General features: G+C 29.9%; 88 protein-coding genes, 1 tRNA gene, 1 rRNA gene, 2 pseudogenes, 1 CRISPR repeat array, 1 riboswitch and 1 other annotated feature. Of the genes and pseudogenes, 59 read left to right on the forward strand and 33 right to left on the reverse strand.

The window, feature by feature from the left end:
* The 3 genes from rrf to BD821_RS13430 form a co-directional block, all read left to right on the forward strand.
* Positions 1-93, forward strand: a 5S ribosomal RNA gene (gene rrf / locus BD821_RS07945); the annotation flags it as partial.
* Between the two features lie 8 nt (positions 94-101).
* Positions 102-177, forward strand: a tRNA-Lys gene (locus BD821_RS07950).
* Between the two features lie 285 nt (positions 178-462).
* Entirely contained in the window at positions 463-609 is a 147-nt protein-coding gene (locus BD821_RS13430; protein WP_157469611.1) for a hypothetical protein, read from the forward strand.
* 85 nt (positions 610-694) lie between these two features.
* On the opposite strand, the gene BD821_RS07955 is transcribed toward BD821_RS13430, so the two are convergent.
* On the reverse strand, positions 695-1,174 hold the full coding sequence (locus BD821_RS07955; protein WP_104410020.1) for a PTS sugar transporter subunit IIA: 480 nt from the start codon (positions 1,172-1,174) through the stop codon (positions 695-697).
* Positions 1,175-1,647: 473 nt separating this feature from the next.
* On the opposite strand from BD821_RS07955, the gene ebgA reads away from it, so the two are divergent.
* From ebgA to BD821_RS07970, 3 genes are all read left to right on the forward strand, one after another.
* Positions 1,648-4,740, forward strand: coding sequence for a beta-galactosidase subunit alpha (gene ebgA / locus BD821_RS07960; RefSeq protein ID WP_104410021.1), 3,093 nt, complete (start codon positions 1,648-1,650; stop codon positions 4,738-4,740).
* Positions 4,741-5,178: 438 nt separating this feature from the next.
* On the forward strand, positions 5,179-6,048 hold the full coding sequence (locus tag BD821_RS07965) for a DMT family transporter (protein ID WP_104410022.1): 870 nt from the start codon (positions 5,179-5,181) through the stop codon (positions 6,046-6,048).
* A complete protein-coding gene (locus tag BD821_RS07970; protein ID WP_104410023.1) occupies positions 6,048-6,680 on the forward strand; it encodes a DUF975 family protein in 633 nt (210 codons plus the stop codon). The genes BD821_RS07965 and BD821_RS07970 overlap by 1 nt, the downstream gene beginning before the upstream one ends.
* An 82-nt stretch (positions 6,681-6,762) precedes the next feature.
* Here the strand turns inward: BD821_RS07970 and BD821_RS07975 are convergent, their stop codons facing one another.
* From BD821_RS07975 to BD821_RS07990, 4 genes are all read right to left on the reverse strand, one after another.
* The gene (locus tag BD821_RS07975; RefSeq protein ID WP_104410024.1) at positions 6,763-7,428 is read right to left on the reverse strand and encodes a Crp/Fnr family transcriptional regulator; all 666 of its coding nucleotides are present in this window, start codon (positions 7,426-7,428) and stop codon (positions 6,763-6,765) included.
* Positions 7,429-7,581: 153 nt separating this feature from the next.
* Positions 7,582-8,223, reverse strand: a complete 642-nt coding sequence (gene pcp / locus BD821_RS07980) for a pyroglutamyl-peptidase I (RefSeq protein WP_104410025.1) — start codon at positions 8,221-8,223, stop codon at positions 7,582-7,584.
* A gap of 34 nt (positions 8,224-8,257) precedes the next feature.
* Complete coding sequence (locus BD821_RS07985) at positions 8,258-9,187, reverse strand: DUF979 domain-containing protein (RefSeq protein WP_029451914.1); 930 nt, start codon at positions 9,185-9,187, stop codon at positions 8,258-8,260.
* Between the two features lie 13 nt (positions 9,188-9,200).
* Positions 9,201-9,869, reverse strand: a complete 669-nt coding sequence (locus BD821_RS07990) for a DUF969 domain-containing protein (protein ID WP_029451915.1) — start codon at positions 9,867-9,869, stop codon at positions 9,201-9,203.
* Positions 9,870-10,224: 355 nt separating this feature from the next.
* Between BD821_RS07990 and BD821_RS07995 the strand changes: the two genes are divergently transcribed.
* From BD821_RS07995 to BD821_RS08005, 3 genes are read left to right on the forward strand one after another with little or no spacing between them, the layout of a single operon-like run.
* Positions 10,225-11,265 (forward strand): M42 family metallopeptidase, encoded by a 1,041-nt coding sequence (locus tag BD821_RS07995; RefSeq protein WP_029451916.1) that lies wholly within the window; start codon positions 10,225-10,227, stop codon positions 11,263-11,265.
* Positions 11,256-12,257, forward strand: coding sequence for a M42 family metallopeptidase (locus tag BD821_RS08000; RefSeq protein ID WP_029451917.1), 1,002 nt, complete (start codon positions 11,256-11,258; stop codon positions 12,255-12,257). The genes BD821_RS07995 and BD821_RS08000 overlap by 10 nt, the downstream gene beginning before the upstream one ends.
* A 23-nt stretch (positions 12,258-12,280) precedes the next feature.
* Positions 12,281-13,279, forward strand: coding sequence for a M42 family metallopeptidase (locus BD821_RS08005; RefSeq protein WP_104410026.1), 999 nt, complete (start codon positions 12,281-12,283; stop codon positions 13,277-13,279).
* Positions 13,280-13,422: 143 nt separating this feature from the next.
* Here the strand turns inward: BD821_RS08005 and BD821_RS08010 are convergent, their stop codons facing one another.
* Positions 13,423-13,995, reverse strand: a complete 573-nt coding sequence (locus BD821_RS08010; protein WP_104410027.1) for a cob(I)yrinic acid a,c-diamide adenosyltransferase — start codon at positions 13,993-13,995, stop codon at positions 13,423-13,425.
* A gap of 311 nt (positions 13,996-14,306) precedes the next feature.
* Here BD821_RS08010 and BD821_RS08015 point away from each other — a divergent pair, with 311 nt between their 5' ends.
* The 5 genes from BD821_RS08015 to BD821_RS08035 all read left to right on the forward strand — a co-directional run bounded on the left by BD821_RS08015 (position 14,307) and on the right by BD821_RS08035 (position 18,852).
* Positions 14,307-14,651 carry an EamA family transporter gene (locus BD821_RS08015; RefSeq protein WP_029451920.1) on the forward strand — a complete coding sequence of 115 codons (345 nt, stop codon included), beginning with the start codon at positions 14,307-14,309 and terminating at the stop codon, positions 14,649-14,651.
* Positions 14,652-14,771: 120 nt separating this feature from the next.
* Positions 14,772-16,055: an ArnT family glycosyltransferase gene (locus BD821_RS08020; protein ID WP_226104698.1), complete on the forward strand. Its 1,284-nt coding sequence runs from the start codon at positions 14,772-14,774 to the stop codon at positions 16,053-16,055.
* A gap of 498 nt (positions 16,056-16,553) precedes the next feature.
* Entirely contained in the window at positions 16,554-17,348 is a 795-nt protein-coding gene (locus BD821_RS08025; RefSeq protein ID WP_104410085.1) for a thymidylate synthase, read from the forward strand.
* Entirely contained in the window at positions 17,349-17,837 is a 489-nt protein-coding gene (locus BD821_RS08030) for a dihydrofolate reductase (protein ID WP_029451923.1), read from the forward strand.
* A 196-nt stretch (positions 17,838-18,033) separates the two neighbouring features.
* Positions 18,034-18,852, forward strand: coding sequence for a hypothetical protein (locus BD821_RS08035; RefSeq protein WP_104410029.1), 819 nt, complete (start codon positions 18,034-18,036; stop codon positions 18,850-18,852).
* Between the two features lie 279 nt (positions 18,853-19,131).
* Here the strand turns inward: BD821_RS08035 and BD821_RS08040 are convergent, their stop codons facing one another.
* Complete coding sequence (locus tag BD821_RS08040; protein WP_146076376.1) at positions 19,132-20,124, reverse strand: TRM11 family methyltransferase; 993 nt, start codon at positions 20,122-20,124, stop codon at positions 19,132-19,134.
* A gap of 287 nt (positions 20,125-20,411) precedes the next feature.
* Here BD821_RS08040 and BD821_RS08045 point away from each other — a divergent pair, with 287 nt between their 5' ends.
* From BD821_RS08045 to thiT, 4 genes are all read left to right on the forward strand, one after another.
* Positions 20,412-21,104 (forward strand): sugar phosphate nucleotidyltransferase, encoded by a 693-nt coding sequence (locus BD821_RS08045; protein WP_104410030.1) that lies wholly within the window; start codon positions 20,412-20,414, stop codon positions 21,102-21,104.
* Positions 21,105-21,125: 21 nt separating this feature from the next.
* Positions 21,126-21,545, forward strand: a complete 420-nt coding sequence (locus BD821_RS08050) for a DUF3785 family protein (RefSeq protein ID WP_104410031.1) — start codon at positions 21,126-21,128, stop codon at positions 21,543-21,545.
* A gap of 85 nt (positions 21,546-21,630) precedes the next feature.
* Entirely contained in the window at positions 21,631-21,789 is a 159-nt protein-coding gene (locus BD821_RS13435; RefSeq protein WP_169994065.1) for a hypothetical protein, read from the forward strand.
* Between the two features lie 684 nt (positions 21,790-22,473).
* A riboswitch (TPP riboswitch) is annotated at positions 22,474-22,574 on the forward strand.
* A gap of 58 nt (positions 22,575-22,632) precedes the next feature.
* Positions 22,633-23,286, forward strand: coding sequence for an energy-coupled thiamine transporter ThiT (gene thiT / locus BD821_RS08055; protein ID WP_104410032.1), 654 nt, complete (start codon positions 22,633-22,635; stop codon positions 23,284-23,286).
* Between the two features lie 134 nt (positions 23,287-23,420).
* Here thiT and dhaM read toward each other — a convergent pair whose 3' ends face one another.
* From dhaM to BD821_RS08090, 7 genes are all read right to left on the reverse strand, one after another.
* A complete protein-coding gene (gene dhaM / locus BD821_RS08060) occupies positions 23,421-23,810 on the reverse strand; it encodes a dihydroxyacetone kinase phosphoryl donor subunit DhaM (protein ID WP_104410033.1) in 390 nt (129 codons plus the stop codon).
* Positions 23,811-23,870: 60 nt separating this feature from the next.
* Positions 23,871-24,509 (reverse strand): dihydroxyacetone kinase subunit DhaL, encoded by a 639-nt coding sequence (gene dhaL / locus BD821_RS08065; protein ID WP_104410034.1) that lies wholly within the window; start codon positions 24,507-24,509, stop codon positions 23,871-23,873.
* Between the two features lie 130 nt (positions 24,510-24,639).
* Positions 24,640-25,638, reverse strand: coding sequence for a dihydroxyacetone kinase subunit DhaK (gene dhaK / locus BD821_RS08070; RefSeq protein WP_104410035.1), 999 nt, complete (start codon positions 25,636-25,638; stop codon positions 24,640-24,642).
* Positions 25,639-25,863: 225 nt separating this feature from the next.
* Entirely contained in the window at positions 25,864-26,094 is a 231-nt protein-coding gene (locus BD821_RS08075; protein WP_029451938.1) for a helix-turn-helix transcriptional regulator, read from the reverse strand.
* A 191-nt stretch (positions 26,095-26,285) separates the two neighbouring features.
* A complete protein-coding gene (locus tag BD821_RS08080; protein WP_104410036.1) occupies positions 26,286-27,125 on the reverse strand; it encodes an ABC transporter permease in 840 nt (279 codons plus the stop codon).
* A gap of 1 nt (position 27,126) precedes the next feature.
* Positions 27,127-28,077, reverse strand: a complete 951-nt coding sequence (locus BD821_RS08085) for an ABC transporter permease (RefSeq protein ID WP_104410037.1) — start codon at positions 28,075-28,077, stop codon at positions 27,127-27,129.
* A 137-nt stretch (positions 28,078-28,214) separates the two neighbouring features.
* Positions 28,215-29,792, reverse strand: a complete 1,578-nt coding sequence (locus BD821_RS08090) for an ABC transporter substrate-binding protein (protein WP_104410038.1) — start codon at positions 29,790-29,792, stop codon at positions 28,215-28,217.
* A gap of 251 nt (positions 29,793-30,043) precedes the next feature.
* Between BD821_RS08090 and BD821_RS08095 the strand changes: the two genes are divergently transcribed.
* The 3 genes from BD821_RS08095 (at position 30,044) to BD821_RS08105 (ending at position 32,782) form a co-directional block, all read left to right on the forward strand.
* A complete protein-coding gene (locus BD821_RS08095) occupies positions 30,044-30,271 on the forward strand; it encodes a DUF1659 domain-containing protein (RefSeq protein ID WP_104410039.1) in 228 nt (75 codons plus the stop codon).
* 127 nt (positions 30,272-30,398) lie between these two features.
* Entirely contained in the window at positions 30,399-30,623 is a 225-nt protein-coding gene (locus BD821_RS08100) for a DUF2922 domain-containing protein (protein WP_104410040.1), read from the forward strand.
* Positions 30,624-30,739: 116 nt separating this feature from the next.
* Positions 30,740-32,782, forward strand: coding sequence for a GTP-binding protein (locus BD821_RS08105; protein ID WP_104410087.1), 2,043 nt, complete (start codon positions 30,740-30,742; stop codon positions 32,780-32,782).
* A 211-nt stretch (positions 32,783-32,993) separates the two neighbouring features.
* Here BD821_RS08105 and BD821_RS08110 read toward each other — a convergent pair whose 3' ends face one another.
* The 10 genes from BD821_RS08110 to BD821_RS08155 all read right to left on the reverse strand — a co-directional run bounded on the left by BD821_RS08110 (position 32,994) and on the right by BD821_RS08155 (position 57,949).
* The gene (locus BD821_RS08110) at positions 32,994-33,224 is read right to left on the reverse strand and encodes a hypothetical protein (RefSeq protein ID WP_104410041.1); all 231 of its coding nucleotides are present in this window, start codon (positions 33,222-33,224) and stop codon (positions 32,994-32,996) included.
* 252 nt (positions 33,225-33,476) lie between these two features.
* A CRISPR array of direct repeats spans positions 33,477-47,491; the repeat unit is 30 nt; unit sequence ATTTAAATACATCCCATGTTAAGGTTCAAT.
* 298 nt (positions 47,492-47,789) lie between these two features.
* Positions 47,790-48,086, reverse strand: coding sequence for a CRISPR-associated endonuclease Cas2 (gene cas2, locus BD821_RS08115; RefSeq protein WP_104410042.1), 297 nt, complete (start codon positions 48,084-48,086; stop codon positions 47,790-47,792).
* Positions 48,087-48,094: 8 nt separating this feature from the next.
* On the reverse strand, positions 48,095-49,093 hold the full coding sequence (gene cas1b, locus BD821_RS08120; protein ID WP_104410043.1) for a type I-B CRISPR-associated endonuclease Cas1b: 999 nt from the start codon (positions 49,091-49,093) through the stop codon (positions 48,095-48,097).
* A gap of 55 nt (positions 49,094-49,148) precedes the next feature.
* Positions 49,149-49,643: a CRISPR-associated protein Cas4 gene (locus BD821_RS08125; protein ID WP_104410088.1), complete on the reverse strand. Its 495-nt coding sequence runs from the start codon at positions 49,641-49,643 to the stop codon at positions 49,149-49,151.
* A gap of 31 nt (positions 49,644-49,674) precedes the next feature.
* Positions 49,675-52,236: a CRISPR-associated helicase/endonuclease Cas3 gene (locus BD821_RS08130; RefSeq protein WP_104410044.1), complete on the reverse strand. Its 2,562-nt coding sequence runs from the start codon at positions 52,234-52,236 to the stop codon at positions 49,675-49,677.
* 10 nt (positions 52,237-52,246) lie between these two features.
* Entirely contained in the window at positions 52,247-52,984 is a 738-nt protein-coding gene (cas5b, locus tag BD821_RS08135) for a type I-B CRISPR-associated protein Cas5b (RefSeq protein WP_104410045.1), read from the reverse strand.
* A gap of 4 nt (positions 52,985-52,988) precedes the next feature.
* On the reverse strand, positions 52,989-53,945 hold the full coding sequence (locus BD821_RS08140; RefSeq protein WP_104410046.1) for a type I CRISPR-associated protein Cas7: 957 nt from the start codon (positions 53,943-53,945) through the stop codon (positions 52,989-52,991).
* A gap of 1 nt (position 53,946) precedes the next feature.
* A complete protein-coding gene (locus BD821_RS08145) occupies positions 53,947-55,662 on the reverse strand; it encodes a CRISPR-associated protein Cse4 (protein WP_104410047.1) in 1,716 nt (571 codons plus the stop codon).
* 17 nt (positions 55,663-55,679) lie between these two features.
* On the reverse strand, positions 55,680-56,378 hold the full coding sequence (gene cas6, locus BD821_RS08150) for a CRISPR-associated endoribonuclease Cas6 (protein ID WP_207719956.1): 699 nt from the start codon (positions 56,376-56,378) through the stop codon (positions 55,680-55,682).
* 494 nt (positions 56,379-56,872) lie between these two features.
* Positions 56,873-57,949, reverse strand: coding sequence for an N-acetyltransferase DgcN family protein (locus BD821_RS08155; protein ID WP_104410048.1), 1,077 nt, complete (start codon positions 57,947-57,949; stop codon positions 56,873-56,875).
* A gap of 530 nt (positions 57,950-58,479) precedes the next feature.
* Here BD821_RS08155 and orr point away from each other — a divergent pair.
* Positions 58,480-59,550 carry an ornithine racemase Orr gene (gene orr, locus BD821_RS08160; RefSeq protein WP_104410049.1) on the forward strand — a complete coding sequence of 357 codons (1,071 nt, stop codon included), beginning with the start codon at positions 58,480-58,482 and terminating at the stop codon, positions 59,548-59,550.
* Positions 59,551-59,751: 201 nt separating this feature from the next.
* Entirely contained in the window at positions 59,752-59,985 is a 234-nt protein-coding gene (locus BD821_RS08165; RefSeq protein WP_029451952.1) for a hypothetical protein, read from the forward strand.
* Between the two features lie 176 nt (positions 59,986-60,161).
* Here BD821_RS08165 and BD821_RS08170 read toward each other — a convergent pair whose 3' ends face one another.
* Positions 60,162-62,627, reverse strand: coding sequence for an ABC transporter substrate-binding protein (locus tag BD821_RS08170; protein WP_104410050.1), 2,466 nt, complete (start codon positions 62,625-62,627; stop codon positions 60,162-60,164).
* A 259-nt stretch (positions 62,628-62,886) separates the two neighbouring features.
* Here BD821_RS08170 and BD821_RS08175 point away from each other — a divergent pair, with 259 nt between their 5' ends.
* Entirely contained in the window at positions 62,887-63,234 is a 348-nt protein-coding gene (locus BD821_RS08175) for a replication initiation protein (protein ID WP_104410051.1), read from the forward strand.
* 20 nt (positions 63,235-63,254) lie between these two features.
* Positions 63,255-63,815: a DNA-3-methyladenine glycosylase I gene (locus BD821_RS08180; RefSeq protein ID WP_104410052.1), complete on the forward strand. Its 561-nt coding sequence runs from the start codon at positions 63,255-63,257 to the stop codon at positions 63,813-63,815.
* A gap of 65 nt (positions 63,816-63,880) precedes the next feature.
* Here the strand turns inward: BD821_RS08180 and BD821_RS08185 are convergent, their stop codons facing one another.
* The gene (locus tag BD821_RS08185; protein WP_207655273.1) at positions 63,881-64,393 is read right to left on the reverse strand and encodes a folate family ECF transporter S component; all 513 of its coding nucleotides are present in this window, start codon (positions 64,391-64,393) and stop codon (positions 63,881-63,883) included.
* A gap of 707 nt (positions 64,394-65,100) precedes the next feature.
* On the opposite strand from BD821_RS08185, the gene BD821_RS08190 reads away from it, so the two are divergent.
* The 10 genes from BD821_RS08190 to BD821_RS08235 all read left to right on the forward strand — a co-directional run bounded on the left by BD821_RS08190 (position 65,101) and on the right by BD821_RS08235 (position 72,412).
* Positions 65,101-65,868 carry an acyl-CoA dehydratase activase gene (locus BD821_RS08190; RefSeq protein WP_104410053.1) on the forward strand — a complete coding sequence of 256 codons (768 nt, stop codon included), beginning with the start codon at positions 65,101-65,103 and terminating at the stop codon, positions 65,866-65,868.
* An 89-nt stretch (positions 65,869-65,957) separates the two neighbouring features.
* On the forward strand, positions 65,958-67,217 hold the full coding sequence (locus BD821_RS08195) for a double-cubane-cluster-containing anaerobic reductase (RefSeq protein ID WP_104410054.1): 1,260 nt from the start codon (positions 65,958-65,960) through the stop codon (positions 67,215-67,217).
* A gap of 14 nt (positions 67,218-67,231) precedes the next feature.
* Positions 67,232-67,492 carry a putative Se/S carrier protein gene (locus BD821_RS08200; protein ID WP_104410055.1) on the forward strand — a complete coding sequence of 87 codons (261 nt, stop codon included), beginning with the start codon at positions 67,232-67,234 and terminating at the stop codon, positions 67,490-67,492.
* A gap of 287 nt (positions 67,493-67,779) precedes the next feature.
* Positions 67,780-68,253 carry a hypothetical protein gene (locus BD821_RS08205; protein WP_104410056.1) on the forward strand — a complete coding sequence of 158 codons (474 nt, stop codon included), beginning with the start codon at positions 67,780-67,782 and terminating at the stop codon, positions 68,251-68,253.
* Between the two features lie 226 nt (positions 68,254-68,479).
* Positions 68,480-68,707, forward strand: a binding site (T-box leader).
* 317 nt (positions 68,708-69,024) lie between these two features.
* Complete coding sequence (gene aspS, locus BD821_RS08210) at positions 69,025-70,314, forward strand: aspartate--tRNA(Asn) ligase (protein ID WP_104410057.1); 1,290 nt, start codon at positions 69,025-69,027, stop codon at positions 70,312-70,314.
* A 125-nt stretch (positions 70,315-70,439) separates the two neighbouring features.
* Complete coding sequence (locus BD821_RS08215; protein WP_104410058.1) at positions 70,440-70,661, forward strand: helix-turn-helix transcriptional regulator; 222 nt, start codon at positions 70,440-70,442, stop codon at positions 70,659-70,661.
* The gene (locus BD821_RS08220; protein ID WP_104410059.1) at positions 70,642-71,079 is read left to right on the forward strand and encodes a hypothetical protein; all 438 of its coding nucleotides are present in this window, start codon (positions 70,642-70,644) and stop codon (positions 71,077-71,079) included. The genes BD821_RS08215 and BD821_RS08220 overlap by 20 nt, the downstream gene beginning before the upstream one ends.
* Positions 71,080-71,152: 73 nt before the next feature.
* On the forward strand, positions 71,153-71,518 hold the full coding sequence (locus tag BD821_RS08225; protein ID WP_104410060.1) for a hypothetical protein: 366 nt from the start codon (positions 71,153-71,155) through the stop codon (positions 71,516-71,518).
* A 182-nt stretch (positions 71,519-71,700) separates the two neighbouring features.
* Entirely contained in the window at positions 71,701-72,015 is a 315-nt protein-coding gene (locus BD821_RS08230) for a nucleotide pyrophosphohydrolase (protein ID WP_104410061.1), read from the forward strand.
* Positions 72,016-72,139: 124 nt separating this feature from the next.
* On the forward strand, positions 72,140-72,412 hold the full coding sequence (locus BD821_RS08235) for a hypothetical protein (RefSeq protein ID WP_104410062.1): 273 nt from the start codon (positions 72,140-72,142) through the stop codon (positions 72,410-72,412).
* A 114-nt stretch (positions 72,413-72,526) separates the two neighbouring features.
* Here the strand turns inward: BD821_RS08235 and BD821_RS08240 are convergent, their stop codons facing one another.
* Both BD821_RS08240 and BD821_RS08245 read right to left on the reverse strand, forming a co-directional pair.
* Positions 72,527-73,186 carry a FusB/FusC family EF-G-binding protein gene (locus BD821_RS08240; protein WP_104410063.1) on the reverse strand — a complete coding sequence of 220 codons (660 nt, stop codon included), beginning with the start codon at positions 73,184-73,186 and terminating at the stop codon, positions 72,527-72,529.
* 262 nt (positions 73,187-73,448) lie between these two features.
* Positions 73,449-73,754 carry a CD3324 family protein gene (locus BD821_RS08245; RefSeq protein WP_104410064.1) on the reverse strand — a complete coding sequence of 102 codons (306 nt, stop codon included), beginning with the start codon at positions 73,752-73,754 and terminating at the stop codon, positions 73,449-73,451.
* A 397-nt stretch (positions 73,755-74,151) separates the two neighbouring features.
* Between BD821_RS08245 and BD821_RS08250 the strand changes: the two genes are divergently transcribed.
* The 11 genes and pseudogenes from BD821_RS08250 to BD821_RS08300 all read left to right on the forward strand — a co-directional run bounded on the left by BD821_RS08250 (position 74,152) and on the right by BD821_RS08300 (position 87,095).
* Positions 74,152-75,069, forward strand: coding sequence for an ABC transporter ATP-binding protein (locus tag BD821_RS08250; RefSeq protein WP_104410065.1), 918 nt, complete (start codon positions 74,152-74,154; stop codon positions 75,067-75,069).
* 15 nt (positions 75,070-75,084) lie between these two features.
* A pseudogene (locus BD821_RS13810) lies at positions 75,085-75,878 on the forward strand (ABC transporter permease subunit).
* A gap of 180 nt (positions 75,879-76,058) precedes the next feature.
* Positions 76,059-77,087, forward strand: a complete 1,029-nt coding sequence (locus BD821_RS08260; protein WP_242971479.1) for an ABC transporter substrate-binding protein — start codon at positions 76,059-76,061, stop codon at positions 77,085-77,087.
* Positions 77,088-77,220: 133 nt separating this feature from the next.
* On the forward strand, positions 77,221-78,909 hold the full coding sequence (locus BD821_RS08265; RefSeq protein WP_242971480.1) for an ABC transporter permease: 1,689 nt from the start codon (positions 77,221-77,223) through the stop codon (positions 78,907-78,909).
* 16 nt (positions 78,910-78,925) lie between these two features.
* On the forward strand, positions 78,926-79,990 hold the full coding sequence (locus BD821_RS08270) for an ABC transporter ATP-binding protein (RefSeq protein WP_207720103.1): 1,065 nt from the start codon (positions 78,926-78,928) through the stop codon (positions 79,988-79,990).
* 15 nt (positions 79,991-80,005) lie between these two features.
* Entirely contained in the window at positions 80,006-80,722 is a 717-nt protein-coding gene (locus tag BD821_RS08275) for an MgtC/SapB family protein (RefSeq protein WP_104410066.1), read from the forward strand.
* A 285-nt stretch (positions 80,723-81,007) separates the two neighbouring features.
* Positions 81,008-82,771, forward strand: a complete 1,764-nt coding sequence (locus tag BD821_RS08280; protein ID WP_104410067.1) for a sensor histidine kinase — start codon at positions 81,008-81,010, stop codon at positions 82,769-82,771.
* Positions 82,764-84,317 (forward strand): response regulator, encoded by a 1,554-nt coding sequence (locus tag BD821_RS08285; RefSeq protein WP_104410068.1) that lies wholly within the window; start codon positions 82,764-82,766, stop codon positions 84,315-84,317. The genes BD821_RS08280 and BD821_RS08285 overlap by 8 nt, the downstream gene beginning before the upstream one ends.
* A 129-nt stretch (positions 84,318-84,446) precedes the next feature.
* On the forward strand, positions 84,447-85,184 hold the full coding sequence (gene truA, locus BD821_RS08290) for a tRNA pseudouridine(38-40) synthase TruA (RefSeq protein ID WP_172556225.1): 738 nt from the start codon (positions 84,447-84,449) through the stop codon (positions 85,182-85,184).
* Positions 85,185-85,359: 175 nt separating this feature from the next.
* Positions 85,360-86,424, forward strand: a complete 1,065-nt coding sequence (locus BD821_RS08295; protein WP_104410069.1) for an acyltransferase — start codon at positions 85,360-85,362, stop codon at positions 86,422-86,424.
* A gap of 215 nt (positions 86,425-86,639) precedes the next feature.
* Positions 86,640-87,095 (forward strand): hypothetical protein, encoded by a 456-nt coding sequence (locus tag BD821_RS08300; RefSeq protein WP_104410070.1) that lies wholly within the window; start codon positions 86,640-86,642, stop codon positions 87,093-87,095.
* A 244-nt stretch (positions 87,096-87,339) separates the two neighbouring features.
* Here the strand turns inward: BD821_RS08300 and BD821_RS08305 are convergent, their stop codons facing one another.
* The 5 genes from BD821_RS08305 to BD821_RS08325 all read right to left on the reverse strand — a co-directional run bounded on the left by BD821_RS08305 (position 87,340) and on the right by BD821_RS08325 (position 92,472).
* Positions 87,340-88,167, reverse strand: a complete 828-nt coding sequence (locus BD821_RS08305) for a CPBP family intramembrane glutamic endopeptidase (RefSeq protein ID WP_104410071.1) — start codon at positions 88,165-88,167, stop codon at positions 87,340-87,342.
* A gap of 213 nt (positions 88,168-88,380) precedes the next feature.
* Positions 88,381-89,574 carry a [FeFe] hydrogenase H-cluster maturation GTPase HydF gene (gene hydF, locus BD821_RS08310; RefSeq protein ID WP_104410072.1) on the reverse strand — a complete coding sequence of 398 codons (1,194 nt, stop codon included), beginning with the start codon at positions 89,572-89,574 and terminating at the stop codon, positions 88,381-88,383.
* A 12-nt stretch (positions 89,575-89,586) separates the two neighbouring features.
* A complete protein-coding gene (hydG, locus tag BD821_RS08315) occupies positions 89,587-90,966 on the reverse strand; it encodes a [FeFe] hydrogenase H-cluster radical SAM maturase HydG (RefSeq protein WP_104410073.1) in 1,380 nt (459 codons plus the stop codon).
* Positions 90,967-91,096: 130 nt separating this feature from the next.
* The gene (gene hydE, locus BD821_RS08320) at positions 91,097-92,218 is read right to left on the reverse strand and encodes a [FeFe] hydrogenase H-cluster radical SAM maturase HydE (RefSeq protein ID WP_104410074.1); all 1,122 of its coding nucleotides are present in this window, start codon (positions 92,216-92,218) and stop codon (positions 91,097-91,099) included.
* Positions 92,219-92,220: 2 nt separating this feature from the next.
* Positions 92,221-92,472 (reverse strand): TM1266 family iron-only hydrogenase system putative regulator, encoded by a 252-nt coding sequence (locus tag BD821_RS08325; RefSeq protein ID WP_029452001.1) that lies wholly within the window; start codon positions 92,470-92,472, stop codon positions 92,221-92,223.
* 626 nt (positions 92,473-93,098) lie between these two features.
* Here BD821_RS08325 and BD821_RS08330 point away from each other — a divergent pair.
* From BD821_RS08330 to BD821_RS08390, 13 genes and pseudogenes are all read left to right on the forward strand, one after another.
* Positions 93,099-93,911, forward strand: coding sequence for a TraB/GumN family protein (locus BD821_RS08330; protein ID WP_104410075.1), 813 nt, complete (start codon positions 93,099-93,101; stop codon positions 93,909-93,911).
* The gene (locus BD821_RS08335; RefSeq protein WP_104410076.1) at positions 93,908-95,443 is read left to right on the forward strand and encodes a S41 family peptidase; all 1,536 of its coding nucleotides are present in this window, start codon (positions 93,908-93,910) and stop codon (positions 95,441-95,443) included. The genes BD821_RS08330 and BD821_RS08335 overlap by 4 nt, the downstream gene beginning before the upstream one ends.
* Before the next feature lie 151 nt (positions 95,444-95,594).
* A complete protein-coding gene (locus BD821_RS08340; protein ID WP_207655274.1) occupies positions 95,595-96,293 on the forward strand; it encodes a response regulator transcription factor in 699 nt (232 codons plus the stop codon).
* Positions 96,294-96,466: 173 nt separating this feature from the next.
* Complete coding sequence (locus tag BD821_RS08345) at positions 96,467-97,219, forward strand: sensor histidine kinase (RefSeq protein WP_169994067.1); 753 nt, start codon at positions 96,467-96,469, stop codon at positions 97,217-97,219.
* A 132-nt stretch (positions 97,220-97,351) separates the two neighbouring features.
* The gene (locus BD821_RS08350; protein ID WP_104410078.1) at positions 97,352-98,272 is read left to right on the forward strand and encodes an ABC transporter ATP-binding protein; all 921 of its coding nucleotides are present in this window, start codon (positions 97,352-97,354) and stop codon (positions 98,270-98,272) included.
* Positions 98,265-99,008 carry an ABC transporter permease gene (locus tag BD821_RS08355; RefSeq protein ID WP_104410079.1) on the forward strand — a complete coding sequence of 248 codons (744 nt, stop codon included), beginning with the start codon at positions 98,265-98,267 and terminating at the stop codon, positions 99,006-99,008. The genes BD821_RS08350 and BD821_RS08355 overlap by 8 nt, the downstream gene beginning before the upstream one ends.
* Before the next feature lie 74 nt (positions 99,009-99,082).
* Entirely contained in the window at positions 99,083-99,373 is a 291-nt protein-coding gene (locus BD821_RS08360) for a DUF5050 domain-containing protein (protein ID WP_104410080.1), read from the forward strand.
* An 80-nt stretch (positions 99,374-99,453) separates the two neighbouring features.
* Complete coding sequence (locus BD821_RS08365; protein WP_104410081.1) at positions 99,454-100,443, forward strand: GNAT family N-acetyltransferase; 990 nt, start codon at positions 99,454-99,456, stop codon at positions 100,441-100,443.
* A gap of 24 nt (positions 100,444-100,467) precedes the next feature.
* Positions 100,468-100,620: pseudogene (locus tag BD821_RS08370) on the forward strand (transposase); the annotation flags it as partial.
* Positions 100,621-100,689: 69 nt separating this feature from the next.
* Positions 100,690-101,073 (forward strand): hypothetical protein, encoded by a 384-nt coding sequence (locus BD821_RS08375; protein WP_104410082.1) that lies wholly within the window; start codon positions 100,690-100,692, stop codon positions 101,071-101,073.
* A gap of 43 nt (positions 101,074-101,116) precedes the next feature.
* Positions 101,117-102,106, forward strand: coding sequence for an ABC transporter ATP-binding protein (locus BD821_RS08380; RefSeq protein ID WP_253197445.1), 990 nt, complete (start codon positions 101,117-101,119; stop codon positions 102,104-102,106).
* On the forward strand, positions 102,103-102,906 hold the full coding sequence (locus tag BD821_RS08385) for an ABC transporter permease (RefSeq protein ID WP_104410083.1): 804 nt from the start codon (positions 102,103-102,105) through the stop codon (positions 102,904-102,906). Before BD821_RS08380 ends, BD821_RS08385 begins: the two co-directional genes overlap by 4 nt.
* A gap of 4 nt (positions 102,907-102,910) precedes the next feature.
* Positions 102,911-103,693, forward strand: a complete 783-nt coding sequence (locus tag BD821_RS08390) for an ABC transporter permease (RefSeq protein WP_104410084.1) — start codon at positions 102,911-102,913, stop codon at positions 103,691-103,693.
* The last annotated feature ends 414 nt before the right edge of the window (positions 103,694-104,107 follow it).

The following is a 104,107-nucleotide window of genomic DNA, read 5'->3' on the forward strand; positions in this document are numbered from 1 at the left end:
ACACCCCTTCCCATTCCGAACAGGATGGTTAAGCACTAAAGCGCTGATGGTACTACAAGGGAGGCCTTGTGGGAGAGTAAGTCGTCGCCGGGTGAGAACAAGGTTTACTAGCTCAGTTGGTAGAGCACATGACTTTTAATCATGGTGTCCGGGGTTCGATTCCCCGGTAAGCCACCAAAAAACCACTCATTATGAGTGGTTTTTTATTTTGCTTCTGGTCTAATAGTTGAAAATAAAACTTTAAATGTAGAAGAACTAACATGATGATTTAAAGATCACCCTTAAAAAGATTCCTTAAGTGAATGTTTTTTATTATGTTCATCAATAGAAGGTATAGCATAAATTTTTAATAATTGTCTATACTAATAGTAAATAAATAACGTATAACAAGTAACAACATTCATAATACTTATATATAAATTGATGAATATAATAGTAAAAAACGAAAGGGGATTTCAAAACATGGAAATGAATAATCCTAATGAGGCTAGGAATAAAGCAAGAGAAATGCTTATAGCTGGAGAAGACTGGGATAAGGTAAGGGAAGTTACAAATCTTAGATTAAAAGATGTAAAAAGGATACAAAAGGATATAAGCGAGCATTTTTAAATAATACACAAAAGACACCTAGAAAATAGAGACCGCTGAAAAATAGAAATTTTTCAGTGGTTTCAAAAAAATCTAAGTGCCTTTTTTATTTTACTTTGTAATTTATAACCTTATCTTTTCCAGCTTCTACTAAACCTTGTTTTGTAACAGTCATTTCCTTTACGGAATCTGAATTTGTTATTAATAAAGGGGTAATAAGCGAGAATCCTTTATCCTCAATAAGCTTTCTGTTTATCTTAATTATTGGGGTTCCAGCCTTTACGTCAGTTCCTTCAGTAGCAAGTCTTTCAAATCCTTCCCCATTTAATTCAACGGTATCAATGCCTATATGAATTAATATCTCAGCACCATTTTTTAAGGTCATAGCAAAGGCATGATTAGTTTTAAATAGTACAGTTAAGTTTCCATCTGCTGGAGCAACAAAGGTATCTCCTGTTGAATTTATAGCAATACCATCACCAGCCATTTTTTCAGAAAATACTGCATCAGGTACTAGTGAAAGATCCATAATAGCTCCACTAACAGGAGCAAATAATTCATAATCTTTTTTAAAAAGTCCAAACATATAGTTCTTCTAGACTTAATAATAAGTCTAGAAAATTCACATCCTTTCAATATTATATAATAAAATGTTAAACCTTTAGATTTAGTATAATCAATTATATTTTAAATTTAAATATAATTTGGGTATTTACTATAATCTAGGTACTAATAAAAAAACCAGACACAAGTAATAAAACTTATGCCTGATTTAACAGTAACACGTTATATGATTTATTATAAATTTTATTAAGGAATTTGTCAACATACCCTAAGACAACATTCACTTAAGATATGATATTAAGTGAAATAATCATAAATAGATATACTTTACTAAAAACAGCAGTATAATAAGTAAAAAGCACCAAAGAAAACGTTGACATTTTATTAAGGTATATTTATCCTATAAGTAGTAATTCTTATGTTATAGTTTAAATGATGAAAGCACCACTTATATTAATAGGGGTTTTAAATATGATGTCTGTAAGGAGGAAGATTATGACTAGAATATATAAGGAGTGGGAAGATATAAGCCTACTTCATAAGAATAGAGTAGAAAGCAGGAGTGATGTTAAGAGATATTTAAATAAGGAGGATGCACTTACCTATGAAAATAAATTTTCATTAGGATTTAAAAGTTTAAATGGTAAGTGGGACTTTTTATTTATAAAGGCGCCAGAGCTTTCACCAAAGAACTTTTACACTAAAGAATTTAATTGCGAAAATTGGGATAGTATTGAAGTACCAGGAAACTGGCAAGTACAAGGGTACGGAAACATGCATTATACAGATCTTTATTATCCCTTCCCTATAAATCCTCCCTATGTTCCAACAGAAAATCCTACGGGAATTTATAAAAGAAAGTTTATAATAGATGAAAACTTTTTAGAAGGTAGAAGTATTTTAAGATTTAATGGAGTGGATAGTGCTTTTCACGTTTGGATTAATGGTTTAGAGGTTGGATACAGTAAGGGCAGTAGGATGTGTTCTGAATTTGATATATCAGATTATATAAGCCTTGGAGAAAATCATATAACTGTTAGAGTATATCAGTGGTCCGATGGCACATACCTTGAAGATCAGGATATGTGGTGGCTTAGTGGAATATTTAGAGATGTAGAAATTATAAAAGAGAATAAAATTTCTTTAAAGGACATATTCATTAAGACAGATCTTCATAGTAACTACGACCATGCACATTTAAACATAAAACTTTCATTAGAAAGTAAAACTTCTGAAGATCTTAAGGATATAAGCATTTTTTATGAGCTTTTAGATAGTGATTTAAATAATGTTATATCAGGTACCATGAAGGCAACTAATTTAAAAGATTGTAAAACACAGGACGTACTTATTAATGAAAAGGTTAAAGGTCCAAGGCTGTGGTCAGCAGAAGAGCCAAATCTTTATCATCTTATAGTTACAGTTTTAAAAAGAGAGAAGGTCTTAGAGGTAATACCTCAAAGGATAGGTTTTAGAAAGATTGAATTAAAGGGTGAAAACTTTTTAATAAATGGAAAAGCAGTTTTACTAAATGGAGTAAACAGGCATGACTATCATCCTATAATGGGCAGGACTGTTTCAAAAGAGGTAATGGAAGAAGATGTTATTTTGATGAAGATGCATAATATAAATGCAGTAAGAACCTCTCATTACCCTAATAATAGTTACTTTTATGACCTATGTGATATGTATGGATTATATGTAATAGATGAAGCGGACTTAGAGTGCCATGGATTTGAACTTACGGGTAATTATAAGTGGATAACGGATGAAAAAGGCTGGGAGAAATCTTATGTAGATAGAATAGAAAGATTAGTTAAAAGAGATAAAAACCATCCAAGTATAATAATGTGGTCTTTAGGTAATGAATCTTCCTTTGGAGTTAATTTTGAAAAGATGGAAGAGGCATGTAGAAATATAGATGATTCTAGATTGATTCATTATGAAGAAGACAGAGAAATGAAGATAACAGATGTCTATAGCACTATGTACACAAGACTTGAAAAGCTTATAGAAATAGGCGAGAATGAAGAAATCAAGAAGCCACATATACTTTGTGAATATGGTCATGCTATGGGAAATAGCCCTGGAGGACTTAAAGAGTATCAAGAAGTTTTTAGAAAGTATAATAAATTACAAGGTGGATTTATATGGGAATGGTATGACCATGGAATAAAAACTAAAAACAAAGAAGGGCAAGAGTTTTATGCTTATGGAGGAAATTTTGGAGAGTACCCACATAATGGCAACTTCTGTATAGATGGCCTCATATTCCCAGATAGGACTCCATCTCCCGCTCTAATGGAATATAAAAAGGTTATAGAACCTGTAATTTTTACGGAAGAGGATTTAAAGTTATTTAAGATAAAAGTAAAGAATTTATATGACTTTATAGACCTAAGTTTTGGATCATTACATTGGGCTATTAATTATGATGATAAAACCTTAGAATCGGGTGTACTATCTTTAGATAATATAGGAGCAGGAGAAGAAGGGATTATAACTATACCTTGTAATAGTATAAAAAATATTAAGTTTAATACAGAGTATTATTTAACATTAAGCTATAAATTAAATAAAGATATGCCTTGGGCAAAATGTGGACATGAAATAGCCTTTGAACAATTTTTATTACCTTTTAAGAAGGAAAGATTTATAGAGCCTAAAAAAGGGTTATTAAATATAAAAGAGGATGATACTAATGTTTATATAAATGGAGCTAACTTTAAAGTAGTATTTAGCAAGATTTTTGGAAGTATGGATAAGTTTATATATGAAGATAAAGAAGTAATTAAAAATGGACCAAAACTTAACTTTTGGAGGGCACCAATAGATAATGATATGTATGTACTAATGGACTGGAAGGAAAAATACTTTCTACATAAATTCCAGGAAATAACCGAAGAGTTTAACTTTGAAGATAAGGAAGGCTTTGTAATAATATATCATAAAACGCATATAGCTCCACCAAATCAAGGCTGGGCCATTAAAGCTAAATATATATATGAAATATATCCAGAGGGTGAAATAAAGATTACAGTACAAGGCAACATTACAGGTACAGATTATAATATGCCAGATATGATTCCTAAAATAGGACTTGAGCTAATATTAGATAAAGACTTTAATAAAGTTACTTGGTATGGAAGAGGCCCTTTTGAAAGTTATAGTGATAGCAAGCTTTCAAGCAAGATTTCTGTGTACAAAAGTAACGTGGAAGATATGCATACACCTTATATATTTCCACAAGAAAATGGCAATAGGACCGATGTGAAATGGGTATCTGTAACTAATTTAAGGGAAGAGGGCATACTAGCACTATCAGAAAAACCTATTAATTTTAGTATTCATGACTACACAAAAGAGGATTTAGAAAAGGCAGGTCATGAACATGAGCTTATTAGAAGAGATTTTGTGGTTCTTAATTTAGACTATAAGCAAAATGGATTAGGAAGTGCTAGCTGTGGCCAAGATCAATTGCCCTTATATAAGCTTAAATTAGAGCCCTTTGAATTTAATTTAACCTTAGCACCTTTTAAAAGGCAAGAAACAAATGAAATAGAGTTAAGTAAAAGAATAATAATATAGTGGTGATTAAGTTGAATATAGATATTGGTCAAATTCCATTAGTAGATTTGAATCTTATTTTGCAATTTCTTTTGATGAAACAGAGAAGGCAGTTTATATAAGAAATCTTCATCTAGGAGATGAATCACCTAGTAAATTACTTAAATTAGAACTAACAAGGGGTAGGAATCCTCTGAACTTTTATTTTGAGGCAGATGAAACGAAATTAATCATTTATAACACTGAAGATAAAGATAAATACATAGAAATATGTATACCAGAATATGATATAATTAGGATAAGGGCCAAAAGCTGTGGTATGAAACTTTATATGATTAAAAATAAGTATGATATGGAAGAGGACTTGTAGATCCTTCTTTTACATGGACATCTAGCGTATTTTTAATGATAGCAAGTGAGTATTTAAAAGATACTTAAAAAGTAGTAAAGGATGATTTAATGAAAAATAAGAAAGCAGACTTATCACTAGCACTAGTTGCAATAATATGGGGTACTGGCTTTGTAGCATCTAAAGTTGCCCTAGACGCAAATTTAGCACCTTTTCAAATAATGACTTATAGATTCTTTATATCAAGCGTTGCTATGGTAATCTTATTTTGGAAGGAATTTAAAAAGATTAAGCTGCCGGTTTTAAAATCTGGAAGCTTAATTGGATTTTTTCTCTTTATAGCTTTTGCATTTCAAACTATAGGGCTCCAATATACAACCCCTTCTAAAAATGCTTTTATTACAGCCACCAATGTAGTAATAGTTCCATTTTTATATTGGATAATAGCAAAAAAAAGTCCAGACAAATATTCCTTGTTTGGAGCTTTACTAACTGTAATTGGCATTAGTTTTTTAACTTTAGATGGAAGCTTTACTATTAATTTTGGTGACTTCTTAACTTTAATTTGTGCCTTTGGATTTGCAATGCACATTACAGCTATAAGTTATTATGCAGAAAAGTATAATCCAATACAATTAACAACAATACAAATGATAGTAGCATTTTTGTTCTCCTTAGTATCTCAGCTTATGACAAAAAATAGCACACCAATTACAAAGAATGGTGGACTTGCTATATTATATCTGGGAATTATAAGTACAACCATAGCTTTTTTAATTCAAAATATTGCTCAAAAGTATACCAGTGCTACTAAAACAGCTATTATATTATCAACAGAAGCTGTTTTTGGAACCTTAGCTTCTGTAATATTATTAGGAGAAAAGTTGAGTTTAAAAATGCTTATGGGCTGTGGTATAATATTCCTAGCGATAATAATTACTGAAACAAAACTGTCATTTTTAAAAAGGGGGATAAGTTAATGCCACAACAAGGTTATTACTACAAAGGAAATGGAGAAATAAAAGACAATGCTAAGTTCCAGCTACGAGGACGGTGGTTTAATGCTATATTAGGGTTTTTAATATATGGAGTTATAATAGGAGCTGTGTCTAGAGTTTGGGATGAAGGATGGATAATTTCATTATTAATACAAGGACCCATGCTTTTTGGACTTTCTAAGTTCTTTCTACAATTTAAAAGAACTAAAGAAAATGTACCATATGAAGTATTATTTAATGGATTTAGCAAATTTAAAGAGACATTCTTACTTGGAGTTATAATACAGGTAGCCGTAATTGTTGGGTTAGTTCTTTTAATTATACCTGGTATAATTATAGGGCTTATGTACTCACAGGCATTTCTAATTATGGTAGACAACCCAAATGTTAGTGCTATAGAAGCTTTATCTATGAGCAGAAGGTATATGAAAGGAAACCTAATGAGACTTTTATTTCTTCAGCTTAGTTTTGTAGGATGGTCTTTACTTTCTATATTAAGTGTTGGAATAGGTTTTATATGGCTTCAGCCTTACTATAAACTTTCAACTATAAACTTTTATGATGATTTAGTTAGAGTACAATTTAATAATGAATTTCAAGGTTACCAAGTTTAATTAATTTATATAATCAATCTAAATATAAGAGCTATATCAAAATGCTTTAAAAGGTCATTTTGATATAGCTCTTTTACTATTTTTAAATAAATGATTTTAGTTTATTAATATCATTTATTATTATTTGCCTTTTGTTTATAGATAGAACTCCATCTACTCTTAATGACTTTAATACTCTCGTTACAGTAACCCTAGAGCAGCCAATTAAGTGAGAGAGGTCTTCATGAGTCATTGGAGTAGTTATAATATACTTCTCATTTTTAATGTTTATATCTTGCAAGCTTAGCCTATAGAGGGTACTTGCTACCTTAGATTTAGAGGAATTAAATAATGTGTCAGACATTTGGAAAATCGATATCCTATATTTTCTTGTTATGCTGTGTATAAAGTAAGAGTACGCTAAAGGTTCATCATAAAGAAGCTTATTTACAATGTCCATAGGTAGTACTGAAATAGTGGTGCTTTCCATAGCAATAGCTGTAAGATTTAAATTTCCACCAGCAAAATAGTCTGTTTCTCCAAAGATTTCACCAGGTTTAAGAAAATAAAGTACCTTTTGACCTCCATTATCATTACAAAGGCAATGTTTTAACCTACCCTTAGTAACTATAGCTACAAAGTATTCCATATCTATGTTAATGATTTGGTTTTTATTATAGGTATAGAAATTGCCAAGTGGTGACACCACATCTAAAAAAAACCGCTGCATTTCATTTTGTTTCTTTTCATCAAACAATTCCTTGTACATATTTTTCTCCTTTTGTTAAGACTAGGTTACAATATTAATTACAAATTATATAAAAGTGAAGCCCACATTGCTTAAAGTTTTAAACAATGTGAGCTTCACTAATTATAACATAAAATATATTTTTATAAAATTGCTTGAGAATAATTTAATACATTAAGATATCTTTCCACCGATTTCTTTTATGTCGTCCTTATTTTCTATAATTGCTTTTAAAGCAAATTCTAGTCCTTTAGTTATATCTTCTAAAGCCATGGAAGGCATGTTTTTCTTTTCTAAAACCTGGGATGGAATAAAGGGAACGTGTATAAATCCACCCTTTACATTTTTATATTTTTTGTCTATAAGATATAATAAGCCGTACATTATGTGGTTACATACAAAGGTACCTGCGCTATAAGATACTGAAGATGGAATGTTGTTTTCCTTAATGTTTTTCACTATAGCTTTTACAGGTAAAGATGAAAAGTATGCAGTTTCTCCATCTTTGAATATAGGCTCATCTATAGGGTTATTACCCTCATTATCCTTTATTCTAGCATCATCTAAGTTTATAGCTACCTTTTCTGGAGTTATGTCAAATCTTCCGCCGGCTTGACCTACACATAAAACTACATCGGGGTTATGTGCTTCAATTGCCTTATCTAAGGTGTCTATAGACTTTTTAAATACAGTTGGAACTTCGACTTTAATTATTTCTACACCATCTATATTATCACTTATCTTTTTTACTGCCTCAAGAGCAGGATTTATACTTTCCCCACCAAATGGATCGAAGCCTGTTACTAAAATTTTCATTTAATATACCTCCTAAGTTAAGTCTTATTACATTTTAAAATGCCCAGTAATACATAAGTATAATATGAACTATAAGTAGAGCAAAAGCTACTGGTACTTGCGCTGTAATGACTTTGTTTTTATTTTTCATTTCTAAAAGTGCAGCGGGAACTACATTAAAGTTTGCTGCCATTGGAGTCATAAGGGTTCCACAAAAACCAGCTGTTAATGCAAGAGAAGCTGCTATTGCTGGATTAGCACCTTGGGCAAATACGAAGGGAACACCTATACCAGCAGTTATAACTGCAAAGGCTGCAAAGCCATTTCCCATTATCATAGTAAATAAAGCCATACCGATGCAATAGGCTATTACACCTGCTAATATATTGCCTTTTGGTATTATGGAAGATATACCACTAGATATAACCTCACCAACACCAGCAGCGGTAAATAGAGCACCAAGGGCTGCCAGCAATTGTGGAAGTATACTTGCAGGGCCAACTTGTTTAAGCATCCTATCACCATCTAAAGCAATGTTTTTTACTGGAGATTTTGTAATCCAAAGAGCAGCTATAAGACCTATTAAAGCTGATAAACCTATAGCAACTTGTCCGCCAAGCTTTGTCCACTGAGCTATAGCAAAAGCTGACACCGCTAATAATATGGAAGGTAAAAATATTTTACCACCAATCTTTTTAAATTGTTTTTCTCTAAATTCATCAGAAGGATTAGCTATAGATCCTACCTTTACCTGCTTTGTCACAGTTAAAGCTCCCATTACAAGAAGAAGTGACCCTACTAAAGCAGGTGGCATAACTTTACCAAATATAAATATTACAGCTAGGATACACCAAAATAAGGAGGTCCCAACTTTTGCCGTATGTGTGCTATCTTTTAGTGTATAAAAAGCTGCAAAAAGCATTATTATTCCAGATAGTACATAAAAGAATTCTAAAAGAAAACTTGAAATTTGTTTTATATCCATATTAACGTCCCCCTTATTTTGATTTATATTTTTTATTTAGCTTTTTGTCTGTTAATAAAAATTGAATAGATGCAAATATAAAGGCAATTATTGCAATAGGTATTGAGGCTTTAGCTACGTTTAATTGAGTTGCTTCATAGCCAAGTTCACCTAATGTACCCACAATAAGAAGTACACCACCGCTTGCAATAAATACATTTTGACCAAAGAAGTTACCATAGTTTTCAGAAGCAGCAGAAATTGCTTTAATGTTATCTTCATCTTCTTCATCTATTTCACCATATTTACTAATAGCAGCGCCTTGAGCCATTGGGTTTATAAGAGGTCTTATAAACTGGGGATGTCCACCAAGTCTTAAGGATAGTGCAGCTGCAATTTCTCTTATAAATAAGTACATAGATAATAATCTTCCAGTAGTAAGACCGCTAGCCTTTTTAATAAGATCTATAGCCTTTTCCTTAAGGCCATATCTCTCGCAGATTCCGATTACAGGAAGCGTAAGTACAAATAAGGTCATATATCTTGTGTCAACAAATGCCTTACCAAGGACATTTAGTATATTTATGAACCCCATCTTAGCCACAAGTCCAGTTGCAACACCTGATATTAATACAACTGCGATAGTATCAAGTTTTAGACTAAAACCAATAATAACAATTAAAATACCGATAAGTTTTAACATGTTTACCACCCTCTCCTTCAATAAATAGATAATTTGCAAAATTGGAGCTGCATTTAATTTATTATAGCTTAAATATATTTGAAATTCAGTAGCCTAGTATACAAAAATTAAGTTAAATTATATAAAGTTTAATAAATGATTATATGTATATGTAGCCTTGTATTCTTTTATTATAAAAGTTACCATTATAATAATAAATATTTATATATTCAATTCACTTATATGTTAAAATATAGTTGTGTTTAGATCTAGGGTAACTGCGTTAAATAGTAATAAAAAAGATATTTGAAAAGTTTTAAGATGCATCTAAGTGAACTTAAAGAACATTAAGTTAAATTATTAAAGGGGGATAAACATGGAGGAAAAAGAAGTTTTAAAAAGATTATGTGAAGCTCACGCGCCTAGTGGAAGAGAACACCTTTTACATCCCATTATAAAGGATATATTTGGTGAAGTTTCAGAAACTACTGTGGATAATATAAACAATATGTATATAAAAAAAGAAGGTAACAAAAAGGGCAAAATAATGGTTATGGCACATGCAGATGAGATATTTCTCATGGTAACCTCTATTGAGGAAAAAGGATTTTTGAAATTTAAGGCCTTTGGAATAGATGCTAAAACATTAGTATCTCAAGAATTAATTATTCACGGTGAAAAGAAGATAAAAGGAATAATAGGTATTAAACCACCACATCTTATGAATGATGAGGATAGAAAAAAGGCTGTAAAGGCAGAGGATTTATTAATAGATACAGGATATTCTAAAGAAGCTTTAGAGGCTATAGTAAAGGTTGGAGATTATGCTACCCTAGATAGAAAGTTTAGTGAACTTTTAAATAATAATGTTAGTTGCAAGGCCACAGATGATAGGGCAGGAGTTGCAGCATTATATTCTACAGCAAAAGAGCTTAAAGATATAAATCATGATATGGATGTTTACTTTGTATGTTCAGCTCAAGAGGAGGTTGGTCACAGAGGGTCTAAAGTTGCAAGCCATGAAATAAATCCAGATATAGGTATTGCAATAGATACTACCTTTGATAGCGGCAGGCTTGGGGATGAGGATCGGGATAATAAGTTAGGACTTGGACCTGTTATATGCATAGGCCCTAATATACATCCAAAGCTTAGGGAAAGATTTGTAGCAATAGCTAAGGAATACAATATACCGTACCAAGTAGAGGTGGAGCCAGGTAACACAGGAACAGATGCCTGGGATATACAAGTTGCAAAGACAGGAATACCAACATTGTTAATATCAATACCAATTAGATACATGCACACCTCAGTAGAAGTTATAAATATAGATGATATAAAAAACACCGGAAGAATAATTGCAAAATTTATTGAAAAATTAAAAGGTGAGGAATTGGAGGAATTATTATGCTTTTAGAAAGGCTTTGTAACGCTTCAGGACCATCTGGATTTGAAGGTGATGTAAGAAAGATAATAATAGAGGAAATAGAGAGCTATGTAACAGATATAAAAATAGATAAGATAGGTAATATAATAGCACATAAAAAAGGTAATGGTCCAAAGGTAATGATAGATGCACATATGGACGAGGTTGGTTTTATAGTAACGGGATTTAATGAAGATGGAACTTTAAGATTTAGCGCTTTAGGAGGTATAAATAACAAAATAATACCCTCTAAAGTTGTATATATAGGTAAGAAAAACATAACAGGGGTTATTGGAGTGAAACCAATCCATCTTCAGTCAGGAGAGGAAAGAAATAAAAATCTTTCTTATGGAGATTGTTGTATTGATATAGGAAGTAATTCAAAGGAAGAAAGCAAGGCTTTAATAGACCTTGGAGAATATATAGTGTTTTCAACAAAGTATGAAGAGTTTGGGGAAGGCCTTATAAAAGGCAAAGCATTTGATAATAGAATGGGATGTTATGTGCTTATAGAGGCTTTAAAGGAAAAATTTGATTGTGATTTATATGCAACATTTAACGTTATGGAGGAAATTGGAGAAAGAGGAGCTTTTGTAGCAGCATATGGGGTTAAGCCTGATATAGGGATAGTTCTAGAAGGTACTATTTGCGCTGATATGCCAAATGTACCAGCACATTTAAGTGCTACAGAAATAGGAAAAGGACCAGCTATATCTATAATGGATAGAACAAGTATTTTTAATGAAGATATGGCGGAAGATATAATTAACATTGCAAATAAAGAAAATATTATGTATCAAAGAAGAAGAGCTATAGCAGGTGGAAATGATGCAGCAGCAATTCATGGTACAGGTGGAGGAGCTAAAATATCTACAATTTCAGTACCATGTAGATATATACATTCTTCAGTTTCGGTAGCATCCTTAAAAGATGTAGAAAATACTAAAGCTTTACTAATAGCTTATTTGAAATCTCTTATTTAAATTATACAAGGGGGAATAATGAAATGGATATTTTACTAGATAAATTAATAAAGGCTTTTGGAGTAAGTGGACATGAAGATGAGGTAAAAAGAGTTATAGAAAAAGAAGTAGAGACTATGGGATTTAATATAAAAGAAGATAATATGGGAAATTTAATAGTTAAAATCGCAGAAGAAAGCTTAGAAAATAAGGAAAAGTTTATGTTATGTGCTCATATGGATACTATAGGCATAATAGCAAATTATATTGATGATAATGGATTTATAAGAGTAGGAGCTCTTGGAAACTTTGAGGCCTCTAATATGGTAAACAATTTCGTTACATTTGAAAATGGAACAATAGGAAGGATTTGTAGTGGTAAAAAGGGCAGTGATATGGAAGATTTATTTATTGACCTTGGAGTAAAGGGTAGAGAAGAAGCTTTAAACTTAGTAAAAGAAGGAAATGTAGCTAAATTTAACGGAGCTGTACTTGAAATAGGGGATAATATAGTAGCTCCTTATATGGACAATAGAGTTGGCGTATATATATTACTTAAGGTTTTAAAAGATATATGTGAAAAGTCTAAAGAAAATAAGGAATATATTAAAACTTTAGATAAAGAATATTACTTTGTATTTAGTACACAAAACAAATTAGGTGCAAGAGGGGCTAGGGCCGCAGCATATAATATTAATCCAGATGGTGCTATAGTTATTGATGTAGAGGGAGCCTTTGATTACCCAAATGGTAAGGGTAATATATCACTTGGAAAGGGTCCTATTATAAAAGTTATTGATAGAACATTAATAGTTCACCATGAAATTAAAGATATGCTTGAAAAAGCTGCCACAAAATCTGATATTAAAACTCAGTACTTAGTAGGTGAAGAGGGAACGGATGGAGGAACCATTCATAAAGAAGGAAGTGGAGTTAAAACAGGTGTGCTTTCAGTACCTTGCAGATATATTCATACTAATGAAGAGATGATAAATGTTAAAGATTTAAATAATAGTATTAAATTAGTTTCAGAGCTAATTTAGAAAGAGTCAAGTATAAAGTAAAATAAAAAAGGTGGCTTAAAGTAATAATCTTTAAGCCACCTTTATATCTAGTGCTTTAGTAGGTTAGGTAGATTGAATTTCCTTATAAAATACTACCTATTCTAATATAGCCCATATTTTAATTAGTCTAATTTCCATTCTTTCATTACAGTTTCCGGCTTATCTTGAAGAAAGTTTATATATCTTGAAAATGTAAAGAAAAAGTCTGAAAGTCTATTTATATATTGATAGCTATCAGGATACTCCGTTACATTTACTTCCTTTAGGTATCTTACAAAAAATCTTTCAGCTCTTCTTACTACAGCTCTTGTAACTTGAGCATAAGTACCTTCTTTAGTCCCACTATATAAAATAAATTTAGTTTGTGGAGGCATTTGATTTGTCATCCAATCAATTTCATTTTCTAAAAAAGTAGAATGAGTAGGAAGTAATTTATTTTTAGTAAAGTCCATAGATATTTCTACACCCATATTAAAAAGAGCATTTTCGATTTCTATTAAGTCATCTGTAAGTCTTTGCTTTTTAACACGTGAAACTTTATTGCAGTCGTATAATAGGCAATTTAAATAGCCTACATGTGCATTTAATTCATCTATATTTCCTTGAAGCTCTATAAATGTACTATCTTTAGCAACTCTTTGACCTAACAAGTTGCCTGTAGTACCCTTGTCACCAGTCTTAGTATATATACCCATAATGTTCACTCCTTGTTATATGTTTATTAATTTTTATTAATAAGTTTAAAAATATAGGGATTATAGTATACGAGGCTAATTGATAACCCTTATTAAGTACTATTATATCACATAATGGTATTATTAAACGAATTTTTTTAGTGAAGACTTATGATAATTTAAAGCTTAGTTTTTCCAAATTATGAGTATAATATGCATTAAAGGTTTATAAAATAGAAAAAATTAATATTATAACTTTTAAATAATAAAAGTTTGATATAATGGGTATTTAAAGAGTAAAAAAAATTTAAATATTAAGGAGAGACAAAAAGATGATATATGGTTTACTTATGGTAAATATAGTGCTTTTGGTATTAGGGCAAACTTTATGGAAGATAGGAATGAAAAGTGTAAGTATAGAACTTAGCTTAAGGGGAATATTTAAGGTTTTATTTCAACCTTATATATTTGCAGGACTTGTGGTATATGCAGTAGCTACATTTATATGGCTTTATATACTTTCTAAATCGGATTTATCCTTAGTTTATCCTCTTCAAAGTTTGTGTTACGTTTTGGCTGCGTTTATAGGAATAATAGTATTTAAAGAATATATTCCACCTACAAGATGGTTTGGAATAATGTTAATACTTTTAGGAGCATTTTTTGTAGCAAAATAGATAAGATTCTTGAGTTTAGGTGAAGGCTTAAATATATACCTTTTTAGATAAAGGCAAGTTTCATCATATTTTTATAATGATTTAATTGTTGATTTAAAGGAGGTAATAAGTTTGTTTAGTATGAAAGAAGAAGATAAAAACATAAAATACACCTTATATATATTAACAATATTGTTTTTTGTCTTTTGTGTAATAACTTCATTAAAATATGGAGATTATAATCTTTTAGGGAGTTATGAAAAGATGGATGATGATGATGTGAAATATATAAGAAGCGCGTGGAATATACTAGATACAGGTGTACTTTCTTACCACACGCCAGGTGTTAAAACAATATTTATAATGCCAGGCATTTCTTACACCCTAGCATTTTTTATGAAGATATTTGGAAAGTCAAATGGCGTTGTAGCTTTTAGAATATTTCAAGGGGTTTTTCAGACCTTATCTGTATTTATAGTATACTTTATAGGAAGAAAGCTATTTAATAGCAAGGTAGGTTTTTTAGCAGCCATAATGGATATGATTTATATACCTGAGATTTGGTCTACCAATATAGTTTTAACAGAAACATTATTCAAATTTTTTCTCGTGTTATTAGTATATATATCAATTTATGCTGTGGAAAAAAAGGAGTTTAAATATTACATATGGGGTGGAGTTGTATGGGGCATAGCTACCTTATATAGGCCAACTACTGCAGCTTTTCCAATGATTATACTTTTTATGTGGATAACTAAAAAATATAAGTTCACTGAGATGATTAAATTTGGGATTGTCACCACCTTAGTTTTTGCAGCTATAATGAGTCCTTGGTGGGTTAGAAATTATAAAAGTTTTGGGAAATTTGTCCCACTTACTATATCTGCAGGCAATCCTATGTCTCAAGGAGGCTATATACATTATAACGAAGATATAGACTATTACCCAGTTAAATATTCAGAGGATCCTATAGAACAAGATGCTTTTTATAAAGAAAATCATAAGTATAGAGTAGAAAACTTTATGATAAAAAGACCCTTTGCTTATGCTAAGTGGTACCTTGTAGAAAAAAGTGTATTGCTTTGGATAGCTCCTTTTTATTGGAAGGAGATTTGGGGAATAAAGATAGAATTTGTAGCGGTATATCATGTTTTATTATTGATACTTGGAATGGTTGGAATGATAAAATATCTAAGAAATATAAAAGGTCATAGAAATAGTAATAAATACTCCTATGATACTTATTCACTATCTATGTACAGACCTTCTTCTGAAATAAAATTTTTAAATGGGAAGATATTATCCTTTGTACTTTTATTTTTCTATATTACTCACTTACCTTATATAGCATTTTCAAGGTATGGGTACCCCAGCATGTTTGTATTTATGATTTATGCCTCTTATTTAATTGTAGGAGAAAAGTAATAGGTAAAGTAAGTAACATGAAATAAAGCTTCTAAGTTTTAACCTCAATTAATAAGTTAAAATTAGATTTATATGAGATTTACGAAATAATCCACTGTAATTAACACCTAATCAACAAGTTGTCCACAATATTTTGTGCATAACTCATGGTTTTTGTGGATAAGTTTATGGAGAATGCCCTTTTGTCATGTGGATGAAAAAAATGTCAGCTATAAAAAACGCATAAAATGCTAGGTTTTACTCTCTTTTTACACTATAAGCAATAGGTTATCCACAAACAACTAACAAAACATACATTTCTGTGGATAACCTATGTTAAGTAGTCCACATATTTTAATTAATGTGATATATTAATTAAAATATTTGAGGAATGAAGTCTTTTTATAATAAAACTTAGAACTTTATATATTTTTTATATTGAAAAGTCCAAAAAACTAATCCTTTATGCTAAAATTATATATATTATAAGCTATCAATTATAAGAAGGAGTTGGTCTTCATTAGTACTGCAGATAAGCAATATTTAACTTTAGTGAGAGATATATTAGATAACGGATATTATGAAACTGGAAACAGAACTGGGGTACCTACATATAAGTTACCTCATAAAATTATGCAGTTCAATCTTCAAAAGGAGTTCCCCATATTAACCACTAAGTTTGTAGCATTTAAAACCGCTGTAAAAGAACTTTTATGGATATATAAAGATCAATCTAATGAAGTAAAAAAGCTACATGAACAAAATGTGCATATATGGGATGAATGGGTAAAGGAAGATGGAACTATAGGAACATCTTATGGATGGATAGTTAAAGAGTACAATCAAATAGATAAACTAATTGAAGGTTTAAAAAGTGATCCTCAAGGAAGGCGTCACATATTAAGTCTTTGGCAAATTCCTTATTTAGATGGAGGATCCTTGTATCCTTGTGCCTTTATGACAATGTGGGATGTAACAGATGGTAGACTTAATTGTATGCTTGTACAAAGATCTTGTGATGTACCACTAGGATTGCCGTTTAATATGACTCAGTATGCAGTGCTTACCCATCTTATTGCTCAAATAACAGGATATAAGGTAGGCCTATTTACTCACGTTATAAACAATGCACATATCTATGAAAACCAAGTAGAGGGTGTAAAAATACAACTTTCAAGAGAAGATGATGCATATGATGCTCCAAAGCTTTGGATAAATCCAAAAATAAAGAGTTTTTACGATTTCACAATAGAGGACATAAAGCTTATAGATTATAAGTATCATCCATCTATAAAAATGGAGGTGTCAGTTTAAATGTTAACTGCCGTAGTAGCTGTAGCTAATAATAACGCAATAGGAAAAGACAACGACCTTTTAGTTAAGATTCCAAGAGATTTAAAAAGATTTAAAGATATAACAACAGGTCATACTATGATTTTAGGTAGAAAGAACTTTCAGTCGCTTCCAAGGGTTTTACCAAATAGACATCACATAGTACTTACTAGAGATAAAGATTTTAAAGTAGAAGATGATAGGGTTACAGTAATACACTCTACTGAGGATTTAAAGCCCTATATAGAATCCAAAGAAGAATACTTTGTGGTAGGGGGAGGACAGATATACAAATTACTTCTACCCTACACAGATAAGGTATATATAACAAAGGTCAACGCTGCTTTAGATGCAGATACATTCTTCCCAGACCTAAAAGAAGATGAGTGGGAAATAACCTACAAAGAAAAGGGAATAAGAGATGAACAAAATCCTTATGATTATGAATATATAGATTACAAAAGAATTTAACAAAAGAATTAACCAGTTAATGTAAGCACCCCAGAGGTGCTCCCAATTTGTGGGAGGACCTCTGGGGTGCTTACATTTTATGGGTTGAAATATAGATTTATTGTTACAATGAACTTATGTTATAATAAAGGTAAGTAAATTGGAAGTTGACGATAATGGATAAGTTCATGTCAATATATATAAAGGAGTGATTTATATGAAGAAACTTAAATTTTTAATTATACCACTGGTTATGTCATTGGTAGTTTTAGCAGGATGCGCGCCAAAGGGTGAGGAAAATGTTAAGACAGAAACAAATAAGACTGTGGAAGAAACTAAAAAGCCAGAAGAAGCTAAAAAGCCTGAAGAAGTCAAAAAGCCTGTAGAAGAAAAGGTAGATGCTGAAGTATTAAATAGATTCGACAAGTACTTTTATAAAGGTGAAGACGAACTAATTTATATAGGTATGGCTGAATATGGTTTTATGGCTAAATACGATAAGGAAGATGTAAAGGACGCTAAAGAAAAGGTTGTAGTTTATGAAGGCGCTATGAGAGATGGAATGGGAGAACCTGAGGGCAAGGGCCCAAGGGAATTCACAGTAAGCTACACTGTAGATAAAGATAAGATTGTAGAAAAAATAGACAATAGAGATTATGTGAAAAATAAAAAGACCATCTTAAATTCTATTATTGAAAATTTTGTTGTGGTTAAAGGCGAAGTGAAGGTAGGAAATAAGTGGGAACAAGGATTTAAGATTGAAGATAAGGAATATAAAGCTGTAACAGAAATAAAATCTTTAGATAAAAAAGGTGATAAAGATGAATTTGTTGTTGAAAGTACAGTAAAGGACATAAAAGGATATAAAGATAACACTTACGTAGAAAGAAGAACTTATAGAGAAGGTCTAGGACTTATAATGCTAGAGTATAGGCCTACAATGGTAAATGGTCAAGAACCTATGGATGATTTTATAGGGTATTCACTAAATTACCTTAAAGACAAAGATGGAAATGTTAATGTAATTGAAAGATAAGTAATTACAAAATGAATCTTAAATAAAAGAAAGACACTGGAGTATATACTTCAGTGTCTTTCGTCTATAGGGGGATATAAAGGGTAATGGTTTCATACACTAATACATTTATTACTGTTAAACATATTATATATCATTATTTCATAATAATCAATATTAATTAGAACAATATTATTTATTATTTATTAGAAGAATAGTAAGTGAACTACTCTCCACCTAAGAGGATGGGAGAATTCCGCACATGAATGTTAAAGTGATATTAATATAAGTTTCTAAAGTCTAGACACATATAGTTAAATATCTTTTAAATTGACCCTTAGAAATATCGCATTTTTCAATGATCTTAAAGCCTGAAGACAAAAGATGTTTGTCCATATCTTCAAAGGTTAATATAACTATCTTATCTGCAATTTTTCTACTGCCATTTATAATAGTTAGTTGATCTTCAAGGGTAGTTGGTGAAAATAATCCATAAGGAAGGTCTATAATGGCTACATCAAATTTATCTTTAATGGTAGTCATATTAGCATTAGTAATCACATCTTCATAATCAAAGTATTCAAGTATTTTTTTTGCCTTATAAGCAATGCTTGGATTTATCTCAAAGCCTTTTATATAAATATTTAAAGACAAAGCTTCAACAATGACTGTACCAATCCCACAGCAAGGATCCACAACCTTAGTTTTTAAATTATTCCCAACAGCTATATTCACAATAGCCCTAGAAACCCTTACATTTAAGGCATTAGAATAGGAATAAGGCTTTTTGTTATGAAGCTGCCAATTGTTATCATTAGGTTCATTTATACCAAAAATCCACCTAGCTCCTATTTTGCTTATACCTAGTAGAACATCGGGATTATTCATTTCAGCTTCACCAAGAATATTTAAGCCTACAAGGTTTTCTATTTTACGTTTTTCATGAAATCCAACCTGATTATCTTGACCTAGAATATACGAAACCTTAAAATTTTCATAATGTAATTTGTCAGACACCACTTGATTTATTATGGAATCCAAGCTATCACCAATAAAACTTACGAAGAGGCATTGTTTTATGAAGGGGCTTCTAGAAGGATTCACATAGTGATTAGAAAAAAAACACTTGTTTTTAAGAGACCTTTTGAAGAGGGACTTCATTTCTAGTTTGCATAAAGCTTCTTCATCCTTACTAAAATTAATTGTATAAAAATAAAGTTTTAATGGATCTTTATTATATAATTTTAAACCTTTAAATTTGGGAAAATACGTTTTATCTTTTATATTAGCCATATAGGACATTGTCATAAAGTTACACCTCATTTAAAATTTAAGAGAAAATAATTATAATTATTTTCAATACACATCAAAATATAATATTAATTAAAACTATAATATATCAAAAGCATATTAATTATAATTTTAAAATGTATAGTATAACTTTATTCCATGAAGGCTTTAAAGTCAATTAAGTACATTTTTAAAATTAGAATGATTAACCATCTATTTTATGATAGAATAAGGTTACTAATAAACAAATGATTTCTTTAAGAATCACTTGATATAAAGGAGATAAAATAATGAAAGCTATTATTTTAGCAGCAGGTATGGGAACTAGACTTAAGCCACTTACAGATAATATACCAAAATCCTTAGTTAAGGTCTGCGGGGAACCTATGGCAGAAAGACAAGTTAGGTTTCTTAAAGAAAAAGGAATTAACGATATAATTATAGTTGTAGGATATATGAAAGAAAAGTTTCAATACCTAGAAGAAAAGTATGGCGTAAAACTAATATATAATGATAAATATGATGTTTATAACAATGTTTACACTATGTATTTAGTAAGGGACTATATTAAAGATTGTTATATTACAGAGGCAGATGTATATATGGTAGAGAACTTCTTTGAGTGGGAAATAGAAACCTCCACTTATTTTATAGGAATGAAAGAGAATTTTGAAAAAGAGTGGATACCTAAATTTGATGATGAGGGTAATGTGAATGGAATTGAGGTAGGACCTGGATCAGGCTATATTATGTCAGGCATATCTTACTGGAGTGAAAGAGACGGAAAAATCATAAAAGATGAGCTCGAAACAGTTATTAAAGCCGGAAATTTTGATAATGTTTATTGGGATGATGTTATAGCAAAGATAATATCTAAGCTACAGGTAAAGGTACAAAAAACTAGTCTTCATTCCTGGTTTGAAATAGATAGCATAAAAGATCTTAATAAAGCCGAAACAATTATAAAAACCTTAAAAAAATAAAAGAAATATAGGAGGATTCAAATGAATAATTATACATTTAACTTTAATGGTAAGACCTACGAATTATCTCTTGATAAATTTGATTACCTATTAAATGACGAAGAAAATGAAGTTACAGGAATAGACATAGAAGATATTCTAACTCTTTTAAATGAGAGCCCAGAGGTGGACTTTGACCTAGAATATTATAGCGTTCCTTGCGAAATATGTTTAGCTGGAAAAGAAGAAAAGAAAAGGTACTTTAACTTTTTAGAATATCACTTTACTATATTCACAAAAGAAAATGAATATGTAATGAGCAATATATCTAAAGAATTTGAAGACACTTCCTTTACAGAACTTCAAGCTCTTGGAAAGATAGATAATAGCTTTATTGTAATAATAATGGTCTGTGAGAGCTGCGGAACTTATTCTATAGAAATTAATCAATGTGACATATAGGACATATATATTGTAGCTATAAAGCTAATTATAAACTATAATATAGAATGAAGTAAAAATCTTTAATTAAATCGGAGGACTATATATGTCAGAAAAAGATATTGAAATGATGAAAAAGCTTATTGAAGAAAAAAGATTAAAAGGCTTAAAAAAGGGTGTAACTCAAAGAGCTGAAAAGACCACAGGGGAATACAGAAAAGCAAATAGAAGCACAAAGAAAACAGGCGGTTTATTTGATAAATAAAAATTACCAGGGCACTTTATAAATAAAGATTGCCAGGATATTTCATAAATAATAGCAGGTAATTGTTAATTTTCCTAATTATCCATTAAGTATTAACATTATTAATGGATAATTAGTATTGACAATAGTATTTTAAAGTAGTATTATAAAAATATAAACATAAGAAATATTTCTTATTATATAGCAAGATCTTTAAACAACGAAAGTAGTACCCCCAAATTAGAAGTAATAATATTGAAAGCGTGGGGAGAGTACACAAGAGAGTTAAGACTAAACTACTAAACTAAAATTTTCAGTTAAAAGTTAATCTTTTATACGTAAAAATTAGAACGAGTTTTCTTAAAATTGGAGAGTTGCTGCCTTTAGCAGTAGATGAAGACCATTTTACCAATTATTTAAGAGATAGATGAGTATACATTTAGCTTACCCTAGCATATTTGTAAGTTATAATAGTTTTTAAACTAGGCTAACTTAGATACACCAAGGGAAATACAGTTTAAGGAGAGTACTATTGAAAGAAACATTTATTAGAAATAGAAGTTAGATTTTAATTCATTATGAATTATGATATCTAACTTCTATTTTTTTGTGGAAGAAATAATTAATTAAAGTGAGAATTATCCTAAACTTCAAATAAGCTATTGATATAAGTAAGATAAACATAGTATAATGAAATCAAAAGAATATATAGGCTAGGGGTGCTTTAAAGCTGAGATTGGAATTTTTTCCTGACCCTTGTACCTGAACTGGGTAATTCCAGCGTAGGAAAGCGGATAATGTTATTAAGACACTGTTTTTCTACAGTGTCTATTTTTTTTGAAAAATTTAAAGGGGGATTAATAAATGGATTGGTTTAATTTTAAATTCAAAGCTCCAAAGGCTGGAGAGTCTTTAAAGGAAGTCTTCTCAAATCCTATGATATACTTAACTTTACTAGTAGTTTTAGCAATAGCTATAGTCTTTGTATATATAAGTAAGGTAAAGCTTACCACAAGGACTATAATTCATGTAGGAATTGCCATAGCGCTTGCTATTGTACTTAAGATGTTTAGAATAATGCAAATGCCAATGGGAGGATCTGTAACCCTTGGAAGCATGATACCTATTATATTTATAGCCTATGTTTATGGACCTAGAGTAGGTTATCTTACAGGAATGTTATTTGGAGTTATGGATTTGCTTCTAGGTGCTTATGTAGTACATCCAATGCAACTTTTACTTGATTATGTACTAGCCTTTGGTGTATTAGGTGTAGCAGGATATTTTAAAAATAATATATCTATTGGAGCACTGGTTGCTATAGCATTAAGATTTTTATGCCACATTGCATCTGGTGTAATATTTTTCTCTTCCTATGCAGGAGAACAAAATGCTTTAGTTTATTCTATATTATACAATGGAACTTATTTATTACCAGAAGCTATAATAGCTATGATAATTTTAGCTGTTCTTCCAACTAAGAGACTAAGAACTGAAATCTCAAAGGGTGCTTATTAAAAAGGTTACAAGTCTGTGGACCTCTAACCTATAGATTCATGATATTATATTAGTCTTTTAGTATTACTATTATTATATAAAAGATATAAAAAAATAGCCCTCTATTGAATTCAATAGAGGGCTATTTTAAAAAATTATGATATTTTACCTAGAGATAAACCTTTTAATGCTTCTTTTATTTCAGATCTATTTTTATCCATGCTACTTTCTACTGCAGCTGTAATAGCTCCTTCAACTAGAGCAACATCTAGTATCTCTACATTAGCTTTCATAGTATCATCTAGCATTTCAATAGCCATTTCTGCATTCATAAATGCACTACCAAGGTCAAATAAAATTAAAACACCTTCATCAGAATATACTTCATTTATAGCATCTAAGATCTTATTTATATCTGATCCTATTCGGCCATCTTCAGTACCACCTGCAGCTGCTATTGGTACTTCCTTTGCCATTTCATGGGCTAACTTTTTAGTACCTTCTGCAATCTCATTACTGTGAGATATTATAACTAGTCCTACCAATCTTAGCACCTCCTTTGTAAATTACCTACTATCTAAAAGTTAATATATATTATATTAATTTTAACCTTTTGATTTAACAAAGTCATAGATTGTTTCAAATATAAGGGCACTAGATACAGCACCAGGATCTTTATGTCCAAGGCTTCTATCACCAAGGTAGCTTGCTCTTCCTTTTTTAGCTATGATATCCATTGTGTGATTGGCACCTTTATATGCAGCTTCTTTAACTTTAAATAAGGTATCTATTGCACTCTCATCATTATCTAAGGATTCTCTTAGTTGATTTAATGCAGGCTCAATAGCATCTACCATGGTCTTGTCATCTATTTCAGCCTTTCCTCTTAATTTTACACCATCTAAAGCAGCTTGAAGCATTTGTAAAAAGTCCTTAAGATCAACCTGGGATTTACCTTGAACATTCATCGAAGCCTTCATAAAAGCAGTTCCATACAAGGGGCCAGAAGCACCTCCAACACTTGACACTAAGGCAAGGCCGGACTTTTTAAGCATATCCCCTATATCATCTCCAGAATCATCTTTTATCTTAGCAACCATTGCTGTAAAGCCTTTGTGTAGATTTAATCCATGATCTCCATCTCCAATAGTAGCATCTAATTCTGTTAGATATTCTTTGTTTTTAGTCATAACTTCACTTAATTTAATTAATAATTCTTTAATTTCAACACCTTTTAAGCTCAAGGACTACACCTCTTTTCCATATAAATTATTAAAGTTTTTAACCTAATTGTGCAGAATTCTTCCATCCTCTTAGGTGGTGGTAGTTCACTAAACCTTATTTTGATTTAAGGCTTAAAGTAGTTTTAAGTAACTAAATAACTTTAAAAGCTGGAGTATCTGAAGGTGCATCTAAAAGTTCTTTTAATTCTTCGTCTAGCTTTAATAGTGTTATAGAAAAACCAGCCATTTCTAGAGAAGTCATATATTCACCAACAAAAGTTTTATGAATAACTATACCTTTTTCTTTTAATATTTCATTTACCTTTTTGTTTACTATATAGAGTTCCATATGAGGAGTTGCAGCAAGTCCGTTTATCATAACTGCTACCTCATCTTTAGAATTTAAGCTCATATCTTTTAATATTTTATCCATTAAATGTGTGGTTATTTCATCCGCAGTGCTTATCTTTTCTCTATGAGTACCTGGTTCACCGTGGATTCCCATACCAATTTCTACCTCATCTTCAGCTAATGTAAAGTTAGGCTTTCCAGCTGCTGGTACTATGCAAGAACTTAAGGACATACCCATACTTCTTACATTTTGCACTACCTTTTTAGCAGTCTTTTGAACTTCTTCTAAGGATGCACCAGTTTCAGCCTTAGATCCTGCTATTTTGTGAACAAATACTGTTCCGGCGATACCACGTCTTCCAGCAGTATAGGTACTATTTTCTACAGCTACATCATCATCTACAACAACTGTTTCAACTTTTATATCTTCCATATCTGCAAGTTCCTTTGCCATTTCAAAGTTCATAATATCTCCAGTGTAATTTTTAATTATAAGAAGGGTACCCTTACCACCATCAACAGCCTTTATAGCTTCAAATATCTGATCAGGTGTTGGAGATGTGAATACAGATCCAGCTACAGCAGCATTTAGCATGCCTTTTCCTACATATCCACCGTGTGCAGGTTCATGACCACTGCCACCGCCACTAACTAGGGCTACCTTTCCTTTTATAGGAGAATCATTTCTTATAAGTACATTTGCATTATCTAACTTCTTTAGGTATTCAGGGTGAGCTGCCACCATTCCTTGAAGCATATCATCTACAACTAAATTAGGATCATTTATTAATTTTTTCATTAAAAACTACCTCCTTATTGTTATTATGCCTAAAATGCTAAATAAGATAACTTTGAATATATAAACATTGTTATATACATGATATAACAAAAATCTTAACTTAAAAAGATTTTAATATGGATAACCTTAAAGTTAATTATTTGTTAATAATAAAGGGCTTAAGCGCCTTTTACTATATGTAAGATATACTTTTGAAATATGTAGTAAACAGTGGTAAATAAGAAATTAATCCTCGCTATTAAGATACCCTTCTAATTCAAAAATATCATCAATTTTCTCATTGAAATATTGTGCTATTTTAAAGGCTAATTTTAATGATGGATTAAAGGTTCCTCTTTCTATTTCTAAAATAGTTCCTCTAGAAACCCCTATACATGTAGCTAATTGCTCTTGTGTTATATTTTTTTCTGTCCTTAGTACTTTAATTTTGGTGTTAAATGTCTTAGATTTACTCAAAAAATAAAGCACCCCCTCACTAACTTATTCATATAATTATATCACTATATTTAAAATAAGGTATCTGAAAAATAACAATATCAAAGCAAAGTTCGTTTTTAAAGCTTTGTTTAAAGAATATATATGGAATAAAAAAGGCTTTTATCATTAATTAATGATAAAAGCCTAGGTAAATTATTATACTAAAATAACTATTTAGCCTTTGGTTCAAAGGTTAATCTTAAAGTATCACCTATTATATTAAAGCTTAATACTGTAAACAGTATTAAAAGACCAGGAAAGATTGCAAGTGCTGGTTGGTCTAGCATATAAGATTGAGCACTTTGAAGCATACTACCCCAAGAAGAATTAGGCTGCTGAACTCCAAGACCTAAAAAGCTTAGAGAAGATTCCATAAGTATAGAGTTTGCTATATTTATAGAAGAAGCAACTATTATACTTGGGAAAACATTTGGTATTATGTGCTTAAATATTATTCTAGATGGTTTTATACCTTGAGCCTTAGCATATAATACATACTCTCTTTCTTTTATAGATAAAGTTTCGCTTCGTATTATACGAGCTATTCCCATCCAACTAAATAGAGCTATAATAATTATTATGTTTTTAACACCAGGTTTAAAATATACATTTAGGGTAAGAATCAAAAAGAAACTTGGTATAGACATTAAAATATCTATAAGTCGCATTATAAGAGTATCTACAATGCCACCAGCATATCCGCTTATGGTTCCAACTATAGTTCCTATGGTGCTAGATATAATCATGGACAAAAATCCTACAAAAAGGGACAGTCTACCACCATATAAAGCTCTTGTAAAATAGTCTCTCCCCATATCATCTGTGCCAAAAAGATGCTGGAGGCTAGGACCTTGAAGTTTATTATTTACATCAATAGCGTTAGGATCATAGGGGGATAAAAATGCTAATATACAAATTATAAGAAGTACTATAAGTATACCTATGGCAGCTAAAGATAATTTGCTTTTTTTGAAATCCTTTTTTACCATTTGAAAAAAACTATCACCCATATTAATTCACCGCCTTTATTCTAGGATCTACTACCCCGTATAATATGTCGGCTATAAGGTTTCCCAAAATAAGCATTAAAGCTGATATCATGGTTATAGCCATTATTAGAGGATAGTCAAAGCTAAATATAGCATTTATCCCTAGTCTACCCATACCTGGCCAGCCGAAAATTGTTTCTGTAATAAAGGCACCTGCAATAAGGTTAGGTAAGGACATTCCTATAATAGTTATTATAGGTAAAAGAGTATTTTTTAAAATATGGGTACCAAAAACTTTTCTAGAGCTGACACCTTTTCCTATAGCAGTTCTTACATAGTCTTCTTTCATTTCAGTTATTGCCTTACTTCTTATATATCTTGTTATAACTGCAAAGTTTTGAAAGCTTAAAACTGTAGCTGGCATTATAGTATGTTTAATTACATCTAAAATAGAATTTATCCCTATGGTATGCATACCAACACTAGGTAGTAGCCTAAGCTTTTGTGAGAATATAACTATAAGTATCATGGCAAACCAAAAGGAAGGGATAGAAATACCTATGTAACTAATTATAGATATAATATTATCTATCCACTTATTTTTATTATAAGCAGCAATTAAACCAAAAATTATTCCAAAGATTATAGCTGTTATTAAAGAGGTACCCATAAGAAGTAAGGTTGCGGGTATCCTTTCTTTTATTTGATGAGATACAGGCCTATAGTTTATAAGAGAGTATCCAAAGTCACCTTTTAAAACATTTTTTAACCAGGCTACATATTGCATAGGAACAGGCTTATCAAGACCTAAATTTACCCTTACCCTCTCCACATCTTCTGCACTCATATTCGGGGTAACATAGGATCTAACAGGATCCCCTGGAGCCATTTTAATAAGAAGAAAGGATAATATGGATATAAATATTAACATTGGAATAGCTTGAAGTGTTCTTTTAAATATATAACGTGCCAATTTTTTCACCTCCGAGGTTTAAAGTTTAATATAAGATATCTCAAAAAGTAGACTAGAATATTAAGTTTTTTTAAGATACCTAAAGAAAATTAAAGGGAAGCCACTATGGTTTCCCTCTAATATATACACTAAATTAATTATTTTTCATAAAGTTTAGATAAGTCTCTAAACATAAATATTGGAGCTGGCTCAGCTTCTTCTACTCCACCAAATTTATTATCAATAGCTACTATGGATTTAGGGAATACAATTGGATATAAAGACATATCATCAGCAATGGTCTTTTGAATCTCTTTATAAATTTCACCTCTCTTAGTATCATCGGTTTCAACTGCACCTTTTTCCCATAGTATATCAAGATCTTTATTACTGTAATTCATAAAGTTATTAGGGTTTCCGGTTAGAAATAGGGGCTTATAGCCATCTGGGTCAACACCCATTACAAAACCATTGAATCCTAAATCAAAGTCCTTATTATTCTTAGCATCTACCAGCTTTTGTATAAAGGCATTTCTCTCCATACCCATAAGCTCTACATTTATTCCAACATCTTTAAGACGTTGTTGAACTATTAAAGATTGAGCTTCTTGTTCTTTACTTCCATTAGTATAAGCTAATTTTAAATCTAAGGAAGTGATTCCTGCCTTGCTTAAAAGCTCTTTAGATTTTTCTATGTTAAAATCATACTTTTCTATATTGTCATTATCATGATACAAGGTACCAGGGGTAAATACAGTATTAGCTTTGTCACCATATTCTGTAGAAGTATAGGCACCCTTTATCAATTCTTCTTTATTTAAGGCATAAGCAATAGCTTGTCTTACTTCTTTCATCTTTAAAGCATCGTTATTTTGATTTATAACCATGTTATTTAACATATTTTCACTAAAGGTTATTACATTAAGCTTGTCTTTGAACTTGTCTACATCTTTAGCGGATATGTATTTAGCAGATATTTCGCCTGTAGTTAAAGCTGAATTTGCAGCATTAGCATCAGGTATAATTCTATAAACTACAGTTTCAAGATGAGGCTTTCCTCTAAAATAATCTTCATTTCTAACTAAAGTTACACTTTCTCCTTTAGTAGATTCCTTATACTTATAAGGACCAGACCCTATAGGGTTATCATTTTTTGTGCTCTTAGCTATATTTTCTTCACCCTCGAATATGTGTTTAGGGATTGGTGTAAGTCTAGCTATAGAGGACTTAAAAGTTGCAGTGACTTCTGGTAGCTTAAACTCCACTGTGGTATCATCAATCTTTTTATACTCAATAGGTTTATCATTAACAACTAAATAATCTCTAAGTAAACTATTTTCATCTTTATCTAATATCTTATCTAGAGTAAATATCATATCATCTGAAGTTAAGGGCTTTCCATCATGCCACTTAAGATCTTTTTTAAGCTTTAATGTATATGTTAAAAAGTCACTTGAACTTTCAAAGCTTTCTGCAAGATAAAAGTCAGTTTTATCGCCATTCATTACAAATAAAGGAGAAAACAATGCATTGTTAATTGTCATAGTAACTCTGTCATTCCCATACAATGGGTTTAAGACATTTGGATCACCACCAGCTTGGAATATAATAGTTCCACCATCTTTTATGGTTTTATCCGCTGGAGTGTTTAAATCACCATCTTTTTTAGTACCACAAGCAGTAGCTAGAATCATTGAAGCTGCCATTATAACTGCAAGCATCTTTTTTGCTTTCATGAAAAAACCTCCTAATAAATAATTATAAGTTATTTAAAATTTATTTTGTATTTCCATAGAGATTATAACATCCTACATTCATAACACTCCAATAGATAATGTAAATCCTTCATAACCTATCTATTGGATAAGCAAATAGAGAGATAGAAGAGCTTTTAAAAACAAATATTAAAGTTTTTTAAATATATAGTAAAAATAAGGGTAACTTTTTATGTAACGGCATACTTAATGTATGAAAGGAGTTGATTAATATGGCAGTAACAAAAAACTTAGTTAAAGACGCTATAGTAATGAAGTATGGAACAGGGGTTATGGACGAGAAGGGTAAAGAGGTTATAAAGAGCTATAAACTATCTAGCATAAAAGACGGAGCTACAGAAGAGGAAATATTAGACCTATCAAGAGACTTTAATAAAGTTCTAAACAAACCTATAAGTGGTTTATTTAGAGAATACCAAGAAAATATCAAAGAATCTTAGTAAATAGTAACCTTGGTTTTAGATAGTAGCTTAAATATATCTAAAACTTAGAATTTCAATGTAGTGGAGCATGGCGGACAAGCAGTATAAAAGAAAAATTAAAAATCTTTAGAAAAGGGGTGTAAATATGGATAACAATAAAATAGTTACAATGACTTTTATAAATAAATCAGGAACTAAGGTAAATTTAAGAGTGGAATATGCAAAACAAGATTTATCTAAGGATGATATTGTAACATTAATGGATAGCATTATATCTAAGGGTGTAATAACATCTAAGGGTGGTCCATTAATGTTTAAAGACTCAGCTGAAGTTGTAGAAAAGGAATCTTCAAAGATAGAATTAAGATAAAGTTAAAAGGGAAAAAGGCTACCGAAATGGTAGCCTTTTTCTATTTTGTAAGATAGTCATTAAAGAACAAAGGCTGTATAATAAAGTTATAGTTAAAAGGTGAAAGGACAGTGTATATGGAAAGAGGTAGGGGTGTTAGTAATATAGGCATATTAGCTCATGTTGATGCAGGTAAAACTACTTTAACAGAGCATATTTTATACAAAAGTGGAGTTATAAGAAGTCTTGGAAGTGTTGATACAGGCACCGCTCATACGGATAGTTTAGAGGTAGAACAAGAAAGGGGTATTTCTGTTAAGTCTTCTGAAGCAAATCTTTTATGGAAGGGTAAAGAGATAAATATAATAGATACCCCAGGTCATGTGGACTTTTCAGGAGAAGTTGAGAGGACACTTAGTATATTAGATGCGGCAGTTATTGTTATTTCAGCAGTGGAAGGAGTTCAACCTCAGACAGAAGTTTATTTTAAGGCACTAAAGACCATTGGAATTCCTACTATAATATTTATAAATAAAATTGACAGGGTGGGAGCTAATATAAAAAGAGTTTTGGAAGACATAAGTAGTCTTTTGACGGACTCTTTTATATCAATAGAAGACATTAGTAAAGAAGGCACAGTAAGTCCAAAGGTACAACTATTATTTAAGGAAAATAATGTAGATAATGTAGATAGTAATGACAAAATTAATATAAATGATAATGCAGAAAACAATGTAAATACTAGTGAAAAAGGTAAATATGAAGATAAATTATTAGAAGCATTAGCTGACGCTGATGAATTATTATTAAACAAATACTTAGAAGGGGAAGATGTTAGCTTTGAACTTATAAAAGAAAGCCTTATTAATTTAACTAATAATTGTAGCATTTATCCTCTTTTATATGGATCTGCAATAAAAGATATGGGAGTTAGTGAACTTTTAGATTTCTTAGCTGAAATTATTCCTATTAAAAATGATTTTAGTGATGAAGAACTTTCTGCTATAGTATTTAAAATAAAAAGGCATAAGACTCTTGGAAAGCTCGCCTACATAAGATTATATAGTGGAGAAATAAAAAGTCGAGATTTAGTGTATAACCACACCAAGGCTATAGAAGAGAAGGTAACGCAAATCAAAAAACTTAAAGGTCAAAAGGAAATAGATTATGGATATGTTTCCTCGGGAGAAATAGCTTGCGTTTCTGGCTTATCAAAGGCTAGTATAGGAGATGTTTTAGGTGATCCTAAAAAGGTTCCTAAAGTTTTAAGTATAGCAAAACCTATTTTAACACTTCAAGCATTTCCAAAGAAAAAGGAAGATTATATAAGACTAGTTGAAGCCTTTAATGAACTTGAAGAAGAGGATCCACTTCTTAATGTACAGTGGCTAAAAGAAAAAAATGAGCTTCATATTCAAATAATGGGTATGATTCAATTAGAGATTTTAGAAAACATATTAAAAAACAGATTTGATATAGAAATCTCTTTTGGAAAGCCTTCTATAATATATAAAGAAACACCTCTAGGAAATTCTGTAGGATTTGAAGCTTATACAATGCCAAAACCTTGCTGGGCTGTAGTTAAGTTCTTTATAGAACCTTTAGAAAGGGGTTCAGGACTAGTTTATGAATCACAGGTTAGAACGGATGCTATAAAGCTTAGATATCAAAGAGAAATAGAGTACCAGTTGCCAATAGCTTTAAGTCAAGGCCTTTATGGCTGGGAGGTTACAGACCTTAAGGTAACATTACTTACAGGTGAGGATCATGTGATGCATAGTAATCCAGGTGATTTTATTATTGCCACCACCATAGGGATAATGAATGGATTAAAAAATATAGGAACTACTTTATTAGAACCCATAATTAAGTTTAGAATTTCTGTACCAGAAGACATTGGAGGAAAGGTTTTAGGAGACATTATAAATATGAGAGGAACCTTTGAAGCCCCAATGATATCTAATGGAAACTTTACTGTACAGGGAGAAATGCCAGCAGCAACTTCTTTAGATTACCCTATAAGGCTTGGAATAATATCTAGTGGCAAAGGTGTAATAAGCACTGAACTTTCAAGCTACAAGCCTGTACCACTAGAGCTTGGAGAAAAGAGAGAACGAATAGGGGTAGACCCCTTAGACCGATCTAAATTTATATTATATTCAAGAAACGCTATAAGATAATACCATATTAAATAAAAGAGAAACTGTAGTATATGTATATATGCTATAGTTTCTCTTTTATTAGTTACAAAGCAGATTGCACATCTAATTACAAAGCAAATATTTTATTTTGGTTACAAAGCAAATTTTACAACCTAATCACAAAGCAAATATTTTGTTGAAATTCATTTAAAGGCAAATAAAGGTACGTAAAGCTTATGTAAAGCTTAAATTAAATAGTCTTTGCAGAAGCTTTTATTAAATTAAGCTCCCCTTGGTTTTTAACAGCATCTAAGTACTCATTACCATCTTCAAGATTAAACTTATAAACTTCCAGCTGTGTAGCTTTATTTTCAGGTGACATAATTACATAGTCACTGCTATTAACCGAAAGATACTCTTTAACAATGTAATTTATAAGCTCCCCCCTTTCATTTTTAAAGGCATAGGACTTTTCTTTCATATAAGTAGACCTCCTATATTTAATTTAGTAGTTAAGTTAAGCTTTACGATTAATATTATGTGCAATAAGAGGAAAAATTATTACTAATAATTAATTAATTTATTAATTTCTTTTACACTGGGTAATAAGAGCGGATAAATTCAAGATAGGTTGTTGCGGCGGAAGGGGTTACCTATCAAGGGGAATCACTTTTAAGTGGACTTTAAAAGATTGAATAGAATAAACTGAAGGATTTGGGAGCCAAAGAAAACAATTTAAATACATCCCATGTTAAGGTTCAATTTAAGGAATCTCATGTGATGGACATTTACAAGTCAAATTTAAATACATCCCATGTTAAGGTTCAATAGAAACTAAAAGTTTTTTAAAAATAGATTATGATGGATTTAAATACATCCCATGTTAAGGTTCAATATAGTTCACCTCTAACTATTCATAAGTTCTACTCGCTATTTAAATACATCCCATGTTAAGGTTCAATGCTGGACTGAAGCATTATATTGAACTGCTCTGTGCTATTTAAATACATCCCATGTTAAGGTTCAATTTTGTTATCTTATTTTCTTTTAGTAGCTTTTTCTGATTTAAATACATCCCATGTTAAGGTTCAATAACAATGGTTCGGTTTCATGTTCGAGTTTTAGAATTATTTAAATACATCCCATGTTAAGGTTCAATCAGAAATCGAGCTTAAAACTTATGAGTATCCTTACAATTTAAATACATCCCATGTTAAGGTTCAATTGGGATAATTGTTGTACTGCAGGAGAAATAAATTGATTTAAATACATCCCATGTTAAGGTTCAATTAAAAGAATCACTTGTCATTGGACCACCATCTATTATTTAAATACATCCCATGTTAAGGTTCAATAAGAAGTGGACCATAGTGGCAATATTAATAATCCATAATTTAAATACATCCCATGTTAAGGTTCAATCTAAAATACCGCCAATGCCGATAGGTCTTGTTTGATTTAAATACATCCCATGTTAAGGTTCAATCTAATTCCCCAACTAAGATTGAACTGTGTGATGCATTTAAATACATCCCATGTTAAGGTTCAATCTAAATCTGCGCTTATATTACTCACCTCCTTATTTATTTAAATACATCCCATGTTAAGGTTCAATCTTCAAATAAATCTAAATTATGTTGACGTTCCTTTATTTAAATACATCCCATGTTAAGGTTCAATACTAATGAACTTGAAGAATTAATAAGCGAGGTGAAATATTTAAATACATCCCATGTTAAGGTTCAATTCAGATGTGAAATATGGATATATTGAATAAATGTTATTTAAATACATCCCATGTTAAGGTTCAATGGAAAATTAATTTCCATTACCCCATCCCTTTCTTATATTTAAATACATCCCATGTTAAGGTTCAATTTAGTATTATCCACTATTTTTCACCTCCTTGGTGATTTAAATACATCCCATGTTAAGGTTCAATAGGGTGCACGTACCTGGTATTAAGTGTAATGTACTTAATTTAAATACATCCCATGTTAAGGTTCAATAGGGTGCACGTACCTGGTATTAAGTGTAATGTACTTAATTTAAATACATCCCATGTTAAGGTTCAATAGGGTGCACGTACCTGGTATTAAGTGTAATGTACTTAATTTAAATACATCCCATGTTAAGGTTCAATAGGGTGCACGTACCTGGTATTAAGTGTAATGTACTTAATTTAAATACATCCCATGTTAAGGTTCAATTCTATATACTGACCCATCTTTCCTAACATAGAAAATTTAAATACATCCCATGTTAAGGTTCAATAGTGGTCAAGCTTCTCAAAGTCCTAATAACTTTGGATTTAAATACATCCCATGTTAAGGTTCAATGAACAGGCGATCATAGGCACTTTTATAGTAAACAAATTTAAATACATCCCATGTTAAGGTTCAATAACATTACAGAAGAAGACCTGTATACAGCCAGGGAATTTAAATACATCCCATGTTAAGGTTCAATTGTTACTATAAATCTTTTTACACTAGCTTCTAAAATATTTAAATACATCCCATGTTAAGGTTCAATGATGAAGAATTAAAAAACTGCTCCATAAATGCCACATTTAAATACATCCCATGTTAAGGTTCAATAGGTTTTACCATGGAGGAATGGAGAAGAAAACTACAATTTAAATACATCCCATGTTAAGGTTCAATTAAATATAAATTCAATGGATTGGATCATATCTTAATTTAAATACATCCCATGTTAAGGTTCAATCCTAAATCATGGGTGACTGATATGGGTTTAGATGCATTTAAATACATCCCATGTTAAGGTTCAATGAAAAGACTGATTACCTTAAGTGTAGAAAAGACAAATTTAAATACATCCCATGTTAAGGTTCAATGTTTAGACGTATTAATAATAGATCACCTTACCCTGAATTTAAATACATCCCATGTTAAGGTTCAATTTTGGGAATCCATGTTGTGATAGATTCAAGATGTGATTTAAATACATCCCATGTTAAGGTTCAATTTATTAGGTAAAGAATATAAGGATCTACTAGAAAATTTAAATACATCCCATGTTAAGGTTCAATGGATTATGAAATATGCAAACAATTAGGTATGGACGCATTTAAATACATCCCATGTTAAGGTTCAATTTTTGTGAAAATATACATGGAACTTGTGAGTTTGTATTTAAATACATCCCATGTTAAGGTTCAATTTATGAAAAAGTAAATTATACAGGTGTAAATTGATTATTTAAATACATCCCATGTTAAGGTTCAATTTACTAGGTGAAATGATTAAGAAAAGATACAGCTAATTTAAATACATCCCATGTTAAGGTTCAATCCTCTATATACTGACCCATCTTTCCTAACATAGAAAATTTAAATACATCCCATGTTAAGGTTCAATACTGATACACACGAGCCCACCACGATATTACTTGCATTTAAATACATCCCATGTTAAGGTTCAATTTATTAAAATCTTTGGTATCTTCCAAAGCTTTACTTATTTAAATACATCCCATGTTAAGGTTCAATTTAAGACTGCTGCTAAAATACTTGGTCATGATGTATTTAAATACATCCCATGTTAAGGTTCAATGCAGTATCCTTTGATATAGTACCTTCTGGTACTTGATTTAAATACATCCCATGTTAAGGTTCAATATTTGTTCGCTTGAGCAAGCAATTTAGGGTACTCTGATTTAAATACATCCCATGTTAAGGTTCAATATAGATTGGGAACCCGGATGATGATTTCGCCTTGTAATTTAAATACATCCCATGTTAAGGTTCAATTGCTGTTAAAAATGGGTTGTTAAAGGTTATTGGAAGATTTAAATACATCCCATGTTAAGGTTCAATCTTATAAATGTTCAGCCTTATCCGATGCACGCTAGATTTAAATACATCCCATGTTAAGGTTCAATAATCCAGAGTTTTAGCACATGTTAATAAATTAGGCTATTTAAATACATCCCATGTTAAGGTTCAATATATAAATGCAAATATAAAATAAATGGCACATGGACATTTAAATACATCCCATGTTAAGGTTCAATCATTTGTAACCATACTTTTGCTTAACATTGGAAAGATTTAAATACATCCCATGTTAAGGTTCAATGGTTTATATGTACAATAAAAGGATTGTACATATATGATTTAAATACATCCCATGTTAAGGTTCAATAACTAGGAGTGAGAATGCTGGCACCTAAAGTACTTAATTTAAATACATCCCATGTTAAGGTTCAATTCAGCTTTTTATTCGTAGGATTTATAAATGTCAGGATTTAAATACATCCCATGTTAAGGTTCAATTCCAGAGAAGTTTGGTAATAATAAGGTGGACAAGTTATTTAAATACATCCCATGTTAAGGTTCAATTGTTAGAATCATAAATAACCTCAACCAGCTTTATTATTTAAATACATCCCATGTTAAGGTTCAATTTTTAAAGACCTGTATGCTTTTATAATCTTCATACATTTAAATACATCCCATGTTAAGGTTCAATGCAGGAGGATTTTTTTCTTGTATAAGAACAGATGAATTTAAATACATCCCATGTTAAGGTTCAATGCTCACACCAATCATCTAACTTTGATTTTTGACAGAATTTAAATACATCCCATGTTAAGGTTCAATATATGCAGGTACTTTATAAACTTTAGTAAAAAACAAAATTTAAATACATCCCATGTTAAGGTTCAATTATAAATGGATAATAAACCTTATTATAAAATTAAATTTAAATACATCCCATGTTAAGGTTCAATTATCCAATTTGAACCCACAACAACTTATATGTCTACATTTAAATACATCCCATGTTAAGGTTCAATCTTCAATTTTAAAGACTAATAAAAATACAGTATAATTTAAATACATCCCATGTTAAGGTTCAATCTAGTTGAAAAATTAAGTCGGACCACAAGAACCCCATTTAAATACATCCCATGTTAAGGTTCAATTAAGTTGTAGCTGCATAGAAAAAGAATGGACAATAGAATTTAAATACATCCCATGTTAAGGTTCAATAAAATGCTACAGAAAAACTAAATAACATTTTGGAATTTAAATACATCCCATGTTAAGGTTCAATGTAAACCGAAAAAAGGCTATACAGTTGTATTTGGATTTAAATACATCCCATGTTAAGGTTCAATAAATAGCTTTGATTGAATCATTAAAACATCAATCCAATTTAAATACATCCCATGTTAAGGTTCAATTTAGCTCCAGTATCGCCTTTATCTCCCTTAAGCCCATTTAAATACATCCCATGTTAAGGTTCAATAAAGGATTAACCTTAAATGTAAGCATAAAAGATTCATTTAAATACATCCCATGTTAAGGTTCAATTTGGCACTGCAGCATCTGTAATGGCCATTAAGTTATTTAAATACATCCCATGTTAAGGTTCAATGCACCGTATAGGGCAAGTTAATAATGTCCATTACATATTTAAATACATCCCATGTTAAGGTTCAATTAGCATTGCTTCAATATTATTAGTCTCTAATTGAATTTAAATACATCCCATGTTAAGGTTCAATCCGTGATTATAGATCCGGAAGAACCTACGATAGAATTTAAATACATCCCATGTTAAGGTTCAATGTGATACCAAGGGTTACAAGGTGCATCGATTCTGTATTTAAATACATCCCATGTTAAGGTTCAATTATTTATTAAATAATACTTGACAAAGCTATATTAAATTTAAATACATCCCATGTTAAGGTTCAATAAGCTAATAAAGAATAAAGGTAGGTAGATTAATAAATTTAAATACATCCCATGTTAAGGTTCAATCTTATGCTAAAGCTGTGGTGGGTGCTATACTAGGAGAATTTAAATACATCCCATGTTAAGGTTCAATCAATTTTGGAGAAAATACTTGGGGCATTAGCTATAGATTTAAATACATCCCATGTTAAGGTTCAATTTTACTCTAGTTTTTATATTGTCATATAGATCAAATTTAAATACATCCCATGTTAAGGTTCAATCGAGTTATTAAGGCTTAAACAAATAATTGGAGTAGAATTTAAATACATCCCATGTTAAGGTTCAATTAAAATAAAAAAAGGTGGAATAGAAATGAATAAAAAATTTAAATACATCCCATGTTAAGGTTCAATTATATGTGAAGCCTAAAATACACCTATCACCAGGATCATTTAAATACATCCCATGTTAAGGTTCAATATATGTGAAGCCTAAAATACACCTATCACCAGGATCATTTAAATACATCCCATGTTAAGGTTCAATTTGTTTGGTTAAAACCCAAAATGAATTTCAAAGAAGATTTAAATACATCCCATGTTAAGGTTCAATTATGTGGTTGTTAAAATAGAACATTATAAAGAAGTATTTAAATACATCCCATGTTAAGGTTCAATATAAAGAAATTAGAAATAATGCCATTAGTGGAACATAATTTAAATACATCCCATGTTAAGGTTCAATCAAAACTTGGCATACCTAATTGAGATACTTTAGTTATTTAAATACATCCCATGTTAAGGTTCAATCTGCTAAAGGAAACAGTGGAGCACATAACAATTTCGCATTTAAATACATCCCATGTTAAGGTTCAATCACTGTCTAATGACTTAAGCATTTCCTTTGATTTAATTTAAATACATCCCATGTTAAGGTTCAATTTCCAACTGGCTCAATCACCATTTCAAAGCTTTGTATTTAAATACATCCCATGTTAAGGTTCAATTACAAAGCGTAGGGAAAAAATAGATTACATAGCGTAATTTAAATACATCCCATGTTAAGGTTCAATATATAAACAATGTATATTAATTAGTATCTAATAATATTTAAATACATCCCATGTTAAGGTTCAATATAAAGCTAATAAATTAATAAGGTGGTAGATTAATAAATTTAAATACATCCCATGTTAAGGTTCAATATAAATATAAGTGGGTAAAAATGGAAATGAAGTATATTTAAATACATCCCATGTTAAGGTTCAATGTGGTAGATTAAAATGAAAAGGAATAAATTGGTATTATTTAAATACATCCCATGTTAAGGTTCAATAAAAACTAGAAAGAGAAAAAGCAAAGATTAAAAGAAATTTAAATACATCCCATGTTAAGGTTCAATTATAGTAAACCTAGAGGTGATTACTACCCTACTTTATTTAAATACATCCCATGTTAAGGTTCAATCATTTGTATTAGAAAATTATATGTTTTCCCTGTAATTTAAATACATCCCATGTTAAGGTTCAATAATTAACGATACAAATGAAAGAGTTGATAATATAAAATTTAAATACATCCCATGTTAAGGTTCAATTAAAAGAAGAATTATTCCAAGCAGGACTTAAAAGAAATTTAAATACATCCCATGTTAAGGTTCAATAAGATGATTTAAATGATAATCAAAAATTCCAAATCAATTTAAATACATCCCATGTTAAGGTTCAATATATACTAAAAAAAGGAAAGAATACATAGCAGCATTATTTAAATACATCCCATGTTAAGGTTCAATTAATGGTATGTTGCCTTTTATATGTAGGCTTGATAAATTTAAATACATCCCATGTTAAGGTTCAATTTAAAATACGGCAATAAAGATGGATGGATACAATAATTTAAATACATCCCATGTTAAGGTTCAATTAGACAACGCTATAGGATTGTGTGAAAGCTGCCACAATTTAAATACATCCCATGTTAAGGTTCAATGGTTTACAGTATTGAATATGAACGAATTATCAACAAATTTAAATACATCCCATGTTAAGGTTCAATTGGAAGAAATAGCAAGAGGGGAAAAAGTAGAAATAAATTTAAATACATCCCATGTTAAGGTTCAATTATGTGTAATAGCATTAAGCCAATTAAGCAGAGCGTGATTTAAATACATCCCATGTTAAGGTTCAATAAGGTGAATCGGATAGTATTTCCCCACCTTCTTATTATTTAAATACATCCCATGTTAAGGTTCAATCATAAAGTTCTAAAATTCCATTGACTCCTTTTAATTCATTTAAATACATCCCATGTTAAGGTTCAATCTATGGAAGTGTTATATTTTCTATAGCAGTAGATAAATTTAAATACATCCCATGTTAAGGTTCAATAATAATATTGGGAGGTTGCTTTTTAACCCTCTTTATTTAAATACATCCCATGTTAAGGTTCAATCGGGAGGATTTTAGACAAGAGCGAAGAGCCTCGCACAATTTAAATACATCCCATGTTAAGGTTCAATGATAGAAAAGATAGGAGAATTTGCAAGAAATGCTAGATTTAAATACATCCCATGTTAAGGTTCAATCCAGTTGGTTAAATATGTACAGGAATGTTTTGAAAAATTTAAATACATCCCATGTTAAGGTTCAATTACTCCCTTTCCATAAGCATTCTTAATTCTTCAAATATTTAAATACATCCCATGTTAAGGTTCAATCTACTGACGCAAATCTTAGGTTTAAAGATTCTAAAGGATTTAAATACATCCCATGTTAAGGTTCAATTATTTTATATTTTTTATTTTAAATTTAAACTTTTTTATTTAAATACATCCCATGTTAAGGTTCAATTTTTTATTAGTTCTGATTGTTTTAATCCTTTACTATTTAAATACATCCCATGTTAAGGTTCAATCATAAAGGGAGTAACCAACAGGTGGATTAATTACAAGATTTAAATACATCCCATGTTAAGGTTCAATTAATAAAAACAAAGAACTAACCTATGGGATTAAGCCATTTAAATACATCCCATGTTAAGGTTCAATATTTATTAATGGGCGGATATACAGAGTAGAGATTAAACAATTTAAATACATCCCATGTTAAGGTTCAATTCTTTTAAAGTTTCAATTTCAACTGCATTTGCTTTTATTTAAATACATCCCATGTTAAGGTTCAATGATAAGGAAATTGATATTTCGTATGATCCTAGTATATTTAAATACATCCCATGTTAAGGTTCAATAAGATGATTTAAATGATAATCAAAAATTCCAAATCAATTTAAATACATCCCATGTTAAGGTTCAATATATACTAAAAAAAGGAAAGAATACATAGCAGCATTATTTAAATACATCCCATGTTAAGGTTCAATTAATGGTATGTTGCCTTTTATATGTAGGCTTGATAAATTTAAATACATCCCATGTTAAGGTTCAATTTAAAATACGGCAATAAAGATGGATGGATACAATAATTTAAATACATCCCATGTTAAGGTTCAATTAGACAACGCTATAGGATTGTGTGAAAGCTGCCACAATTTAAATACATCCCATGTTAAGGTTCAATGGTTTACAGTATTGAATATGAACGAATTATCAACAAATTTAAATACATCCCATGTTAAGGTTCAATTAAGAGTTGTAATATAGATGGTAAGTGTAATTAAATATTTAAATACATCCCATGTTAAGGTTCAATTTTTAGATAGGAGTAGGCAGTTAGAAATAGATAATAAATTTAAATACATCCCATGTTAAGGTTCAATCTTTCTTCAAAGGTTTTAGCTTGCTCGATACTTGATTTAAATACATCCCATGTTAAGGTTCAATTTTTATTTTTCCTCCAGTTCTTTTAAATACTTTTCTTATTTAAATACATCCCATGTTAAGGTTCAATGATGGCGCCACTTACAAGAGAAGGAACTAGAAACGTATTTAAATACATCCCATGTTAAGGTTCAATGTTAAAGAATACCATATTGATATATGCGCAAACAGATTTAAATACATCCCATGTTAAGGTTCAATGTATTCGCTCAAGCCTGTGTTTTGCCTTAAAACTTCATTTAAATACATCCCATGTTAAGGTTCAATAATGCTTATGGAAAGAGAGTATGTGGACTATAAAGAATTTAAATACATCCCATGTTAAGGTTCAATCACCGATCCTAAAACTACCATTATCTAAATTTATATATTTAAATACATCCCATGTTAAGGTTCAATATGAAGGCCAAAAGACAGGTATAAGTGTAGATACTTATTTAAATACATCCCATGTTAAGGTTCAATCTATATCCCATACATCAACTACATCTTCTCCATCAATTTAAATACATCCCATGTTAAGGTTCAATGTCCTATTATCTCTAGTGTCTTGCTTACCTCTTTATATTTAAATACATCCCATGTTAAGGTTCAATCCTTGTTTTAGGTCAAGGAAGTGCAACAGAGGTCATATTTAAATACATCCCATGTTAAGGTTCAATGTGTACTGCTTTGCAAGTTTCATATTGCACGCCAATTTAAATACATCCCATGTTAAGGTTCAATTCAAAATATGAATTTAATTACTTAGTGTTTCCAAAATTTAAATACATCCCATGTTAAGGTTCAATTTCTTAGCAAGTTTAGTTTCGCCCTTGTAATCAGTTATTTAAATACATCCCATGTTAAGGTTCAATCATTATCTTCATTATTTCTAGCACCAATAGGAACAGATTTAAATACATCCCATGTTAAGGTTCAATAAGTAGCAATTGGTACACAGTATACTATAAAGGCGGATTTAAATACATCCCATGTTAAGGTTCAATCTATAAAAGATTTAACTTTTATGCATCTTAGAGGCATTTAAATACATCCCATGTTAAGGTTCAATGTAAAAATCCAGTACAAGCATTAATAAGTGATGAATTTAAATACATCCCATGTTAAGGTTCAATAAATAAGGTTGCATATTTATACAGTAAAAATTTATAATTTAAATACATCCCATGTTAAGGTTCAATGGAGAGTTGAAAAATGATTAATTTAGATACTATGTAATTTAAATACATCCCATGTTAAGGTTCAATTGCTACAGGATTAAAGTTTACAATAGACAATGACGCATTTAAATACATCCCATGTTAAGGTTCAATTTTCATTTTCTTTTTCTAGTCAAAAAGCAAATGCCGTATTTAAATACATCCCATGTTAAGGTTCAATTAGTAATATTGGTATGCTATTCCAGGACGGAAGTATATTTAAATACATCCCATGTTAAGGTTCAATTAGTAATATTGGTATGCTATTCCAGGACGGAAGTATATTTAAATACATCCCATGTTAAGGTTCAATTAGTAATATTGGTATGCTATTCCAGGACGGAAGTATATTTAAATACATCCCATGTTAAGGTTCAATTAGTAATATTGGTATGCTATTCCAGGACGGAAGTATATTTAAATACATCCCATGTTAAGGTTCAATTATCTGCAATTGTATCTGTAGCTATAATGACTTATTTATTTAAATACATCCCATGTTAAGGTTCAATCGAAGAGGAGCTAGCAGATATAGTAATAAGGACTTGATTTAAATACATCCCATGTTAAGGTTCAATAGTAATATTGGTATGCTATTCCAGGACGGAAGCATATTTAAATACATCCCATGTTAAGGTTCAATAGTAATATTGGTATGCTATTCCAGGACGGAAGCATATTTAAATACATCCCATGTTAAGGTTCAATAGTAATATTGGTATGCTATTCCAGGACGGAAGCATATTTAAATACATCCCATGTTAAGGTTCAATAGTAATATTGGTATGCTATTCCAGGACGGAAGCATATTTAAATACATCCCATGTTAAGGTTCAATCAAAGGAATATCCCCGATTGGGTACTGTTGGTTTATTATTTAAATACATCCCATGTTAAGGTTCAATAGAGAGTATAGGCCTTGGCTTTAATAATGCAACGTAATTTAAATACATCCCATGTTAAGGTTCAATTTAGCAAGAGCATTAAAAGAAGTGGGTTTTGACATATTTAAATACATCCCATGTTAAGGTTCAATTTGAAGCTAACATATTACAAGAGGCTAAGCAAAGCAATTTAAATACATCCCATGTTAAGGTTCAATCTAGTGTCTTTCCTACCTCTTTATTAATGTGTAACTATTTAAATACATCCCATGTTAAGGTTCAATGATGTGGCACAAAGCTAATCCTTCTTTACATCAATTATTTAAATACATCCCATGTTAAGGTTCAATCACTTCTAGGGTTAAATTATTAAGGTTCTTCATTTCATTTAAATACATCCCATGTTAAGGTTCAATAATGGCACTGATAAAGAGGTGGGCACAGAAAAGTTAAATTTAAATACATCCCATGTTAAGGTTCAATGGATAATTTATCGGTTATAAATGGTACTATATTGCAATTTAAATACATCCCATGTTAAGGTTCAATACTGGCGAGGTAATAGTTAGTGGAAGAGAATTACAATTTAAATACATCCCATGTTAAGGTTCAATGGGAACTGCTACATCCTAGAAGGAGAAAAAGAAACATATTTAAATACATCCCATGTTAAGGTTCAATATTGAAGCTTTTAATAATTCAGATGAAAAGACTTAATTTAAATACATCCCATGTTAAGGTTCAATTTAAGGAGGTGCAATTAGGTCATGGAGATAAAGTAATTTAAATACATCCCATGTTAAGGTTCAATAAGAACCCCCGCACAACGATTACTACCACAAACGGATTTAAATACATCCCATGTTAAGGTTCAATAACCATAGTACCTATATCAGTTAAGTTTGTAAAGGCATTTAAATACATCCCATGTTAAGGTTCAATCAGTAACATAATGCCTATAAAGCCCATCATCGCTGGATTTAAATACATCCCATGTTAAGGTTCAATCCGCATTAAAAAAGGCAAAAATATATAGCGACACCAATTTAAATACATCCCATGTTAAGGTTCAATTTTAATAATATGTATTTTATAGATAAAGAGTTTTAATTTAAATACATCCCATGTTAAGGTTCAATAAAATAATTAAAAATTGGGGGGAGCTATATGGCTATATTTAAATACATCCCATGTTAAGGTTCAATAAAACTAGAATTCCAAACTAGATATAAAAATTTAGCATTTAAATACATCCCATGTTAAGGTTCAATAAGTAAGCACACAATACAGAGGCATATTGCAATCGTATTTAAATACATCCCATGTTAAGGTTCAATAACAGCCAAAAGGATATATACACATTTATAACAGAATTTAAATACATCCCATGTTAAGGTTCAATCTTGAACGAAAGTAGAGATAAAGCTGTAAAAATTGATTTAAATACATCCCATGTTAAGGTTCAATGATAATGCCACTCTAAATATTTATGATTTAGCAGCATTTAAATACATCCCATGTTAAGGTTCAATCCAATCATCGAACTGCTTTTGTAGTCCTTTAACCATTATTTAAATACATCCCATGTTAAGGTTCAATATTAAAGAAAAACAGAGTAAATGTGCCGACAGAATAATTTAAATACATCCCATGTTAAGGTTCAATGACAATGCTTACTTTAGATCTAGATTATGTTGTAGGATTTAAATACATCCCATGTTAAGGTTCAATATATAGCAAGGGAAGAAATACTCTTAGATAAATTTAATTTAAATACATCCCATGTTAAGGTTCAATCTATAAATGGATAATAAACCTTATTATAAAATTAAATTTAAATACATCCCATGTTAAGGTTCAATCTACTTCTTTAGGTACATCTAACACAACTTCATCAATTTAAATACATCCCATGTTAAGGTTCAATGAGGATAAGGACATAGATGAAACTTTAACAACTTCATTTAAATACATCCCATGTTAAGGTTCAATAAACAGCTATATTATGAAGGATTTGACCACTTACATATTTAAATACATCCCATGTTAAGGTTCAATCAAAATGTGGAGTTACATTATCCTTCTCTAATTTATTTAAATACATCCCATGTTAAGGTTCAATCTTTTTGCATTTTCATAAGCATTTTCCACCAACTCTTATTTAAATACATCCCATGTTAAGGTTCAATGGTGCATTGATTTCTACGATAAAATTAGTGGAAAGTTATTTAAATACATCCCATGTTAAGGTTCAATTGTGTTTAAAATTTGTTTCGTTCTCGCTATAGATATATTTAAATACATCCCATGTTAAGGTTCAATGGATGAACAGCAAGAAATATACTATTATGTAGCTGAATTTAAATACATCCCATGTTAAGGTTCAATAAGTGCTTTTAATGCTTTAGCATTTTTAGGTTTATAATTTAAATACATCCCATGTTAAGGTTCAATACCCCTGGATCTCTTCTACATCTTCTAATGCCTCCAATTTAAATACATCCCATGTTAAGGTTCAATCCTTCAATTTTGCTCTTATATAATCTACTATAGTAAATTTAAATACATCCCATGTTAAGGTTCAATATAGTGAAAAAATAAAGGAAGTGAAATTTAACACTAATTTAAATACATCCCATGTTAAGGTTCAATCACTTGTAGATGGCGGAGATATGCAAATGGAAAGAAATTTAAATACATCCCATGTTAAGGTTCAATCTTCTTTATTCTTATTTATATAAGGAATATATTGTTGATTTAAATACATCCCATGTTAAGGTTCAATCTAGTAACTCCTTAAACCCTGCATACTTAACTTCATTTAAATACATCCCATGTTAAGGTTCAATTCTATAGTTGGTATTGTTTCTTTAGATAATTGCTTGATTTAAATACATCCCATGTTAAGGTTCAATAACATTGGTGATTACATTATTAAAGGTGTTAATAGATTTAAATACATCCCATGTTAAGGTTCAATAGAGCGAGGATAGAGTGCATAGGATAGGTCAGACAAATTTAAATACATCCCATGTTAAGGTTCAATTTATATTAAGGAGTTGCCACCACAAATGCTTATAGGATTTAAATACATCCCATGTTAAGGTTCAATCACAGCATTTAAGCCATTTCTTATTTCTATTATATCACTAAATCGTTCCTATTAAAGGGTTCTGAAGAATTTATCCCAGGGAAAATATCTATTATCGATTTATTAAGTATATAAGCCCTGAAAGGTTGGATTCATTAGGGCTTATGGCTTTGGACGTATAAATTAGCTGGGATGATTATTTATATAAATAAGAAAGTTTTATATGATGATTTATGATGCTATGCTTAATGTACAAAAGAAGGTAATGGCTATGACAATAACTTGAAACTACAACATGATTATCATAATTTAAAGAATGTTAAATTATTAAGTCTTCACCAGTGGATTCACCATTGCCTAATGTCTCTTCTTCAAAGATGTTATCATTCATAAGCTTTATAATACATACAAAGTCTGTGGAAGGATCAATTATATTTTCAATTTCCTTTTTTAAAAGTATTAACTTAGAATTTGTTATTTCACCACGAAATACTGATTTTTGAAAGTGAGATAAATATTTTTTGCAGACTTTAAATACCTTATTAACTCTTTTTTCATTAACATCATAAAAAAGAAAAGCGTAATTAAAATTAATCTTTTGTTTTGATTTTGCCATATAATCAGTTACATTCCGTCCTTTAAACTATATGGTTTAAAAGGCTTTCCTTCCATTATAAATTTTATAAGCTTGTAGCCATCTAATTTAATTAAGGTATTTACACTAACTTTTCTTTTTAATTTTGGATGATCACTTACGGATTCTAATCTTTTTTCTAAAGCTGAAATAAATATCTTTTTACCTTCATCGTTAAGTAGACAATAGTTTAAATTTTTTTCAAAGTGCTTATTTATATTTATCTTTCTATTGTTGACTAATTCAAATATGGTTTTGAATGTGACTATTGGTTTAAATACCTCGCATAAGTCTAAACTTAAAGAGAATCTACCTTCACTAGGCTCATGTAAAAAGCTAATACTTTGGTTTAAGTGAGTATGATATATCGATGTAACAGTTTTTGAATAAAGGATACTATTACCAAAGGATATCATGGCATTTAACGGGTTATCAGGGGGCCTTTTAACTCGTTTATTAAATACAAAATCTTCCTTAAGTATGTATTGGAATGAAGAATAGAACTTTTGCCAAACCTCTCCTTCTACGCTTAAGATTTGTTTAATATCAGCAGCATTTTCTAAATTGTTTAATGAATTAACCTTTAAGTAATCCAGTATTTCTTTAATTTCTGTTTTCCCATGTTTATAATAATGCATCAATACTTCTATAATATTTTCTCTTATTCCATTTACAATAGCCTTAGCTATTAAAAGTCTATCATCAAGATAAGCCTGTGCCTGTTTCACAGTCAGTTTACCACTTATTAAATATTCTTTTGGATAAAATGTACCGCTGTATCCACCATAATAATTAAAAAAGTGAATTACTATATTATTTTTAGAAAGAAAATCTAAAAGCTTTGAATTTATGGATACTTCATTTAAACAATAAATTTCTCTAGTGTTTTCTACAGGGATATAGATATTCTTGTTGTTATTTCTAAAACATATGGAATTATCTTTTCGAGTCAATTCTCCAATCGAGGTTATATAACGAGTTTTACCCATTTTATATACTCCTTTTAATAATATTATTTAATAATTGTATAGTTACATACGTTAATTAAATATAACAATATTCATAATAGGCACATTTTTTACAACCTTTTTTCAAATCTGGACTTGGTGGAGTATCTAGATTTATTAAATCACAAATTTGATTTTCAATATTTGTAAGCTCTAGTTCTAATTTGTCATTAAGTTCGATTACAAATGTTTTTTTATCTTCCTTATTATTTTCAATAACTTGAAGCTTGCCCTTTTTTTCTATACCTTTATCTTTTAAGATTTTTAAATATAATATTATTTGCCATTTAGCTGCCTCGATGTCCGCATCGGATTTTTTTATTTCAACTAAATAATCATCTGTTATTTTGTCTATTTTTACATTTTCAATAGAAATTTCTGTGTTCTTGCTCTCATCCTTCTTTATTTCATGAATGGCTCTTCCAATATGAACATCTTCGCTGTTGTCTTCTAAGTTAAGTCTGTTTCCAAGGAGCCAACACTGCCTTTTGCAGTGAAAATAATAATTAATTAAGGTACCTGTAACTTTCATAAAAAACATCCCTTTATAATTTTTATTATTATCATATGAGTTCAAATTCTTCAGTTTTATTAAATTTAGATCTATCAAACTTATTATTGGTAAAATATTTATACCCATCATCTATATAAAAAATATCACCTATATTATCACTATAGGAGTCGTCGAATCTGTTGACTTTGTAGGTGAAATAATCTACATATTCTAGTATTTCAGATAGCTTAACTCTTTTTTCGGCATAATCCATTTCTGAATTCATTAATAGATTTTTATAGTCTCTCCAGACTTGATCACCTACCAATATACTACCATTATCAAGGTCTAAGGTTGTATTAAGAAATACTGTGTACTCCTTATATCTTTCTTCGATAAGTTCCATTCTTTTTTTGATTTTATCATAAATTAAAGGTGTTATAATTTTAGTCCTAAAATAAGTTATGTTAGAATCGTTTTCTCTTTTAGAGTTTTCTTCTATTCTATCTAAAACTTTAGAATAATAATCCTCAAAGTTTTTATCTACAAGAAAGTTTTTCACAACATCGTCTTCTAGGGTTAAATCTTTTTGCTTTCTAAAATCATTTTTATAAATTAGTGAGGCTTCATCTAAGTTGAAGAAATAAACCTTGCAGTCCTTTTTAATACAGGAACGATTTATGCGTCCTAAAAATTGCTCTTCAGCATCTAAAATGGATATATCTTTAAAGCCTATATCCATATCTATATCAACTCCAGCCTCAATAACTTGTGTTGCAACTAATATAAACTTCCCATTACTTTTGATTTTATTTATTATTTTCTTTCGTTCTGCCTTATTGTCATCTCCGGTTATTAACAAAACTTCACTATTTAATTTATCTTGGTTTTCAATTAAATTATTATAAAAGCCTAACGCAGATTTCTTTTTTATGAATTCTATTAAAATCTTATTTTTAGTATGAGATGTTTCAATAACCTTATCTAATAAAGATTCTAATAAGTTATTTCTTTTTATTAAAGAAAAATCTAAGGAAACTCTTTCTTTAAATAGAGCGTTGTTAAAGTATTTCTGCTTGTTTTTTATTAGATAAGTACATTCATTTCGTTCCCCTATAATACTTAAGTTAGGGAGGGTTGCAGACATTATTATTATCTTTATGTTTAAAAGCTTTGAATATTTTTCTAAAAAGATGATTATTTCTTTCCAAATGCTGTTTCTGTAGCTTTGAATTTCATCTAATATTACTACACTATTAGCCAAATAAATTAGAGGAAAACTTTCTTCTCGACTTTGACCAAAAAGAAAATTGAAAAAGTTAATATGACTTGTAAGCACTATAGGGTAATGTAAAAATTGCCTATTTAAAAGTGATTTTTTATAGTCAATATTGTGCTGTTCATTGGATATCTTATATTTCGTAGGGCCCTCTTCAATATGTTCTGAAATTATAGGGGTTACAGAGTTAATAACAGCGATGCTATTTTTTAATTTTGAATTATTTTGAAAGACTTTTTCTAAAGAATCCTTTGTTTGTTCTGCTAGAGTGTTAAAGGGGAAGATATAGAATAATTTGTTTAGTCTAGGATCCTTTTGCATAAGATTGAAGGCTAGATTAATAGAGGTATTTGTTTTACCGCTTCCTGTTGGGGCCTCTAGATAAAATATACTTTTATCTAGGTTATCTAATAGATTCTCCTCAGCCTCAATAAACATCTCTGATCTTAGTTTATTTATATCATTATCTTTAAATATCTTATTTCCGGAACCTGATAAAAACTTTTTATGACCTTGTATGTTTTTATAAATTGATCCATTTTTAAAGACATCATAGTATTCATTTATATCTTTTATTAAACCAAAGTCCTTAATTTCGCTATTATCCATGTAATGAGAAGTTGCATAAAAATCTGAAGATGTAAGGAGCGAAGAAAGTAATTTTGAATAGACATATATATCTACACATTGCCACGCTTTAGTCTCTTCAAGTTTATTTAGATTCACTCTTAAAGCCCTAAAGCATTTTTCAATAATTTTAGAACTTATATTTAAGTCAATATCATAATCTTTATATAAATATTTTTTTTCGCTAAACTTTAAATACTCATTTTTAAAAGCATCTTCAAATATAGTTAGATCCTTTAGTGAGCCATGGTGTTTTGATATTACATAACTATTTAAGATTAAAAATACTAGGAGAAGATTTAAGTCTTCTCCATTAAGTTTAAGATCTTTGAATAAGTTAAAATAATAATCAAAGTATATGCAAGAAGAAAGCATTGAATGGTTGGAGTCTTCTTGAGGCGTATTTTTATAAACATTGTTTTCCATTACTCTATTTTGAAAGTCTCCATTTATTTTACCTATATCATGCATATAAACAGCGTTACAAAACATATCCTTGAAAAGAACTTTTGAAACTTCAGTATTAGTAGAAAAAAAATTTATTTCAAAATTTTTAAATACATTATCAAGATTCTTATTTTTACATATAGTTAAAAAGTAGGTGTAGACTAAATCCATATGAGATTTTAAGGGCTCTTTATATTCTCTTCCAGTGTGAGCATATATATTTTTAAGATTAGATACGTGCTGCTCTAAAGGAAATAATGTTACATTTTCAAAATACATAATAAACCACCTAAAAGAAAAACAATACTTTTCCTTCCCTTTCATATAATTTATAATCTTTTATAAGGTTTACATTAAGATTTGTATGAATAAATTTTTCTGTTACATATTGGTTAGATACTTCTTCAAGACCTATAGGGAGTTGTTCTTCGTATTTATAAGTATCCTCAGTTGGCTCATCAAAAAGTAGCATTTCTTCAGGAAGGATATTAAAAAATGATTTAATAAATAAACTATCTATATTTTTAGGACTATTTATTTGATTTAAGTTTAAGATTTCTATATTTGTGATATCAGCATAATGGTCGTTTTTTCCTAGGTAAGGAATGTAAACAAATTTTTGATTTTTAAATCGGCTTTCTATTTCATTAGAAAATTTAGAGGATTCTAGTGAAATATATATATCCCATTTAGGATTTTCAAGCCACTGTTCCTTTACTATAAGATTCCCACCTTGTTCCTTCGATGCATATCCTACAGAGTTATTAAATATTTGGATCTTTTTAGGGATATATCCATTAATATTCTTAGGTACTATAGAAATCTTTAAATCTTTTAATTCCTCATAAAATTTAGGATATTTGCTTTTGTTTTGATTTATATAGCCATCTAATCCTAAAGTAGCCCCTAATATACCGAGCAAAGCTACCTTGTGAATATTTCCATAGGTGAAATAGTAGTAACTATTTACATCTGGTTTTTTAAAGAAAGCTGTTCTACCGCTCAAAGTAAACTTTAAGGCCTTCATTTAGTTAAACCTCTTTTCCTGTAAAAATATTATATACTTTTGATTTAGATATATTACCTTCTAATATTGTGGTGTAAGGATTGAAGTATATTTCTACATTTATAACATTTTCTATTATGTCGTTTATTAATGTGTCAAAATTTAGTCTGATTATATTTTTATCTTCTCTCTTTTCAAATTCGATGTATTGAGATAAGTCAGGAAGATATTGCTCCTCATTAACCTCTACGAATATAGCAAATTCATTTTCACAACCAATTTTCGAGTTGGAATTAAAGGCTGTAGCAGCAACAATAGAAGTACTTTTAAAGTTTTTATAGTCTTCTTCTGTATATCCTTCTGTAACACCCATTTCTATATAAGGTTTATATACCAATGGATTTATGGAAAATGGATAAAAATAATGAGCTTCATTGCTGACTATTTTTGTACCAAGTGTAGTTGCATTTGCTTCTTCTTTTTCTGTATTTGAATTACTTGCACTAGCTTTCTCTACTCTAAATGGTGATAAGATTTGCTGTTCTTCAGGAGTTGTATCCTCATATTTATTAAAGCCTTGGCCTATTTGAACGGCACCTATTATTCCTATATTATTTTTTTGTTCTGCAAAGGTAGCACCAAAGTTTTTAACATCCACAGCGCTAAAGAGGTTCTTATATATTTCTCTACTATCTTTTATTGTACTTAAATCTTCAATTTTGAATACTTCTTCGAATCTCTCCTTTAAGGATTTAGGTCTCACCTTTATTCCTTCTTTTTTATCTTCTTCAGCTTTTAGGGATTTTATATAAAGGACCTTTTCACCCTTTTCGTCCCACATCTTTTTCATTGGGAACTTAAAAGCTTTATCACTACCAAAGGTTTCACCGGAAGAAATTGTTTTTGGATATCCACTAAAATCTGCATTCCAATTTGCCATAATTGACTTTATTCCTAACACGCCATAGACTCTTTTATTCATATTAATTATCCTCCTTTTTTTCATATATTAAACTACTGTATAGATAACCTGCTATTAGTATATCTTCGTCTACTTTACCTTCAGGAGTGTATCCACATACCATTGAATAAAGGTTGTTAAACCTCTTACTTCTCTTTTCAATTGCATAGCTATATTTCTTAAACATCTTTCTCATTTCAAGCTTTAATTTCTCATCGCTTTTAGCATTTAACATAGGATTTATTAGTGAATGCATCTTTTTCCCAGATTTATTTAGAGATATAAAGTAACTTAATAACTGCCCATAGGCAAAAAAGTACTCCTCGTCATTATCTATATTAGTGGTTGTATCACTATTTATTTTCACTTTTAAGCTGCTTGATAGCTCAGCCAACTTATCTCCCATATTCTCTCCTCCTTCTAAATAATTTAATACTCCACATCTAAGGTTAAACTGTTCTTTTGATCTAATAAAACTTTCATTACATATTGAATTTTTAATTAAGGTCATAGATAGTTTAGCAAAAGAACCTTTTATAACATTGGAATTGCCTTTATAAAACCAATCAAAAAAACCAGTTCTATATTTTAATATTACTCTTCTAAGTTCGCTATTGTTGATTTTTAGGTCACTTGGTTCTGTAAAATAATTTGTAGATAAGAATTTATAGAATAAAACTTGATTAATAGCTTGTTCTAATTTAGTTAAGTTTTCTATGTTACCAGTAGGAAGCATAGCAGGAAACTTGCCATAATTTATAGGAATGACTTGTTTTATATTAAGGCCTTTTATGTTAAATTTCATGCCTGTGATAGTATCGAAGTCATGAATTTCGACTTCCTTGCCTTTTTTTATTTTTAGGAAGTAACCTGTGAAGTCTTTTCCTATATTTTCATTGTTAGGCTTTGCTTCGATACCGTTATCATAAGATAAATAAATGTTGTTTTTACCATCTGAAGCCATATTCATTAAAAAGTCAAAGAATTTTTTTTGAAGGATTACTTCATCTTCGTTAATAAAATAAGGGATAGGATTTTTTCGAGTTTTAAGTTCTAAAAACGGCTTTTTAGCATTTAAACCCATATTGTCATTAGGTAGACCGTAAGTTTTATTTAAGATCTCAACATTGTATTGAGTGTTGTTATATACGTTAGGGATTACGTATTTTTCACTTTCTTTTTCGTATTCACTTAAATCTTCTTCAAAAAATATTTTAAGATAATTCTTATCTTTCTTTATATCATTGTTATCCATTAAATCGAATATATTATCCTCAATCCAAAGTTTACATTGAGCTATACTATCCTTATTAGCTTTGCCAAATTTTAGTTCGGCTTTTTCATACATTCTTTTATTTTCTTTTTCTGTATACTTTATTAGAGGATTAAGAAGTATCCTATAATAATTATCTAATATTTCTTGTGTAAGCTTGGATCTATTTAAGTTTTCTTTTTTTATGAAAAAGCTTAGGTAGTTATTGCTGTGGATGACCTTTTTTTTATCTATTGACTTATTTATACTAATTAATTTAGATAAGTAATCTCTCTTAGCAAAATAATAATAAACGGTGTCTGTCTTATCTAATTTGGATTTATCCATTTCATAGATATGTTTAATTGTACCTGACTTATCAACAAGAATGTAAGTACCATTAGCCATGATGTAGCTATCAATAATGTAGCTCTCACCTTTGTCTTCATATTGTTTTTTGAAGATTTCAACACTATCTCTTAACAATTTATCACCTCCTTATATTAGAGCCATTTTGCATTGACATAGCCATATCCCCTAGGATTCATTTCAAGTAGACCTGATCCCATAGCAAAAAATGCAAGATCTTGAGCAGAAGAATTTTCACAAATTTCCATGGAAATCTTGTCGCCTAAGATGTGTATGTTTTTGTAGCTAGAACTTATAGGCTTTTTGTTTTGGAAGGCTATTAAGTTAAATAAATCAAAATCTTCATTTATAATTGTATTGTAATATGAATTATATTTTTTTATTAAATTGTCCTTTAATCTCTTTTCAAAGATAGATATATCAGTATTGTTTCTCCAGTAGCCTGTATCAAATTTAGCAATTACTGGGGTTATGCTATAAAGCTTATCAATATGTTTTCTTATAAGGACTTTTTTATGAGTGGTAAGAACTTTTATACTTTCAGTATACAAATTTGATAAAGTCTTTTCAAAGAACATAGCTAAATTTTCATCAACAGTTCTTATAATAAAGGTGTATATTTTACCCTCTTTATAAATCTTTGATGGTTCAATAGGCCAAAGTGAATTAAAGCTATAGTTTTTAAAGTCGTTTTTTTCATGGAATTTTGGATAATCTTCAGTTAGATAGAATCCTTTGTCTATTAATTTACTTATTTCTTGTAATGAATCTTGAATAGTTATATCCTTAAGCAAGTATACTTTGACCTCTATTTGGGAAACTTTAATATCCATAATTTCACCTCCTTAGTTCCTATATTTACAATATAAACCTAAATATTTAATTTGTCAATTACATAAAATAAAATATAACATTGATTATATTAATTTATATTAAAAATATAATCCAAGCTCCTAGTAAGTAAAAGCTTAGATTATGGGAAATATATTTCATATAAAATAAAGGGTTATGTAGTGCCTAGGTAATATTGATTACATAAAATGTTATGGTTAAACATGAAGACACAAAAAATAAAATAAAACATATTTAAATACATCATATATGTTATGGTTAAAATAATCCCTTTATAGAATATTGTTTATTATACTAAAAATCTTTATAAATATCAAACCGAACAACATAAAAAAACTACCTTATCTAAGAAAAGAGAAATAGTTTACTAAGTTTCTCCTTGTAAATAAGGTAGTTTGGTAAAGTTAAGGTCATGAATAGGTAAATGATTTTATATATATTAAGCTATTAATTTTTAGATATATAATATTTATTTTTATGAAGCGGTGTTTTTAGATAGGTCTGGAAATATTTTTAAGATTTCATCTGTAATCTTTTTGCTTCCATATTTAAGTACATCTGTTGTTGGAATATGGAATTTCTTTTCACAATCTTTTATGGCCTTATCTATCTCTAGCTTGGACATATTTTCGTGATTTATAGTAATCCCTATAACAGGTTTTTTAGCGATGTATTCTATAAGTTTGATTTCACTTTCTAAGGATGGAACCTTTAGTAGTGGGAAGTCTGCACGAATTTTTCTTTTTGGGGCATATTGAACTATGAAGGCATCTGGCATGGCTCCTTTTATAATTCCATAGCTAGATAAATAAGCTGGGTGACTTAGAGAGCTTTGTCCTTCTATTAATATAACGTCAGGATCCTCATTTTCAAAGGCAGCTACTACTGCTGATTCAATTTCTCCTGCTACGTATTGAGAGTTTATAACATCTATAGGTACGCCGTATTTAGCACCTTGCAGAACCCCTGTTTGGCCTGTTGCTACAAAAACTGCATTTATATTATTACTTTTTAACTCTTGTAAAACTTCCATACAAGTTGTTCTTTTACCTATGGCACAATCAAGACCAAAGATTGCTACTACAGGCACTTCAACAGTATCAATTTTGCCTGTGAATAATTTTAGCTCAGTTAGCGACTTAGGTTTTCTTATGTCATAAATTTCAACATTGTACTTTTTTGCATTTTCCGTTAGTTCGTTATTATCTTTTAGAAATACTGGAAGACCATTTACAATATCCATTCCATATTTCATAGCTTCTTTTGTGGCTTCTATAAGGTCTAGAGGTAAATATGCCTCAGTTAGTGCAAGTCCTATAATAAAACACTTAGGTTTAACATTTAAGGATTGTAGTGCTTCTTTAGTATTTTTAAATACAGGTATGTTATTTTTAGCACCATCTAAATGCTCTCCAGAATCCATGCCAGCTTTTGTGCTGTCTATAATTCCTAGTATTTCATATTTTTCTGAATATCGTACAAGACCATTTGCAATTTTACCATCTGATTCTCCAAAGAGACCTTCACAATAAACTAGTGAATTAATTCTCATAATATCTACTCCTTTTTGTATAAATTTAGTAAGATTAAAATGTATTTTTGTTTGTATTGTCAATATAAGTAATAAAAAGTGTATAAAAAAAACACTATAGACTGCATAAAACAATGTACCTAATACTGGCAAAGTAGTATAAGGATAATAGTTTACAGTTTATGGTGATTTAAACGCGTTAGGGATATAATCTTGTTGGGTGTATTATTGCCTTTAGATATATAAACATCTAAAAATAGTGAATATAAAATCCGATATTTTTTATTAAATGTATTTGATGTATATACATTATACCACACAAAACATGAAAAAGATAAAAAAAAAACAGAATTCACAAAAACTTCAAAATAAATATAAAATATTAACATTGTTCTATAAAAATATATAAATAAATTAAAAACACTATAAAACATTGTAAAATTATTATAATATAATATGAGCGAATATTGCAATATAATTTAAAATTAAGAATTTTGTGATATAATTAAGTTATTACCAAAGAATAATTATTATTTTAGGAGGTGTGGGTTTTGATTCAAGAGTACCCATGTATAGAAGTAAATTTAGATAAGATAGCACATAACACAAGAGAAATTATTAAGGTTTGTAAGAAAGAAGACATCGAGACTGTAATAGTTACAAAGGTATTTTGTGCTGAAAAGTCTATAGTAAAAACAATAATTGATGAAGGAATTAAAACCATAGGAGATTCTAGAATAAAAAACCTTATAAATGTTAAAGGGCTTAATTGCAAAAAAATGCTTTTAAGAATACCTATGATAAGTGAAGCTTTAAATGTGGTTAAATATTCTGATGTAAGTTTAAATTCAGAGTTAGAAGTTATGAAGTCATTATCAATAGCAGCCCAAAAGTTAGGAAAGACACATGAGGTAATACTCATGATTGACCTTGGAGATTTAAGAGAAGGAGTACTTCCAAAGGATGTTATATATACAACGGAAGAAATATTAAAACTTTCTAATATTAAATTTGCAGGTATAGGAACTAACCTTACTTGTTATGGGGGTATAATTCCAGACAAAAATAATTTAGGTAAACTTGTAGAAATAAAGGAACTTATAGAAGAACAGTTAAAAATAGAGGTACCTATTGTTTCAGGAGGAAATTCTAGTAGCTTATATATGGTGTTAAATGATTCTATACCTAAGGGGATAAATCAATTAAGAATAGGTGAAGCAGTGGTTTTAGGTACAGAAGCTGCATTTGAAAAGGATATAAAAAACTTTTATAATCATGCTTTTATATTAAAAGGTGAGATAATAGAATTAAAGAAAAAGACTTCTCTACCTAAAGGAAGGGTAGGGGTAGATGCCTTCGGAGATACGCCAAGCTTTGAAGATAAGGGAGTTATGACTAGAGCTATAATAGCTTTAGGAAAACAAGACATATGTCTAGAAGGATTATATGTAAGAGATGAAGATATTGATATTTTAGGTGCTAGTAGTGACCATTTATTATTAGATCTAACAAACTGCAAAAAAGATTATAAGGTAGGAGATATTGTAGAATTTAATATGGACTACCCCTGTTTATTAGCCACAATGACATCACCTTATGTAATGAAGTACTTTTTGAAATAACATGAAAATATTTAGCTTATAAAGGGCGAGAGGTGTAAAAGGAAGGGCGCAGATTCATATTATATGAGTCTGTGTTTTTTCTTGTATTTAGGAGAAATATAATTTAGTTTAGTTTATCTGTAAAAGTTGATATAATAGCATTAGAACTTATCTAAAAGAAACGAATCCTTTAAAGTTAAATGAAGAGGTGAATTATGAATTATGACTAATGATGAAATATATAAACGGCTAATGGTAATGGCTACTGTTAAGGCTGGAAAGAGTTTTATTAAAACTTGTGATATAAGTAAGGGCGAGCTAAGTAAGCTTTGCAAGAAACATGATATATTTATTGTAGACAAAGCTACTAAAGAGGATATGATTGACAGATTCGTAGCAGAAACATTAGGTGTTAAGCTTAGAAAAAAAGCAATAAATAAATATAATACTAAGTAGAAGCGAGTGAGCTACTCCGCGCCTAAGAGGATAGAAGAATTCCACAAAGGAATGTTAAAAGGCTTCTATAATATATGGATGAATAAAAATAATAAGCCATGATAAAATCTTAAACTTTATCAGGGCTTATTATTTTGTTTTTTTATGAAAAGTTTCATTAACTTAATAGATATTGATTATTCTATAATAATATCTTCAAACCTTACCATTCCTAGAGGGTTAAGTCTTGCACCTAATACACCAGGGTTAGTAGCTATGGCTATTTGTGGATGATATAAGAAAATCCATGGGCTGTCATTAATAATCTGATTTTGAATATCCTCGTATACCTTAGTTTTTTTAACTGGGTTTATTATTTCTTTAGCCTTTCCCATCATTTCTAACACATCTTTATTTTCATATCTTGTAAAGTTTGTATAATTACTTGGGTCGAAGTTAGGTAAAAGAAAGTTGTCAGGGTCCCCAGTGTCAGCTATCCACCTACTTATGAATATATCAGAGTTAGGTGTAGCTTCAAAATATTTATCATTTGGAACTGCTGTTACTATGCACTGAATTCCAACCTTTTTTAGGTCTTCAATGAGGTACGTAGCTATTTTATTAAAGACAGTATCACTACTACCTTCTCTTATAAGCAACTTAAGCTTTTTTGTGGAAGATAATCCTTTTTTAGATATTAAGCTTTTTACTATTTCAGGATTGTAATTAAAAGAGGGTAAATATTTATTGTCTATTATATTAGGAGGAATTGGGCCTTTTGATTCTGTAGCCATACCACCTAAAATCTCAGTTATAATTCTTTTTCTATCTATAGCATGATTTAGCGCTTTTCTGATTTCACTATCTTGCACAAGAGGAGAACTACTTTTTAAATTAAATCCAACATAATAAGTACCCATAACATCCTTCATTTTAATAGAAGATGATTCTGAGGCCTTTAAGCTCTCCATTGTTGTTTTACTGTCTACTGTAATAAAGTTGTAATCCTTATTTAGAAATTTCCGAGAGGCATTTAAAGGATTAAATTCGATGTTAATTTTATCTGAATATGGTGCACCACCAAAATAATCTTTAAAAGCTGTGAGAGTACAAGAATCATCTTTTATTTCATCTAAAATAAAGGGACCACAACCTACAACCTTGCCCTTTTCCATTTCTTCTTTTGCTATGATAGAACAACAGTATTGTCCGAGGTTTAATAAAAAGCCTGTGTAGGGAATTGAAAGCTTTAAAGATAGCCTATATTTATCTAGTATTTTTATTCCAGTGACCTCTTTAGCCCTTCCATTTAAATATTCCTTGGAGCCTTCTATACTTTCAAGAAACCAAGTATTTGGAGATTTTAATACTGGGCTTAAGATTCTTTCATAGGAGTATTTGACATCAGAGGAAGTAACTTCTCTACCATTATGAAATTTTGCTCCCTTTCTTAAATTAAAAACCCAAGTTAGATGATCTTCTTCCACATACCAACTTTTAGCAAGACCAGGAGAAATTTCACCTGAAGAGCCAAAGGTTAGTAGAGAAGCGTGAGCATTTACAATTACTTGTCCACTTTCTTGATCGATAGCAAGAGCTGGATCAAATCCAAGGGGAGCACCGTTAAGACAAGTCTTTAAGGTAGAAACTTCCTTAGCATTTGAAGCAACTTCTTGAAGTAACTTATCTGATATGTATTTTAAATCCTCTGAAACCTCTGATAAAATGGTAAGAGAGGTTTTAGTATATTGAGTATTTAAAGCAGCTGATTCTACAACAGATAGTAACTTTTCTGAAATATAGCTCATGTTTTCTGCAGAACTTATAACGTTTTCTAGGTTTTCAGTCTGACTTTCTAGAGCAAGATTTATTTCTCCTGTTACATCTGTGCTAGTTTGTACTGCTTTTATAATGTTTTGAAAAACTGTCATAGTATTGTTAGCTATTTCAGTACCCTCTTTTACCTTTAGGCTTGTTTTATCCATAGCCTCAATGGTATGGGCTATACTAGCATTTATTTCGTCTATAGTTTTTGAAATAAAACCAGCGGATTCAACGCTTCTTTCAGCAAGCTTTTTAACTTCTGTTGCAACTACAGTGAATCCTCTACCAGCTTCACCAGCTCTTGCAGCTTCAATAGACGCATTTAAAGAAAGTAAGTTTGTGTGATTAGCTATGTCTTTAATTACATCTAACATATCATTAATATGTGCAGACTTTGAATTAAGATCCATAACAACTGTTTTCGCATCTTCAACAGAAGATTCTATTTCATTCATAGCATTAATAGAATCACCTACGGCCTTACTCCCTTCCTTAGCTATGCCCATAGTTTGTTTTGCTATTTGCTTTGAATTATCTGTACTAGCTAAAACCTCCTCTGCTAAAGCAGAATAATTAGTGATTTCATTGACTAACTTATCAATAGAGCTCATTTGTACTTCTACATATTTATTAATATCTGTTGTAATTTCAATTAAGTTTTCTGTAGCAAAACCGGTTTCATCGATCTTGTTACTAAGTTTATTTACAATACATTTTTGATTGTGTTTTAAAATAGCAATTTTGTTTTGAGATGATATATTTTGGATTTTGTAATTTGGTTTAATATCCTCCACAGTAACGTCAGGAACCATGGTTTTTTTAGTTTTAAAATTAAACATTAAAAGCCTCCTAAATGTAAAATCATGATAATAATAAATATATATATATTATTAGTCAAACTAATGAAAACGTCAACAACGATATGATATTTATAGAAAAATAAACCATATGTATTTGTAATAACATGTATTAGAATTAAAAAATAAATTAAAATATGACCAGAGTAGGTTTAAAATCAATAAAAGATTTAATAGGGTTGCTTGTATTACATTATATGTAATACAATGTAGTAAATATAAATAAAGAGGAGGCTTTTAAGTGGAAGAAGATTTAAATAAACTAAAAGTTATAAAAAGAAGAAGGAAATCTATTGTAAGATCTATTGTAAAATCTGATATTCCAAATTTTAAGAGTATATATGCTAAAATACTTTATCTAGAACTAGAAAAAAGGAAGCCTTCTACGGACTTTGAAATTTCTTTAGAAGAACTTAAACATATATTGATGGTACCAAACCTTGCATATGTATATTCCCATTTAAGACTTAGGGTATTAGATAATATAATCAAGGAATTTAATGAAGTAAATTCACCTCTTCAGTTTAGCTATGAAATTATAAGGGAAAATGAAAAAGATATGGTTAAGTTTAAAATTAAATATATTTGATAAATAAAGGGGAGTTTAAAATGAATAGGTGTCCATGGTGTAAAGATAATGAGATTTATATTAAATATCACGATGAAGAGTGGGGTGTACCTGTACATGATGATATAAAACACTTTGAATTCTTAGTATTAGAATCGGCTCAGGCAGGTTTAAGCTGGATCACTGTGCTTAAAAAGAGAGAAGAATATAGGCGGGTTTATGATGATTTTGAACCTATAAAAGTATCACAATATGATGATAAAAAGGTAAATGAATTAGTTCAAAATCCAGGGATAATAAGAAATAAAAAGAAAATAGAAGCATCCATAAACAATGCTAATAAGTTTATAAATATACAAAAGGAGTTTGGAAGCTTTGATAATTATATATGGAGCTTTGTAGACGGAACACCCTTAATTAATAAGTGGGAAGATATATCTAAGGTTCCTGCTACATCAGAACTTTCTGATAGGATATGTAAGGACTTAAAATCTAGAGGATTTAAATTTTTAGGGTCAACGATAATCTATGCATATCTTCAGGCTATAGGAGTTATTAATGATCATATAATTAGTTGCTTTAGACATACGCGAATACTATAACAAAAACAAAGGAGCACCAAAAAATAATTGGTGCTCCTTTAAATATATTTTTATTAAAAGAGATACTATATCTCTTTTTCTATTTTTGTTCCTAAGTACTTCCATGTAAGAGATAAAGTTATAACCTCTATAGGAAGCATAATTAATGCTTTAAGTATTCTAGTTTGAGTTATTAATATAAATGCTTTATCAAATAATATAGCAAGCCAAAGGGTATTTAAGAATATATGCACAATTATGGTTATAAGCAAAGATGAAACTATAAATCTTGTTATAGTTTTAGGTTTTTTATAAAGAACTAACCCATAAATTAGTCCTACTATAAATGCGCTTAAAGTAAACCCTGGAAAGAAGGGTCCTTTAGGAACCAAGATTGCACCAATAAGATCCTCTATTCCTGCCATAACTCCCCCATATACGGGACCAAAGAGCATAGCACTTAAGGCTATGGGTAAAAACGCAAAACTTATCTTTATTGTAGGTAAAAGTTGTATAGATAAGAATCTAGATAGTATAAAGGTTATAGCTATAAATAATGCCATAGTAACAATTTTTTTTGATGTAGTCATTTTTGCCATTTTAATCACTGCTACTTAAAATATGGACAAATATATCCATATCAAGGTTTTTACTTTTAAGATTACATTTGCATCTTAAAAGTCATAAAATCCCGACTAGCCATCGGTACACATAACATTGGTTTTATTATTAAATTTTGTACCTTGTAGACTTAGTTAAATATATTTTGTCTAGTAGCGTACTCCTTTTTATTTATTTTAATTTAAGCTTTCATATTTCCTTGAAAGGCTTAGGTAAATAGGATCTATTACCTGGTTATATAACATTTTAAATAGGTTGTCTAAAAGAATATTATTTTATTACTAATATACAACTATTTAAATTAAATAGAAAGTAATATTTTATTGCTTCCTATACCATTATATCAAATACACCGATAATTTACAGAAAATTCGCAAATAAAACTTATAAAAATATTAAACTTTAAATGATAATTAGATAAATTTTTTCCCATTTAATTCAGAGTATTTTAAAGGTGTTTGTAAAATTCAGTGTATGGGCATTGGAAAGCTCAATGGAATTGAATTTAAATGAGGAGATTTATTCATGATTGTTGCAATGCTTTATTAATATTACCAATAGGATAAGCGTATAGTATAGCTTTTTTGAATTAGAAGAAAGAATCTATGTAAAGTATAATGAGGTTGTCTATGGAAATACATTTTTAAGGTTATATTAAAAAAATTACTAAAAAGGGAAGATGAGTATGTATTATATTGGTATAGATATAGGATCTACAGCTTCTAAGGTTGCTGTATTTTGTCATGAAGATTTAGTAGAAACCTTTATGATTCCAACGGGTTGGAGTAGCGTGAAAACTGCAGAGGAGATAAAAGATCATCTAGAAAGTAAGAACTATGTAGAAAATTCATATATTGTGGCTACAGGTTATGGTAGGGTTTCTGTGCCTTATGCAGACAAAACTGTAACAGAAATAACTTGTCATGGCAAGGGAGCAAACTACATTATTAATAAGGATTGTACTGTAATCGATATCGGTGGCCAAGATACTAAGATAATAACAATAAAAAATGGTAAGGTTACAAGCTTTACAATGAATGATAAGTGTGCTGCAGGTACAGGAAGATTTTTAGAGATGATGGCAAATACCTTAGGCCTTGATCTTATGGAAATGAGTAAACTTTCTAAAGATGGATCAGGAATAAGCATTAGTTCTATGTGCACTGTTTTTGCAGAATCTGAGGTTATAAGTCTTATAGGTAGTGGTGAAAAGAGAGAAAATATTGCCTTTGCCGTCATTGAATCTATTTCAGGAAAGGTAAACTCTTTATGCCAAAAGCATGGAAGGGATGAAAACTACTTTTTAAGTGGAGGGCTTTCAGAAAATACATACTTAATAGATAGTCTTGCAAAAAAGCTAGGGAAAAATGTAGAAACTAGTAAGCTAGGACGATATGCAGGAGCTATAGGTGCAGCTATTGTAGCAAAAGAAACAAGTGATAAGTTAAATTAGGATTAAATAACATTTACATATATATAATGAAGACTAATATTTAGCAAAGCTTAATATTTAATCAAACTTAATTTTAAGGAGGAGTAATAATGGCAGATTACAGAGAGATGTGGGGCAAGTTAGACATGGATTTAGAAAAGCATGATCAGCTTTGTGCAGCCTTACCTGAAATGTTTGGAAGTGTATATTTAACTCAAGAAAATAGACCTGAAGGTATGAACTATTTTAACTTTGTTTTTTCAGAGGTTCATGGACTTCGGATAAAAGAACTTGAAGATCATAAAAAACAAGGCGGAAAGGTGCTTGGAACTTTTTGCGTATTTGTACCAGATGAAGTTATATTAGCAGCTAATGCTATATCTGTAGGCCTTTGTGCTGGATCGCAATTTTGGGTTGAAGATGGTGAAAAACATTTACCAAGAAATCTTTGCCCTTTAATAAAGGCTTTTGTTGGTGCAAAGGTAAGTGGTACATGCCCTTACTTCCAATCTTGCGATATGGTAATTGGTGAAACTACTTGTGATGGTAAAAAGAAAGCTTGGGAAATATTAAGTGACTATGTGCCTGTTCATGTAATGGATCTTCCACAAATGAAGAGAAATAAGGACTATAGTATGTGGATGGAAGAGATAAAGTTGTTCATAGATGAGGTAGAAAAACTTACAGGGAATAAAGTTACAGTAGAAAGTTTAAAGGAAGGTATAGATGTCTGTAATAAGAAGAGAAGAGCTCTTAAAAGACTTTACGATTTAAGAAAGGTGACCCCTTCTCCAATAACTGGGCTTGATTCTCTTTTAATATCACAAATTGCATTCAATGATGATCCTAAAAGATTCACTGAAGAGTTAAATAAGCTATGTGATGAATTAGATGAAAGAGTAAAGCAAGGCAAACCTGAAGGAAAGAAAAGAATTATGATAACAGGTACACCTATGGCTATTCCTAACTGGAAGCTTCACAGCATAATAGAAAGCCTTCCAGCAGAGGTTGTAGTAGAGGAAACTTGTACAGGTACTAGATACTTTGAAAATGAAGTAAATCCAGAAGGAGAGACTATAGAAGAATTAATAACTAATCTAGCAGACAGATATTTAAATATAAACTGTGCTTGCTTTACACCAAATGAAGGAAGAATAGATGATATATTAAGATATGTTAAAGAATATAATATAGATGGAGTGGTTTATTCAAACCTTTCATTCTGCCACACTTATTCTGTAGAATATAATAGGGTAGAAAAGGCTTTAAAAGAAGCAGGAATTCCTATGATTAATATAGAAACAGACTACTCAACAGAAGACTCAGGTCAAATAAAAACAAGAGTGGAAGCCTTCATAGAAATGATTTAAGGTGATGAATTTTAATGAACAGTAATGGAAATATAAAAAATTATGTATTATTTCCTTCGCATAGTAGTGGACTTGCCCTAGAAACTATACTAAAAAAGCATAAAATAAAATATACCATAGTACCAACACCAAGAGAACTTTCAACTTGTTGTGGTATATCAATTGAATACAACAAAGAAGATGAGAAGGCCATAAAAGAACTAGTAGAAGAAAATAATATTAAGGTATTAGGCTTTCATAGCATAGAAAAAAAGTATAAGAACATTTATAGTTAAATTAAAAAAAAGTGCAAGCTTCGCAAGTAACATATTAAAAAAGTAGCTAGTAAAAATAATTATGTACTAGCTACTTTTTTGTGGGAAATTATAATAAATGTATTAGATGTCAACAATCTTTGTATGATCCTTCATTGTTAAGATAGAGGTAATAAATACGCTTATATTATATGTCAACATTGCTGATGTAAGAATGTTCTATAATTTTGACGAAGATGATGATTAATGGTATGATAACTGGTAGATTAAGTTAATACTATACTAAAAGAAATAAGAGGATAACGAAAATGAAAAGATTGAAAATTATTACCCTTTGCTTGGCTCTGCTCATAACCATATTTACAGGGTGTAGTTCCACCTCCACAAGCTCGGCCAACGGCGACAATACCCCGGCAACCTCAACTGAAAGTAAAACCACTGAAAAGCAAATACCTGACTTTACGGGTGAATGGAAACAAGAAAATAGCAAATCTGACGACTCTTATCAAGTTGCAACAATAAGTGGTGATACGATTGAAATTTACTGGGTAAGTGATAACGGCGACACAAAATCACTTTATTGGGCCGGCTCTTTTATCGCTCCGACAATTGCTGACGAACCTTATATATGGAATTCAGAAAATGACCATAGCAAAACTGATAGTGCTATGCTTGCCTCTACTGATGATACTAAGACTATGACATACCAGAACGGCGTATTAAGTTATAAGGCTTCCGCTATGGGTACAACTACAACGGTCAAGCTCGAAAAGCAAAAATAACCACAATATAATGTTGTGATTAATATTTTTTCTATAGTAAGGAATTTAGAGGTATTTTCTAAAATTTATCTTTTTTTGTTGATGGTAGAATAGAAGGGGTATGTACCATTTTTGAAAAAGATGGTTTTGGTTATGCTGAAACAATATTTGTTTTACCACAAAGGTGAGGGAAATGTTTATATTGACAATCAAAAAAATAAGATGTACCATATAGAAAATGAATATTCAGAACTCTTTGAAGGGAATAGTAAATATTATCTTAGTATCCAAAGCGAATAGAGGACGGTGGGAGCTCTACGAGAAAAGTAATATTGAAGTGACATCCTGGAGATACTTATTTGAAATATATAGTAGGATAAGTCGGATTCCACCGTTAAAGGGATTAAAGATGACTTAGTTGATTTTAACTTTGTCAAATTAGGATGGCACCGTGAATACAGCTTTCGCTCCTATTATGGAATGAAGGTTTTTTTTGTTTAACAATATTTGAAAAGTCGTTAATTATGCACGTTAAGGGCAGCTTTAATTCAGTTTGAGCTTAATGGTTTTAGGTGGATGGTGTTATTTAATATATTTGATAAATTTGAATTAATGAAATTAAACAAGGGTGGTACCGCGATTTTTTTGCCCCTTGAGCTTATTGCTCAGGGGGCTTTTAGTCGTTAATTGTAGCAAGCTAGGAGATGATTTAATTTAGCGGTTTTAAATTGTTTATTTAAAAAAGCTAGTATTTTTAGCAATATATTATTTTATTTTAGAGGAGGAAAAATTATGGAAAGAACTATGGTAAGTGAGTTAGAAAATCACATAAGTAAGAGAGTTGAAATAAAAGGTTGGGTATACCGCATAAGAAAGTTAAAATCTATTACATTTATTATTTTAAGGGATAGAACTGGATTTGTGCAATGTGTTGTGGAGAACAGTCATATGGATATTGGTGGAGTGAAATTAGAGTCAGTTGTATCAGTAATTGGGGAAGTTAAAGAAAGCAATAATACATTTAATCCTTTTGAAGTATTAATTGAAAAATTTCAAGTTATAAATAGCTCAATATCAGAGTTACCAATTGAAATAAATAAGAATGAATTGGACATAAATTTAGATACTATGTTAAATAACAGAGTATTAAGCTTAAGACATCCAAAAGTAAATGCAATATTTAAAATTCAAAATATTATAGTTCAAGCTTTTAGACAATTGTTAATTAATGAGGGATTTACTGAGGTATTTACCCCTAAAATCGTTGCAGAGGGAGCAGAAGGTGGAACTGATATGTTTGAAGTGAAATACTTTGAAAATAAAGCATACCTTGCTCAAAGTCCTCAATTTTATAAACAAATGATGGTGGGAGCTGGTTTTGAGAGGGTTTTTGAAGTAGCACATGTGTATAGGGCAGAGCAACACAATACCAATAGGCATTTAAACGAATATATAAGTATGGATTTTGAAATGGGATTTATAAAAGATGAAGAAGATATTATGGAAATGGAAGAAAGACTATTAAAATTCATCTTAAATAAACTAGAAGAGGAAGGTAAAATATATTTAGAGACATTAAATGTAGATATGCCAAAGATAGAAAACAAAATACCAAAAATTAAATTTAGTGAAGCTTTAGAAATATTAGAAAAGGAATATAATAAAACAGATTTAGATGGAGACTTAGACCCAGAAGGAGAAAAATTAATTTGCAGATATGCTAAGGAAAAGTTAGGCTGTGACTTTATATTCTTAACTCGCTATCCAAGAAGAAAAAGACCAATGTATACTATGCCTTATGGAGAAGAAGAAACAAGAAGTTTTGACTTATTATTTAGAGGAGTTGAAATTACTACTGGAGGACAAAGGATTCATGATTATAATATGTTAATAAAAAACATTGAATACAAAGGATTAACTCCAGAAAATTACGAGAATTACACCTCATTATTTAAATATGGAATGCCTGTTCATGGAGGTCTTGCTATAGGGCTAGAGAGGATAACCGCACAACTGTTAGGTCTACAAAATGTTAGAGAAGCATCTCTTATTCCAAGAGATAGAACAAGACTCGTGCCTTAGATTATGATTTATAAATAACCCAATAAACAAGAAACTTCAAAATGTATTGACAATGTTCTTATATAATGATAATATGAAGCAAGCTTCATGTGAAGCAAGCTTCATATTTATTTGGAGGTATAGGAGTGAAAAATAGAATAAAAGATTTACGAAATGCAGCAAATATGACACAACAGGAGCTTTCTGATTTAGTTTCAGTTTCATCAAGAACAATTATTTCACTTGAAAAAGGACAGTATAACCCCTCAATCATACTAGCATATAAGATAGCTTCCATTTTTAATACCACTATTGAAAATTTATATTGTTTAAAGGAGAATTTAGAAAATGAAGAAAAGAATATATAATAAAAAGAAATTTTGGAGTGGTATATTTTTTTTGTTATTAGTATCAATTAGCATTCCACATACAATTATGAAGTTTAATGATTTAAGTGCTTTAAGAATTATAAAGTCTATTATATTGGATTTTTTTTGCATCTTATTTGGAGTCACCGAAGTCTTGAGAAGTTTAAGTAGCAAATGTACGAAAGAAGATGAGCAAAATGATGATGAACGAGTAAATTTAGTTAATATGAAATCGAAAACCAGTGCATTTAATATTACACTGTTCATTTGTGCTACTGTTTCAATACTATCAATCATTGCATGGGGATTAACAAAAAATGAGGTGTATCTTGGTATTTTAAGTTGTTTTGGCATCATTATTACGATTATGTTTATTGCTGAAATGAGTAGTTATTTTTACCATGACAAACGGAATTAATCAATTACAAAAGAAGGTATTATGTGTTATTTGATGATAAAAATAATTTAATATATTTAGAAAGTGGTAAAAAATGAAAAAGATTAAATTAACAAATATCCTAGGAATCATAGGTGCCCTAATATGGGGTCTTACAATCTTTGCAAGAGACAGCAATCTTATCTCAAATGAAGCAATAAACTTTATCCTAGGAATAGCACCAAATATAGGAGCAACATGGAACTTTGCATTCATAGCAGAAAGTCTATATACATCATTTTATAAAAAGGAATATACTTTTAAGCATACAATCATAACTTTAGTAGGTATATGTGTACTAGCACTGGCATCTGAAATAATCCATATATTTTTAAATACTCCTTTTGATATATTTGATATAATAGCAACATTTATATCAGCAATCATATATGCCATACTAGTAAAAATCAAAAAGAGGTAGGGAATAATCCCTACCTCTTAACTTTAGGTTACTATTCAAATTTCAAGCTATATAAAACCAAATGAATTTAAGACATTAGAGATGAAATCTAAAATAAATCAACTAATTTATGGTACAATTATAGTAATAGATAAATAGAATTATCAAACTTAATATAGCAAAATAGTAAAGGAGCAAACAAAATGGAAGAGATAAAAAAGAGGGTAAGAAAATTTAGAGATGATAGAGACTGGTCACAATTCCATACCCCAGGAAACTTAGCCAAGGCAATAAGTATAGAAGCTGGTGAATTACTAGAGCACTTTCTTTGGAATAATAACTATGATAAAGAAGCCGTGGGGGAAGAACTAGCTGATGTTATGGTTTATTGCTTACATATGGCAGATTCCCTAGGGGTTAATATAGAAGATATAATAGAAAAAAAGATGGATAAGAATGAAAAGAAATATCCAGTAGAAAAAGCAAGGGGAACAAGCAAAAAGTACACTGAACTTTAAAAAGTAGGGTAGATAATATTAAGAATAATTTAACTTATAAAGAAATTGAAGAAGAATATGTATTGTCTGAGAAGTTAGTTCTTTTATAAATTTATATAATTATTATGTAAAGGATGGTGTGATTATGGATTACGGTATAATTTTACTTTCTGCTTTTATTGCTATATATTTTATAATTAAGTATAGCAAAGATAAAAAGGGTTTTAATCTAGCTATAGCTTTTATTTGCACTACAGGAATGTTTTACAGAAAAACTTTTGGTATATATAACAATGTAGGTAACTCAGCACAAACTATTATTAATATAATTTATAGGACCTTTGTCTTAACTTTATTGGCAGTTTATGTTATTAATGAAAAGAGTAAGAGGAAAAAGGCAAATAAATACCAGTTATAATATTCATAGATGTTAGGTCATAATAGTCATATAGCCATCAAACTAAGAAGTTTATATACAAACAGGACCATTTATTTGTATATAAACTTCTTGATGTATGATGTGATGTTAGATTTATTTGATATTATTAACATTCCTTAAAATTTCCTCAAGCTTTTCGATAGTTACAATTCGCTCATTACACTTCTCGCTATCTAAACATATATCAAAGCCTATTGATTTGTAGGCACCTTCCTTAGTATTATCTGTTTTACAAAGAGATGAAACAAAGGCTACTTCATTTTCCTTACCTATATGATTGCAAAGAGCACACATATGAGTGTTATTTGAACCATGATTTGTAATTGGACATTTCATACCTATAAGTTTACCATTCATATTGTAAGCTACAAATAATTTTCTAGTGGATTCATCAATCCAACCTAAATACACATTCTTTGAATCTTGTGCATTTGGGTTTGGCAATTTAAGTTTCTTTTCCTTTTTAAACAATTTATTAATTTGCATATCTGTAATGTAGGGCATTCCATATACATATTCATTTAACTCAGCTAAATACTTATCAATTTGTAAGGGTTCACTTATTTTACTAATATCAAGCATCTCTTTTTCTTCTTCAGATAAGTTTGTAAAAATGTGTAATATTTTCTCCTGTATATATGCTTTATTAGCTTCAATAATATTAGTATCTACACAGTATTTGAAAGCATTATTTAAGTCATATAAACGCTTTCTTATATAATTATACTCATGTTTTTTTATAAAAGCTTTCATAATATATAGCACCTCTTTTCTAACAAATATTATTTTATTATTCATGAAATTAAAGAAGATAGTCTCACAGGCTTATTTCAGTATTAGCAAAATAACGCAAAAGATGATTATTATTACTCCAACTGAAAGTAACAATAATCATCTAAATTTAAAATATATTATATATAAGAATCATTTTATATATGAATTTTAGTTTAAATTAGAAATAATAACTTTCACTGGATTTACACAATGAAAGTATAACATGGGTTTAAATAAATATTCAATCTAATAAATGATTCTGTAATGATTTTGAGCATAGACGTTTCTCTTGACTAATTATTTTTCTTATACTTTTTTCTGATAGGTAATATTCTTCAGTTAGTGCATTAATAGTAGTCCCATTAAGATATTTTTTATAAATTTCATTATTTCTCACCTTAAGTCTACTCTTTATACCACTCTTTTCTCCCCAAGCTTTATGATTTCCACTTTTTCTGGGGACATAAAGATATTCTCCGTCTAAATATTCTTGTATTATTTTAATAACTTCTTCTGGTAACACATCTTGTGCTTTTACATACCTCATTTTCTTACTCCTCACTTTTATTATAGTGTTAAAGCAAAGAATACTAAAAGGCTATGTGTTACAGAGCCTAAAACACGTAGGTATTTTAAGTTAACTTAACAGATTAGGCTCCAAACAAAGCATAGCTGACTTTGTTGTAGTCTTTGCAAGGAGCAATCTGATTTAGAGCTGAATGTATCAAATACCTTCATAAAAACACCTCCAATACGGTATGATAATTATATCATAATTAATATAAATTTGAATATATGATTGAAAATGATAATGTTTATTTTGGGTTTATATAGAAAGTTAATATCAAATTTACAAGAAATGGTAGATAGCACCTTAAACTATAAGTATCATATTGTAAACATTTACAGAATCAGATAAAATATAGTAAAAAGAGGTGAAAGAAATGAACACAATAAACATATCGAATCTTGGAAAATCTTATGATGGACAGACTAATGTATTGAATAATATAAGCCTTAGCATACCAAGGGGTGAAATATTTGGATTTCTTGGTCCTAATGGGTCAGGAAAAACTACTACTGTTAGAATTCTCAATGGAATTCTTTCAGCAACTTCAGGATATGCTGAAATCTTAGGAAAACCTGTGAAGGAAAATAATATTGAGCTTCATGGATTCTGTGGAGTTATGACCGAAAGTTCTTCCTGTTATGAAAATCTTACTGCTGAGCAAAATCTTATATTCTTTGGACGGATGCATGGTATGGAAGAAAAGATGCTAAAGGAACGAACAAATTTCATTTTAAAAAGACTGGAATTGTTTGATGTAAGAAATAAGAAAGTAAAAGCTTTCAGTACAGGAATGAGAAAGAGAATATCCCTTGCTATAGCTATTATTCACAATCCTCAAGTTTTATTTCTTGATGAACCTACTTCTGGTTTGGATCCAGAAAATGCACTTAATGTCTTAACACTAATAAAAGAACTTGCAGAAGAAAGCGAAGTTACAGTTTTTCTTTGTACCCATCAATTAAAATATGCTGAAGATATCTGTACATTGTATGGATTTATAAATAATGGCAATATTCTTGGTTTCGGTACCTTTGATGAACTTGCTTCAAAGAAAAATGCAAGTATTAAACTAAAAATTAGAGGAAAAAATATTTCTGAGAAGATTGGTCTTGTTCATGAGGATAATAATTTATATAGTAAGTCTATTTCAGGAGATAAAGAAGTAACCCCAATTGTTCAAAGTATACTGATAAACGGAGGGGAAATTTATGAGATTGTTCAACAAAAGTGGACGTTGGAACAACTATACTTTAAATATATCAAAGGCGCATTGGATGATGTAACACTATAGGAATGGAGGGCTAATATGAATAGAAGTGAAAAAGCATTAATCTATAAAGATTTAAATGAAATAACAAGCTCAAAGCAGATTATTTTGCCAATGACTATTGTACCGATTTTTCTAACTGTGATCATACCTTTAGGGGTACTGATTGGTGCTAACTATATTGGGCGTGATTCAAATATGATAAGACAGTTTGGACCTCTTCTAAAAAAACTGCCTTCTGAGTATATGGCATATAATCCTGCCCAATTATTAATAAAAATTGTTATAAACTATATGTTTCCACCATACTCCTTATAATTCCCATAATGTGTTCAGGAATTATTGGAGCCAGCAGTTTTGTAGGGGAGAAGGAACATAAAACAATGGAGACTTTGCTTTACACCCCAATATCCATGGAACAACTGCTAAAGGCAAAGATTTTAGGCGTCTTTATACCATCCTATATCATAACTCTATTTTCCTTTATAGCCTTTGGAATTATAGTAAATATAGGAGGCTTCATTCATTTTGGAGGATTTATTTTCCCAGATATAAAATGGCTCATTACCATACTTTGGATTTCACCTGCAATTAGTTTGTTATCCTTGATCTTTACTGTTATGGTATCAGCAAAGTCAAAAACCTTTCAAGAAGCCCAACAGGTTAGCGGTCTTCTTGTTGTTCCGGTAATTGTTGTATTGGTAGCTCAAATGACAGGTGTACTTATGCTGAGCAACCTTGTTATGTTTATAGCAGGTACTATTTTCTTCATACTTGATTATATATTGATAAAGAGGATTTCATCTAAATTTATTCCTGAGAAACTGATTTAAATAATCTTCATACCAATTAAGGCTTAAGTGAAAGTATATTTCATTACAGCCTTTTTATTTTTTGCTAAAATGTTAAATTTATTTACTACTATGTATGATATTTTGTTCATTATTTATTAATAAATATAAATGTAGTTATAATGAAAACATATACAAGTGAATAAAAGGGAGGAACATATTTTGAATAAAAAGAAACTTATAGCATTGACTTTAGGGGTTATAATGTCTGTTGGAATTTTTGCAGGTTGTGGAAAAAAAGAAGGGGACGTAAATAAGAAAGATCTTAAATTAACTATATATTCAGGACTTATGGAAGACCACATGATTAAAGCTGTGGCAGAGTTTGAAAAGGAAACTGGAGTAAAGACAGAGGCTGTTAGAATGAGCTCTGGAGAAATACTTGGAAGAATAAGAGCTGAAAAGGAAAATCCAAAGGCTTCTATATGGTTTGGAGGTCCTGCAGATGGATTTGTTCAAGCTGGTGAAGAAGGACTATTAGGGAAATATGTTTCACCTAATTCAAAGGACATGGAAGATAGGTATAAGGATAAAGATGGAGCTTGGACAGGCATATATGTAGGATACCTAGGATTTGTATCTAATCAAAAGTTATTAAAAGAAAAGGGAGCTGAGGTTCCAAAATCATGGGAAGACTTATTAAAGCCTGAATTTAAAGGCCAAGTTTCTATATCTAACCCAGGATCTTCAGGAACTGCTTATACAGCTTTAGCTACAGTTATCCAACTTATGGGAGAAGAAAAAGGTTTAGAATATATGAAGAAACTTAATGGACAAATAAAGTCCTACGAAAAATCAGGAACTGCACCTGCAAGAATGGCAGGACAAGGTGAAGTTATGGTAGGAGTAAGCTTTTTACATGATGGAATCAAATATAGAGAAGAAGGTATGAAGGACTTAGTTATGAGTGCACCAATAGAGGGAACAGGTTATGAAATAGGTGCAGTAGGAATGATAAATAATGCTCCTGATGAAGAGGCAGCTAAGATGTTTATTGACTGGTGTTTAACTAAAAATGCACAGGAACTTGGACAATCAGTTGGATCTTATCAATTCTTAACTAACCCAAATGCTGAGCCACCAAAGCAAGTAGAAGAATTAAAGGATACAAAGCTTATAGACTACGATCTTGAATGGGCAGGAAAAAATAGGAGCTCTGTAGTTGAAAAATGGAGCAAGGCTATTAAATAATTAGATAATAAATACTTTTAAGAGGAGGCCAGATATCTGGTCTCTGCTTTAAATTACAAGGTTGTTGTTTAAATAATTTACCTTTATGTATAATATTTTGCTCAATAAATTAAAATGAGGAGGAGCAATAGAAATGGCATTAAAAAAACATAGAAATTCCATAAGTAACAATATGAATGATATGAAAAAGATATGGAGAGACCCAACACTTTTAATAACAATAATTTTTGTTATATTATCTTTAGCAATATTTATAATTTATCCATTAGTTGCCGTATTAAAAGTTAGCTTTGTAGGTATCGGAGGATTTACATTAGATGCGTACTTAGATACACTTAAAAGCTTGGATTTTCAAAAGACACTAAAGAACACACTAACATTAGGTGTTACAGTAGGATTTTTGTCTACATTAATAGGGTTCATATTTGCTTATGCAGATTCCTATATAAAAAGTCATTTTAAAAAGTTATTTAAGGTTGTATCATTATTGCCTATAATATCACCACCTTTTGTTTTGGCACTTTCAGCTATAATGCTGTTTGGGCAGTATGGATTAATAACAAGGAAGTTATTTGGAATACAAAATGCTAATATATATGGATTTCATGGACTTGTTATGGTTCAAACTATGACGTTTTTCCCAGTAGCTTATCTTCTTTTAACAGGATTATTAAAAAGAATAGATCCTTCATTAGAAGAGGCTGCTAGAAATATGGGAGCTTCAAGGTGGAAGACATTTAAAACTGTTACATTACCACTTATGGCTCCAGGTCTTGCTAATGCATTTTTATTAACATTTATAGAGACCGTAGCAGACTTTTCAAACCCAATGGTTATAGGAGGAAACTACTCAACTCTTGCAACTCAAATATACCTTCAGGCCATAGGAAACTACGATATGCAAGGGGGAGCTGCTGTAGCTGTAATATTACTTTCTATATCTATTTTATTATTTGTATTAGAAAAGTATTGGATAGAAAAGAAATCTTATGTTACTGTCACAGGAAAGGCTTCAAGAGAAAGAGATTTAATGACAGAAAAACACATAGTATGGCCAATAGATATTATATGTTTATTAATTACAGTGTTTGTATTAGCCTTTTATGTATTAATACCTCTTGGAGGATTCTTTAAGGTAATGGGAGTAGATTACTCTTTGACTTTGGATCATTTTAAGTATGTATTTAAACTTGGAGGTAGTGCTTTAAAAGATACTACTTATCTTGCAGCTATTGCTACACCTATAACAGGAATATATGGAATGATAATAGCCTTCCTCATTGTAAGAAAGAAGTTCTATGGAAAAGGGTTTATAGAATTTACTTCACTTTTAGCTATGGCTGTACCTGGAACAGTAATAGGAATAGGGTATGTATCTGCATATAACACAAAACCTTTAGTTCTAACAGGTACTGGTGCTATTATTGTTATATCTTTTATAATGAGAAGTGTTCCAGTTGGCGTAAGGTCTGGGGTGTCTGCGCTTCAGCAAATTGATCCTTCAATAGAAGAAGCAGCTTCAGATTTAGGAGCAGGTAGCACAAAGGTGTTTACATCTATAACCTTACCTCTTATAAAGTCTGCATTCTTTAGTGGACTTGTATATACCTTTGTAAGAAGTATGACCGCAGTAAGTGCTGTTATTTTCCTTGTATCAGCTAGATATAAATTACTTACGGTTCAAATATTATCACAGGTAGATAGCGGTAGATTTGGAGTTGCATCTGCATTTTCAACTATACTAATAATTATAGTATACATAGCTATTTCATTAATGTATTTAGGACTTAGCAAAATGGGCGTAAGTAGAGAAGAAATGTAATATGGAGGTAATAAAGATGAAAAGTAAGGGTGTTAATATAAAAAACTTAACTAAAATATATTCAGGAAGTAATAATGAGTTTAAAGCTGTGGATAATATTTCTGTAGACATAAAGGCTGGAGAGTTTGTTACTCTTCTAGGGCCATCTGGTTGTGGAAAGACCACTACTTTAAGAATGGTAGCAGGATTTGAGATACCAACTGAAGGAGATATATATCTAGGTGGAGACATTATTAATGATCTTACACCAGATAAAAGAGATACCTCTATGGTGTTTCAAAGCTATGCCTTATTTCCACATTATAATATATATGATAATATAGCTTATGGATTAAAATTAAAAAAGATGGATAAAGGTACTATAAAAGATAAAGTTAATAGTATAATAGAGTTAGTAGGATTGACAGGTATGGAAAATAGATACCCGAATCAATTATCAGGTGGGCAACAGCAAAGAGTTGCTTTAGCTAGAGCTCTTATTATGGAACCTGGGGTATTACTATTTGACGAACCTTTATCAAATTTAGATGCAAAACTTAGAGTTTATATGAGAACAGAAATTAGAAAGATCCAAAAAAAGGTAGGAATTACAGCTATATATGTAACTCACGATCAATCTGAGGCCATGAGTCTTTCAGATAGAATCATTATAATGAATAAAGGTGTAATAGAGCAAGTAGGAACACCTAAAGAGATATATTATACACCAAAGACTGAATTTGTTGCTGATTTTATTGGTACAGCTAATTTTATAACGGGTAAAATATTAGAAGTTAAAAATGATAAAGCGACTATAGAAATAGAAGGACAGAAAATAGAAGTTAATTATAATGGAACAAAAAATGCAGGAGAAGAATGCAAAGTTGTGCTAAGACCAGAAGCAGTTACTATAGCTAGGGATGGAATCATTGATGTGGAGGTTCTGTTATCCACATTTATGGGATCATATCAAGACTATATAGTAAAAACTAAGAATACTGAAATTAAAATTCAAGATAATAATCCTCAAGGAAGAGAAGTATTTAAAGAAGGGGATAAGGTCAAAATTGCATTTTCGCCGCTTAATGTTCATATAATTTAGAGAGGATGGGAAGCCATGACAACCTATGAGATTATATTTAGATTATTAATGGCAATTGTAATAGCAGGTGGTATTGGATATGAGAGAGAATCTAGAAATAGACCAGCAGGGTTTAGAACTCATATACTAGTTTGTGTGGGGGCTGCGGTTATCGCTATGATACAAATTCAGGCAGTGGATGATTCTCTTAAAAAGGTTATTGAAAATCCAATACTAGCTAGTGCCGTAAAATCTGATGTAGGAAGAATGGGGGCTCAGGTGGTCAGTGGTATAGGATTTCTAGGGGCAGGAGCTATAATCCATGAAAAGGGCTCTATAAAAGGACTTACAACAGCAGCTAGCCTTTGGGTAGTAGCTTGCATTGGACTTGCAGTAGGTATGGGATACTATGTGCTAGCTATACTATCTGGAGTAAGTGTAATAGCCATTTTAGGAATTTTAAAAAGATTTGAAAGTAAATTCTTGTACAAGGGTAAGATAATGAAGATTGAAATACAATATGATGATGAAAAGTTTCAAGTGCAAGTACTTAATGACTATTTTAACAGAAAGAAAATAAAGATAAAGAATATAGAATATAGTATAGAGGACGAAGATGAAGAGTCAGAAGATTATAATCATCATATTAAAACTAGCTTATATACTATTCTAGTACCTAAGTATATAAAGAGCGGTGAAGTGTTACATGATATTATGGGAAATGATTTTATAATAAAGGTTAGTGTATTATAAGTTATAAGGTAGAAAATTTTAAAATATAAGATAAGTGTTAAGGTATTATTACTTTAACATGGTATCTTATATTTTTTTTATACCTTTATGATATAATATTTAAATAGAAGCCTATCAAGTGATTCTTAGACTCAGGTGGAGTTTGCTTATAAGGAATACATCTCTCCATCTGAGCCTTAGAAGAACTTATCCAGGGGCGTATCAGCCGTCATCCCCACCTTAAAGAGGATAGGGGTGTTACGGATGGTAGCCATCGGATAAATTATAGTAAAGTGAGATAAAAAAATGAGGTATAAATTTAGAGAAAAATCCTTTGGTAATAGACTTTTTAAAGCATTTATGATTATAGTTTTAGTACCTATTATAATCATGTCTATATTCTATTATAAAAACTTAAAAAAGTTTAGTCAAACTAAGATAAATAACAGTGTTACTGAAAGCTTAGAATCTACAAGTAAGCTTATAGATTCAACCATCCTAAGTTTTATTAAGATTACCAATTATATGTCATACAATGAGGACGTGCAATCTATTCTAAAAACAAAGGAATATGATAGCTACGATGAAAGATTTAAAGACATACAAACCATGTATAAAATCTCTAATGGAGTATTAGCAACTCAAAGTTTTGATGTACCTATTCATATTGTGGATTTAAATAGGAAAAGCAGATTTAGTACCACAGAATATAGTGTACCAATTTATGAAGATTCAAGAGGAAACTTTTTTGAGATAATGGATAAAAGTGAAGGAAAAGAACTGTCATTTATCCACAGAAGAGTGGATGGAATGGATAGTAAGGATATAGTTATGGCTATAGGAAAGCAGGTTACAAACAAGGAGGAAGGCGGGCCTTTAGGGTATATAATATCCGATGTTTATGATGATTATTTTACAGATGTATTTAAAAATACAAATTTATATGACGAGAATAACATATATGTAATGGATAAGTCAGGATATATAATTACAGATAAAAGGTATAAAAATAAAACAGGGTTTAAGTTTCATGAAGAGTACTTAAAGGATATATTAGAAAAGGATAAGGGCACTATAGATATGAAGGTAGATGGAGTGGCTTTTAAAGCATATTTCACTACAACTAAACATACAGGAATAAAGATTGTGGAGATGATACCTAAAAGAATTCTATATAATGAAAGATATGTAGCTATTTTTACATTTACTATAGTTATAGTTATCATTTTAATTATGTCCATAATGGGCTCTTATATATTATCAAAAAGTATATCGAGACCCATAAATGAACTTTCAAGGTTAATGAAGAAGGTAGAAGCTGGTGAAAGGAATGTTAATTTCCACATTGAAACAGAGGATGAGATAGGTCAGCTAGGTAAAAGCTTTAATGATATGGTAAGGGAAATAAATAGACTAATAAAAGAAGTGTACGAAAAGCAGTATTTAGTACAAGAATCGGAATTTAAAGCTTTAAAAGCACAGGTTAATCCTCACTTTTTGTATAATACACTAGAGTCAATTCATTGGATGGCAAAACTAGAAAATTATAAGGGCGTTACAGACATAGTTGTATCTTTAGGAAAGCTTTTGCGATATAGCACAAGTAAGGTTAGTGATATAGTTAAGGTAAAAGAGGAAATAGAGCAGATAGAAAATTACCTGAAGATTCAAAAGATAAGGTATGGAGATAAATTTGAAGTAAAGATAAATATAGAAGAAGAAGTTTATGATAAATATATGCTAAGATTTTTATTGCAGCCTATAGTGGAGAATTCCATTATTCATGGATTAGAACAAAAGATAGGTAAGGGTATAATAGAGATAAGAGGATTAATTAGAGATAATATTATATGTTTTGAGATATTAGATAATGGGGTAGGTTTTGGGAATAGTAAGTCTAAAGGTGAAGGAATAGGAATGGATAATGTTAATAATAGGGTAAAGATACATTATGGGGAAGCCTATGGGCTGATTGTAGAAGAAAAGGATGGCTTTACCTTTGTTAAAATATTAATACCAGATACAGATGAGAGTAACAATATGAGTAACAGAGGTGGAAAGCTTGTTTAAGGTTTTGATAGTAGATGATGAATACTTTGCAAGAGAAGGAATGAAAAAGACTATAGACTGGGACATTTTAGGCTGCCAAGTTTGTGGAGAGGCTTCTAATGGCATAGAAGCTATAGAATATTCTAAAAAGTTAAAGCCTGATATAATAATTACAGATATAAATATGCCTGGAATTAGTGGGCTTGACATGGCTTTTAAAGTACGGGAACTTCTACCAGATTGCAAGTTTATAATAATCACTGGCTATGATGAGTTTCAATATGCAAAAGAAGCCATAAAGCTAAAAGCTGTAGATTTCATATTAAAACCTATAGATGAAGATGAGCTTATAGAGGCTATAAAACGATCTACAAAGGAGTTAAATAAACTTAGTTTAAATAGGGCCTTAGAACAAGAAAGATTACTTTTAGATGCTATGAGAGGTAGATTTTCAGATAAAAAGTCAATGGTAGACGGTTTAAGGGAAGCGAAAATAGACTTAAATATTATAAGAATTATAAGTATAGAAAATGACAGCTATAATGAACGCATGGAAGAAGATTCAATGGATAAGTCCTACATGCAAAACAATGGGATAAGAGAATTAATATATAAACATTTTAAATCTAAATGTTACGTTGTAGACTGCCATCTTTATAGGGTAGCTATAGTATTTGAAGATAATGAAGATAAGGATAGCCTAGAAGAGATGCTAAATAATTTTACTAAAGAGGTAAACGAGGTTTTAAATATTACTGTAACCCTTGGAGTATCTAATAAGAAGCCTTTAAGAAATATAAAAGAAAGTTACAGTGAGAGTAAAGAGGCTATAAACCATAAGCTCTACCTTGGGAAAAATAAGATAATATATTTTGAAAGTATATTAAAAAATGATTCTCATATAACTTTAGATTTTACTAAAGAAAAAAGAGAGATGAATTTATTAATAAAGGCAAAAGATAAAAAAAAGATTCAAGATAAATTAAAATCCATATTTACTAGATTTAAAATTTATAAATCAGAAGAAGATTTTATAAGAGGGGTAAGTATTGAAATAATATTAGAAGCTTTTTCAGTGGTAAAAACTTATGATACATATAGTAAAGGTGAGGAATTAGAAGAAGCTAATATATACAAATATGCTGCAAAGCTAAATACCTTAGATGAGTTATATGAGTTTGTGTATTCCTATCTTATAAAGGTTTTGAATATCTTAAGAGAAAGAGATGCAGCAGCTGAAGAAACAGGTATAGAAAAGGCTGTAGAATTTATAGATCATCACTACAAAGAGGATATTTCATTAAAGGATGTGGCAAATTATGCTTATTTAAGTGAAAGTTATCTTAGTAGAAAGATGAAAAAGGTTTTAGGTATAGGTTTTAGTGAATACATAACTAGACTTAGAATGGAAAAAGCCATAGAACTTTTAAGAGAGCCAAATACTAAGGTGGCAAAGGTAGCACTTGAAGTAGGATACCCAGATTATAGGTACTTTTCTCAGTCCTTTAAAAAATATACAGGTTACTCACCTAGTGAATTTATAAAAGATAAAAAAGAAGAATATTAGAAAGTACCATTAGTTATTGGAATCTATTATTAAATATATAATATATTAGCTTTATTTTACGAGTCAATGTATAATTATTAATAACAATACAAAAAGATAAATAAGAAAATAAATTAAAGGTGGGCCTAAATGAGAAATTTAAAAATGACTATAGAATATGATGGAACGAGATATAAAGGATGGCAGAAACAAAAAGACGATATTTTAACTGTGCAAGACAAAATAGAGACTGTATTATCTAAAATGACAGGTGAAGATGTTCAAGTAGTAGGTTGTGGAAGAACAGATTCAGGAGTACATGCTGAAAATTACATAGCTAATTTCCATACTGAAAGTGCTCTTACTGTAGATGCTATGCTAGATTACTTGTATGAATATTTACCTGAAGACATAGTAGTAAAAACTATGAAGGACACAGGAGAAAGATTTCATGCAAGATATAATGTAAAGTCAAAAACCTACGTATATACAATAAATAATAATAAATTTAGAAGTGTATTCAATAAAAAGTATGTCTATCATACTAATGATAAGCTTAACTTAGATGATATGAAAGAGGCATCTAAGGTTCTAGTTGGAACTCATGACTTTCAAAGCTTTACTAGCCTAAAACCAAATACTAAGCCTACTGTTAGAACCATAAATTATATAAACATAACAGAAAACCAAGGTATTATAGAAATACATGTTAATGGAAATGGATTCTTATTAAATATGGTAAGAATTATTACAGGAACTCTTTTAGATGTAGGTAGAGGAAAAGTTAAGATTACAGAAGTAGAAACTATCTTAGCTGAAAAGAAAAAGAGAGAAGCAGGTCCAATGGCTCAGGCTAAGGGATTATGCCTTAAGGATGTCCAATATTAATAAAGGATAAATTATATAATTACAGTCCCTCATTAGGTATTTAATCTATAGGGGGACTTTTTACTGGGGTGTTACATATTGTAGCCATCGGATAAAAGGTAGTTGCAAATATGCTTACAGGGATAGATACTAAATCTTTAGTATATAAATTATAAAGAGTAAGGGGATAAATGATATGAAAAATACTTATGATATAAGATATGATTTTGTAAGAATAGTATCAATGATACTAATTGTTGCTATACATGTATCCGCTACACTGGTAGTGGACTTTGGAGAAATCCCAATGATAGACTGGAATATAGCTAATTTTGTTGATTCATTTTCTAGAATGGCTGTTAATATATTTTTCTTGATTAGTGGTGCTTTATTATTAGCAAAGGATGACGGTATAGTGTACTTTTATTCAAAACGTCTAAGGAAAATTATTATACCTTTTATATTTTGGACAACCTTTTATACAGTTTGGGGAAAGTATTATAAACAATATGAAATGTCGATAAAAGAAACATTGAAAGGTGCATATAAGTTCCAAAGTTATTATCACTTATGGTTTTTATATGCAATAATCATGTTTTACTTATTTACACCATTTTTTAAAATGATACTTAAATATATTTCAAAAAGGTTGGCAGTTGGAATTTGTATTTTATGGCTAATAGCGTTAACCCCTAACTTTTTAGAAAAATTTAGTATGCTAAAAGGTAAATTACCTATAATAAAATGGTCTTATACTAATTTTGATTATATAGTGGAATATGGAGCTTATTACGTACTTGGATATGCTTTAGTAGATTATCTGCATAAACTAGATAAAAGAAAAACCACCATATTTGGAATTATAACCTTTATTTCTAACTTTATAATTTTCATTGGGACAAGCTTTTTGTCAATTAAAAGTGGTGTTTTCCAAGGTAAGTTGTATTATAGTCCAAGTATCTTTGTTGCAATATCATCAGTAACCGGATATATATTTCTATATGGCTTTTCAGATATTATTTACGAAAGACTTGAAAAACGTAAGAATTTAATATCTAAAGTTTCTTACTGTAGTTTAGGAGTATATTTAATACATATTTGTATTTTAGAAGTATTAAAGAATCAATTTTTTGGAGAAAAGTTATTGTACTCAGTTACACCGATAATTGGGATACCAATTTTAATTGCATCAACTCTTGTTGTTTCAACTACCATAGTTTACTTTGGAAAAAAGGTACCTTTAATCAAGCATATATTTTAAGAAAAATGTTATTTGAAATTTAAAAGTCCACCTCTAGGTATTTAACTTAGAGGTGGACTTTTTAGTGTAAAGACATGGAGAAGATTTGCAAATATACTTGTTTAAGCAATCTCTTATATATATAATGGGGTATATGGTGTAATGTTCATAATACTAGATTTGTAAAAGATAAGTTACAATTAAAGATACTAATTTAATTTAATGGGGTGAAGTATATGGATATAGTAAGCGGATTGGTTTTCTTGTGTATTATTGGAGTAAACTTGTACTATTTAATGGAGATAAAAGATTTGATCATTCCAACAAAGAAAAGTAAAGTAGAAATTATATCTACAGTAATAGGCACTATAGTTATAATTAGTATTACTTATTTCTACGCTAAAACATGGATTCATATCATAATAGGGGGTTTAGGAGCAATGTCACTGGTTCTAACTTTAGCAAGAAAGGGAATTACCTCTAAAGGCTTTAGATCCGTACGAGGACTTGGAAACTACGGAAACTGGGACAAACTTCTAGAGGTGCGAGTATCAAAGGAAAAGGATATAAGGGTAGGATTTATACACAAGAACCTAAATGAAGATATTCACCATTACAAAAAAGAGGATTATGATAGAATCATTACTTTGTTTAGGGAGAACTTACCTAATGAAATAGTCAAGATCAAGTGATTCTTAGACTCAGGTGGAGTTTGCTTATAAGGAATACATCTCTCCATCAAAGACTAGAAGAACTTATCCAGGGGTGTAGCAGCCGTCATCCGCCACCTTGAAGAGGATAGGGGTGTTACGGATGGTAGCCATCCGATAGATGTTATTAGAGTGATTTTACAATTAAATGTACTTATAATTTAAAGAGACTGAATTTATATAGAAGGTTAACTATATACTCAGTCTAATATTTTTACCTAAAATTTTAGGTAGCTTTCCCCTCCATAGATAGAGGGTTTTTTCTATATAAAATAATAAAAACCGCTAATAATAAAAGACCTAAAAGGGTTAGGAATAGTGGGTTCCCCAAAATAGGCATATATTCTTCTAGAACTGATAGTATAATACTTAAAGTATTAGCTATAATATGAGTAAAAGTAACAGCATATAAAGACTTTGTTTTAATGTATATAAGTCCTAGTAGTATTCCAAAAAACAACGCATTAAACATTTGAGGTAGATTACCATGGATTAGGCTAAAAAGTAGTGAGGAAAATAATATAGCCTTAGCTGGACTGTATTTTTTTAAAAGACCATTTAAAATAATGCCTCTAAATAGAATTTCTTCAATAATAGGACCAATTAAAGTAATCTCTAACACTAAGAGGTAAGGATTCGTTTGTGAAGCAATTTCTTTAATGTAATGTAACATCTTTGATTTAGAAGCTAAATAATTCATAATTGGATTAAAAGATACTAAGGTTATTAGTCTAAATGAAATAGTTAATAATAATATCATTAATAAACAGGATAACGTAATACTTCTAGTATAATTTACATCTACTGATCTTTTATCATCAGAATTAGGTTTAAAATATATTTTAAGTAATAAAATTATAACTATTATATTTGTTATTATTTTGGAAAAGAGATATGTCCATTGTTCTCCAATAAACAATCCTATAATGGATGAAGAGACTATATTTAAAATAACCATTAAAATAAATTGTAATATACAAAGCGATACTGAAGAAATAAAATCCATAGGCTTAGATTCTATGGAACCATTTAGGTATTGTTTGATAATTTTCATAAGATCACCACTTTCATGAAGAAATTTTCAATATAGTATTTAAAAGTAATATTTAACAGTATTATATCATGGAAGTTATTTAAAATATAGGATACATATAGATTTATAATGGAATGGTGTAACATAAATGGTAGTGAATCGTTTGTTAAGTGAAGGGGGAGGAGGCTGTCATATAAATTTTATGACAGCCTCAAAAAGCATTTGCAAATAATATTACTCTAAATTAAATATTTCAGTGCTTCTATCTAATATACCTGTTAGATAGGCTAGTATTATTCCGTAATTTGTTATGGGTATATTTTTTTCTTTGCAAAGCATTATTTTTGAATTCATGGCTTTTTTATTTACCATGCAAGCTCCGCAGTGAATTATTAAATCATATTTTTCTATATCTTCTGGGAAGTCTGCTGCCATTTTAAAGTCGTAGTTTAAATCTTTATTTAGTAATTTATTGAGCATGGTTGGTATTTTAACCCTGCCTATGTCTTCGTGGGAATAGTTGTGGCTACAGCTTTCGGATATTAATATTTTCGAGGATTCATCTAGTGACTTTATTTTGTCTGTCCCTTTAATAAACGTTTTTATATTTCCTTTTTGATTAGCAAGTAGTATGGAAAAGCTTGTGAGCTTTATGTGATTTGGAACTATTTGGCTCACCTTTTTAAAGGCTCCAGAGTCTGTCACTACTAAATCTACATCTTTTATATCAAGAAGGGCAGATTCAAGTTCAGTATCTCGTACCACATAACTTTTTATTCCGTGCTCTAGGCAGTCGCGAAGTAGCTGAACTTGTGGTAGTATAAGCCTTCCTTTAGGGGCCTCTGAATCTATTGGAACTACCATAATAATTTTACTATTAGGCATAAGTAAATTGCCTAAAATGGTTTCTTCATTTAGTTTAGTATTTAAGGATTCAATAATTTTATCCTTTAGATTTAAGATGCTATACATATTCTTTGAGGAAACAAGCACAGGGTTTTTTATATGTTTTTCTATTTTTGATATTTGGTCTTCACTTATAGAGTCTATTTTATTTATAACTACCATATGAGGAATGTTATATTTATTAACTTTTTCTATGGTTTTTTCATATAAATCATAATCCATATCCGTTGCATCCATAACATATATTGCAAAGTCTGTACTAGATAAGGTTTTAAAGGTTTTTTCCATTCTTAAATCTCCAAGAGGGGAGGTGTCCAAAAGGCCTGCAGTGTCTGTAAATAAAACAGGACCTAAAGGGGTTAGCTCCATAGCTTTAGTAACGGGGTCTGTGGTAGTCCCTTCAAATGGGGAAACAATGGATATTCCATGTCCTATTAGAGCGTTCATTAAAGAAGACTTTCCTGCATTGGTTTTACCTAAAAAGGTTATGTGTATTCTATTTGAATTTGGTGTAGTATCCAATATTATAACCTCCTAGAAGAATAGATCTCTTTCTCCATTTTTTATTTTTTCTAAGTTTTTAATTAATGTATTTTTTATATCTTCATTTTTCACATTGTTTAATTCTTTTTTTATTAAGTTTTCTCCCTTTTCTCTTAGCTCTGCATCGCCATAGTCTTCTATAAATTCTTGAAATGTCATTATAGCATTTGGCTGGCACATATTTTGGATCTCACCGGTTTTTGCAATGCTCATAAACTTCTCTCCAACTCTGCCACTTCTATAACAAGCAGTACAATAGCTTGGGATATGTCCATGGTTTACAATGGCTTTTAGTATTTCTAAAGGACTTCTATTATCGTCTATTGAAAATTGATTGATATCCTTTGTGCCTTCTTCATGATCTTTATATCCACCAACCCCTGTGCAAGAGCCAGCACTTACTTGTGTAACACCATATTCTATAGCACCTTTTCTCATTTCAGCAGACTCTCTTGTAGATAAAATAAGCCCAGTAAATGGCACTGCGATTCTTAATATTGCAACTATCTTTTTGAAATCTTCGTCATCTACTAGGTTAGGGAATAATTCAAGATCCATACCCTCAGCCTTTTTAAGTCTTGGCATAGATATTGTATGAAAACCTACCCCAAATTCTTTTTCAAGATGAGCATTATGAATCATTAAGGCTAAAACTTCAAACTTATAAGGGGCAAGACCGAAAAGTACGCCAGCGCCTACATCGTCAATACCAGCTTCCATAGCTCTATCAAAGGATGTTAAGTGATATTCATAGTTACCCTTTAAGCATTTAGGATGCATGCTTTCATAGGTAGGTTTATGATAAGTTTCTTGGAACAGTATATAGGTTCCAATTTCAGCTTTCTTTAACTTTTTATAGTTTTCTACAGTAGTAGCTGCTATATTAACATTAATTCGTCTTATAGCTCCATTAGAATTTTGTGTAGAATAGATGGTTTTTATACTTTCTGTAATATAGTCTATATCGCAGTTTACTGGATCTTCACCTGCTTCTAGTGCAAGTCTTTTGTGTCCCATCTTTTCAAGTATCATAACTTCATTTTTTATTTCCTCTTGTGTGAGTCTTCGTCTATTGAATTCATTACACTTTTTATATCCACAGTAAACGCAATTATTTACACAATAATCGCTTATATAAAGTGGAGCAAATATAACAATTCTATTTCCGTATATATCTTTTTTTATGTCTCCTGCAACTTTGAACATTTTATTTAAAAGGGTTTCATCCTTTATTTGAAGTAGTATAGCTATATCCTCATGACTTAGTTTTTCCTTCCTACAGGCCTTGTCTAAAACCTCTTGTATATCGGAGATTGTAGCATCTTTTGCATTGCTAAGTAGTGTTTCTATATATTCATGATCTATAAACATTTAAATTTCCTCCCTTATAATCTCAAGTGTATAAGGTATTGTAAGCTCCTTATCATAGCTATTTGTGCACAGACTACACATAAGTAAAGTAGTGGATAATTTTTTAGGGGTAAAGAGTATTTTAACCTAGTTATTTTCTTTTCCAAAGGGTGTTATCACCTCGGGATAAATCTAAAGAAAAACCTGCATTTATAATTCTATTTTCTATGCAATTTCTACATTCAGCAGCTTCGTCCCCTGTACAAATTTTATTATCATAGAGCATGTACTTAGCCCTAGCTGTGGTAGGGGATAGGTTTGGCATTACTACATTAGCCCCAGCTTTTAATCCTTGCTCTCTTCCCATTGGACTTATGGTACCTAATGCAGTGGTTGCTGGAAGTAAAACCTCTGGAAGAAGCAATCGTACAATAGAAAGTAAGGTGGTGGTAGTTTCTACGGTTCCTGAATGCTCATCTTTAAATATGGTATCCTTATGTGGTATGAAGGGTCCAAGTCCTACCATATGTGGCTTTAACTCTTTCAAAAACAATAAGTCCGCTACAAAATCTTCATTTTTTTGACCTGGGATACCTACCATGAATCCAGCTCCAACTTGGTATCCTATCTCTTTTAAGTTTTTTAAACATTGAATTCTAGTTTCAAGTTCCATACCTACATGAATTTTTTTGTATAATTCTTTTGAAGCTGTTTCGTGTCTTAAAAGATATCTGTCTGCTCCAGCATCATAATATCTTTTATATGAATCATAACTTTTTTCACCTACAGACAGTGTAATTGCGCAGTCCTTATAATTTGTTTTTATAGCTTTTAATATTTGAACTAACTTTTCATCAGTATAATAAGGATCTTCCCCACCTTGAAGTACGAAGGTTCTGTATCCAAGGTTATAGCCAGAATTACAACAATCTAAAATTTCATCTAAAGAAAGCCTGTATCTTGTTGCATTTGCATTGCCACCACGGATGCCACAGTAAAGGCAGTTATTTTTGCAGTAATTAGTAAATTCTATAAGACCTCTCATATAGACCTTATTTCCATAATGATTAAGTCTTGTTTCATGAGCTTTAGAAACTAAATATTTTTTACTTTCTACATCTATATTGTTAAGAAGATATAATAAACATTCAGAACTAAGATTATTTCTTTCATATAATTCATCTATTATTTCTTTTAAATTTATATCTAGATTTTTAGTTATATCTAGGTTTTTATTTATAGCATTCACATAAGTTTTATTATTCGTATCCATAGTTATATCTCTTTCTTTGATATAGAAGTTTTGATATACACATTATCTATATTTCCAAGCTTACCGGTAAGGCTGTTTATTTCATCTAATTCACCTACCACGGTGATAGAAATAACAGAAATTCCATGCTCATCAAAGGGGATACCCATTCTTCCTTTTATAATGCCTTTAAAGCTAGAAATAATTTCATTAAATTTTTGTTGGCAGCTATTTGGATCCTCTAAAATAGCACTAATAACAGCAATTTTACTCATAAAAATCCTCCCTTGTATTGAGATATCTAGAAAACAAAAAAACTTCCCTAAAAAAGGGAAGTATATTAACACGCATAGGATTTTAGGTTAAAGCCGAAGTTTTAATTTCCACCTAACCACCTAAATGTTATTTCCCTTTCAGATCAGACTATTCTTTACTGTTAGGTAATGTAGTATGGCATATAGATTTTTGTCTTTAAATTGCAGTGGTTTAATATCTTTGTAGTTTAACTTTTTAGGTTGCCACAGACAAATAATAAAAGAATTAACTTAAATTATTTGAAATGTACATATAAATTTTACTTTAAGGAAAGGGCTTTGTCAATGAATCTGCAAAGTAAGTAAAGTGAAGTGATATTTAAGATAGAGGCATAAAAAACATCAGATAAGGTATGTGTATTAGCTTGTTTTATATTTGAATTTCCTATATCATCTTATTTATAGAACTTAATGTAATTTAAGGTAGTATTATTCAAGTAAAAATACATTATTATAGATTTAATATTAAAGACTAGCCTTAGTTAGAAAGCCTAAAATTAAATAAAATGACTGCTTTTTATTGAAATCTATAGACTTTAATAAAAATTTACAAGAATGAATTAGTTAAAGGAGTTATAGTTATTATTATGAAAAAGAAAATATATTTTTTAATAATGGTATTGATTTGTATAGTTGTACCAATAATAACATTTCCTAAAATCCATCTTTATTATAATGGACATAAATGCAAAAAGGAATTATATAAAATGCATTCAATAATAGATGTTTCTAATTGTACTTTTGAAGGGCTTTCATTATTGAATACCGACCTTCACAATAACGATATATTTTTATCTGGAGAAAAACATGGTTCAGTCAAGTCAATACAAATGAACTTATATTTACTAAAATATTTTGTAGAAAAAGAGAATATTAAATATATACTATATGAAGGTGGATATGCTAATGCGGAGTATCTAAATACCTATTTAGATACTGGCGATGAAGCTATCATTGAATATTTGTTTTATAACTCAACAAATACGCTAAACTACACTATGGAAAACTACGATTTATTAAAAGAAATCTATGAATATAACTTAACATTACCAAAATATAAAAAATTGAAATTTGTTGGAATAGATCTAGAAACACCTTCCGTAGCTATAAAATATATTAATTCATTAATTCCAGATTCCATGCCTAATAATGAAATAGTCCAAGAATTTATTTATAGTATAAAAATGATTTCTAAAGGCAATTATCTTACAGAGTCAAAAAGGTCAATTGAATTATTAAACCAAGGTGAAAAAGATATAAAGGAGTATTTTAGTGAAAACTTTTTTAGCTTATCATTTGCACTTAAAAATTTATCTATAAGTGATAATCAACTTTCAAGAGAAAATATGTTGATTGATAATTTTATTACATTATTAATTATACGAGGAGTCTGGCTATGAAAAGAAAAATAATAATTTTTGTAGGTTTAACCCTGTCTATCTTAGTTTGTATTACCGTTATGCTATTAAATAAGTCCTTTGTAAATAACAATTATAAAGTGTTGTTTGAAAAGGTAGGTAACCAAAATGAATATTATACAGAAGATACTATAGATTTAAATAACTATATGTATGAACATGATCCGAAAGAACTTGGAATACCAGAAGATAGTTTACAGTACATTAATACAGCTTTAGATACTAATAGTTTCCTTAATGATAATAATTTAATAGAATTAGACAAAAATGATGCCATATCAGATGTGAACTTTTTATTTAATTTGCTTAAGTATTCATATGCTGGGTATTCTTATTTTGGTGGAGATATTACATTTGAAAATGCAAAAGATAATGTTATAAAATCTATTAACTTACATCCTGCAGAAAATATAAATTCGAGCCAACTAGAAAATATACTTGATATAAACACCAAATTCATACAAGACGGACATTTTAGTATTAATAATAACTCGCCACTTAACCACTACTTATATTATAGCAATGAGAGCATTTGTGTGAATAAATCTAAAAATGGTTATTATATCATTGAAAATGGTGAGAGGCTTTATATTAAAAGTATTAATGATAGTTATGATTTCAATAATTATTTAAAGTTATCTATAAATTCAAAAGGATATCTTTGTTACCATATTGGTATTTTAGATAACTCAAATAATCCTAGTAAAATTAAAGTAATATTCCAATCACAAAGTAAAGAAGTTATAAAACATATAGATCTTAAAAAAAGTAATCCGAAGGTAGGCTCTGATGATAAACTTAATTATAAGTATTCAAAAAGAAATAATGTTCCAATTATTACTATGGGGAAAATGTATGACACTGATGTAAATGATAAATCTACAAAGTTATTTGCAGAAGCTGCTATTTCATTAAAAGATGAACCTATAATGATATTAGATATTCGAGGAAATAGTGGTGGACAAGATATTGCTCCTATTACTTGGTTTAAAAATTTCACTGGTGAAATTCCACAGATAGAAAGCTACTCTCTTCAGCTTTGCAGCCTCATTAATAATTATATTGCAAGGCTTGCTATGAAAAATATTGATTACGAAATACTTCCCGCAGAACTAAAAAAAGAATATGATGAAGAAATGCAAAAGGCTAATGTTGAATTTAACACATGGTATGCCTCCAAAACTGAAGAAAAGAGACATAAAAACAATACAATAATTTTTGTTCTTATAGATAATAAAGTTGCATCTTCTGGTGAAAGCTTTGTAAATTACTTAAAAACACTAGAAAACGTTATACTTGTTGGTACCAATACTTCAGGTGTGTATATTTCAAATGTATACACTAGAAGTCAATTGCCAAGTTCACATATAAAGATTAACTTCGGAAATACTATTACATTAAATAAATACTGTGAGGAAGGCAAGGGTTTTCAGCCAGACATCTGGCTTGATAATGAAGACTCGTTGGATAAGGTTTTAAAATTAATTAATGAATTTAGGATTAATCCATATTAATGTTTCTCGAAGGGTTAATATAAAGAGCATCGGTGTTTGGGTGTATGGATCTAGTTAGAGTATAATTTTAGTAGGCAGAAATAATATAAAAAACTATATAAATAAAAGAAGATGCAAAAACAATTATAAATTATGGGAATGAGGAGTTTTTTTGAAAAATATAAGTATCTTAGTGGTTGAAGACGACAACGAAATTAACTATCTTATTGCAAAGTATTTGAGAAAAGAAGGATATATTGTAGATTGTAGTTTTGATGGTATAGAAGCTATATATAAATTTGAAAATATGACATATCAATTGGTCATTTTAGATTTAATGTTACCAAAACTTAATGGTGCTGAAGTGCTTTTAAAAATCAGGAAAAGAGGTACAATCCCAGTAATTATTTTATCAGCAAAAGATGAACAAACAGATAAAATATTTGGACTTGAATTAGGTGCAGACGATTATATTACTAAGCCTTTTGATATAGGAGAGGTTATAGCTAGAGTTAAAGCTCAATTAAGAAGATATTTGCATTTTGATAATAGTAAAATCGAAGGGAACCAAATATTAGAACACGGAAAGTTTCAGTTAAATTTAAATAATTATGAACTTAAAGCTGGAGAAATAAAAATACCTCTTACTTCAAAGGAATTTGAGATAATAAAGCTTTTTATGAGTTATCCAAACAAAGTATTCACTAAATCTCAAATTTTCAATGCTGTTTGGAAAGAAGAATATATGACTGATGAGAATACCGTAATGGTACATATAAGTCATATAAGAACTAAAATTGCAGAAAATTTCTCTAACACTAATTATATAAAAACAGTTTGGGGAATAGGCTATAAGATGGGGGAGATGTAGTAATGAATATATATATATCGTTTTTTTTAATAAGTATATGCTTCATTTTAATATTTAGGAATATTTATATTTCTAATCATATAAATGAAATTAATAGAACATTACAACATATAAAAGACGGTAATTTTAATATTAGGTTACGCTTTTATTCTTCTAATAAGAGTATACGAAACTTGGGCGTTAACTTAAATTCTATAATAGATGAATTTCAATGCATGGCTGAAAAAAAGGAATATCTTGAAGAATCAAGAAAAAGAATGGTGTCTAATATATCACATGATTTAAGAACTCCATTAACATCTATTCTTGGATATTTAGAAGCATTACATAAGGATTCAAAGTTAAATAATAAAGAAAAAAAGTATTTTTTGGATGTAGTATATTCTAAGTCTCAAACATTATATTCATTACTTGAAGAATTTTTTCAGATATCTAAAATAGAAGCAGAAGATGTACTAATTAAAGTAGAGAAAATTAATTTAACTAATATGGTTCAAGAAGCATTAGCAGGATTTTATCAAGAATTTACAAATGAAAATATTCAACCTATTATTGAAATACCAGAAAAAGTTTTTTTTGTGTGGGGAGATAGTAAAGCAATTGATAGAATATTATCTAACCTTTTACTTAATGCACTTAGATATGGAAAAGAACAAAAAATAATTGGTATAAAAATGAGAGATAAAAACTCTATGGTTTGGATAGATATATGGAATGGAGGAACTGGTATTAATATCAAAGATATTCCATATGTTTTTGATAGGTTATATACTGCAGAATCTTCAAGAAATAAAAAATCACACGGAAGCGGATTAGGTCTTACAATAGTTAAAAAACTTGTAGAAAGGTTAAAAGGAGAAGTTTTAGTTAAAAGCATACCAAATGAAAAAACTACTTTTTCATTTTCATTACCTTTATATAAATAGCTAATGTAAGGCAAAAACTGTATGTTAGCTATTTATAATTTAAGGTATTTGTAAGGTATTTGTTAGGGTAATTTAAAACTAATAGAGTATTATATGAACATTATAATAAATTAATAATAGGAGGAGAGAATAATGGCTTGTATATTAAAAACTTATAATCTAACGAAACAGTACAAAGACCATAAAGCTGTTGATGATGTAAATATAACAATAGAAAAAGGTGATATTTATGGATTCTTAGGTCTAAATGGTGCCGGTAAAACAACTACTATGAGAATGATTATGGGGTTAATTAAGCCTACCGATGGAAATATTGAGTTGTTTGGTGAAAAGCTGAGCGAGGACAAAAAACATTTTTTTTCAAGAATTGGATCTATCATAGAGTTTCCAGGTTTTTATGAAAATTTAACTGCCGTGGAAAATTTAGATATTCACAGAAAACTTATGGGTGTTCCAAATAAAGATTGTATAGAACAATCTTTAGAGACATCAGGAATACTTGACGCTGCTAATAGAAAAACAAAAGAGTTTTCGTTGGGTATGAAACAGAGACTTGGCATAGCAAGAGCTTTACTTCATAACCCTGAGTTTTTAGTGTTGGATGAACCAACAAATGGGTTAGATCCTATGGGAATAAAAGAAATACGACAACTTATACTTGATCTATCACAGAAAAGACACATAACTGTATTAATATCCAGTCATATTTTAAGCGAGATTCAGCAATTAGCTACAAAAGTGGGCATAATACATGAGGGAAAACTATTGGAAGAGATAAATTCTGAAACGTTAAAAAAGAAAAATAGACATTATATTGAGCTTAAAGTTAACAATGATAGAGAAACTGTATTTATGTTAGAACAAAAGTTTAATATAACAGATTATATAATTTCAGAACCTGGAGTGATTAAGATTTACGAAAAGTTAACAGAAACTTCAAATATTAATAGAATACTAATACAAAATAATGTTGAGGTTAAAGAAATATCGATATTGAGAGACAATCTTGAAGATTATTTTATTGAGTTAATAGGAGGAGACATAAATGAATAAAGTAGCAAGCTTATCAACTGTGATAAAGACTGAATTCCTTAAGCTAAGGAAATGCAAAGTGCTGTGGTGTATGCCTCTATGTGCTTTTTTGCCTGACTTATTAATATTTTCTATGTTCGCATTAAATAAAAAATTCCCTACAGTTATTTGGGAAACATATTTTACAGATGCTATAATGATGATTAATATGTTGATGGCCATTGGACTTTTCTCTTTATTAGCGGGATTTATATTTTCAAGGGAATATCAAGAAAATACAATAAATAGTATGTTTACCTATCCAATAGGTAGAATGCAATTTTTCATCAGTAAACTTATTGTTATATTAATTCTTATTTCTATTACAATTATGGCTTCATTTATTTTGCTAGTATTGTTAGGATTGACTATAAAACATGAACCTTTAACTCTTAATATTTTATTGTATTATACTAAAGCATATATATTTATGATTATTATGCACTCTGCATTAATTCCTTTAATAGCATTCTTAGGCATTTATAATAAAAGTATAATTCCACCGATTATACTTGCAGTATGCGCTATTACCCTTAACCTTATAGTAATGAACACTCCATTTAATACAGTATTTCCTTGGAGTATTCCAACTATATTAAGTCCTCATCAAAATGGAAGAACTTATACAAATTATACTTTAGGTATTATTGTTTTATGCTCAACATTTATCGTTGGAACGGTATTAAGTATAAAAAGTATAAAGAAAGATGTACATTAAAAATATAAATTATAGTAGCTTACTACATTTTTATTATTTAAATTTATCTACAATCATAACTCTAGCGTGTAGTAATGAATAAAGATGGATCAGATAATCATAAAATTGGAGAAAATAAGGCTAGAAATCTAAACTTTGATGATAAATACATATATTATTCAAATGATGATGATAACCAATGCTTATATAGAATAAGATATGATGGTTCTGAAAATACAAAGATGACTAACGCACCGGCTTATTTTATTTTTACTTTTAAAAACTATGATAAGATATATATTTGGAGTGATGATATAAAAACAAATAGTATAAGAAGCTTTTCCGTTGATAAAAATGATTTTGATATTCAGTTGATAGATATTTAAGATACTTAATATACATACCCATACTAGTATGCTACAGTGTTATATATTGGTTAAAATTCAAAAAATATAGAGGTGAAGAGATGATGTGTAAAATTTATAATATTGACTCCAATAGTTTGACAATAGATGAAGTTGAAAACTTATATTTAATCAATAAGAGTATATCTAAAAAATATAAATTTTTAGACCCCTATATAAGTAGTTATGACTACAAAGCTTTATATTTATCGTCTTTTAATGGAATTGCTAATGAGCTATTTGTACTTGAAAAGAATTCTTTAATTTACGGAATGATTAATTGTGGTAAGGCTGCTGACTGTAATGGAAATGAACAATATAAATTAAATATCACTTTATGCGATTTACCAATTGATGAACTTATGCTTAAGGCTATAAATCAATTGGTTCAAGAGAAGTTAGCTCAACATGGTGAAATTGTGGTAGTGACATATAATCATGAATTAAATGAATTAATAAATCAATATAATAATAAAGTAAGCTTAAGGGCTAATTATTACACTTTAAAAAGAGAAGACATTGATATAGACATGCTTAATAAATACATGAAAGAGTTGGAAGCAAAAACTTCAGATCTTTCTATTAAATATACTGATATCATCTCAGAGGACTATATCAAACAATTTTGTGATTTGTTTACAGAAACTATGAAAGATATGCCGGATGTTATGGAAGAGGGTTATATACAGTATATTATAAATCCTGAAAAACAAAGGCAAATTAATGAATCTAATAAGAAAAGAAATATAACTCATAATTGTTATATGATTTTTAACTCAAATGATGAAATGATTGCTAAATCAAATGTATCTGTCAATAATAACCACACTCGTTTTCCTTACCAATTTATGATTGGAGTTAAAAGATCCTATAGGGGAAGGAATTTAGGAAAATGGCTTTATGCATCTATGTATAAGACATTATTCGAGACTATTAATTTTGATAGGATGCTTGTATCTCATCATCCTGCAAACAAACATGCAATTAATGTTAGTGAATGGGTTGGATATAAATTAAACTATTTAATGACTACTCATATTCTGTACAAATAATAAATCAAAGGAGGCGTACACAATATGGATAATAATGGTTTGGCATATAGGAAATAGAATTGTAAATATCATATAGTTTTCGCACCGAAATATAGGAGACAAATAATATACGGAAAAGTAAAAACTGATATAGGACAAATATTAAGAAAGTTATGTGAGCATAAAGGGGCAGAAATAAAACATATTACTTAAGGTAAAATATGTTATAATATAATTAAAAAATGGTATGAAGTGGGTGAATAAAAGGTGAGAAGATATAGACCTTTAAAGTTTATAAATATTATGTATTCTATATTTATACCTGGAATTATACTTACAATGTATATTGTGTATAAAGATATAAAGAATATATGGGCTATTAGGTTTGTAATAGGGTATGTGGTTTTTATGATGCTATTTTTAGTTTATCTTGTGGGAAGCATTATTTTTAAACTTAAGAATTTAAAGTGGAAAGAAATAAAGGGAAGATTAATTAAAGTTTTCTTTATATGTATAAGTATGTGGGCAATAAACATTTTGAGTATGTATTTAATAAAGGGTGAAATAATGATATTACATAATTTAGAAATCCCTATGGCTATGGCCTTTGGGATTACATTTTGGGATTTAGTGGGAGCACCTCAGAGGTGATGACAAATAATGTCATGAACTCTGAGGTGCTATAAAATCAAGTATGGAGGTGGTAAAAATTATTGAAATGAAGGGAATATCTAAGACTTTTAAGGTATCGAAAAGAAGTCCGAGGCTTGGCAAGGCCATTAAATCTCTTTTTAATAGGGAGTATCAGGAGATTGTTGCTTTAGATGATGTATCTTTTAATATTAATGAAGGAGATATGGTGGGTTATATAGGTCCTAATGGTGCAGGTAAGAGTACTACTATTAAAATAATGAGCGGTATTTTATATCCAGATAAGGGACAGTGTATTATAAATGGTCGGGTGCCTTGGACAGATAGAATAAATCATGTAAAGGATATCGGTGTTGTATTCGGGCAAAGAAGTCAGTTGTGGTGGGACGTGCCTGTTGCAGATTCTTTTGAACTTTTGAAAGACATATATAAGGTGCCTGATGCTAAATTTAAAAGTAACTTAAATATGCTATCGGAACTTCTTAATATTGGAGAAATCATTAAAGTTCCTACAAGGCAATTAAGTCTTGGCCAGCGTATGAGATGTGAAATAGCAGCCTCTCTTATACATAGTCCTAAAATATTGTTTTTAGATGAACCAACCATAGGACTAGATGCAGTATCTAAAATTGCAGTTAGAGATTTCATAAAAACTATTAATAAAGAAAATAAAACTACAGTTATACTTACAACTCATGACACTCAAGATATAGAGGCTTTAACAAAAAGAATTATTCTTATTGGACGGGGTAAGGTTCTACTTGATGGTAATTTAGATGAGCTAAAACATAGATTTAATAAGGCTCCAACAATAACTATAGAGTACGTAGGAGACATTGATAAGTTACAACAGGGCATGTGTATTATAGAAAAATATACAGGCCGTGCAGTTATTTCAATTAATACAGAGATGATTTCTATTTCATCTGCCATATCTTATTTAGCCCAAAAGGTTGAGATAAAAGATTTTAGTGTGAACTCTGTAACTACAGACGAGGTAGTAGTTGGACTTTATAAGGAGTATAAGATATGAGAGCCTATATTTCTTTTTTTAAAATGAAACTTATGCACGGACTTCAATATAGAGCAGCTGCCTATGCTGGAGTAGCTACTCAGCTTGCTTGGGGCTTTATGTATATAATGTTGTACCAGACTTTTTATGGGAGTAATCCTAAAGCAGCTCCTATGGAGTTTTCCTCCCTTTCAAGTTATATATGGCTTCAGCAAGCTTTCTTAGCGCTTTTCATGACTTGGTTTTTGGATAATGAGATTTTTGACTTAATAACAAAGGGAGATGTTTCTTATGAATTATGTAGGCCTCTTGATATTTACAACATGTGGTTTGTTAAAAGTTGCTCAGGAAGGCTTTCAAAAGCAATCTTAAGATCAGTTCCAATATTAATTATTGCATTTTTATTACCAGACCCCTACAAATTTAGCCTGCCAAGTTCATTTATATCAGCTATATTATTTATGATTTCAATGATTTTAGCATTTATAGTTGTGGTGTCTTATACTATGTTTGTATATATTTTTACCTTTTATACTATTTCACCCATGGGAGTAAGGCTTACACTTGTAATGACAGCAGACTTCCTTTCAGGAGGCCTTGTACCATTGCCTTTTTTACCTGATTATATTACTAAATATATTTATCTATCGCCTTTTGCGGCCATGCAAAATGTTCCATTTAGAATTTATAGTGGAAATATTTCTTTGGGCGAATCTGTTTTTGCCATGTCATTACAATTATTTTGGGCTGTTACACTTGTTGTGTTTGGTAAGGTGGTAATGGATAAAACTCTAAAACGTGTCGTGGTGCAAGGGGGATAGACAAATGAAATTATATATAAAATACTTTTCAATTCATTTAAAATCCGTAATGGAATATAAGACATCCTTTATATTAACCACCATAGGCCAGTGTTTAACCACATTTTTTGCATTTTTAAGTATGTACTTTCTATTTAATAGGTTTGGCAATATTAATAATTATAGTTTCAGTGAAGTTTTATTATGTTTTAGTACTATATCTATTTCCTTTTCAGTGGCAGAATGCTTTGGAAGAGGCTTTGATACATTTTCAAGTATAATTTCTAATGGAGAATTTGATAGAATTATGGTAAGACCTCAAAATGAAATATTACAAGTAATTGGATCTAAAATTGAACTTACTAGAATTGGTAGGCTTATTCAAGCAAGTATTATATTCATATATGTCATAAGAACCTGTGATGTTCAGTGGAACTATGAAAGAGTATTAACACTTATTCTAATGATATTAGCAGGAATTTCTGTGTTTTTTTGTCTATTTATGATATATGCTGGTATATGCTTTTTTACATTAGAAGGACTTGAATTTATGAATATTTTTACTGATGGTGGAAGGCAACTAGCACAATATCCCTTAGATATATACAAAGAATGGGTAATGAAATTCTTTACCTTCATTATTCCACTAGCATTTATAAATTATTACCCATTTCTTTTTGTTATAAACAAATATGAAGGTAATAAAGTATTTTATATGCTGTCACCATTAGTTTCATTTTTATTTATAATTCCAAGTTTTATGTTTTGGAAATTTGGAGTGAGTCACTATAAATCCACAGGATCCTAAAGTCATAATGGAATATAAAGGATGCACCTCTGGGGTGCACCCAAATAATGGGAGTATCCCAGAGGTGCTGTAAAATGATAGTGTTAACTAATCTATGAAAAAACAGATTAAAAATTTTAAGATTTAAATTACACTTTGAAAAGTGAAAATGTGCTCTAAAATAATGAGGTATTACTTTTTCTTTCACCAGAACTTTTAAATTTATTCTGGAAAATTAAAAAAGAGCAACAAGAATACACCTTTTCAGACTGTTTATTTTTAACAAAATGCTGATAGGTGAAAATAATTTGATTATATCAATGGATAAATCGTAGATTTATCTATACAACTTGATTTTTTAGTATAAGTTGTTGTGAAAGTTCAATTAACTTTTGCCATTTTCCTGGCATGGTAGAAATTCTTTCAAGCTCAGGG

Origin of the sequence: Clostridium algidicarnis DSM 15099 (assembly GCF_002934235.1) — a bacterium.
Lineage (GTDB): Bacteria > Bacillota > Clostridia > Clostridiales > Clostridiaceae > Clostridium_L > Clostridium_L algidicarnis.

Bases quoted from the DNA above. Each gene is read 5' to 3' on its own strand.
- BD821_RS08360 (WP_104410080.1), top strand. From the start codon at position 99,083: ATGAATAAAGATGGATCAGATAATCATAAAATTGGAGAAAATAAGGCT.
- BD821_RS07975 (WP_104410024.1), bottom strand. From the start codon at position 7,428: ATGTACAAGGAATTGTTTGATGAAAAGAAACAAAATGAAATGCAGCGG.
- cas1b (WP_104410043.1), bottom strand. From the start codon at position 49,093: ATGGGTAAAACTCGTTATATAACCTCGATTGGAGAATTGACTCGAAAA.
- cas5b (WP_104410045.1), bottom strand. From the start codon at position 52,984: ATGAAGGCCTTAAAGTTTACTTTGAGCGGTAGAACAGCTTTCTTTAAA.
- BD821_RS13435 (WP_169994065.1), top strand. From the start codon at position 21,631: ATGTCAGAAAAAGATATTGAAATGATGAAAAAGCTTATTGAAGAAAAA.
- cas2 (WP_104410042.1), bottom strand. From the start codon at position 48,086: ATGGCAAAATCAAAACAAAAGATTAATTTTAATTACGCTTTTCTTTTT.
- BD821_RS08390 (WP_104410084.1), top strand. From the start codon at position 102,911: ATGAAATTATATATAAAATACTTTTCAATTCATTTAAAATCCGTAATG.
- BD821_RS07985 (WP_029451914.1), bottom strand. From the start codon at position 9,187: ATGGATATAAAACAAATTTCAAGTTTTCTTTTAGAATTCTTTTATGTA.
- BD821_RS08105 (WP_104410087.1), top strand. From the start codon at position 30,740: ATGGAAAGAGGTAGGGGTGTTAGTAATATAGGCATATTAGCTCATGTT.
- BD821_RS08230 (WP_104410061.1), top strand. From the start codon at position 71,701: ATGGAAGAGATAAAAAAGAGGGTAAGAAAATTTAGAGATGATAGAGAC.
- BD821_RS08020 (WP_226104698.1), top strand. From the start codon at position 14,772: ATGAAAGAAGAAGATAAAAACATAAAATACACCTTATATATATTAACA.
- BD821_RS08125 (WP_104410088.1), bottom strand. From the start codon at position 49,643: ATGAAAGTTACAGGTACCTTAATTAATTATTATTTTCACTGCAAAAGG.
- BD821_RS08335 (WP_104410076.1), top strand. From the start codon at position 93,908: ATGAAAAGAAAAATAATAATTTTTGTAGGTTTAACCCTGTCTATCTTA.
- BD821_RS07970 (WP_104410023.1), top strand. From the start codon at position 6,048: ATGCCACAACAAGGTTATTACTACAAAGGAAATGGAGAAATAAAAGAC.
- BD821_RS08295 (WP_104410069.1), top strand. From the start codon at position 85,360: ATGAAAAATACTTATGATATAAGATATGATTTTGTAAGAATAGTATCA.
- BD821_RS07990 (WP_029451915.1), bottom strand. From the start codon at position 9,869: ATGTTAAAACTTATCGGTATTTTAATTGTTATTATTGGTTTTAGTCTA.
- BD821_RS08250 (WP_104410065.1), top strand. From the start codon at position 74,152: ATGAACACAATAAACATATCGAATCTTGGAAAATCTTATGATGGACAG.
- BD821_RS08350 (WP_104410078.1), top strand. From the start codon at position 97,352: ATGGCTTGTATATTAAAAACTTATAATCTAACGAAACAGTACAAAGAC.
- BD821_RS08270 (WP_207720103.1), top strand. From the start codon at position 78,926: ATGAAAAGTAAGGGTGTTAATATAAAAAACTTAACTAAAATATATTCA.
- BD821_RS08165 (WP_029451952.1), top strand. From the start codon at position 59,752: ATGACTAATGATGAAATATATAAACGGCTAATGGTAATGGCTACTGTT.
- BD821_RS08170 (WP_104410050.1), bottom strand. From the start codon at position 62,627: ATGTTTAATTTTAAAACTAAAAAAACCATGGTTCCTGACGTTACTGTG.
- BD821_RS08000 (WP_029451917.1), top strand. From the start codon at position 11,256: ATGCTTTTAGAAAGGCTTTGTAACGCTTCAGGACCATCTGGATTTGAA.
- BD821_RS08205 (WP_104410056.1), top strand. From the start codon at position 67,780: ATGAAAAGATTGAAAATTATTACCCTTTGCTTGGCTCTGCTCATAACC.
- BD821_RS08280 (WP_104410067.1), top strand. From the start codon at position 81,008: ATGAGGTATAAATTTAGAGAAAAATCCTTTGGTAATAGACTTTTTAAA.
- BD821_RS08180 (WP_104410052.1), top strand. From the start codon at position 63,255: ATGAATAGGTGTCCATGGTGTAAAGATAATGAGATTTATATTAAATAT.
- BD821_RS08305 (WP_104410071.1), bottom strand. From the start codon at position 88,167: ATGAAAATTATCAAACAATACCTAAATGGTTCCATAGAATCTAAGCCT.
- BD821_RS08220 (WP_104410059.1), top strand. From the start codon at position 70,642: ATGAAGAAAAGAATATATAATAAAAAGAAATTTTGGAGTGGTATATTT.
- BD821_RS08095 (WP_104410039.1), top strand. From the start codon at position 30,044: ATGGCAGTAACAAAAAACTTAGTTAAAGACGCTATAGTAATGAAGTAT.
- BD821_RS08240 (WP_104410063.1), bottom strand. From the start codon at position 73,186: ATGAAAGCTTTTATAAAAAAACATGAGTATAATTATATAAGAAAGCGT.
- truA (WP_172556225.1), top strand. From the start codon at position 84,447: ATGAGAAATTTAAAAATGACTATAGAATATGATGGAACGAGATATAAA.
- BD821_RS08100 (WP_104410040.1), top strand. From the start codon at position 30,399: ATGGATAACAATAAAATAGTTACAATGACTTTTATAAATAAATCAGGA.
- BD821_RS08225 (WP_104410060.1), top strand. From the start codon at position 71,153: ATGAAAAAGATTAAATTAACAAATATCCTAGGAATCATAGGTGCCCTA.
- BD821_RS08080 (WP_104410036.1), bottom strand. From the start codon at position 27,125: ATGGGTGATAGTTTTTTTCAAATGGTAAAAAAGGATTTCAAAAAAAGC.
- BD821_RS08045 (WP_104410030.1), top strand. From the start codon at position 20,412: ATGAAAGCTATTATTTTAGCAGCAGGTATGGGAACTAGACTTAAGCCA.
- BD821_RS08275 (WP_104410066.1), top strand. From the start codon at position 80,006: ATGACAACCTATGAGATTATATTTAGATTATTAATGGCAATTGTAATA.
- BD821_RS08195 (WP_104410054.1), top strand. From the start codon at position 65,958: ATGGCAGATTACAGAGAGATGTGGGGCAAGTTAGACATGGATTTAGAA.
- BD821_RS07965 (WP_104410022.1), top strand. From the start codon at position 5,179: ATGAAAAATAAGAAAGCAGACTTATCACTAGCACTAGTTGCAATAATA.
- BD821_RS08005 (WP_104410026.1), top strand. From the start codon at position 12,281: ATGGATATTTTACTAGATAAATTAATAAAGGCTTTTGGAGTAAGTGGA.
- BD821_RS08265 (WP_242971480.1), top strand. From the start codon at position 77,221: ATGGCATTAAAAAAACATAGAAATTCCATAAGTAACAATATGAATGAT.
- BD821_RS08200 (WP_104410055.1), top strand. From the start codon at position 67,232: ATGAACAGTAATGGAAATATAAAAAATTATGTATTATTTCCTTCGCAT.
- BD821_RS08330 (WP_104410075.1), top strand. From the start codon at position 93,099: ATGAAAAAGAAAATATATTTTTTAATAATGGTATTGATTTGTATAGTT.
- BD821_RS08235 (WP_104410062.1), top strand. From the start codon at position 72,140: ATGGATTACGGTATAATTTTACTTTCTGCTTTTATTGCTATATATTTT.
- aspS (WP_104410057.1), top strand. From the start codon at position 69,025: ATGGAAAGAACTATGGTAAGTGAGTTAGAAAATCACATAAGTAAGAGA.
- pcp (WP_104410025.1), bottom strand. From the start codon at position 8,223: ATGAAAATTTTAGTAACAGGCTTCGATCCATTTGGTGGGGAAAGTATA.
- BD821_RS08385 (WP_104410083.1), top strand. From the start codon at position 102,103: ATGAGAGCCTATATTTCTTTTTTTAAAATGAAACTTATGCACGGACTT.
- BD821_RS13430 (WP_157469611.1), top strand. From the start codon at position 463: ATGGAAATGAATAATCCTAATGAGGCTAGGAATAAAGCAAGAGAAATG.
- BD821_RS08365 (WP_104410081.1), top strand. From the start codon at position 99,454: ATGATGTGTAAAATTTATAATATTGACTCCAATAGTTTGACAATAGAT.
- BD821_RS08185 (WP_207655273.1), bottom strand. From the start codon at position 64,393: ATGGCAAAAATGACTACATCAAAAAAAATTGTTACTATGGCATTATTT.
- BD821_RS07995 (WP_029451916.1), top strand. From the start codon at position 10,225: ATGGAGGAAAAAGAAGTTTTAAAAAGATTATGTGAAGCTCACGCGCCT.
- BD821_RS08015 (WP_029451920.1), top strand. From the start codon at position 14,307: ATGATATATGGTTTACTTATGGTAAATATAGTGCTTTTGGTATTAGGG.
- BD821_RS08035 (WP_104410029.1), top strand. From the start codon at position 18,034: ATGAAGAAACTTAAATTTTTAATTATACCACTGGTTATGTCATTGGTA.
- BD821_RS08155 (WP_104410048.1), bottom strand. From the start codon at position 57,949: ATGAGAATTAATTCACTAGTTTATTGTGAAGGTCTCTTTGGAGAATCA.
- BD821_RS08140 (WP_104410046.1), bottom strand. From the start codon at position 53,945: ATGAATAAAAGAGTCTATGGCGTGTTAGGAATAAAGTCAATTATGGCA.
- BD821_RS08300 (WP_104410070.1), top strand. From the start codon at position 86,640: ATGGATATAGTAAGCGGATTGGTTTTCTTGTGTATTATTGGAGTAAAC.
- BD821_RS08325 (WP_029452001.1), bottom strand. From the start codon at position 92,472: ATGAGTAAAATTGCTGTTATTAGTGCTATTTTAGAGGATCCAAATAGC.
- BD821_RS08245 (WP_104410064.1), bottom strand. From the start codon at position 73,754: ATGAGGTATGTAAAAGCACAAGATGTGTTACCAGAAGAAGTTATTAAA.
- hydG (WP_104410073.1), bottom strand. From the start codon at position 90,966: ATGTTTATAGATCATGAATATATAGAAACACTACTTAGCAATGCAAAA.
- BD821_RS08190 (WP_104410053.1), top strand. From the start codon at position 65,101: ATGTATTATATTGGTATAGATATAGGATCTACAGCTTCTAAGGTTGCT.
- dhaK (WP_104410035.1), bottom strand. From the start codon at position 25,638: ATGAAAAAATTAATAAATGATCCTAATTTAGTTGTAGATGATATGCTT.
- hydE (WP_104410074.1), bottom strand. From the start codon at position 92,218: ATGGATACGAATAATAAAACTTATGTGAATGCTATAAATAAAAACCTA.
- ebgA (WP_104410021.1), top strand. From the start codon at position 1,648: ATGACTAGAATATATAAGGAGTGGGAAGATATAAGCCTACTTCATAAG.
- BD821_RS08050 (WP_104410031.1), top strand. From the start codon at position 21,126: ATGAATAATTATACATTTAACTTTAATGGTAAGACCTACGAATTATCT.
- BD821_RS08380 (WP_253197445.1), top strand. From the start codon at position 101,117: ATGGAGGTGGTAAAAATTATTGAAATGAAGGGAATATCTAAGACTTTT.
- thiT (WP_104410032.1), top strand. From the start codon at position 22,633: ATGGATTGGTTTAATTTTAAATTCAAAGCTCCAAAGGCTGGAGAGTCT.
- BD821_RS07955 (WP_104410020.1), bottom strand. From the start codon at position 1,174: ATGTTTGGACTTTTTAAAAAAGATTATGAATTATTTGCTCCTGTTAGT.
- BD821_RS08040 (WP_146076376.1), bottom strand. From the start codon at position 20,124: ATGGCTAATATAAAAGATAAAACGTATTTTCCCAAATTTAAAGGTTTA.
- BD821_RS08110 (WP_104410041.1), bottom strand. From the start codon at position 33,224: ATGAAAGAAAAGTCCTATGCCTTTAAAAATGAAAGGGGGGAGCTTATA.
- BD821_RS08030 (WP_029451923.1), top strand. From the start codon at position 17,349: ATGTTAACTGCCGTAGTAGCTGTAGCTAATAATAACGCAATAGGAAAA.
- BD821_RS08130 (WP_104410044.1), bottom strand. From the start codon at position 52,236: ATGTATTTTGAAAATGTAACATTATTTCCTTTAGAGCAGCACGTATCT.
- BD821_RS08090 (WP_104410038.1), bottom strand. From the start codon at position 29,792: ATGAAAGCAAAAAAGATGCTTGCAGTTATAATGGCAGCTTCAATGATT.
- BD821_RS08355 (WP_104410079.1), top strand. From the start codon at position 98,265: ATGAATAAAGTAGCAAGCTTATCAACTGTGATAAAGACTGAATTCCTT.
- cas6 (WP_207719956.1), bottom strand. From the start codon at position 56,378: ATGGATATTAAAGTTTCCCAAATAGAGGTCAAAGTATACTTGCTTAAG.
- BD821_RS08010 (WP_104410027.1), bottom strand. From the start codon at position 13,995: ATGGGTATATATACTAAGACTGGTGACAAGGGTACTACAGGCAACTTG.